The 99,352-nt window shown below is 53.9% G+C and carries 85 protein-coding genes and 2 tRNA genes (1 of these 87 only partly in view); 48 read left to right on the forward strand and 39 right to left on the reverse strand.

What is annotated here, in order from left to right; genetic code table 11:
- Positions 1-986, reverse strand: the 5' portion of a protein-coding gene (gene gltX, locus SQ11_RS11940) for a glutamate--tRNA ligase (RefSeq protein ID WP_041514488.1). The gene continues 406 nt to the left of window position 1, outside the view; only the first 986 of its 1,392 coding nucleotides appear in the window; the start codon lies at positions 984-986; its stop codon lies beyond the left edge, outside the window.
- A 238-nt stretch (positions 987-1,224) separates the two neighbouring features.
- Between gltX and SQ11_RS11945 the strand changes: the two genes are divergently transcribed.
- From SQ11_RS11945 to SQ11_RS11965, 5 genes are all read left to right on the forward strand, one after another.
- A tRNA-Val gene (locus SQ11_RS11945) sits at positions 1,225-1,299 on the forward strand.
- A gap of 404 nt (positions 1,300-1,703) precedes the next feature.
- Positions 1,704-2,663: a toll/interleukin-1 receptor domain-containing protein gene (locus SQ11_RS11950; RefSeq protein WP_041514377.1), complete on the forward strand. Its 960-nt coding sequence runs from the start codon at positions 1,704-1,706 to the stop codon at positions 2,661-2,663.
- A gap of 202 nt (positions 2,664-2,865) precedes the next feature.
- Positions 2,866-3,831, forward strand: coding sequence for a hypothetical protein (locus SQ11_RS11955; RefSeq protein WP_052494209.1), 966 nt, complete (start codon positions 2,866-2,868; stop codon positions 3,829-3,831).
- Between the two features lie 586 nt (positions 3,832-4,417).
- Positions 4,418-5,005, forward strand: coding sequence for a hypothetical protein (locus SQ11_RS11960; protein ID WP_041514378.1), 588 nt, complete (start codon positions 4,418-4,420; stop codon positions 5,003-5,005).
- Positions 5,006-5,286: 281 nt separating this feature from the next.
- Positions 5,287-6,561 (forward strand): glycosyltransferase family 4 protein, encoded by a 1,275-nt coding sequence (locus SQ11_RS11965; RefSeq protein WP_041514379.1) that lies wholly within the window; start codon positions 5,287-5,289, stop codon positions 6,559-6,561.
- A 15-nt stretch (positions 6,562-6,576) separates the two neighbouring features.
- Here SQ11_RS11965 and SQ11_RS11970 read toward each other — a convergent pair whose 3' ends face one another.
- From SQ11_RS11970 to SQ11_RS11995, 6 genes are all read right to left on the reverse strand, one after another.
- Complete coding sequence (locus tag SQ11_RS11970; RefSeq protein WP_041514380.1) at positions 6,577-7,791, reverse strand: ATP-grasp domain-containing protein; 1,215 nt, start codon at positions 7,789-7,791, stop codon at positions 6,577-6,579.
- A 427-nt stretch (positions 7,792-8,218) separates the two neighbouring features.
- Positions 8,219-8,578, reverse strand: a complete 360-nt coding sequence (locus tag SQ11_RS11975) for a hypothetical protein (RefSeq protein ID WP_041514381.1) — start codon at positions 8,576-8,578, stop codon at positions 8,219-8,221.
- A gap of 56 nt (positions 8,579-8,634) precedes the next feature.
- Positions 8,635-10,755: a hypothetical protein gene (locus SQ11_RS11980; RefSeq protein ID WP_041514490.1), complete on the reverse strand. Its 2,121-nt coding sequence runs from the start codon at positions 10,753-10,755 to the stop codon at positions 8,635-8,637.
- A gap of 682 nt (positions 10,756-11,437) precedes the next feature.
- Positions 11,438-11,935, reverse strand: coding sequence for a VOC family protein (locus SQ11_RS11985; protein ID WP_041514382.1), 498 nt, complete (start codon positions 11,933-11,935; stop codon positions 11,438-11,440).
- A gap of 141 nt (positions 11,936-12,076) precedes the next feature.
- A complete protein-coding gene (locus SQ11_RS11990) occupies positions 12,077-14,644 on the reverse strand; it encodes a PEP/pyruvate-binding domain-containing protein (protein WP_041514383.1) in 2,568 nt (855 codons plus the stop codon).
- Between the two features lie 2 nt (positions 14,645-14,646).
- Complete coding sequence (locus tag SQ11_RS11995; protein ID WP_041514384.1) at positions 14,647-15,261, reverse strand: TetR/AcrR family transcriptional regulator; 615 nt, start codon at positions 15,259-15,261, stop codon at positions 14,647-14,649.
- A gap of 270 nt (positions 15,262-15,531) precedes the next feature.
- On the opposite strand from SQ11_RS11995, the gene SQ11_RS12000 reads away from it, so the two are divergent.
- Positions 15,532-16,428 carry a c-type cytochrome gene (locus SQ11_RS12000; protein ID WP_052494210.1) on the forward strand — a complete coding sequence of 299 codons (897 nt, stop codon included), beginning with the start codon at positions 15,532-15,534 and terminating at the stop codon, positions 16,426-16,428.
- Positions 16,429-16,492: 64 nt separating this feature from the next.
- On the opposite strand, the gene SQ11_RS12005 is transcribed toward SQ11_RS12000, so the two are convergent.
- The 6 genes from SQ11_RS12005 to SQ11_RS12030 all read right to left on the reverse strand — a co-directional run bounded on the left by SQ11_RS12005 (position 16,493) and on the right by SQ11_RS12030 (position 33,157).
- The gene (locus SQ11_RS12005) at positions 16,493-18,457 is read right to left on the reverse strand and encodes a DUF4105 domain-containing protein (protein ID WP_232297992.1); all 1,965 of its coding nucleotides are present in this window, start codon (positions 18,455-18,457) and stop codon (positions 16,493-16,495) included.
- A 22-nt stretch (positions 18,458-18,479) separates the two neighbouring features.
- On the reverse strand, positions 18,480-18,995 hold the full coding sequence (locus SQ11_RS12010; protein ID WP_041514385.1) for a DUF3015 domain-containing protein: 516 nt from the start codon (positions 18,993-18,995) through the stop codon (positions 18,480-18,482).
- 326 nt (positions 18,996-19,321) lie between these two features.
- The gene (locus SQ11_RS12015; protein ID WP_041514386.1) at positions 19,322-21,256 is read right to left on the reverse strand and encodes a hypothetical protein; all 1,935 of its coding nucleotides are present in this window, start codon (positions 21,254-21,256) and stop codon (positions 19,322-19,324) included.
- 22 nt (positions 21,257-21,278) lie between these two features.
- Positions 21,279-26,198 (reverse strand): hypothetical protein, encoded by a 4,920-nt coding sequence (locus tag SQ11_RS12020; RefSeq protein WP_041514387.1) that lies wholly within the window; start codon positions 26,196-26,198, stop codon positions 21,279-21,281.
- Between the two features lie 9 nt (positions 26,199-26,207).
- Positions 26,208-29,813 (reverse strand): hypothetical protein, encoded by a 3,606-nt coding sequence (locus SQ11_RS12025; protein ID WP_041514388.1) that lies wholly within the window; start codon positions 29,811-29,813, stop codon positions 26,208-26,210.
- A 44-nt stretch (positions 29,814-29,857) separates the two neighbouring features.
- A complete protein-coding gene (locus SQ11_RS12030; RefSeq protein ID WP_041514389.1) occupies positions 29,858-33,157 on the reverse strand; it encodes a DUF6603 domain-containing protein in 3,300 nt (1,099 codons plus the stop codon).
- Between the two features lie 598 nt (positions 33,158-33,755).
- On the opposite strand from SQ11_RS12030, the gene SQ11_RS12040 reads away from it, so the two are divergent.
- A complete protein-coding gene (locus SQ11_RS12040) occupies positions 33,756-35,078 on the forward strand; it encodes a porin (protein WP_041514391.1) in 1,323 nt (440 codons plus the stop codon).
- Positions 35,079-35,136: 58 nt separating this feature from the next.
- Here the strand turns inward: SQ11_RS12040 and SQ11_RS12045 are convergent, their stop codons facing one another.
- Positions 35,137-35,559 (reverse strand): hypothetical protein, encoded by a 423-nt coding sequence (locus SQ11_RS12045; protein WP_041514392.1) that lies wholly within the window; start codon positions 35,557-35,559, stop codon positions 35,137-35,139.
- Positions 35,560-35,575: 16 nt separating this feature from the next.
- Entirely contained in the window at positions 35,576-35,986 is a 411-nt protein-coding gene (locus SQ11_RS12050) for a hypothetical protein (RefSeq protein ID WP_041514393.1), read from the reverse strand.
- A gap of 282 nt (positions 35,987-36,268) precedes the next feature.
- On the opposite strand from SQ11_RS12050, the gene SQ11_RS12055 reads away from it, so the two are divergent.
- From SQ11_RS12055 to SQ11_RS12070, 4 genes are all read left to right on the forward strand, one after another.
- Positions 36,269-37,231 (forward strand): hypothetical protein, encoded by a 963-nt coding sequence (locus tag SQ11_RS12055; protein ID WP_041514394.1) that lies wholly within the window; start codon positions 36,269-36,271, stop codon positions 37,229-37,231.
- Between the two features lie 556 nt (positions 37,232-37,787).
- Entirely contained in the window at positions 37,788-38,534 is a 747-nt protein-coding gene (locus SQ11_RS16510) for an AraC family transcriptional regulator (RefSeq protein ID WP_052494212.1), read from the forward strand.
- Between the two features lie 110 nt (positions 38,535-38,644).
- Positions 38,645-39,145, forward strand: coding sequence for a methylated-DNA--[protein]-cysteine S-methyltransferase (locus SQ11_RS12065; protein WP_041514395.1), 501 nt, complete (start codon positions 38,645-38,647; stop codon positions 39,143-39,145).
- A gap of 55 nt (positions 39,146-39,200) precedes the next feature.
- Positions 39,201-40,181, forward strand: a complete 981-nt coding sequence (locus SQ11_RS12070) for a DNA-3-methyladenine glycosylase (RefSeq protein WP_084226844.1) — start codon at positions 39,201-39,203, stop codon at positions 40,179-40,181.
- Between the two features lie 90 nt (positions 40,182-40,271).
- Here SQ11_RS12070 and SQ11_RS12075 read toward each other — a convergent pair whose 3' ends face one another.
- The 4 genes from SQ11_RS12075 to SQ11_RS12095 all read right to left on the reverse strand — a co-directional run bounded on the left by SQ11_RS12075 (position 40,272) and on the right by SQ11_RS12095 (position 45,415).
- The gene (locus tag SQ11_RS12075; protein WP_232297993.1) at positions 40,272-42,209 is read right to left on the reverse strand and encodes a S41 family peptidase; all 1,938 of its coding nucleotides are present in this window, start codon (positions 42,207-42,209) and stop codon (positions 40,272-40,274) included.
- Between the two features lie 14 nt (positions 42,210-42,223).
- Positions 42,224-43,780, reverse strand: a complete 1,557-nt coding sequence (locus tag SQ11_RS12080; protein WP_041514396.1) for an amidohydrolase family protein — start codon at positions 43,778-43,780, stop codon at positions 42,224-42,226.
- Between the two features lie 18 nt (positions 43,781-43,798).
- Positions 43,799-44,620: a uracil-DNA glycosylase family protein gene (locus tag SQ11_RS12085; RefSeq protein ID WP_041514397.1), complete on the reverse strand. Its 822-nt coding sequence runs from the start codon at positions 44,618-44,620 to the stop codon at positions 43,799-43,801.
- A 324-nt stretch (positions 44,621-44,944) separates the two neighbouring features.
- The gene (locus tag SQ11_RS12095; protein ID WP_041514399.1) at positions 44,945-45,415 is read right to left on the reverse strand and encodes a hypothetical protein; all 471 of its coding nucleotides are present in this window, start codon (positions 45,413-45,415) and stop codon (positions 44,945-44,947) included.
- 120 nt (positions 45,416-45,535) lie between these two features.
- On the opposite strand from SQ11_RS12095, the gene SQ11_RS12100 reads away from it, so the two are divergent.
- Positions 45,536-46,711: a PA0069 family radical SAM protein gene (locus SQ11_RS12100; protein WP_041514400.1), complete on the forward strand. Its 1,176-nt coding sequence runs from the start codon at positions 45,536-45,538 to the stop codon at positions 46,709-46,711.
- A 271-nt stretch (positions 46,712-46,982) separates the two neighbouring features.
- Here the strand turns inward: SQ11_RS12100 and dnaQ are convergent, their stop codons facing one another.
- The 3 genes from dnaQ to SQ11_RS12115 all read right to left on the reverse strand — a co-directional run bounded on the left by dnaQ (position 46,983) and on the right by SQ11_RS12115 (position 49,110).
- Positions 46,983-47,684, reverse strand: coding sequence for a DNA polymerase III subunit epsilon (dnaQ, locus tag SQ11_RS12105; protein ID WP_041514401.1), 702 nt, complete (start codon positions 47,682-47,684; stop codon positions 46,983-46,985).
- Between the two features lie 98 nt (positions 47,685-47,782).
- Entirely contained in the window at positions 47,783-48,244 is a 462-nt protein-coding gene (gene rnhA, locus SQ11_RS12110) for a ribonuclease HI (RefSeq protein ID WP_041514402.1), read from the reverse strand.
- 17 nt (positions 48,245-48,261) lie between these two features.
- The gene (locus SQ11_RS12115; RefSeq protein WP_041514403.1) at positions 48,262-49,110 is read right to left on the reverse strand and encodes a class I SAM-dependent methyltransferase; all 849 of its coding nucleotides are present in this window, start codon (positions 49,108-49,110) and stop codon (positions 48,262-48,264) included.
- Positions 49,111-49,251: 141 nt separating this feature from the next.
- Between SQ11_RS12115 and gloB the strand changes: the two genes are divergently transcribed.
- From gloB to SQ11_RS12155, 8 genes are all read left to right on the forward strand, one after another.
- Positions 49,252-50,037: a hydroxyacylglutathione hydrolase gene (gene gloB, locus SQ11_RS12120; RefSeq protein WP_041514496.1), complete on the forward strand. Its 786-nt coding sequence runs from the start codon at positions 49,252-49,254 to the stop codon at positions 50,035-50,037.
- A 216-nt stretch (positions 50,038-50,253) separates the two neighbouring features.
- Positions 50,254-51,381 (forward strand): transaldolase, encoded by a 1,128-nt coding sequence (tal, locus tag SQ11_RS12125; protein ID WP_041514404.1) that lies wholly within the window; start codon positions 50,254-50,256, stop codon positions 51,379-51,381.
- A gap of 161 nt (positions 51,382-51,542) precedes the next feature.
- Complete coding sequence (gnd, locus tag SQ11_RS12130; RefSeq protein WP_041514405.1) at positions 51,543-52,448, forward strand: phosphogluconate dehydrogenase (NAD(+)-dependent, decarboxylating); 906 nt, start codon at positions 51,543-51,545, stop codon at positions 52,446-52,448.
- Between the two features lie 361 nt (positions 52,449-52,809).
- The gene (locus SQ11_RS12135; protein ID WP_306463977.1) at positions 52,810-53,220 is read left to right on the forward strand and encodes a hypothetical protein; all 411 of its coding nucleotides are present in this window, start codon (positions 52,810-52,812) and stop codon (positions 53,218-53,220) included.
- Positions 53,221-53,723: 503 nt separating this feature from the next.
- Entirely contained in the window at positions 53,724-54,143 is a 420-nt protein-coding gene (locus tag SQ11_RS12140; protein ID WP_306463978.1) for a hypothetical protein, read from the forward strand.
- 94 nt (positions 54,144-54,237) lie between these two features.
- Positions 54,238-54,834 (forward strand): TetR/AcrR family transcriptional regulator, encoded by a 597-nt coding sequence (locus SQ11_RS12145; RefSeq protein ID WP_041514407.1) that lies wholly within the window; start codon positions 54,238-54,240, stop codon positions 54,832-54,834.
- Between the two features lie 60 nt (positions 54,835-54,894).
- Entirely contained in the window at positions 54,895-55,167 is a 273-nt protein-coding gene (locus SQ11_RS12150) for a DUF4242 domain-containing protein (protein WP_041514408.1), read from the forward strand.
- A 67-nt stretch (positions 55,168-55,234) separates the two neighbouring features.
- Positions 55,235-56,992, forward strand: coding sequence for a tetratricopeptide repeat protein (locus SQ11_RS12155; RefSeq protein ID WP_041514409.1), 1,758 nt, complete (start codon positions 55,235-55,237; stop codon positions 56,990-56,992).
- Positions 56,993-57,152: 160 nt separating this feature from the next.
- Here the strand turns inward: SQ11_RS12155 and SQ11_RS12160 are convergent, their stop codons facing one another.
- Entirely contained in the window at positions 57,153-57,395 is a 243-nt protein-coding gene (locus tag SQ11_RS12160; protein ID WP_041514410.1) for a hypothetical protein, read from the reverse strand.
- 343 nt (positions 57,396-57,738) lie between these two features.
- Between SQ11_RS12160 and SQ11_RS12165 the strand changes: the two genes are divergently transcribed.
- Positions 57,739-58,143 carry a DoxX family protein gene (locus SQ11_RS12165; RefSeq protein ID WP_041514411.1) on the forward strand — a complete coding sequence of 135 codons (405 nt, stop codon included), beginning with the start codon at positions 57,739-57,741 and terminating at the stop codon, positions 58,141-58,143.
- A gap of 260 nt (positions 58,144-58,403) precedes the next feature.
- Complete coding sequence (gene pgl / locus SQ11_RS12170) at positions 58,404-59,063, forward strand: 6-phosphogluconolactonase (RefSeq protein WP_041514498.1); 660 nt, start codon at positions 58,404-58,406, stop codon at positions 59,061-59,063.
- An 11-nt stretch (positions 59,064-59,074) separates the two neighbouring features.
- On the opposite strand, the gene SQ11_RS12175 is transcribed toward pgl, so the two are convergent.
- Positions 59,075-59,731, reverse strand: a complete 657-nt coding sequence (locus tag SQ11_RS12175; RefSeq protein WP_041514412.1) for a metalloregulator ArsR/SmtB family transcription factor — start codon at positions 59,729-59,731, stop codon at positions 59,075-59,077.
- A 378-nt stretch (positions 59,732-60,109) separates the two neighbouring features.
- Complete coding sequence (locus SQ11_RS12180) at positions 60,110-60,892, reverse strand: N-acyl homoserine lactonase family protein (RefSeq protein ID WP_041514413.1); 783 nt, start codon at positions 60,890-60,892, stop codon at positions 60,110-60,112.
- 262 nt (positions 60,893-61,154) lie between these two features.
- On the opposite strand from SQ11_RS12180, the gene tal (SQ11_RS12190) reads away from it, so the two are divergent.
- On the forward strand, positions 61,155-62,282 hold the full coding sequence (gene tal, locus SQ11_RS12190; protein ID WP_052494214.1) for a transaldolase: 1,128 nt from the start codon (positions 61,155-61,157) through the stop codon (positions 62,280-62,282).
- Here tal (SQ11_RS12190) and SQ11_RS12195 read toward each other — a convergent pair.
- The 6 genes from SQ11_RS12195 to SQ11_RS12220 form a co-directional block, all read right to left on the reverse strand.
- The gene (locus tag SQ11_RS12195) at positions 62,251-62,499 is read right to left on the reverse strand and encodes a hypothetical protein (protein WP_156972488.1); all 249 of its coding nucleotides are present in this window, start codon (positions 62,497-62,499) and stop codon (positions 62,251-62,253) included. The two genes, tal (SQ11_RS12190) and SQ11_RS12195, sit on opposite strands and share 32 nt — an antisense overlap.
- A gap of 331 nt (positions 62,500-62,830) precedes the next feature.
- On the reverse strand, positions 62,831-63,487 hold the full coding sequence (locus SQ11_RS12200; RefSeq protein ID WP_041514416.1) for an isoprenylcysteine carboxylmethyltransferase family protein: 657 nt from the start codon (positions 63,485-63,487) through the stop codon (positions 62,831-62,833).
- A 140-nt stretch (positions 63,488-63,627) separates the two neighbouring features.
- Entirely contained in the window at positions 63,628-64,284 is a 657-nt protein-coding gene (locus tag SQ11_RS12205) for a DUF899 domain-containing protein (protein WP_041514417.1), read from the reverse strand.
- A 210-nt stretch (positions 64,285-64,494) separates the two neighbouring features.
- A complete protein-coding gene (locus SQ11_RS12210) occupies positions 64,495-64,812 on the reverse strand; it encodes a DUF190 domain-containing protein (RefSeq protein ID WP_041514418.1) in 318 nt (105 codons plus the stop codon).
- Positions 64,813-64,840: 28 nt separating this feature from the next.
- On the reverse strand, positions 64,841-65,227 hold the full coding sequence (gene crcB, locus SQ11_RS12215) for a fluoride efflux transporter CrcB (protein ID WP_041514419.1): 387 nt from the start codon (positions 65,225-65,227) through the stop codon (positions 64,841-64,843).
- A gap of 254 nt (positions 65,228-65,481) precedes the next feature.
- Positions 65,482-65,850: a helix-turn-helix domain-containing protein gene (locus SQ11_RS12220; protein WP_041514420.1), complete on the reverse strand. Its 369-nt coding sequence runs from the start codon at positions 65,848-65,850 to the stop codon at positions 65,482-65,484.
- A 427-nt stretch (positions 65,851-66,277) separates the two neighbouring features.
- On the opposite strand from SQ11_RS12220, the gene SQ11_RS12225 reads away from it, so the two are divergent.
- Positions 66,278-66,353: transfer RNA gene (locus SQ11_RS12225), tRNA-Asn, on the forward strand.
- A gap of 1,073 nt (positions 66,354-67,426) precedes the next feature.
- Here SQ11_RS12225 and SQ11_RS17320 read toward each other — a convergent pair.
- A complete protein-coding gene (locus SQ11_RS17320) occupies positions 67,427-67,912 on the reverse strand; it encodes a hypothetical protein (RefSeq protein ID WP_156972490.1) in 486 nt (161 codons plus the stop codon).
- Positions 67,909-68,193, reverse strand: a complete 285-nt coding sequence (locus SQ11_RS12240) for a hypothetical protein (protein WP_156972491.1) — start codon at positions 68,191-68,193, stop codon at positions 67,909-67,911. The genes SQ11_RS17320 and SQ11_RS12240 overlap by 4 nt, the downstream gene beginning before the upstream one ends.
- Before the next feature lie 390 nt (positions 68,194-68,583).
- On the opposite strand from SQ11_RS12240, the gene SQ11_RS16865 reads away from it, so the two are divergent.
- Positions 68,584-68,742, forward strand: a complete 159-nt coding sequence (locus tag SQ11_RS16865; protein WP_084226845.1) for a DUF3309 family protein — start codon at positions 68,584-68,586, stop codon at positions 68,740-68,742.
- 235 nt (positions 68,743-68,977) lie between these two features.
- Here the strand turns inward: SQ11_RS16865 and SQ11_RS17595 are convergent, their stop codons facing one another.
- Complete coding sequence (locus SQ11_RS17595) at positions 68,978-69,712, reverse strand: VPLPA-CTERM sorting domain-containing protein (RefSeq protein ID WP_041514424.1); 735 nt, start codon at positions 69,710-69,712, stop codon at positions 68,978-68,980.
- Between the two features lie 550 nt (positions 69,713-70,262).
- Here SQ11_RS17595 and SQ11_RS17330 point away from each other — a divergent pair.
- A complete protein-coding gene (locus tag SQ11_RS17330; RefSeq protein ID WP_156972492.1) occupies positions 70,263-70,775 on the forward strand; it encodes a hypothetical protein in 513 nt (170 codons plus the stop codon).
- 32 nt (positions 70,776-70,807) lie between these two features.
- Here the strand turns inward: SQ11_RS17330 and ppk2 are convergent, their stop codons facing one another.
- Positions 70,808-71,728: a polyphosphate kinase 2 gene (ppk2, locus tag SQ11_RS12255; RefSeq protein WP_041514425.1), complete on the reverse strand. Its 921-nt coding sequence runs from the start codon at positions 71,726-71,728 to the stop codon at positions 70,808-70,810.
- 184 nt (positions 71,729-71,912) lie between these two features.
- Here ppk2 and pstS (SQ11_RS12260) point away from each other — a divergent pair, with 184 nt between their 5' ends.
- From pstS (SQ11_RS12260) to SQ11_RS12315, 12 genes are all read left to right on the forward strand, one after another.
- Complete coding sequence (gene pstS, locus SQ11_RS12260) at positions 71,913-72,935, forward strand: phosphate ABC transporter substrate-binding protein PstS (RefSeq protein ID WP_041514426.1); 1,023 nt, start codon at positions 71,913-71,915, stop codon at positions 72,933-72,935.
- Between the two features lie 47 nt (positions 72,936-72,982).
- Entirely contained in the window at positions 72,983-73,978 is a 996-nt protein-coding gene (gene pstC, locus SQ11_RS12265) for a phosphate ABC transporter permease subunit PstC (RefSeq protein ID WP_198140866.1), read from the forward strand.
- Positions 73,975-74,871 carry a phosphate ABC transporter permease PstA gene (pstA, locus tag SQ11_RS12270; RefSeq protein ID WP_041514427.1) on the forward strand — a complete coding sequence of 299 codons (897 nt, stop codon included), beginning with the start codon at positions 73,975-73,977 and terminating at the stop codon, positions 74,869-74,871. Before pstC ends, pstA begins: the two co-directional genes overlap by 4 nt.
- Before the next feature lie 76 nt (positions 74,872-74,947).
- Complete coding sequence (gene pstB, locus SQ11_RS12275) at positions 74,948-75,709, forward strand: phosphate ABC transporter ATP-binding protein PstB (protein ID WP_232297995.1); 762 nt, start codon at positions 74,948-74,950, stop codon at positions 75,707-75,709.
- 22 nt (positions 75,710-75,731) lie between these two features.
- A complete protein-coding gene (gene pstS / locus SQ11_RS12280; RefSeq protein WP_041514429.1) occupies positions 75,732-76,781 on the forward strand; it encodes a phosphate ABC transporter substrate-binding protein PstS in 1,050 nt (349 codons plus the stop codon).
- Positions 76,782-76,872: 91 nt separating this feature from the next.
- Positions 76,873-77,565, forward strand: coding sequence for a hypothetical protein (locus SQ11_RS12285; RefSeq protein WP_041514430.1), 693 nt, complete (start codon positions 76,873-76,875; stop codon positions 77,563-77,565).
- A 213-nt stretch (positions 77,566-77,778) separates the two neighbouring features.
- Positions 77,779-77,985: a transposase gene (locus SQ11_RS18265; RefSeq protein WP_198140867.1), complete on the forward strand. Its 207-nt coding sequence runs from the start codon at positions 77,779-77,781 to the stop codon at positions 77,983-77,985.
- Positions 77,986-78,599: 614 nt separating this feature from the next.
- Entirely contained in the window at positions 78,600-79,874 is a 1,275-nt protein-coding gene (locus SQ11_RS12295) for a DUF3800 domain-containing protein (RefSeq protein ID WP_198140868.1), read from the forward strand.
- Positions 79,875-80,259: 385 nt separating this feature from the next.
- Entirely contained in the window at positions 80,260-82,638 is a 2,379-nt protein-coding gene (locus SQ11_RS12300; protein WP_041514432.1) for an AAA family ATPase, read from the forward strand.
- Positions 82,639-82,878: 240 nt separating this feature from the next.
- Positions 82,879-84,723: a Na+/H+ antiporter NhaA gene (gene nhaA, locus SQ11_RS12305; protein ID WP_052494215.1), complete on the forward strand. Its 1,845-nt coding sequence runs from the start codon at positions 82,879-82,881 to the stop codon at positions 84,721-84,723.
- A gap of 325 nt (positions 84,724-85,048) precedes the next feature.
- Positions 85,049-86,803 carry an FAD-dependent oxidoreductase gene (locus SQ11_RS12310; RefSeq protein ID WP_084226855.1) on the forward strand — a complete coding sequence of 585 codons (1,755 nt, stop codon included), beginning with the start codon at positions 85,049-85,051 and terminating at the stop codon, positions 86,801-86,803.
- A gap of 260 nt (positions 86,804-87,063) precedes the next feature.
- Positions 87,064-87,390, forward strand: coding sequence for a hypothetical protein (locus SQ11_RS12315; protein ID WP_041514433.1), 327 nt, complete (start codon positions 87,064-87,066; stop codon positions 87,388-87,390).
- A gap of 117 nt (positions 87,391-87,507) precedes the next feature.
- On the opposite strand, the gene SQ11_RS18270 is transcribed toward SQ11_RS12315, so the two are convergent.
- Positions 87,508-87,717 (reverse strand): winged helix-turn-helix transcriptional regulator, encoded by a 210-nt coding sequence (locus SQ11_RS18270; RefSeq protein ID WP_198140876.1) that lies wholly within the window; start codon positions 87,715-87,717, stop codon positions 87,508-87,510.
- Positions 87,718-88,083: 366 nt separating this feature from the next.
- Between SQ11_RS18270 and SQ11_RS12320 the strand changes: the two genes are divergently transcribed.
- From SQ11_RS12320 to SQ11_RS12375, 10 genes are all read left to right on the forward strand, one after another.
- On the forward strand, positions 88,084-88,563 hold the full coding sequence (locus tag SQ11_RS12320; protein WP_041514434.1) for a tautomerase family protein: 480 nt from the start codon (positions 88,084-88,086) through the stop codon (positions 88,561-88,563).
- Positions 88,564-88,754: 191 nt separating this feature from the next.
- Positions 88,755-90,173 (forward strand): NAD-dependent succinate-semialdehyde dehydrogenase, encoded by a 1,419-nt coding sequence (locus tag SQ11_RS12325; RefSeq protein ID WP_041514435.1) that lies wholly within the window; start codon positions 88,755-88,757, stop codon positions 90,171-90,173.
- A gap of 802 nt (positions 90,174-90,975) precedes the next feature.
- A complete protein-coding gene (locus tag SQ11_RS12330) occupies positions 90,976-91,236 on the forward strand; it encodes a hypothetical protein (protein ID WP_041514436.1) in 261 nt (86 codons plus the stop codon).
- A 472-nt stretch (positions 91,237-91,708) separates the two neighbouring features.
- Positions 91,709-92,119 (forward strand): nitrosocyanin, encoded by a 411-nt coding sequence (locus SQ11_RS12335; protein ID WP_041514437.1) that lies wholly within the window; start codon positions 91,709-91,711, stop codon positions 92,117-92,119.
- Positions 92,120-92,512: 393 nt separating this feature from the next.
- Positions 92,513-92,770, forward strand: coding sequence for a hypothetical protein (locus SQ11_RS12340; protein WP_052494216.1), 258 nt, complete (start codon positions 92,513-92,515; stop codon positions 92,768-92,770).
- Between the two features lie 409 nt (positions 92,771-93,179).
- A complete protein-coding gene (locus SQ11_RS12345) occupies positions 93,180-93,365 on the forward strand; it encodes a CsbD family protein (protein ID WP_041514438.1) in 186 nt (61 codons plus the stop codon).
- A 500-nt stretch (positions 93,366-93,865) separates the two neighbouring features.
- Positions 93,866-94,582, forward strand: coding sequence for a class I SAM-dependent methyltransferase (locus SQ11_RS12355; protein ID WP_041514440.1), 717 nt, complete (start codon positions 93,866-93,868; stop codon positions 94,580-94,582).
- A gap of 19 nt (positions 94,583-94,601) precedes the next feature.
- Positions 94,602-95,537 (forward strand): bile acid:sodium symporter family protein, encoded by a 936-nt coding sequence (locus tag SQ11_RS12360; protein WP_041514441.1) that lies wholly within the window; start codon positions 94,602-94,604, stop codon positions 95,535-95,537.
- 793 nt (positions 95,538-96,330) lie between these two features.
- The gene (locus SQ11_RS12370) at positions 96,331-96,597 is read left to right on the forward strand and encodes a hypothetical protein (RefSeq protein ID WP_041514443.1); all 267 of its coding nucleotides are present in this window, start codon (positions 96,331-96,333) and stop codon (positions 96,595-96,597) included.
- A gap of 210 nt (positions 96,598-96,807) precedes the next feature.
- Positions 96,808-97,251, forward strand: coding sequence for a carboxypeptidase-like regulatory domain-containing protein (locus SQ11_RS12375; protein WP_041514444.1), 444 nt, complete (start codon positions 96,808-96,810; stop codon positions 97,249-97,251).
- Positions 97,252-97,352: 101 nt separating this feature from the next.
- On the opposite strand, the gene SQ11_RS12380 is transcribed toward SQ11_RS12375, so the two are convergent.
- The 3 genes from SQ11_RS12380 to SQ11_RS17605 form a co-directional block, all read right to left on the reverse strand.
- Positions 97,353-98,177, reverse strand: coding sequence for a Cof-type HAD-IIB family hydrolase (locus tag SQ11_RS12380; protein ID WP_084226848.1), 825 nt, complete (start codon positions 98,175-98,177; stop codon positions 97,353-97,355).
- A 34-nt stretch (positions 98,178-98,211) separates the two neighbouring features.
- On the reverse strand, positions 98,212-98,829 hold the full coding sequence (gene gstA, locus SQ11_RS12385; RefSeq protein ID WP_041514446.1) for a glutathione transferase GstA: 618 nt from the start codon (positions 98,827-98,829) through the stop codon (positions 98,212-98,214).
- 275 nt (positions 98,830-99,104) lie between these two features.
- Positions 99,105-99,352 (reverse strand): hypothetical protein (locus SQ11_RS17605; RefSeq protein WP_198140869.1); only part of this gene is annotated, 248 nt, incomplete at its 5' end.

A 99,352-nucleotide genomic window follows, 5' to 3' on the forward strand; every position in this document is an offset into this window, starting at 1 on the left:
TCCGTTTCAAGGAATGGCGTTACCAGTTTTGCAAGGCGCGTATCGTCGGCGGCCTTCAGATACTGCTGATTGAGCCATTGCAACTTCTCCGGGTTGAATTTCGCCGGCGAACGGTTGATAGCTGATAAATCGAACCATTCGACCAGCTGCTCGCGGCTGAATACTTCCTCATCGCCATGCGACCAGCCAAGACGAGCCAGATAATTCATCAACGCTTCGGGCAGATAGCCATCGTCCCGATATTGCACCACCGAAACCGCGCCGTGACGCTTGGAAAGCCGTTCGCCATCCGCGCCCAGTATCATCGGCACATGCGCGTATTGCGGCAGCGGCGCGCCCAACGCCTTGAGGATGTTGATCTGGCGCGGCGTATTGTTGACATGGTCATCGCCGCGAATCACGTGGGTAATGTTCATATCCAGATCATCGATCATTACGCCAAAATTATAAGTGGGCACTCCATCGGCGCGCAGCAGCACCAGATCGTCCATCTCGCTGTTGGCAACGGTAATTTCCCCCTTGACCAGATCTGTGAATGTGACTGCCCCATCCAGCGGATTTTTTAGGCGCACCACCGGCTTTACCCCAGTGGGCGGTGTTTGTTTCGAATCGCGCCAGCGTCCGTCGTATCGGGGCTTCAGCCCCGCCGCGCGCTGCTGCTCGCGCATCGCATCCAGCTCTTCCTTGCTGGCGTAGCAGTAATATGCACTCCCCGCTCGCAACAACTGCTCCGCCACCTCGTGATAGCGCGCCAGCCGCTGCATCTGGTAAAACGGACCCTCATCGTAATCCAGCCCCAGCCAGGCCATCCCATCGAGTATCGCCTGCGTGGATTGCGCGGTGGAGCGTTCAAGATCGGTATCCTCGATCCGCAGAATGAATTTGCCGCCGTGCTTGCGGGCGTAAGCCCAGGAAAACAGCGCAGTGCGCGCGCCGCCGATGTGAAGATAGCCGGTGGGGCTGGGAGCGAAACGGGTACGGACCATGGCGATGCCGAGTTTGGCGATTGGAAAGGACGCTATTTTACGCGATATTCGTGACCACCTTTGATAATCGTTGGGCCGGCTCATGATAGGAGCATCGTCTTCCAGCGAAAGCGGCAATCCATGCTTTTTCCAAACGATGTTATGGCCTGTTCAATAGCACGTTCCGCGCGTTGACCAGAAGCGAGGATTCATGCTCTAATTGCGCCTCCCCAAGCGGTTATCCATCGGCTAACCCAATGGGCGGTTAACTCAGCGGTAGAGTGCCACCTTCACACGGTGGAAGTCACTGGTTCGATCCCAGTACCGCCCACCAAATCAAGATTTCAGCAGATATCAGGACGTATGAGCTATAGGGGCGGCTATTTGGGGGTGTTTACTGTACTGATAAGAAGGAAGTATCGGGGCTGGTGTCGGTGCTGTGCAAGTGCTGAACGTGGTCATTGGGTAAAGAACTTAGCACGCGACTCGAACGCGAGGAAGGGAGCTTGACGAAGAACTCTTCCGGTCCAGTAGAACGATGGAAACAAATGATGGCAACGAAAAAGCCCTTAAATCGGCTTCCTCGTTCCCTCCATGAATATCCACACTAAGCCTCTGGTGTACCTCAGTCCAATAAGCATAGCATTCAAACTCTGTAAAATTACCTGCTCGCCTTCGTATGCATATGTATCGTCAAACCAAAACGCAAAATCCCATCCTTTCAGTATTCAGAGCGACATGACTACAGACATTGAAAGTAAGAGACTCCACCCTAAAGCATTTCTCTCCTATGCCTGGGAAAGTAATGAACTTCGCGAATGGGTAAGAGATCTCGCAACGCGGCTGCGCTCCGATGGTATCGATGTCATGCTCGATCAATGGTCACTACACCCCGGCGACGAACTGCCGCAGTTCATGGAAAACGCTGTCCGCGACAACGACTATGTGCTGATAATCTGTACACCCTACTACGCAGAACGCTCTAACCAGAGGCGGGGCGGCGTAGGATACGAAGGTGACATCATGACTGCTGAGGTTTTAAACACCCGAAACAAGCACAAGTTCATTCCACTATTTCGTGCCGGTGATCACTGGGAAGCGGCTTCTCCTACATGGTTGCAAGGGGCATATCGCATAGATTTTCGCGGTGATCCTTATTCCGATGAACAATACTACGACCTGCTCACCACCCTCCACGGCAAACGAGCGGTTGCTCCGCCGATGGGCCCGAAACCGGTGTTTGTCAAGAAAATGAATAGGCAACCAACTACCTCGGCACAACCGTTCGAGCCCATCACGATTATGGGAGTCGTTGTAGACGAGGTAACGGTGCCACAGAACGATGGGACGCCGGGGAGTGCCCTATATCGGATACCCTTCCAGCTCTCCCAACGTCCGTCTTATGAATGGTCCAAAATCTTTATCGAGAAATGGAATCATCCTTCAAGCTACACCACAATGCATCGACCCGGCATCGCCAACATCAGCGATGACAGGGTTTATCTGGATGGAACAACCTTGGAAGAGGTGGAGAAGTATCATCGCAACACGCTCAAGCTCGCTCTAAAGGAGACGAACCAATTCCTTGCCGCGCAGGAGCAAGATAAGCGTATTAAGAATGAGCGAGAGCGGCAACGCCTTGAGGAACACCAGCAGACTGTCCGTGACCTATCGAACCGTATCAGCTTCAACGATTAAAAATCCCGACAGACCGGTTCAAAAAAGTGAAGGGAGTGAAGCGGGTAAATAAGGATGAAATATGCCTTTATTCGCTCAACACTAAATAAAGCTCTGGTACTACTATATATCAGCCCTCCGGGTCTTTTAATTTCATCCTTATAATCCTATTATTACATCCGGTGGATCCGGACCGTAGCCCAAAAACATTTGCTAAAACAAAATGGATGCCGAGAAAATTAATAAAGCAGTCTTGTCTTTGGTGACAGAAAATAACGCTGATGTAATTCTATATAGCGGCCCTATTTCGAGGCCATTCGTCGACAAAGTTATAGAAACTCGCAACAAGAATCAGCGGCGCGAGAATGTAATTCTGATTCTGTGCACATTTGGCGGAGATCCAGCTGCTGGTTATAGGATCGCTCGATTTTTACAACAGAACTATAAACGATTTATAGTTTGGATTGACGGCCCGTGCAAGAGCGCTGGAACATTGATAACCATGGGGGCCCATGAGATCGTCATGAGCGATCATGGTGAAATGGGACCGCTAGATATTCAAGTAGGAAAAAAAGATGAGTTATGGGAAACAGATTCAGGATTAACCGTATTAAGTGCAATTAAAGCCTTGGAAGAAAAGTCATTCGAGTTATTTGAATCTTGTTTTTTAAGTCTAAAAGGTAGAAGCGGCGGCCGGATCACGTTGAGAACTGCTACAAAATTAGCTACTAAGCTAGCTATAGGCACAGTTTCACCTATCGTAGCCCAAATTGATCCTATGCATGTAGGTGAGGTAACCAGGGCCATGAACATAGGCCTCGAATATGGTAAGCGCTTGACGAAGGATGCAAATAACTCCAAGCCCGACACTCTACAAAAGCTTATTAACTCTTATCCATCTCATGATTTTGTAATCGATAGACATGAAACGAAAGATATGTTCGCTAATGTTAGAGAACCAACAGACAGGGAAGGGGAGCTTATTGCAATATTAAGCCCGTTTGCGCGTCTTCCACTACAGGAAACAACTGTTTTTTACCTATCCGAACCACTAAAAGAGGACGAGATACATGAAAATTATAACGAAGGAGACAATCCAGGAGGATCAGTGGCTTGCGACCAAGCAGTTGCAGCAACTCCTGAGTCTGATACAGAAGAAGGAATGCGAGCAGAAGGCGGTTCAATCTAGCCTAACTTTTCATGTGAGCGGTTTGCCGAGACTGAAATCTAAGGAAACACACAGCGCCCTCATTATCAAGTTTTTGAAGCAACAAGGCAGCAAGATCAACACTGTGAATATCGAGTAATTGAATAAAACCCGCTTCGGCGGGTTTTTAGTCCATACACCCCATAGTAAAATCGCAGCAAGTATGTGTTGCGGGTTTTGCTCCCTCTTGCAGCGTAGTGCACCGCTCCCGGCCTAGGCAACTGCGCCGGGTTTTTTAATTCCCTCCCCTACCCTCACCCGGGAACCCTGGGGACAATAGGAAGGGATATAAGAAGGGTAGCAGCAAATGAATGACGGTATGTTGTTAATACTTCTAGATACTATTGCTATTCTTACAGTTACTTAACCAATAAATTCGATCCCAGTACACCAAATAAGTCCACGGATATGATCCGCCTCGCGCCGGCAATCCGGCATCTAATGCTCCTTGATTTTAAGAAAGCATATGCTATAAAAAATGGTAGCGTAAGGTGACATATTCGATTCAATTGGCGCTGACCGGACTTACTTACTGTCGAAGTTCGCGCTCATGAAAAGGAGATGATTGATGACATCCGGGAAATTAACTTCACTTCAGCTTGGCGACAGGCTGATCATAAGCGAGGCCGCGCAGGATTTGCGTCGCGTACTTGATTTTGAAGCCATATTGGTGGAGACGATCAAGACTTATGACGAAGACCTGCTTGAGAGCCGCGATCAACTGGCCCGCATTCTTGCTCGCGAGGCGGATAGGGTATTTGGAAAAGCGGAGGATGCAAATCTCCGCGCCGGTCCATACTTGTCCCGTTTCTCAGATGAGATCAGCGAGTACATCAAGAAATCATGCAAGAACAAGAATTTGAGTAAGGAACTGCGAGATTCTCTTGAGCGATGGCACCGCCAGCATCCTGATTTGGGGGGTCATATCGCTGATCTTCCAAAAGCGGTCAACTCAATAATATCCCAGTATCGGGAAATTACTGACAAGGCGCTAACTGATTTCGTGGCTGGTAAGCCACCCACCGTTCAACTCACCTGCGAGGGTTCTACAGGTGGCTGCGCAATACTCGGGTTCTTGGTTGGGGCGGCTGCCGCTACTAGAAACATCCCGGCAGCAGCTGTGGGCGTAGTGGCAATCGGCTGGTGTTGCGGTTAATGGCACGGCTCGCAACCTTCTCGGGTCCCGGCACCCGGGTTTCACCCCCTTTTCCGGCCTACCATGGCGGTTGAATGCTTCTTGCAGCATATCGGGCGCATCGATCAATTACTCTAATTCGCTTTCGCTGTTTCATACCCTGTAACTTCTTACAGCTATCCCTCCCGTCGATTGTCATGCTTAATAAGCATGGCGGCACTCGCGAAATCGAGTGGCGATAAACCATTTTTCCATTTGTCGATTTTACTTCCCGTGCTTCCAGGGGGCCAGGGCAATCATCCATGCGCGTATGTTTTATTTCCCATTCCGCCGGGCGGTACGGTGCCGAATTAGCCTTACTCGAGCTGCTGCAGGGACTACTTTGCTCAGGTGTTGAAGTCCTGGTGCTGGTCCCAAAGAAGGGGCCGCTTCTCGACGAGCTTGAGCGCCTGGATATTGAATGGCGGATCATCGGCTATCCCGTTTGGATGTCTCGCCCCAAATGGCTTCCTTCCCGCGTGATGCGCCTGCTGAAGACGGCACTTATGAGCGTCCGGGTAGCCTGGATAATTAGAAAATGGAAGGCGGATGTCGTCTACACCAATACCGTCGTGATCGGAGTCGGTGCGCTGGCCGCGCAGCTGATACGCATACCTCACGTCTGGCATTCGCACGAATCCTTGAAGCATAATCCCAGCCAGAAATTCGATCTGGGCGATCAGACAACCTCTTATCTCCTGAACCGCCTCTCGGCTGCGATTATTGTGACATCCCGTTCCGTCGAGAACGACTATAAGCATCTCCCTGATCCGGACAAAATCCGTGTCGTCTACCAGTCCGTTACCCCGCGCGCCAATTCCCGCTCACCTGAACCGATCCCGAAGCGGATTTTTTTCCAGTGCATCATCATCGGATCGCTGCATCCATGGAAAGGACAGGACCAAGCCATCTCCGCGCTTGCGCAATTAGCAGGCAGGAACATCAATGCGCATTTGCTGCTGGTGGGGGATGATGGAAAGCGCTACCGCAAGCAATTGGTGCAGCACGCGGAAAATCTCGGCATGACGCAGCGCGTAACGTTTCACGGCTATGCTGCGGACCCCCTGCCTCTTATCCAGAACGCGGATGTGGTACTCGTATGCTCCCGCTGGGAGGCTTTCGGCCGCGTCGCGGTGGAAGCGATGCTCGCGGGGAAGCCCGTGATAGGAAGCGCGAGAGGAGCCACCACGGAAATCATTCAGCATAGACAAACAGGCCTTCTCTACGAGTGGGAAAACATAGAGGATCTCGCGAAACAGATACAGTTCTTGCACGATAATCCGGAGGAAGCCCATCGGATCGGACAGGCCGCTCAACGATGGGCAGCGAACCGGTTTACTCAGGACCGATATGCGCGGGAAATCCTTGGGATTTTGTCAGAGGTGGCGCCAAACTCATCAGGTACCGCAATACAGCGTTCTTCCATTGATGAACCGGTTATGTCTTGCATGCCCGGGATAGAGAATCCAGCGGAAGTATCTGCCCAAGAAGCCACTTTTAAACATAGGCACATGCCCGGGCATCACAGTGGCTCCTGAGCTACTCCAGTTAACCTAATCCGATCGCCTGATCACCGGCGTCTTATGACCGCCTGAAAGGGAGTATTTCATGGACGCGAGATATGCTTTGATGATTGCCCGGTAGGGTTTCGGCACGAGACTTTTATATAGCACGACTATATTTTGTCTGACCCCGCCCCATAACCGGTAACGCAACATAAAATAAAAAAAATTTTCGGGAAGATGCTTCCAGACTTGATAACGGTTTAAGAGCAGGTCGCTCAATCCTATTCTTAAAGCATGAGGCAGCAGGATTTCCGGCGGATAGCGAATGTCAAAGGGATAGGGCTGCTCCAGCGTTGCGCCTGTCAAAAAGTGCGTGCGGATTATCCTGGCCGGATCGTCGCCGAAATAACGCGGGTGAGCAAGCCATAAGTTCGGCCTCATATCGGCCTCAAAGAAATAGAGATTCCCATCAATATTGGAGCGAATGGAACTGATATTCACGAAACCGTGCGCTCCCAAGGCTCTACCCAGCAACCCAAGATCATCAAAAACCTTTTGCTCCAATTGGGAAAGCTGTACGTAACGCCTGACCATGGTTGGACCAAATCTATACTTATATTTTTCCTGGAGAGAATAGGCAAAATGAATGAGCCTTCCATTCTGATAAAAAGCTTCCATGGATACCTCGACGCCTTGTACCTTCCTTTGTACCAGAACGGGATAAGCCTTGACTCTCCCTATCGCATCCTCCAGATCGCCAGGATCCGAGCTTTCGAATATCCCGGTGCCTCCCGAAGCGGAATCAAGCTTGATGAATAAAGGGTAACCCAATTCTCTTGCAGCATCCCTTAGTCCGTTTTCATCGTTGGCGATCCGGAAATCAGGCGTAAGCAGTCCATTTTTCCTAAAAACCTGGGATAAGCCGATTTTTGAGAAGACATGCGCAAGATGTTCCTTTGAGGTAACGGGAAGCAATGCCAACTTTTCATCGGTGGAAAGATCGGAATGCAATATTTTTCCCAAGGTGGGATCATCTCCGATCACGACGAGAGAGTATTCCTTTTTTATCTTTTCCGAAGCGATTTTCAAAAGAACATCATTCTGTTTTGCAAGAAAATAATCTCTTATCGACTTATTTCTTTTAAAAAGGGGATTGATCGAAATTACGTCAACGGTAAATCCCGTTCGTGTTAGTAAATTCAGTGCGGTCATCATCAACTCTGGCCACGCGCCACCTATCAAAAGAGCCTCGAGCTTATGCATTTTAGTTGTCGCGTTTCCAGATTGAAGCGTCATGATTGGAAGCCGTCACCGAGCCGCCAGGAGAAGAATTACTTTGAGGATCTGATACTCGGCATCAAGTAAAAAATCGGAACTGTTTTCGATTCTAGCCTTTTTCGTGCGCCCGACAAGCTGTAGATTCCTACAGCTATTTTTCTTTTGAATTTTGCTGTTGGCCGGTGGCGAATGCCTGATAACAGCTTAGAGGAAGGAGTTCTACGTGGCCACGCACGACAAATCAGGCCTTGCATGAGACCCGTCAGTGATCACTTGGGATCCAAGGTTTGCTGCCGACGACAACCGTATGATTCACGCCACAATCGGCAACACGTTCTTCGATACCATGATGACAGTCGCCGGCGTTTGACCAATCAGCATAGCCAGTGGGCGCCCGCCGGGAAAAACGAGATCATTTAGCCTGACCCTCGAAATAAGCAGTGGCGTCAAGGAGCGGCTTGGGGTCACCGCCCTGGCGCGCCACCATCGCCGCCGTCTCCCTATAATGCTTAGCCAGAGATCCTGCCTGCCGGGTGTACAGCGGTTCCCGGGCCTTTGATTTCTCGTCGTTTTCCTTGCGGATCTTCTTTCTCGTCATCTCATCATCGGCTGGTTGAAGTATCGCATTACCCTTTTCTTTATCGAGTGACGATTTCGCAGCGCCTACTGGGGCCGCATATGCCAGCTCCGACGCACCAGCGCCAGTCGTTACTGTCATGGCAACAATCAGCAGGGCAAGTATGATCCCGGTCGAGTGAATGCGGTGTTCCATCTAAAAATTCTCCTAATCGTTATGCATTGCCAAAAAGATTGGGGAGAGGCAGATGCTCACTGAGCCAGCCCCCGGTCGACTGGAAATGCCGTGGAGTTGGTACCCACAGAAATCCGGCCGATAAATTGGCCCCCGTACAAGTCTCCGCCCGAGAGTCCCGTAACGAGCAGATTGGGTACGGCCTTGTCTGCCGATAGCGTAACCTGATTGATCGTGCGATTCCATGTCGCTTGAATAGCCGCGGATTTAGTGCTGAGGCTTTCCTGCGTATAGTCGCCAATCAGATAATAGGGATAATTCTTGACCGGCAGGTTAAACAGCCGCTCGTATTCCGTGAAGACAGCATTCAACCAGTCAAACTGGAGCGTATTACCGCTCTCATCATATTTGGCCAGGTTCGACTGATGGAAAAAATGCGGCCACTTATTGAAGGTCAGCATGTGCCGCAATGCGATATCGGCTTCAGCCACGAGAATTTCCGCATAATTCCGGGGGGTGCAAAGCGCTTCCGGTATTTCACATGGATTTTGCCCGGTACTTACAAATCGCCAGTGAAACAGATAGTTGTATTCATCTTCCAACTGGAGGGGATTCGTCACATTATAGAAAATATTGGCGGGCCAGCGTGGCAACGCCAGCCGATCCTTCTGGCTGCCATCGTCATACTGGGCGATATACCGCTCGACATTCTGCGCCCGCTGCGATGAATCGAAGGCAAGATAGTCCACGCCAGCCTTGGCTGCGGCCTGAAGAAACAGCGGATTGGCCCCACCCTCGTCAAATGGCACATCGTCAGCCTGGACATTGAACATCTCCGGATGCATGGCGATATCATCGGTGCATTTGGGATCTTTCAGGCCGGAGTGTTTGCCGCTTACGAGCACCCGGCTGTTCTGGCTCTCCTCGGGAAGACCCAAAAGCTCCCAGACTTGCCGGTTCCTGATAATTTCCGCCTGGATGGCCTCTATAGTGGTAAAGGCGGCGTAATCACAACGCGCATCAGCCGTGGCTGGCGCCTTATGCATGTCTGCATGCGTATAGGTGTGGTTGATGAAACGGAAATGCATTTTGTTGGCAACCACCGCCGCTACCAGGTCTTCCGTCAAGTTTGCAGCCAATGTCGTCGCTTGGGGATCTATCACCGCCCCGGATCCGTTGAATGCGAAATCCAGCTTAAAGGTACCGGCTGCCGGATGCGCGGCACGAAAGGCGGTCTGTTTGCTCACCGCATTGTTGATATCCTCGCCTTTCAACCGATAAGTATTGGCAGGATTATTTCTCTTGAGGGTGGGATCCCATAGACTATTGGCAAGAAACAAATCGTCCGAATGGGCAGCCATATGAACATGGCGCGCGCCAATGAACACCCCTTGCGTCACCCAGTTGACGAACTCGTAGGCAAGAACATTTGAATGGACGAGGAAGGGGGCATGAGTAATCGTCGAAATCATAACCTCGCGTACCGGTGTTGCCCGGGAAGGCATCATGTATCGTACGATCGATACCAATGCTTCACCATTCTGGGTTTTCAGCAGCGGCTCAACACGCGGGATGGAACCGTCCCGCAGGCCATTGGCATCATTTCGAGGAGTGGCGGCGAAGGCAAAGTCCGTAATCGGAAGTGGATGAGTCCGGTTCACATATTCAAAAACTTCCTTGCTGTACGCGCCAGGCACTGTCCACTGCGCAACATAGTCGGTTGAACTGGACGAATAGACAAGGCCATAATCCAGGTAGACTCCATAAGGAGCCTCCGGATCGCGGTAAGTGCCCGGCCATCCTGACAGTACCGCTTGACGGACGCCAAAGCCTTTCTGGTAATCATGCAGAATGTCCCATTGCGCCGGCGTGAAGCGCGGAGTCAGGTCGGCGTCTGTCAGGATGATGCCATTATAGTTACCTATACAACCCGCATCCTCTGTCTTGCAGGCAACTCCGGCGGAAGTAGAGGCGAGCATTGCAGCCGTTAAATCCTGGATACCGGTATTTAATACATCATAGGGCACTCCCATTTGCTCAAGGACTGGCTTGATGTAGGCGAACCCCAGATCTTCCGCTACCTCTCCTGTCGTGACGACCAATATTCTAAGTTTGACGGCATCATCGGCAAACGCGGGCGACGCCACGGCAATTAAAGTAAGCCAAATTGTCATTGAAGCAAGCAACGAGCGTTTCATGTTCGAGTTCTTTTCATGAAATAACATTTCCTTTCTGCAAACATATGAACGTCAAGGCAGCAAATATCCCTAGATGGCGTAAGGGGCATCCCTGAAGGATGCGATCAGGACAACCCCCAACCATTTTCATGCGACTTAATCTCTCACGATAACTTTCCGCCTATAACGTTTAGCCTCTGCAGAAGGATGACCGGAAAATCGATCATTGCAATAATTTATTGCTTTCAGGGTCAGGCAAACAAGTTGAGCAAAGGGTATCGCTATTTTTCGACAATAGCGACTGAGGATGCGCTACCGAGCCTGCTGAAATTCAGTCTAGACCGGGTAGCGATATGAAGTGCGGTTTTTGGGAATGAGGGTAGCGAGCAACCGTAAACCGGATGTTCTCACCCTTCCGCAAACGGTATATCCGCTCGGGATGCATGAATAAAATATGCTGGAGGCTAGAATGGTCTCGCCTCAATGGCAGCCCCGCAATGGAGCGCTGCCGAAGCGTCGAGCAACAGAGTTGTTTAGCCCGGATAAAATCCATTGAGCGGCTTTCTGAACCTGCCCAAGCGCAGACAGTCAGTTTGCCGCCTGCTGAATTATCTGGATTAAAGCAAGCCAGGTAAGAACGCGAGGGAGGCTGCATCTGCCGCCCATACATACACTAAAATCGAGAATTTCCGGCGCGAAAAAGCTAGCCGGCATACGCCCGCACTAATTCATCGACATCGATCTTCTTCATGCGGAGTATCGCCTCCATGACCCTTCCCGACTTTTCCGGATCGGGATCACTCATCATTTTGGCCAACACGCTGGGAATGATTTGCCAGGACGCTCCATATTTATCCTTCAGCCAGCCGCACTGCTGTGCCTTTTCGTCTCCGCCTGCAGACAGTCTCTCCCAGTAGTAATCCACTTCTTCCTTGGTTTCACAATCGACCTGAAACGAGACGGCCTCGTTGAATTTGAATATCGGGCCACCGTTAAGCGCGGTAAATGCCTGCCCATCGAGTTCAAACTCAACGGTCATTACCGATCCCGCTGGTCTTCCATGCACCTCGCGTCCGGCTTCTCCATAGCGGGAAATATTCAGAATCCTTGAATTCCGGAAAATGCCAGTATAAAACTCAACCGCTTCTTCAGCCTGATTGTCGAACCATAAACAAGGGGTGATCTTTTGAGTATTTGACATGACGTTTTCTCCAGTCGGGATGGGTAATAAATATGAATGACCATACTATCGGTTAGTCGTTTGCGAAACACCGATATCGACAAAACAGCGAATTAAAATTATTTTCACACCTTGGGCTACCCTACCCAGTTTCACTGGCGGTCACCTTTCCGGCTCAAGCAACGTCACCACACCACTCGTACCATCAACTTCCACCCTGTCCCCGTCCTTGATCCGGGCGAGTATGCCGGGCAGGTTGACCACTGCTGGAATACCGAATTCACGAGCGACAATCGCGCCATGCGACAAATAGCCACCCGTCTCCACCACCAGCCCGCCCGCGCTGAGAAAAAGCGGCGTCCAGCCGGGATCGGTGGAGGGAGCAACGAGAATATCGCCCGGCTGCAACCTGTAGCCCTCGGACGGATGGCGCAGAAGACAAGCTTTTCCTCGGGCACGGCCTGTGCCGGTGGGTATGCCCTGGCAGCGTGATGAATCATTATCTGGCGCAACGGCGTCTTGTGCCTGCCAGCCCGGCGTCGAATGCCGTGCAGCCTCGACCAGAACGTCCGGCGCTGCTTCCCTTGACCACTGTTCGAACAATCCATTCCGCTCGGCCACGCGTGCCCCCACGCCGGCCGCTGGAATGTCGCCGCTTAGCGCACGCAATATCTCGGAGAGCATGAGCTGAAAAATGTCCGTTTCCCGCGCCAGCGCCCCCTGCCCGGCCAGGTAGCGCCCGGCGGCCATCAACAGCTGGCGTTCCGGTTCCATATAGGCGACCAGCGCGCTGCGTGCGGCTTCCCGCTGGTTGCATTCCTGGCGTGCTGCTTTCGCCAACCCCTCGATAAACATCCGCTTCCAGAATGGCACACCAGCCTTGATGCGCGCCAGTGCTTCGGCTACGGCTGTCTGCTGGCGAGCCCGCAACGCCGTTTCATCGACTTCGGCCAGCTGCCCCAATGATGCCAGCAGATACTTTGGCGCTTCCCGCCATCGCGGATTGCGGAAATAGGTTTCATACAATCCCCGGTGGCCGTAATGCTCAAGAAATACATCAAAAGCTCGCCGAAATTCCGGATTTTCCCGGTAGCAGTCGCGCTGATGGTTACCCGAAGCTTCATGGTTTTCTCGCAAGGTAATTTCCCGTGACAAGCGTGCCAGGGCCATCAACTCATAGCCTTGACGCGCCGTCACGCTCGGCTCGCCGCCCGCGAGCAAGGCGGTGCCCAGCGCATGTCCCTCTCCCGGAAAATACTTGTCTAACTGCTCGACCAGCATCGACAGGCTCCCGCCGCCGGAACCCTGCAAAAAAAATAAATCGATCGCGTCCCGCCCTGCACGAAACTGGCGCAGGATTTCCGTCCGCAATCCTTCCGCATTCCCGGGTGGCGTTCTTTTACGCCACTGGCCCGCTTCAATCATCGCGCGCTCAACGGCTTGCATGCCCTGGCGGCGTTGGGCCGGAGAACGCATCGCATAACGCAATACCCGTCGCAAACGTGCAAGACGGCCGCCAAGACTTGTCGCGGGCACTGCAATTTCGGGTTGATGGCCGCCGATCAGCATATTCACCGCCTTGGGACCGATGCCCAATGCATCGAAACATTCCCATTGCAACAAGGAAAGCGCCAGATAAAGCCGGCCGTGAAAGAGCCCGGCACGTTGCGCCCCTGGCAGCACCGGGTAGCCGGCCAGCAGGTAGCCCTGCGTCAGCAATCCATTGACGAGCTTGCGTGAATTACTCCAGTCGATGGGCGACAGCGGCTCAGGCACCACCTCGCAGGTGTTGCCGCGCGTCCAATACGCGGGCTGAGTTTGCAATGCGGCATAGGTGTAACGGGGCCTCGCGGTAACCGGCCGGCCTTGGGTCAGCCAAAACCGGTCGCCATCCCACACCCATTCCAGATCGTAGAAGGGGTTGGCGAAATCCAGCGCGACAGCGGCATCACGCAGTAGCTCGGCCAGATGCGACGCTTGATCGGAAGAAAGCACGAAAGCCCCGGCTTCAGCTGCCAGTGTGGCGGTCATTGCCGTTCCACCACCCGGCCGGGTGACGGCTTTGGCTGCCTTGCCGCCCATGCGCCGGTGAAGCAATGTCCAGTGATCATCGAGCGGATCTTCGGCAAAGACGTATTCATCGCCATCTGTCTGCCCACCGACCAGCGCCTCGCCCAGGCCCCATTGCGCGTGAATGACCAGCCGATCGTCACGGCCGCTGATAGGGTCGCAGGTAAAAGCGATGCCGGAGGCAATGGCGGGGAGCAAGGGCATGATGATCACCGCCATGCCGGGTTCCACATCGCCTGTATCCAGCCCCAGTTTTTGCCGGTAAGCGAGCGCCGCCGGGGACCACAGCGAGGACCAGACCTCGCGGATAGCCGCCTGCACCTGCTCCATGCCGCATACATTCAGGCAAGAGCGGTATATGCCGGCGAAAGAAGCCTTGGCCGAGTCTTCTCTGGCAGCCGAAGAGCGCACAGCCAGCGGCGCATTCAACCAGCCACGGGCGGCCAGAGCCTCCTGCAATGCGCCCGCTAATTCAGGGGAAAAAGGCTCCCCATCCATGTGTGATGTGCCCCACCCGGCGGGGATCACCAGCCCCTCCGGCACCGGCAGACCAAACCGCTTCAGCCGCGCCAATTGCCAGGCTTTGCCTCCCACCGCCGCCGGATCGACATCGGCGGCCAGAACGCCTTGCCAGTCGAGTATCGCAGGTTGCGCTGCCATGATTATGACCGTGGCCTCAGTCCAAATAGAAAGAGATCAAGCATCCGGGAAAATTCCTCCGTCAATGACAGATCCTCATGCAGCAACCATCGCAACAGCGCCGCCAGATAGAGAAATTCCAGGTAAACCGCCAATACGTCTGGCTCACGCACTGCGCAGAACTCTCCGCTTGCCTGTCCTTGTGCAATAAAATGGCAAAAAATGCGATCCAGGCCGCTGCGCGACCCGGCATCCAGCCGGCGTGGCTCGCTCAGCCGGAACTGTACGTAGGGCAGCAGGTAGGCACGATGCGATTGGGACCATGCGGCGCTGCGTTCCAGAAAAGCCCGCAATTGGCCCTCGAAATTTGGCAGGGCAACAATATCAGCCAAAACTTGGGGCCATGCCTTTTCCAGTTCTCGATGGAAACGATGCCGCAACAAGGCCTCCTTGGCCGGGAAATGCTTGTACAGCGTCCCCTTGGCGACATCCGCCGCATCGGCAATGCGCTCCATGGTCACCGCCGCGAAACCCTCGCTTTCAAACAATGTCCAGGCCGTATCCGCCAAGAAATCGAGTAACTGCAGACGCTTACGCTCGCGGCGGCCAGGCTCAACGAAATGGTTCGCGATATGCATCTTTATCCCTGCTGGATTTATGCCGCCGACGGCCCATTGGAGTAATCTCGACCTTAATAAGGTAAACTATGTATATAAATATACGACGTTCATTTATTTATTGCAATGCCTGTGTAGCTCCTTCACGCACATAAATAAAAATTAAGGTTTAATCTCTGGCTTTGCATATGCCGCTAGGGTAATCTTGCAATAACGCGCGAGAAAGCCCATTACCGCTGAGTGTGCTAACAACGTAAGGCAGGTTTTGGGTTTAAGAATGGATGAAAGAGAATGCGAAGCATCCCCCAAGTTTTAAGACATGTCCTCTGTGGCCTGCTTGCCAGCGCTTTATCTCTTGCGCCAGCATTTGCACAAAATCCGATAACCATCGAATTCAAAGGTGTGGATCAATCCGTCAAAACACTTTCTTTGAAAGATCTTGGCGCCATCACGCCAGCGGTCTCGCTGAAGGTTTTTGAAGCGCACGAAAATGCGGAACGCATTTATCGCGCTTTCCCGGCCCGGCCGGTATTGGACAAGGTATTCGGCGAAGAGTGGAGAAAGGCACAGGAGATCGCATTCACTTCCATCGACGGATACCAGCCAAGCGTGCCCGTAGCCAAGTTTCTCGCCCATGATGCTTATTTGGCCTTCGCCCATGAGAATGGCGCGCCATTCACGATGACCAACACGCTACAGAACAACGAAATCGTACCACTCGGACCGTTGTACCTGATCTGGGACAATATCAACTCCAAAGAACTGCTTGAATCCGGCGCCTCGGATATGCCCTACCAGATCAAGCGCGTCGAGGTCAAGTCCGTGGCTCCGTTTCCCAATATGGCTCCCCCGGCAAATGCCTCCGTGGAAGTACAGCGGGGATTCACGCATTTTCGCAAGCACTGCATGGCATGCCATACGATCAATGGCGAGGGGGGTGGCAAGGCGCCGGAACTCAATTATCCGGTCAGCGTGGTCGAATACATCAAGCCTGAGTACCTGAAGCGCTGGATCGAGAATCCCCAAACCATCCGGCACAACACGACGATGCCGGGGCTTGCGAGGGGGATTCCCAATCGGGAAAAGGTTGCGGAAGAACTGATCCTGTATCTCAAGGTAATGAGTATTGCAAAGCGCGCCCCGGCAGGATCATCCGCTTCCGGGATGCCGCAGTCAGGAACCCGATAACACGCGCGCGTTTGACACGGTCTTGATTCAGGGTCACTCCCCCCCTCGATCTCCCGTCAGCAATCTAAAAGAAGTAATTGACTGAAAAAACGCCTTCGTTGTAATGGTCGTAGCGGTTCAATTCCACCCGCACGTCAAGATTCTGCGAGAGCGCATAACGGGTTAAAAACTGAGAAGTGAAGAAACGCTTGCTGTCGCCCAGCAAAAAAACCTGGTAACTGCCGGCAAGTTTGACCCTCAAATTTTTAGTGACATCGTAATACGCGCCCACCTCCATATCGCCGCCAACACGGGAATATTCTTTCAGGTGATCCGAAAATTCCGCTTTCAAATCCACAAAGGAATATAACAGCAGGGGCGAGAAAAAATCCGGACGATAAGACATGCCTCTCCCATACGTGACATTGACGGCATTGCAATAATTGCAGTTGCGATCCCTGAGGGTGTTGAGCCCAACATCCAGGCGCCAGGAGTATTTGGGAAGCAGGGGATCGTAGGGGGTGAGGGAGGTGATGGACAGTATCTTGGCCCGGTCCAGCCTTATCCGGTCGGAATCCATGTAATATCGAAGCGCGAAATCCAGGAATATGATTTCCGAATTTTTATCGTAGCCGACATCCCTCGCCATTAAATCATGGTAGGCTGGGCGATAGGCAAATTCCATGAAGGGTTCGTGCGAATTGTGGCCGAAACCCACGCGAAAGCGGTCTGTCCCATGCCCCTGGTCCGGCCGGGTCGAGAAGTGGGTGATGCCCCCCGCGACATCTTCGGTAGTGGGCAACCGGCTTCTCGCCGACAAAACCGAACGGGGTATTTTTATTTCCTTGTCGCTCTTTTCCTGCATGCTCTGGTATTGCAGGTAATCCATGTAAGCATTCAGCACGAGCGCTTGCGATTTAGGGGAAAGATTTACAAAAGCGGTGCTTTCCGGCGAAATTTTCCCCTTGACCAGCTTTTCCAATATCTTTTTTTCGCGCTTGATCATCTTGAGGCGCTTATCGTTCATCTGGCTGAGCACCGCGGGCCGGTATACGATATTTTTTACCAGGCCTTCCTGCGCCATCACGAGTTTTACCGTATCGGTGGGGATCACGCTAAAAAAAAACGAATCTTTCAATCGCAGGTCGGGGTTGGCGATCTCCAGCAGGGCAAGTACATGGTAAGAGCAGTTTTCCTGGAAATAGTAATAATCGAAATAGGTGCCACCCAGCTCCCATAGGTGCAGCAGCATCATCTTCAACTGGTCTTCGGTAAACTTGAGCTCGTATTCCCAGAGATCCCGGCTTTCCCAGTTGTTGTATTCCTGCACCTTGGTGTAATAGGGGAAAATGGCGAAACGGCCCTCGAATGCGCCGGTCAAGCCCTTGAGCGCATAAAGGAATGAATTTTCGGTGTCCGTCGCCGCGGCGTAGTTGACGCCGTAGTTCATCAGATTATTGCCGCTGCCCCTCCTGCGGCTATCGATGCGCATCAGCGTATGACCGAACATGGATGCGGGGTTGTTCAGGAAATAGGAGGCAAAGACCAGTGTGGCCCCGACTGGGTCAAGGTTTTCCATCCAGCGGTCGAGCCGTTCACATGGCTGTACCTCCAGTCGGTCGAGGTCGAATGACAGTTGCCGATTCAGCCATTTGAACCGGGCGGGAAAATTGCATTGCGGATGCTCCTTGCCTTCCGCGACATCGGCCAGCGGAACGAAGAAGCTGGCGAGCGTGGCGGCCAGCTCGGCTTCCGGATCGGTTTTCCCCTGGGGAGAGTTGAAAAATTCCATCCCATCGGCTTCGCTGACCATACCGCCCAGGAGCCGCGTGTCGTACTTCAAAAGCAGATGCCAAACGCGCTCATGGGCAAGTTTTTTTTGCTTGGCTTGCTGTTGCAGTTCCGCCAGGTAGTGGGTGGCGTCTTTTTGCTTGGAATGAGCAGAGGCAGGAAAAAAGCAAAACCAGGAAAGCAGCCCAACGACAATACTAATATGCCGCACAACGGAACCGTAGGAGTAATAATGATAAAAACGGGCATAGGCTTTCACCTATACCCGTTCGTCGTTTTTTTTAATTCAATGCGGCTTGCGTGATATTACAGGAATTTGCCAGAGTGGGATTGCTGGTGATCTGCTTTTCAAGCTGACTCAGCAATTCGGTCGAGGTGGTCTTATCGCTTGATACCAGCGTATCAAATTTTTCCTGGACCATTGCACCAAATTCCTGGTGCTTCGCTGCGGGGCACTGATACAAGCTGGCCAGGGTGTATAGATTTTCACCTTTGCCTTGCGCCATTTCCTTAACCAGGCTGGTGTAATTCTCCTGCGCAAATACCTCCCGTTCTTTGCTCAGCTTTACTAATCCATGGTCGCCGCAATTCGAGGTTCCAAATGTAATCCCGAAAGTTTGGGACCCGAAGGTTCCATTGGTTGTTGCGGCAAAAATCTGCTCAACGCCTTTCTTCTGTGCGTTCTGAAAGACCATTGAACCCAGCCCACAACCTGCTGCACCATATCCAGCTGCAAAAACAGAAACAGGAAGTAAAAACAGGGAAGCTGCTGCTGCAATCAGACTATATCGTCTCATAATTCTCTCTCCAATAAAGAGGTTGCTGTCACGTCAATTTAGATTAACTACCCAATAGCTTCAAAGTACCCAGTTTCAAAACTCATAAAATGATCCAGGAAAAATAACGGCCTCTCCCTGAACCCAAATTGAATTTACTGAACGTCTCCCGGATTGTCAAATTTATATTGAGTTTTAGGAAGTTAAAGCGTTCAGCTTTAATAATTTAGGGTTGCAAGGTAGAGGGTGAACTCGCCATCCTCAAGAATGCGATTGAGCAATGGACAAATAAGCTGAATTTTCTCGATACATTTCAGCCATCGCTTCGTCATGAGTCCTATCCGGGATCACGTCTTTCCCCTCGAAACCACATCGAACTTCAACCCGCTGCTGCCTTCACCGCGGCCGGTGACCTTGCTGCGGCCAATCCACAGCAATCCACGCCCCTGGGCATCACGGGCATAGTTGAAGCTGCGTTTGAGCTCGATGCCGTCACGCGGCACTTCCTCTTCTTCAACGCGCAGATAGTCGTTGGCGACAGCGGCGCCTGGATCGAGGCGGAGCAAACTGCCGCGCGGGTGGAACATGAAACCTTGCAGCTGATTGTCCGCTGCCCCCTGAACCGGCGTGGTCTCGACGAAGCTGTTATTGCGAAGCCGGGCGATGAATTCGCTGTAACTTGCATTGTGCGGATCGCCCAAACGGCTTTCGGTCACCTGGTAGTAGTGCGTCACGACTGCGCGCTGCAATTGGATAGCCCAATTGGCGGGGGTTGCACCCGCCTTGCGCACCGGGAGGAACGGCACCCAGTTGGCCGCCACCGGCGTCTGCAACCGGTACTGCAACAGCGCGCCACTCGCCACCGGGCTCATATCGGGCGGCGGGCGCAGGGTCTGGGTGGTGGAGAGCCGGGTACTTTCGAACTTGCGGTCGATGGGCTCCCCCGAAGTGCCTTGTACCCGCTTCTCGATGCCCCACACCAGGTTGGCCATCTCATCGCGCATCATCAGCACGTGCTCGAGGGGCGGGCCTTCGAGTGTGTCCAGTTTCGGGCAGAGATACAAGGTGTTGCTGAGCCGGTCCACCGGTGCGCCCGCGGCGAGGCTCATCTCGTACATATTCCACTCGGCGGGCGGAATCGCCAGTTCGATGCCGAAATTGTCGAGCACGGTGAAGGTGGTCGTGCGATATAACGCGTTGGCCGGCAAGGTGAGCGGCAATACGAACCAATCGTTGCCGAAAACCAGCGCGTACTCGAGCACCGCCAGGCGCGCAAGATCGCTCTTGGCGGCTCCAAGCATGCCGAAGTTGACGCGCCCGTCTTCGAACTCCCAATAACGGTCGGCAGGCATGCCGGGGTAGTGAGCGGCGGCAGGCATGGGCGCGCGCGCCGGAATCACGCTGAAGGCATCCGAAGGGCCGGTTGGCGCCCCTGCTGCAGCCCCAAGCGTGTAGGTATGCCAATCCAGCCGTCCATCCGTATATTCATCGGCCAGCAGGCGCACCGCTGCGCCCTCGCCTTGCGCGCCAAGTGAAAAACTGTACTCGAGACGCTGCGGCTCCCAATAGGCACTGGCCCCCGGCATGGTGCCGTCGAGCGCCAATTCTTCGAGCCACAGCGCCCAGCGCTCCATCAGGTCACAGTAAGCTTTTATCTGCCCTACCGAAACGCCCCTGTCGCTGGCAAATGCTTCGAGCGCAGGTCTGCTGCCGGCAAGATCCTTCAGGTCACGTGAAAGTGCGAGCGCATCGATGGCACGCTGGTTGAGCAATGCATTCCATACAAAACCCGCCGTGTCGGCTACAGGATCATCCGGTGCGGCGAGCGACGCGGGATATTTGTCCAGCAGGGCCTGCACGGTCGTGCCCAGGCTGGCGGCGCGCAACATGCGCATGAGCTGTTGCCCGGCTTGTGCGTTCAGCTTGGGGTGTACCGGCAGCACCTGCTCATGCTCGACATGCGCCTCCACCGGCGCAGCCCCGGGTGGGAGCGGCAATGCAGCAACCGCCCCGGTATTATGCTCGAGCGTGGTAACGGGCAATCCGGCCATCTCCAGCACCGCGCTGATGGGACTGCCCGCATCCTCGCCCTGGAATTCATTGAATTGCCACTGCCGCGCCAGCATCCAGAGGGGATCGGCCACGCGGGCCTGCAGACTCTCGGCAACGTCATCGCTGGTGGGGAGGGGCTCGAGCCGCGACCAGGTGGTATGCGACGGGTCGGGTCTCGCGACGAGCGGCGTCCTGGCGGTGATTTTAGCGGCGGATGCAGAGATCTTCATTGCGCGGTCCTCATGGTGTACATCATTCGCTTCCGGTCATCAGTGTCTTACCCGCCGCCATCGTGACGGCGCCGCTGCCCAGGCTCGTGGCCGCACGCAGCAGATCGAGATTCTTTGCCAGCATCGCGCCGAAATTAACCGACGGCACATCCTGCTTGAAATTGTTGGACAGGAAGATGCCGGGCAGTATCAGCCCCAATCCCTGCAAATCCTGGGGGCGTACCGCACGCAGGCGTGCCAGCGCCAGCGCCTCGTTCACCACCCCGAGCAGCTCGTCCAGCGTCCAGTTCTCCGCCGCCGGATCGGCGGGCACCGCCATGAGAATGCTTTGGGGAGGGCGCGCGCCGGGCGCGTCAAAATGAAAACCAAGACCCGTGGTTTCCTTATCGGACGGGATCGATTCCATCCACTCATCGACGAAGAGTCCTGCCATTGCCCCATCGGCGTCCAGCGTGGCCAGCGCGCCGGGAGCATGGGCCGCCACGGCTACCACTCCGCGCAAATCCTGGCCGGTGGCCGGTGGCAATGCGGCCCAGCGCGCCGCGGCATCGCGTGGAAATTGCAACAGCTTGAAATCCAGCGCATCGCTCTCATAGCCCGTGGCGGCGCCCAGCGCTTCCGCAGCCGTGAGCGCATCGGATAGCATGCCGGTGGCTTCGCGCACACACGCCAGCTTCGGCAACCAACCCGCGATCACGGCATCATCGTTCCCGAGATCCGCCTTGGCCAGCAGCGCATCGCGATCGCCAAGCGTTGCCTGGGCCTCGACCGCAAAGGCGCCCAGCTTAAACATCGGCAGCACCGGAAAAGCCTTGCCCATGATGGAATGAATACGATCCAGCGCCGCCTGCACCTGTCCGCCAAAGCCCTCGGAAACCGCGGCTTCCTGCGCCGTTTTGATGCGCGCGCCCATCTCGTCGCGCAAGGCGCGGACTCGCGCCACCGCGCGGGCCGCCGTATCGCCGGGCGCCACCTGTTCGCCTTGCACCTCGGCCGTGGGCGAAGCCGGAACCGCGTTGCTTGCCAGGGCGCTCCGCCAACCCAGCACATAGGCTTTCGCGAGAGCTGCCTGTGCAGCGGCGAATAACGCCTGCGTGCCGGGCGCAACAGGATCGAGCGTCGATAGATCCTCGGGGGCAAGATCGCTGGCCGCATCGAGTGCCGCCAATGCGTCGGCTGCCTGGGCATCGGCGATGGCAAGCCGCCCTTGTAGTTCCGGCAAATCCACCCCCGCGAATTCGCCGTCGTCCTGCGTCGCATCAGCCTCGACTCCGTCGCGAGCCTGAACCATATCCATTCGGCGCAGCGGCCTGGATTTATCCACCAGCCGCCGCAATACCCACGCAAATGATTCGAATGCGACCAGGCCGATATGATCCGCCTGCGTCGCATCGGCCTGCAGTACAACCGCCATCCGGTCGGCATCGCCCCCCACCTCCGCGCGCAGCTTGGCACCCAGGAGCGTGCCTAGGCGCTCCTGCACACCGCTGTGTCCACCGCCCTGCTGCGCTTCGCTTTGCAGCACGAGCGCCAGCGGCGAGAGTCCCAGCTCGGCGATACCGGCGCTCAGCGTTTTGCCGGTATCCGTCCACGGATCGGCGGGACCGGCGGGCGGGGCAAATACCTTGGCGACAAACTCGTAGCGCGCCGGATCACCCAGCAGGCGGGCAAGCCAGGCATTCAGACGCGGCTCCATGCGGGCGGAAATTTCGTCATCCGCCACGCCGGCCCAATCGCCAAGCGCTGTGGATTGCAACGCCACCACCACACGCTGCGTGTAGCCCCGCGTCGAATGCGGCGTCTCCACCACGCGCGTTTCAGGGGGCCGCGTCTGTTTATCCAGCGTCATCATCGCCGCACCCGCGCCTTCCATATTACCGCCCACCATCTGGTATACGCTCTCGGAAATCAGCAAGTCCGACACCGAATCCATCTGATCCAGCAGATCGTCGATGATATCGGCAATGGCCCCGCCTTGATGCGTCAGCGCGGCCGGCACGCCGGCCACCGCAAACGCAGCCTTATTGCTGCGGTAGGCGTCCATCATGCGCACGCCATCGACCACATCGCGCGCAGCGATTTCTTCTTTCGCCTCGTCCCCGCTGTTGCTGCCTGCGGGCCGCAGTGGGAATACGCGGCGGAATTCGAGAATATGCTGCGGCAAATCCTTGTCGCGCAATCCCCGCTCGAAGCGATAACCCAATAGCGCAGCCATCGACTGCCCGTTCGCCAGACCTTCGAGCAACCGTTTCGCCCGTTTGACACGATGCGAGCGCAGATCGATGTCGAAGGCGCTGCCGGCCGCCTGGCGGTTGGCCAGAAAACCACTGCGCAGAATGGCTACCGCGGCGGCTTGCTGCAGCGAGGGCGCGTGCACATAGCCCAGGCTGTCGAGCGACTGGCTCGGACGTTGAGATGAGTCGGGCAGCAGGTCCTCCACGATGCCGAACGCGCCGATGTGAATGCCTTCGGGTTTCGACTCGCGCATGGCGTCGAGCCGGCGGGTGGCATGCGAAGTGATCCATGCGTCGAGGCGGTGAGCGAACAGGTCGAGCGTGGTGCGGAACGCTTGCTGCAGCTCGCCCGCGGTACGGTCTTTGAGAAAAGCCAGGCTATCGTTGAAACTGGCGATGTTGCGCATGTGCTCGGGCCATAGCTGCGCCGCCATGCCGAGCTTGGAACCCATAAACTCTTCCACCGACAATTGGCCGGTAGTGCCGGTGAGTTTGAGGCCCAGCACCGCCCGCGCATTGTTGATGTCAATCTGGTCGCCCACCAGCGTACTGCTGTCCACACCGATGTACTCGGCGGTGCGAAAGCGTTTTGCCTGATTTTTCAGTTCCACGCTCAAGGTGCCGATGGTTTGCAGGTGCCCGTAAAACAAATCGTGGCCGGACTGCAACACCTCTTCGTCGGCCGCGAAGCCCAGCATCGCCTCGAGCAGCGATTCGCCGTTCTGCATCGCCGCGAGCGGCGAGCGGATATTGCTGGTGGCTTGTGTCAGCAACTGCAACAACGTTGCGATGTAGTTACGCTTGAGCATGACGGCGCCATCGAGTTCGCGTTGCGGCTGATCAGGGTCGCGCTGCACCCAGGGCACGGCATCCATGGCGTGCGGTTTCGGGCGCACCGCGCAAAGAGAAAGGAACGGAATCTTGGTTTCAAATAACTGCTGGTCGAGCAAGTCGGCAATCAATCCACGCAGCATCAGGCCCTGAAACTGGGCAAAAGGCGCAATGTCGGGATAATTGGCAATCGTCGCCGGGCCGGCCACCTCCCAGTAGCGTTTTGCCGTTGCCCAAGGTTGCATCGCCAGCACCTGATGCAGATTTTCGGCGTTCGGGTCACGCAAGGTGGGGACGCGTGGAATCGCGCTGTCCCAGAAATTGCGGAACCATTGTTCGGCCTGCGCCAGCTCACGCTCCAGCGGAGAATTGGCGGGCGGCACATAGTTGCGCGAGGTGACCGGCAAGATGCCATAGGGCTGCTTGCCCACGCGTAGCGCCGACAACGGGCCGCCCGCACGCAGGTAGCGCACCGCCCAGGCGCGCAGCTGTTCGTTTGCCGCGTCGTCAATCAAACTGTTGGCGCTGGATAACGGGTTCCAGAAATAACGTAAGGTATAACCCAGCGTGGCGTTCCATAGCGCATTGAGCATGTGGCCCGCAGTGGCGCCCTCGGCCAGATCGGCGCCCGGAATGATGCCGGCGTCGAACACTTCGGCAGGCAAGCCCAGCAGGCGCTGCAGACGCGCACCGGCACTCGCGAGCTCGACCGCCGCGGCAGCGGCTCGTGCGTCCGCATTTTCCGGATGCAGCTCAGCTGCGGCATCGGCGCCGTTGGCCGCGAAGCCGGCGCGCGTACTTGCGGTATTGTTGGTCGGCGTACCCTGGGCCACGAACTTCAGACCGCCGCTGTGCTGATGGTTATCCAGCAACGTGGCGATAAGGGCGGCCGCCGACTCGGGCGTCTGTGTCCAGTCGACACCCAGCACGATCAGGCGATCGATGCGGTCACGCATTTTCGCGCCGGCCTTCAAATCCGCTTGCGTAATATTGATGGCCATGCCGGCATCGAGCGCGGCCGGGTAATTGACCATCCACGCACGATCGCCGCCAAAGGGATGGTGCTGCTCCGGATCATCGACGAGTAACGGATCAAATGCCGGTGACATCGGCAGCAGATCGGCCACCGGCCGGCCCCACTTGCGAAATACCTCGCGGCCTCCCGCCTGGCCGATGACGACGAAGCGATCCGGCAGGGCGGTGGCGTAAACCGTCGCCGTATCGGTGTTCGCAAGGGGAATCGACCCATCGTCGAACGCTGGCGCCACTCGCTCGCCATTCGGTGCCTGGCCGATCTGCGCGATGTTGCCGGGCGTCGTGCTGCGCACGATCCACGCGGCGCGCGCGGGCGGGTAGATACGCACAATCTGTTTCCAGGGCGACTCCGCATCCTGCGGCTCGGCGAAACGCTGCATCCAGTAACGCTTGCCTTCGCTTACCTCGGCAGGCGTCAGGCCCGGCTCGTGACCAAAGGCGTGAATGACATCCGGGTAAACGCGCACCATCAGCAACGAAGCGTCATCGGTGTAGCGCGTCTGAACCGCCACCGGCAGCAGCATCACCGGATGCGCCGATGACAAGGCTTGCACCAGCACCGCCGGGTCGCGCTGCGCCAGCAACTGCTCCGACAGCTCCTTGAGCCCGGCCAGGCGCTTGGCAGTACCGGCCATTGCGTCGCGCGCGCCTCCCTGCAAGGTTTGCACGCTGCGTTGCTGGCGCCTTACCAGCGCTTCGGCCGCACCGCTGCGCAGCAAGTCGTCAAGGCTGGCTTGCGCCTGCTTGAGCTTCACGCCCGCATCACGCTGCGTGTCGCGTTGCTGAGCCAGTTCGCCGCGGGCACGCTGGATGGCATCGAGGTTCAGATTCAATAACGGCATGAGATCTCCTCAGGTCTTCAGGTCGGATCCGATGAAATACGCGCGAAACGGCTCTTGCAGCAACGCCTTCGCGACTTCGGCGGCCGTGGGTGTAGTGGTCAGCGTCGGGAACGAGGCAAACGGCTTGTTCGGTACCTGCACCAGGTTCGCCACACTGGCGAAAGCGCCCGGCTGCACATCCACATTTGTCCACGACAAGGCCTTGTAAGGGTTATAGTTCTTGTAGAGCGGTGCGGCGACGTTGGCTTCCAGCTTCACCAACGTGTCGAGCAGCACCGGACGCCGCTTGCGCCCCGGCTGGCCGGCGACGGGATCCGCGACGTCAAACCCGAAGCGCGGCTCGGTCATCTGCTCTTCGAGCACGAAGCACCATTTCTCTATCTGGTCGTGGTCGATGTCAAAGCCAAAGAAAGTAATGTCTTCACCAATCACACCGGAGAATACCGGCAATTCGACCGCGCCGTCGGGCCGCTGGCCTTCCGCGTCTTTCAGCAGCGTGTTGGCGTTGCTGGTTTTCTTCCATGCGTAGACCGATGTATTCGGGTAGCGCCGCAACAACTGACCACGCACCAGCAGCGCCACCCGGTCGGGATCGCCGGCGATCGGGTCGGCACGGTTGCCCAGCGGTTGCGCTCCCCATAAATGCATCGGCTGCATATCATCGAGGGGGATCAATGGATAAGCCGGTGCCGGACCCAGTTGCTGACGTCCCCAGAAGCGCTGGAACGGCGTGCCGCGCAAATCGGTCGGGAAGCCGCGCCACAGCAATTCGCGGTTCATCTCGAAATTGGCGCCGGCCATGAAGCTGTCGATGAAATGCTGATTCACTCGAACCAACATCACCAGGTCTTGCGGAATATCATCCACGCCGGGCATGAAGGCATTCTTGTCGTACTTCGCGAGGCGTTCATATAAAGGTTCCGGAAGCTTGGGCCAGGCCATCACGCGGTCGAACAGCACGGGGATCATGAAGCGCTGGCGGGCCAGCGCATCGGTCAGCGACAGGTGCGCCGCAACAAATTCGTTGGCGGCGTTTGCCGCCAGGTTGGATACTGAAACCATGGAGGCAAGCCGCGCCGAGAGTGTCGCTTCGGGTTGCGTGCGCAAGCGGATGATCGCCGCCGCCCCGGCCATGCCGAAATCCACCGGCTTCACCACCACGCGGCTCACCACATACGCATCCCGCCAGGCGTTTTGCGTGCCGCCTGTGGCCACCGCATAGCGCTGCAGGATATCGCGGTCGCGCAATACAGGTGGCATGGTCAGCGACACCGTTGGCGACACCCGCCCCGCGGCTGGCCTGCCGGTAAATTCGAAATTCTCGTTGAGCGCAAAATTGACCGGCGCGGCACCGGGGGTGGATGCCAATGCATTCACCGGCAAGGCTGCGAACACCCCTGCGGTGTCGAACCTCCGGATGTCGGCTATCCGCAGGTTGCCGAGCTTGATGCCAGCCAATGGCAATTCCGCATCCCGGGCCGTGATTTCGCGGCGCAAGCGGTCGAATGCGCGCATAACCGGCTTGTCCAGCCGTACCCCGCCGCTGCGCGCATCCAGGCTCACCGTGCCGAACTGCAGGCGGCCGGACTCGCGATGCGCTTCGATCAAAATACCCTGAACCCCACGCCCGCCCAACGCCTGGATCGAGTTGGACACCACGATCCAATCGGTCGATTGCACTGTTGGTGCGGCGGCGGCCAACAGGCCGAAACGCTCGACATGCAGGTCGGTAAAAACACCCTGGCCCCTGCGAATCTTCAGCTCGGGCACCCCGCCGCGTTTTAGCAAGTCCGTACTCTGCCCCGCGGCGGCATTCATCTGCTTCACCTGGCCCACCGTAAACCGGCGGCCCAGGCCGGATGCGCTGAGATCGAGCGTTCTCCCCGGTGCGCCGCCCAGGTCGACGGTAGCGAATGCCTTGGTGCTAAGGATACCGTCGGGCAAGAATGCGTTGACGCTGAAAGCAGCCGGCTTGCCGCTTGCACGGGCCATGACATCCACGTAGCGTGCGGTCTGCGCAGGCAGTGTTTCAAGGGTGCGGGTCAAGCGCGACGCCATGCGTAGCGAACGGCGCGCCGGGCTGATGGCCCGGCGAAGCGCGGTGTCTACCATGGCGGCAGGCAGGCTGGAACGGTCGATCTGGCCACCGAGCGAACCGATCTGCCCGGCGATATTGAACCGGGTGCCATCGCCCGCCAGCGCCTCGATGCGCGGCAGCGCCGGCCCCATCACCTGCAACAACCGCTCGGGCGCCAGCACATCGAAATGCTTGGCCTTGAGCGCCCGCTGCGCCTCAATTGCCAAGCGCGTCAAATTAAAACGCATCTCGGCATCAAGGATGGTGCCGATCTGGTCCCAGGCCGCGTCGACAAACGACTCCTGGTTTTGCCGCACCACTTCCGCTCCGTAGCCAGCCGCGCCGCGATAGCGTGGGTTGAGGTTCAGATCGGCCACCCAATGCTTGCCAAATTCCGTCTTGGCCGCCTGATGCTTCCTGGCATGCCACGCGCCGATCATCGGCGGCTTGACTTCGAGGCGGCGTCCCGCCGCGTTGGTGCTGCCGTTACCGACCGGGTTGACGACATTTTCCTGGGGCGTGTTGACGATGATGGCGAGGCTGTCAGCCTGTGTACCGTTGGGCGGCGCTCCCGGCGTATAGCTCAGCGGCACCAGCGCGCCTTCCATCGTCGCCTCGAGACCCGGCGTGGAGCCGTTGAGCAGGTCATCGACGCGCATGGGCGCGGTACCCACCTGGGCAAGCGCATCACCGGTCGGCGTGTTCTTATAGTATTTGGGGGTGCGCAGGCGTCGCGCCAGCGACTCGAAATCGCCGGCGGGGCCGGTGGAAAATTCCCAGTGGAAATACACTGGCAGCAGCACGTCGGCGGCGATGTTTGTATCCCATGCGGGACCCAGTGTCGCCATGCCTGCCGGATTGGCATCCGCCAGACCGAGGCCGCGCAGCCGCCCCGGCTCGAACGCCGGGACCACGCAGGCAACGTAATCCTTGTTGGGTTCCAATCGGCGTGGGCAAACCAGGCGCGACACATTACTCGCCGGATCATGCTGCAGGTCCGACTGAATGCCGATGTTGTCGGCCGCTTTGCTGACAACTTGCGCATGCGACCACGACCACGATTCCCCGAGCCCCGGCAACTCGCTCTTCACATCCGCACCAGAAACGCGTATGGTCGGCAATGGCCCGTTTGACGGCATTTTCGGTACGCCTGTCCGGGCACGGTCAAGAACCACCAGCACCAGCCAGGGACGCAGCCGGTCGTCCGCATTGGCCTGTGCGGGGGTAAGCATCCAGGGGAAATCGGGCGGGTCGAAATCGATGATGGCGAGGTAGTTCGGCTCGAAGTTGCACGCTTGCGGCTTGGGATCGGTGCGCAGCACCAGCCGTGTGTCGATGCCGGTTACATCGCCCGGCCCATGCAGGGCCATCTGCAGCGGATTGATCAGCGTCCCGGCATTGGGGCCGGCCAGCGTTACCCCTACGGGCGCGCTGGCGCGGGCGGGCAGCAACGGCTGGACGCCGAGGTTGTCGGGATTGGCCAGTGCAACGGTAAGGCCGCGCCGCACCCACGGCAGGAACTGGTAGGAAACCGCCATATGATGTTCTCCTGTTCTTCTTCAGCGTTCTTCGGTGCGTCGGCTCAAAATGTCTGCACGGTCTCGAATGCTTCAACCACTTGGAGGCCTGCGCCGCCGCCCCGAGCATAATCTTCCGCATGCCAATACGAATGCGTGGCCGCGCCGGTGAGTGCCGCGCCCTTCATCGTACCCGCCGCCAGATCTATTGTTTGGAGGGGCGGCGGGTTGACGTTGATCTTTACCTCTACCGCAGGCTTGAGCTTGGCCGCGCGCCGCAGCTCGGAGCGGTTCGCCGCGCCGAGCGACTTTGCCCAGGTCATGTGTCCGGTCTCGGTGAGCGCCGCATAGGACAATAGCGATCCCATCGGGGTGGAGAGATTCACTTCTTCGTAGTCGAATACGTCGGCTACCGGAACGCCGAACAGGTAGTCGCGCTGGCCTACTTCAAAGCCGGCTTCGAAACGATCGAACGAGGGCTTGGCAAAAGTTTCGTCTTCAGTCAGCTCGAGAAATTGCGCGGCTGAAAAATTGTCGTCCAGCTTGCGATCGGCTACCTTGGTAATGGCGCCAAACACAATCTGGTCAATGGCGATTTTCGTTTCGCCATCGATGCCGTCGGTGCCCAGTTTCGCCAGCTTCTTATCCAGCGGCATGCGCTTCTGCACGAACTGGAGCACCGCATTCGGATGCGCTAGAATTCCGATGTCATCGGATAGCTTCGCGAAGGTGGCAAACGCATCCCCCGCCTGGGGGAGTTGCGCGGACCAATTACCCGTTTTCTCCAATTCGATCTTGAGTTCCGCCGCCAGCGACAAGCGGCGCACCGTGGTAGCGCGGTCTTCACCCCAGCTCTCATCGACGTGAAAACTGAAGTCGGGCAGCGGCCACGGCGTATGGATTTCGGCACGGCCGACAATATGCCAGCGGCCTGGTCCGGCGAACAGGCCGTAGATATCCACGCTCGCGAAATCGATGCCGAACACCTCGACACCGGCCCAGACATGCAGATCGACCTCGAAGCGGAACTTCGGAACGATGTAGATGATGGCGTCGAATTCGAAGCCGCCCTCGAAAGCCGCAATACCGACGTCGCCCCAGACGCGCATCGATGAGCCGCCTTGCACGGTGGCCGAGGTGACGGCAAAGTAGCCGCGAAATTGCATGCCGACGATGCCGATGGACAGATCCGCGCCAATGCGCTGGAATGGCGAGGGCAAGCCAGGCGGCAGATCGGTGAAGCGGGGGTGGAAGCCCCCGGCGCTGATGAGGAAGCTGGGCTTGTCGCCAAAGATGGCACGAAAGGCGAACTGGCCGGTGAGCGAGATGAACACCACGCGCGAGTCGCGCAGCATGCCATCGAACCAGATCTTGAGGGGATCGAACACGATGCCGCCGGCAAAATCGACCTGGAGCCGCAGGATGGCGAGCGACTTCTCCACCAGCGGCGGCAACTGCACGATCACTTGGCCGACAAATACGATCTGGCTGGCTTCAATCAGCACGCCCACACGCGCCGTCACCAGGCTTGGCGTGCCCCAGCCCAGCTCGAGCATCGGTCCGATGACAAAACCCCCTGCCTTGAACGGAAAAATAGTCCGCAGTTGATTGATGATCTGCGGCGCATTGGCGATAGGGTTTTGCGGAAACAGGAAACTGTCGAGCGACCCGCTGGCGAGTCCCTGCGACAGCGTATCGACGCTTACGGTGTGCTGCACGCCCAGCAGTCCGCCGATACCGGTGAGCGTAAAGCCGAAGCCAAGCTGAATCGGCGGAAGCTGCGCCGTGATGATGAGCAGCAGCGACCATCCACCCGGATTTTTGGTGGACAGAAGCCCGATGGCCTTGACCCCGATGGCGGCGATACGGATGTCGAGAATACCGCCATACTCGCCGTGTTCCGGGTCGAACAGGAGGAAGCCGCCGCCCTTGACAATGCCGGCATCGATGCCGAGCCCTACGCCCGAAGGTGGCTTGAGGTCATATTTTGGCGCCACGCCGCCGGCGAGCAGGTCATCCAGCCGGAGCACCGTGCCGAGCCGGTCGATGGAACCGGAGAACGGGCCGATCAGCACCTGGAACGACCCGGACAGCTCGATGTCGATCTTGTTCAAGTCGCCCGCCTTCGTCATTTCGAAAGTCAGGAACGGGATCTGTACCGGGCTGTTCGGAATTTTCTCCAGCGGGATCGTGGCCTTGAGGCCGGTACCGTCCTTCAGTCTCAACCCGCCCCCCGCATCGGCGATCAGGCCGAAAGTCAGCGCTACTTCGATGGCATCGCCAAGCACTGCGCCGAGGAACGGATCGTCGCCGATCTTGAGCACCAGCTTGCCATCCTTCAGATCGAACTCAACCTTGGGATCCAGCTGCTTTAACGTGAAGCCGCCGGACAGCTCCCCTATGGAGAAGTGGGTACTGTCCTTATTGCCCAGGATCAACGGCTCAACACTGCTTGCACGCTTGAATAAAATACCGATCTCCGAAGTACCGGTCAGCCTGGGCGGAGGGATACTCGCCGGCAACGGCAGCAGAGCGGGCAGATCGAATTGAACCTGCATGCCGCCATCGGCTTTGAACTCGATCTGGAATGTGGTGTCGGCGCCACCTCCGGCCTTGACTTTCGTCAACAGCGCGGCGTACAGCGTCTGGGGGCCTTCGAAACCCAGCGTTGCCTCAAGCTGTCCCGGAATCAGCCGGTAGGTCTTTGTCGCGAGCGCAGGCACGGGAATCGCCGCGCCGGGAACTACCCAGCCCTTTGAATCCGACAGATTGGGCGCACTGAAAGAACGGTCAAGGATGGTACCCACCGCCATGATCACAAGGCCGAGAATCATCTGCGGCTCAGCCACCTGCGCGTCCGACAGGGCATTGCCCGCGGGATCTTGCCCCTTGATCAGATACACCAGGCGGCGCGCCGGCGGCCTGGCATCGGGCTCATCGGCGTCACCGCTCAGGATCAGCAACAGTTTCCCGATGGAATAGGCGCTCGGCGGCTTGCCGGGGTCGGCCGAAACAATGCGATTGATCTGCCGGATGACCTTCGACAGATCGTCGAGCCCCACGTTGCCGCCGCCGATACCGGACAGTAACTCGCCGACCGTTTTCAACGCCGCCAGCGTTTCACCGGTGACCAGTGCCGCAATGGCGAGCGATTCCGCCTCCGCCCGCGTCGCGGCAAATGCCTCCGGATCGATCGTAGCCGAGGTTTTATCCAGCTCGAGGCCCAGCCGGGTACGCAAGGCGTCGGCCAGGGGCGCCGCGAGCGAAGCCGGGCCTGTCGCCGGAATATCAGCTTCCAGCGCCGCCACCGTGGCTTGGAACCACTTGAATACCCGCAGAAATACCTTGTCGGAAGTGCCAGCCATGTAGGCTCCCTTTTTTTGATTATTATGCGGCTACTGCCCGAAATCTATGCAATTGCCTGCATCACTTGCCGGGCCTTGCCTCTGCCTGACCAGAAAACGCCAGCGCCTTGGCTAAGCGCTCCTATCTCGCAATCCAGCTTTTTTCTTTTTAGCAGAAAAAAACAGAAAATCCAGTATATGCATGAGTTATTTCTGGAATATGTATTGATCTTGGTCACTATGTCGCTTTTTAGGTATCGGGACCTTGCCAACCGACCTCGCGGAACCCCCCAATATTTGAAGCATCTCCCCCTCCCGAAGGAAATTCTGCAAGATCCCTGGCTCAACACCCTCCTTTCGCCGCTTGCGTTGTTAAAAACCCTTCAGAGATTGGCGTTTTTTTTTTTGTAATGCTCGTGCATGATTCGTCCATGCAATTCTCAAACCCAACCCGTACGAATAGCCAAAACCTAATCGCGATCCACTGGAACAAGCGCCAACTTCGTGAGGTGTACAACATTTGTTCAGACAAATTGCACGTCTGACTTAAATAACGGAGATCCCTTAATTTGAGTTTCTTATATGTCGTATTCCTGTTCTTAAAAGAAAGATGACACAAATGAATCGTATATCAAGAAATAATAAGCAAGCCCTATTGATCAGCATAGGTTTCCTGCTGTTGACCGTCCTGAACTTGAATAACGTGCATGCCAACAGCTTAAAGAACCTGTGGAAAGATAGCGGAATGGAATTCGGCGGCTGGATCAATGGCGGCGCAACCTACAACGCGAATAATCCCTCCGATGGTTTTAATGGCGCGGTTACCTTTGCTGACCGGGCGAATCGTTTTCAGCTGAATCAGCTTAATTTGTTTGTACAGCGTGCCGTCCCATCGGAAGGCACGACCTGGGATATTGGAGGCCGTTTTGATTTCCTGTTTGGAACAGACGCCATCTATGCCCAGGCTTTCGGTATTTCGGCGTTCGATGAGAACACTGGCGAGCCATCGAATAGGGGGAACTGGGATCTCAATTTGTGTTGCAACTCGACACGCACCTATGGCATCGCGCTTCCGCAGGCCTACCTGGAGGCATACGTCCCGGTCGGAAATGGCCTCAATATCAAGGCCGGACATTTTTATACGCCGCTCGGTTATGAGACTGTTCCCGCTCCCGACAATTTTTTCTATACGCGCGCCTACATCTTGAATAGCGGTGAACCGTTTACCCATACGGGATTGATGGGTAATTATACTGTCAATGCAAATTTATCCGTTCTAGCCGCCGCGACTACCGGCAGCGCTACCGGGGGGTGGGATGGCGGTTTCGATAAGCAACTGGACAACTGGGGTGGTTTAGCTGGCGCCATATGGACCAGTGACGATAGAAGAACCTCGGTCACTGTCGGCGGCACTTACGGGGAAACGGCCACCCGGGAGCCGTGGATCATGTACAGCACCGTGCTGCAGCATCGGATCACGCCCAGGACTCACTTCGTTTTGCATCACACTCATGACTGGGCAGGCAAAATCTTTTTGGGCGACAGGATCAAGAATACCGAGTGGTATAGCATCAACACGCATCTGACCTATGATCTTCTGAGTGATTTGTCCATCGGGATTCGTGCCGAACGGTTCCATGACAGAGACGGCTGGCGTGTCTTCTCACCCTACCGGATACTTTCCGCGACTAACAACAAAGGCGTCAGTTTTGCAGGCAACATCCCATTTATTAGCGCACCGGCTGATTATTACGCGGTCACGCTGGGGATGAACTGGAAGCCCGCGAGAAGACTAAAAATTGACTGGAAACCAATGCAGAAACTGAATATTCGCCCAAACATCCGTTATGATAGAGCAGATGGTATTGATGTAGCATTCCGTCCTTTTGATGGAAGAAAGGACCAATTTCTATTCTCCTTGGATGCCACAATTCCGTTCTGACTAGACCGATGGAAGAAACCCAGCGGACAACCCCGGCTGCGGGAATTGTAGGTGTCCGCTATAGCCCGCTCACGGCATTGGGCGCCTGGGTGCTGGAGGCAGCATGATTTTCATTGAGCCTGGCAGCCATCCGCCGATGCAAAGCGGCGGCTTGCATGGTGGCCCTCGCGGTCTTCTCGTAATGGAGGATTAACGCGTGGGTATGCGATTGCAGGTCTTGCGCTCGCCTGCCGTAGATATAGCTTTTATCCTCGTAGTGCTCCAGCAGTTCTTTCTTTTCCTCTACCTTCGCCTGTAACGCCGAAGCAGCATCTTCATACTGCCTCGCTACCGCCTCGTGATCGCTTTGCGTAGTTGCATTCTCGGCCGCTGCACGAATCTCAGGGGTGTCAATCGGCTGAGCCGCCGTCGCGGAAGCGCTCACCGAAACCAGCAAGGCTATCATCAATGCCGTGAATAAATTTCCTGATTTTGTCTTCATGATAGCAATGGACCAATTAGGAAGAGAACGACTTTATCTTAGCCCAGCCAATGCTATGGGTATATTGGGGAAACCCTGGTTTTGTAGTAAGGAAAACTATTAGCGTTAGAAATGAGAAATGACCAACCCGCAGTACCATGGCAACAGCGAGACGGTAACCCCTGATACCGTGCGTCGGTAACTGATCATCATACTGAAAATCCAGCGCGGGCCACCCGGCAAAAAAAAGAATAAGCGCATAAGCCGGCATCCAATCGAATACGAGCAGCACGCCACTTTTTAGTGGCGCGGACAAAACTCTGCTGCGCCATCCCCCCGATAAACATGCCCAGTTAGCTCCTGTTGGGCCGCCAAAGTGATATTGGGACAGTCTGCCCATAAGTTTGGGATAGGCTGCATAGTCCCGCTCGATAATCGCGCCCATCATATCCCCTGTGGTTTTCCTGTTAATCGAGCGGCCAGATGCGAGGGGTCTAGTTAATAGATCACAGGCATGGACAACAGGGTCGACATCAATTTACCGGGAAGCCGCGGGCACGGCAAGTCTGGAACAGCTGAAGGAACATACAGGTTCCAAAGCTCAGGTAAGAAACTGATTTGACAGGTTTCTTATCAGCCAACTTGCCGGGCCGGGTCGCAAAAAGCACCAGATGGTTGATGGTATTTTGTTGTCATATCTGTCCTTCTTTTCATATAACTTGGAGATAACATGTCTACTTTGTTCACGATCAATATACAAAACAACAGCAGTTCCTTTCAGAACTTCTATGTCTTCCAGCAGCCTGCAATCTATGTAGGAGGCCAGCAGGTATATTCGAATAGCTTATGGAGCCAGGGTGTGCTGCCCAGCAGTACAGGGGGTTCCTCTGCAACATTCTTGATGCTTCAACAGTTCTATGCCGGTGTTCAGCAGCAAATAACCCCTCCCGCAGTCGGAGGAGTTTCCGGATACTCGTCTGCGATTCAAGCGATAGGCTTAACCCCCGCAGCAGGCGGTTCCCCTACGAATAACACAACCAGCATGATCATCTCCCCGGCATTAGGATTGACGCCACCTGTAAACACAACTGGCCCTCAAGCCGGTTCTTACCGGATTATTACTCCCACCTTTAATCCTACCGTAACTCCATACAATGCAGGGGCAGCGTCTCAATCCCCGTCGGGCATAGTGACTCTTTCCAATTTCGTCGTTGCCCAGCCAAATCAAAACATAGATTGTCAGCCTGTACTACAGTTTTATGTACAAACCGGGACTTACACACCGGGTACGGTCATTAATTTTTCGACTTCTTCGGTAAATGCTGCCCTGTGCAATGCCACTACAGGATTTGTGACATTTAATGTTAGTTACAATGTAGATGGTACCTGGTCTGTGACGTCATCCGCTGCGACGAAAGTAATGGGGCAACCTCGAATCCAAGCACAGGCCCATCCCTCGACGCTTTCGCTCTCCGCAGATGCAGCAAACAACGCAGAGATCAAAAATGAAGCCGGAACGGCAGTGATATGTACGGGTTACGCCGCCAACTTTAATACGCCTGTCACAGTGCAAGCATTGAGCAACCCCGGTGTTATCCAACTCCATAGCGAGTATCAGGTGGGTCCCACCGGTGGTCCTTATACCGGACGCATGTGCACAAGTATAGTAGGGAATACGGCTACATTCGCGTAGCCGCTGACGTCCTGAATCTCTTATTGGATGCCAAAACAAACGGGGGACCCGATCAACCCGATTAGGTCCCTCTTTGTGCATTGAACAAGATTCAGAATCGGTACTTTGGAAGCCCGAACTCTTCCTCTATGCATTCGGCAAGAGGCTGAATAGATTGAGACAGTCTGACAGTAAGTTTGGGATGGGCTGTATGGTTTCGCTCGATAATCATGCCCATCATATTCTCTGCGGCAATGTTGATGGAACGGACAAATGCAGTAATTAAGTTAATGCAGGCACGGGAATGGCCCGGGGCGCATTCCTCCGCATCCGGGAATAATACAACTTCATATATGGTTTGCCGGAATGGTGACAGATACGTAATGCCCGAATCGATCTGAATTCACCATAACTGTACACGTGGAACCGTTCAGACGAACTCGACGATCCGGTTCCCTACTCCCGCGGCCATTCGCGCACGCTCCCGGCGAACGCATTGCGTAGGCCGCTTCACGTTATCCCCTTGAAGGAATGACAGAATTCCCATTTTTAATTTATGAAAGGTATAGGAGTTGAGATGACCAACGCTGCTCACCGATTGCTGGATCCGACGGCCCGGAGCGTTAAATACATTTTGCTGCGACTGCCCCATGCAATAAGAATACCTCCATTGTGCCTCTCCGAGCTGGGGTGCGCCCTGATATCGGATCAAATGTATCACGATCAATCTTTGAACGCACGATGGCTGTTTATCAATCCGCAATGGCCGATATTCAAGGAATTACAGGCGGAGACGGCTGCCTGTACTCTGATAGCCCTTCTTGCGGAGCCGCTGGTCCGAAGAGACAGCACGCCTTCTGTTAATATCCCGGATAGACGACGGGGAGACAGACGACGGGGTGGTCTTGCCATCGTCAAGGAGTTTATTGACAAGTCTTTGGCCTTGGAATCCTTGGATGTGGCATTAATCGGGCATCAATTTGGTATGTCACGTTCATCTGTTTACCGGCTGTTCGAGTCGGAGGGAGGATTGGCTAATTACATTCGGCGGCGTCGATTACTGCATGCATTCTCGTTATTGGTCTCACCGCCACCGGAAGGCCCCCTGCGTATCCTTGACGTCGCAGTCGAATGCGGATTCAGCAGCGACATGGTTTTCACGCGAGCTTTTCGAAAAATGTTTTCGTTGACTCCGAGCGCAGTGCGTTCGATGGCCGCACGACAAACGCCAGAGCCCGGTGATCTGTTGACGAGGCTGCAGAGCAGTCCCATGGCTGGCATGTGCGATCTCTCGCATGTACTTGGACTTTCCCCGAAACGATAAAAGGTCATTTGACTGCCATCGTTGAATTTTCCTTTGAATCCACTCACAATTTATGAGTATCAACGAATCATTGATGGAGGATGTTTCTTCAATCATAAGAGGCTGGGCAAATGTCATATGTATGCAAGGTAATGGACTCACCCATCGGCAAATTGAAGCTAGTCGCAAATGGATCGAGGCTCTCTGCAATTTTGTGGGAAAACGATAAGCCCAATCGAGTAAGGCTTGGCCCCATTCACGAAGATAAAGACAGTCCGATTCTGGCAGAGACGGAACGGCAACTGAATGAGTATTTCGCGGGAAAAAGAAACCGTTTTGAGCTTGACCTCGACTTTGTTGGAACCGAATTTCAAAGAAAGGTTTGGGAAACGCTATTGACCATTCCGTTCGGGGAAACTCGCAGCTACGGGGAAATCGCGGTGCAAATTGGCAATGCAAGGGCAGTTCGGGCGGTGGGTGCCGCCACTGGAAAGAATCCCATCTCTATTATCGCTCCTTGCCATCGTGTCATAGGCGCATCGGGCGACCTCACGGGATTTGCTGGCGGACTCAGCGTAAAAAAGATGTTGCTCACCTTGGAAAGTGGTAGCCCATCGCAAACCGCAGTGTAACCGATGGTAACTTATCGAGAGGGGCACGTATAATGCATTTTTCATATCAAGCCCCATGATACGTGATAGAAAAACACACTATGAGGCATCCACCGTACCGCCTGCATGCTGGCATGAGGGAATGGTGGATGAGGTAAGCATCGTGACCGGCACGGATACGTCAATCTTGCTTTCCTATCGTCCACCCTTTGACTGGCCTGGTGTACTGGCTTTTTTAAAAGCGCGCGAATTGAAAGGCGTTGAATGGATAACAGATAGCTTTTATTCCCGCACCGTTCATTTGGGCGAACACAAAGGCTGGATCAAAATAACAAATGCCGAATGCAAGAATGCCGTCATGCTGGAGTTTACCCCTAGCCTGACACCCGTTCTGCCTGCACTTCTGCGCCGGGTGCGGGATTTATTCGATTTGAATGCACGACCCGATATCATTGCCGAGCAACTTAGCGAGGACAAATTTTTGGCCCCCTTGGTAAAAGCCAATCCCGGTATGCGAGTGCCGGGTGCTTTCAAAGGGTTTGAAATGGGTCTACGCGCTATTCTCGGCCAGCAAGTAACCGTGAAAGCCGCAACCACGGTTGCCGGGCGCGTTATCGCGGTGTTTGGTGAGCCCTTCGTTACGCCATATCCCGAATTGAATCGTCTGACGCCTGTGCCCGCCCGCATCGCCAAGGCCACCGTCGATGATCTTGCCAAGCACGGTATTATAGGCGCGCGGTGCAAAAGCATTATCGCTCTCGCGCAAGCGGAATGCTCGGGTCAATTGTCGCTCGATAGCGATACCTATCACAATGCTGACGCTGCAATCGAACGCATGGCTGAATTACCCGGCATCGGTCAATGGACGGCGCATTATATCGCCATGCGGGCCTTGCGTTGGCCAGACGCCTTTCCAAAAGGTGATATAGCGGTCCTTAACAATCTCGGTGGCGTCACAGTGAAGCAAGCCGAGGCAATGTCGCAGGCTTGGCGACCTTGGCGCAGCTATGCCGTATTGCACATTTGGAGCATCAAGAAAGATGCTGCCAAAGTTTAACTTGCCCTACCGGGCCGCTCATAGTCTACTGTTCACATCCTTTGCCATTCATGAACCTCAAAGGAAGTCACGTCCGGATAAGCTTTCGCATTAGGAGCCGACCTTCCGCCGCTGGCAGATTTCCCCATTTCGCCGGCCGACAAATTCTATGATTCTTGCGTGGGGCCGTGGCAATTCCCATGTTCCATCGCCTACTTTACGCACCGCCTCGAACGGCCGCCCATCCGCATACGTTTCCAGTTCGTCCAGGCCGCTTGTAGTCACGGCCACGGTATCGCCATTGACTTCCACTTTCAGTACCGTGCGCGGGATACCCGCAAGAAATCCAGCGCAAAACGCAATCAATCCACGGTTCTCGTGGAGCAGATCGTCGAGGGTCATCTCATAGGGAATCCCCGGAACACCCAGATCCTCTATCGGCATCCCATCGGCGGCACCGCTGCGAAGCGCGCGGCGAATGGCTACCGTGTAGCCCACATCGGCGGGCAGCCCCTCCAGCTCAAAAGGTGTGCCTACCAAGGCTTCGCGAAGATCATAGTGTGTCCAGACGTTGGCCCCGCCCGCGCCGCTACCCTCCCCCACGCATATCAAGGGGCCAATTTCATTGTCGACAAAACCCGCGGCGAACAAATCACCCGCTGAATAGGTATTGGGGTCCACCACGCAGGCGACCGGGCCGCTGTAGCGCTGGCCAACATCATTGCACCAGGCGGGGTCGGTCAACGGCAGGGGTTGCGAATAAGCCTCTCCCGTGGCGATCGCCGCCTCGAGAGACGGCAGCCAGGCCTCGAACTCCATCCGGTTGAAAGGACTGCGCGCCAGGGCCCGCATCAACGGAGTCGCCAGCACGCTGAAGCGTGCGGGCGTAACGGTATTTGGCGTGAACAGTTGCAGCAGCCGCTCGGCCGCCCAGATCAGTCCCCCGGGATTGCCGCGCAGATCGACGATCAGGCCGGTTTCCGGCAAAAGGTCCAGCAGCCTTATCACCTCGGCGATGAAGGCATCGTCGTCATCGACATCGAAGCTCCAAATACGTAAATAACCCAGCTCACCCTGCGTTTTATCCTTGATGACACGTGCCGCGAGCGCGTCCTGAAACCAGGTCTTGATCCATCCCTTGTCGCGTGCAACGGCGACGCCGCTGCGCTCGGCCTGCCACACGCTTCCCGAAAACATCATTTTCTTCGCGCGCCGCACGACTTCCGCTGCCTGATCCGCGGCAATATAACGGGATGCGCGCGAACCCGGCCGTTGGCTGGTATCCGCGCGGGCGGGATGAACAACACGCCAGGGAATTCGTACCTCCCGGCGCGTCTCGGCAGGCAAAATCCGGTAGCCGATATCCACCAGCATCTCGTCCGGTGGCGGCCCGCCTTCAAGCGCCCTGAAGGTAAGGGATTCCAGCGCCCTGGCACGGCGGGCATCCGGACGTCCGCCGGTTTCCCGGTCCGAATACAAATCAACCGCCCTGGCAAACGGAATGCTATTCCAGCTTTCCAGTACTACACCCGCTGTAAATTTGGGATCGCGTATCAACTGGGGCGCCGCCACTTTTGAAACCACGAAAACCGGATCGTCGTGCGACCCATACTGTTCAACGAGAAACGGGAGCGTCGCCACCGCCCCTTGGCCGGCCCGGGGTCCGCTATAACGGGTATGTGCATCGCGCAAACCCAGAACAATCGAGGTCAGTGCCAGATGGAATTCCCCCTCCGACAACTCGGCGACGCGGCTTCGCAGCAGGTGCAACGCCTGCACCGGATCGAGCGCGTAGGCGGCCCGCTTTTGGGGAAGGTGACAATAGGCGCCACTGATCACGGTGACCAGCGCATCGATAATGCGCAGCCGTTCTCCCCCGTCAAGCACGTAGGCGAGCTCTATCCGGGCACCCGCCTCCCCACCTGTCTCCCCCCGCCTGGCACGTGCCGCCGGGGGAGCGGTGCCAAAGAGAAATTCACTGAGAAGTTGCCCGGTCTGCGCTCTCAAGAGGGTGGCGTCGGCACCCCTCCCACGAATCAGATTGATCATGTCAGTGGAGTTTTCTACGAATAAAAATCGGCCAATCCGTCAAGCAGTCCGCCATGGAAGCCGCGGCTGGAAATCGAAGCAAAAAATTCACTGTCGTGTGCAAGGGGCTGGATAGGCGGAACGATGATCTTCGTCAGATTCTTTGGCAACCCCCCCACCGGCACCTTCCCAGTGGGCATATCCAGCGCCAGGCGCAGGCGTGGCGCGCCCCCCGACCGGATAGACGCAAACGCAAGCCGACGCGCACGCTCGATCGCGACCTTGGGATCGGCCCGGACCTCTTCCAACCGCTTGAGCACTTCTCCAAAAGACCAGGGTTGAGCATCCGCGTCAAACCGGGTGAGGGCAAGACGGCGCGACTGCCCGCTGAGCTGTCCATTGAGGTTGATCTCGCTGGTTTGCCTGGCACCCGCCTGCTTCATGAGTGTTTCGGTACCGTACAAAGGCCTGCCATTCACCACTACCATCCGTACGTCAGCTTCGGTGGCGCGAAGGATCGTCTTGAAGGGATCGGCCTTGGGCTTGGCCGCGATCACAGCCACATCGCCCAGCGCACCAGGTTGCAGGCGGCCCGCCTGCCGCTGCCACGCCTGGGCCAGTACATCGCCCGGATTGGCGGTAATCATTTTGACAAGGTCAAAGTCGGTCAGCCCCCATCCATTGGCTTCGCTCACGAGCGAAGCCACCTTTAACTCCCCGAGCACGTTTCGCGTGCCGGACGGACCCCAATCCGAGCCCACGCAGAGATTGATTCCGCGTGTCACCGCCGCCGGGACATCGGTGGTCGTACCATACAACCACAAGTTTGAAAACGGTGACCAGACAATCGCACCCGGCTCGTGCCATGTTTTGTAGGCTTCCGGGTCGACCGAATTGGTATGGATGGCAACAAGGTGGCGCTGCAAACAGCCTGCGGTGCGCGTGGCCAGATACTCCCGCTGAACGATCGATCCCGGACGCCCCTCGGCGCAATGGTAAATAAACGTGGCGCCCTGACGCATGCGGGTAGCCCGCTCGCCGAGCTGTTCAGATTTGAGCGTGAGCGTTGACGCTAGCACCTGATGGCGGCCAACCTCGCCATCCAGCGTCTCATCCTCGATATTGCGCACCAGCCATCCATCCAGCGGACGATTGCTGGGCGGCGAACCCTGGATGCTGGTCGTGCCGCCAATCAGTGCGCGTATTTCGGCATAGGCAAGCAGTTCTACAGGCGTGGCCTCGATAAACGCATAGGCAGGCCAAGTCACGCTCTCGGCATAGGTTGGCCGCGTGGGCCATATATCATGATGGGGAAAGGGTTCCGTACGGCCGGGCTCGACCCAGAGAGGAAGCGTCGCGTATGCAAGATGACTGTGCAGGTCGATAAAACCCGGAATGACAAGATCGTTATCGACATCCGCCACGGGCGCGGCTTCGAACCCCGCCGGACCCTGGGCGGAACCTTTGGTAACCGCGGCGATGCGCCCATCATCCCCGATCCATACCTTGCCCTGAAAGGTCGCGGTCTCGCTCGGCGCCACCTTCAAGGCACGGCTAAGCGGGACAATGCGGCCGGCGACAACGAGGCTCATGGGTGCAGGGACGCAACCCTAAGCGGGCAGCACATCCTTGGGTACGCGCACGACGATGGTTCTGCGCTTCTCCAGCGGAGTCTCGCCCTTCCGGTCCGCCCAGCCTTCCTCGGTGCGCATCCACGCCGGAGTGCCGGGCGGCAGATCATCCGCCAGGATATCCGGCAGATCGCCGGGGACAAAAGTGGTTCCGTACAAGGCAAGCGGTTCCGCTACATCGAAGTGTTGAATGGCCGGCCTAAGCGCCGCCAGCCCATCGTTCCAGTTCTGGAGCATTTTCGTCACCGCCACTTGCCGTTCCGCATTCGTGCTGGCTGAACTTTCGGGCCAGGTGGGATGCGTCAGATGCCGGAATGGCAACGGAGAACGTCCGGCCGCATCGGGAGAAGCAAGCCAGCTCTGCCATGCCGTATTGGCAAGTCCGCCCAGGGCCACAACCGCTTCAATGGTACTGCGATCGAGAATAGCCTTGATCCAGCGGTTGCGATAGGCGGTAATCGCGGGGTCGCCGATATGGCGGGTCCCACCGCCCTGACCGTAAACACTGTAGAGAAAAGTATTGATAAAAACGTAGCTGCGGGTAATGCCGAGACGCTGGAGGAAGCCTTGCGCGCGCTTGCCCGCCGTGCCGACGAGAATACGCCGCGCGACCACTTCGTGCTGCGCGGGGTCCTGGCCGATGATGAGCACATGAGCGCTTCCATCCAGCCGGCCCCGATGGAAAACAGGTCCCCACTCTACCCGGAAATCAGCTGGGGGATAAACGTCTTCCGCGGGATATTCCGATACAAGCTTTACGAAGGGTTGCTTGTAATAGCCACGATCAAACGGAATAGCCATGGATTTGCCCCCGAAGTTGTCTTCCGGCGCAGACCTTTCATGGCTCGCCGGGTTATGCTGCCGGTACCGTTACCCCGGCTGGTTTTTCGAAACCGAATATTGTGGCGCAACGGCAAAATATCGCACTGCGGTTATCGATTACCCCGGCGTTTTCGGAATTCCGGACGCGCTCAGGCACATTCACATGCGGTTTTCTTGAGGAACAGAAATTGCAACCTCCCCCTTGCAACTTCTGTCCGGTTGAAAATTTACGCTCAACATACTGTTGTGTCAACGACACCGCTCAGCCACCGCGCCTCTCCCTCTCCCCACAACAGGTTCTGATTATTTGGTGAGCTCCATCAGTTGATCGAGCAACACCTTTTTCTGCTCGCCCAATTCGGCATAACGCGAATACAAGCGGTTAAGATCGCGGGCATATTGCTCGATACGTTCCTGGCGCTCCCGCTGCATCCGCACGTTGTCGTCATAGCTTTGAGGAGGATTGTCCTTGAGTCCGCCCATGGCGTAAGGTGCCTGCATCATCGAATTGGGCGTCTGTATCGCCTGGGGGTAGTTCTCCTGTATCTCATTGCGGCGCAACTCCTGCGTCATCTGAAATTGCTGGTACACGGCCTGCTGCTCCTGTTGCACCTGATTCAATGCCAGCTCCAGCTCGGCAACGCGCGGGTTGGTTGTCGGCGGAATGGTTACCGGAGGAGTGGTTTTTGGATAGGGGTTCGAAGCGGTTTGCGCCAGCACGGGGCCGGCCAGACTTGAACCGAGTAAAAACAGGACAAGAATGATCGGCTTCATGACTCCTCCTGGAAATAGGCAGGGGATTCCGTTACGATAGCTGCGGCGATGACCTCTGCCTGGCAATACCTGCTTGCATGTTGTTTATCTACACAATGACGCAGTATATCCGAGACCATCATGTCTGGCGATGATCCCTATGCAGACGCGGCACCACCCTGGGTACAGCCACCGCTTGAAGCACGGAAGGGGCGGGGCGCGGTGTCGAATCTGCAAGGCCGCTATGAAGTGCTGGCACGGGAAGCTGTCGATGATGGCTGGTCGCATGACAATCCCGGAACAGGTACCGAACATGATAGCGGCGACGGTAACCCGCCAATCCTGAAGACGCAGGTCATCGAAGAGCATGCCAAATCCATCTTGAGCCGCAATCAGTCTCCCGATGTGCCGTTCAGCGTGTCGCTGAATCCGTATCGCGGCTGCGAGCATGGTTGCATCTATTGCTTCGCGCGGCCGACGCACAGCTATCTCGGCTTGTCGCCGGGGCTGGATTTCGAGAGCAAAATCTTTGCCAAGGTCAATGCACCCGAGCTGTTGCGGCGCGAGCTGGCAAAACTCTCCTACATGCCGGAACCGATAGCGCTTGGCGTCAACACCGATGCCTATCAGCCCTGTGAAAGGAAGCTGCAGCTGACGCGCCGCGTGCTGGAAGTATTGCACGACTGCGAGCACCCGGTGGCGCTGATTACCAAGTCTTCGCTGATCGAACGCGATATCGACCTGCTGGCGGAGATGGCAGCGAAACGGCAAGCCGCCGTGGCAGTGACGCTCACCACGCTCGACCATGCCGTGGCGCGCACCCTGGAACCGCGCGCGGCAGCCCCGATGCGGCGCCTGCGCACCATCCGCACTCTGACCGAAGCGGGAATTCCGGTCGGGGTCAGCATCGCGCCGGTGATTCCTTTTGTCACGGAGCCCGATCTGGAACGGGTAATGGCGTCGGCAGCGGAAGCCGGCGCCATCAATGCCAGCTATGTCGTGCTGCGCCTGCCGTGGGAGGTAAGCCCGCTATTCCGGCAATGGCTGCAAGCGCATTTTCCCGACCGGGCGCAACGCGTCATGAACCGTGTACGGGATATGCGCGGTGGCAAGGATTATGACGCCACCTTCGGCAAGCGCATGCACGGCGAGGGCATATGGGCAGACATGATCCGTCAGCGCTTCGAAAAAACAGTCGAGCGCCTCGGCATGGGCGTACGCTCGGGCCGCTTCAAGACGTTGGATACTTCGCGTTTCCGTCCACCTTCGGCGACTACAATGGCGGCGCCAGGGGGCAGGCAGTTCGAGCTGTTTTAACGACTCTGCCATATCCAATCTTATCCAACGCATTGCAACCACTTGGGCGTCGTAAGCCAAAACGCCAAGCTGAATGCTGTCAAAACACTTAGGATGGTAATGCGGAATGTTCGGATGCCTTTGTGACCGTGGATGGGACAAAAAGCGGCGGAACGGTTGGATGGATAACCCACATTATTCTAACCGAAAAATGCAAGGTTAATTGACCAAGGTTCCAGTCCAGCTATTTACCGGAGCAACCTCAAGTCTGCTTACCACCACCGGAAGCGGTTCATGATGTGATCTCCAACTGCTTCCACATACACTTGCCCTTGCTCTCGCGTTCTATCATTTCCAGTTGCTGCGCGTGGGCTTCCAATTCCTCCGCGCTGGCAGGCAGTACTGTCAGTTGCAAGTCCCGCAGATTGGCGGCGATCTCGAGCGCGGAGGGAGCCTCCAGTTCCATGAGCAGGCTATCCTGCCCGCGCGTCATGGCAAGATAGACTTCCGCCAGCAATTCCGCGTCCAGCAGCGCCCCGTGCAGCGTGCGCCGGGAATTATCGACCTCGTAGCGTTCGCATAACACATCCAGGTTGTTTCGCTTTCCCGGATGCAGCTCTTTTGCCATTTTCAAGGTATCGGTCACCGAATGGCAATATTCTTTCAGGGGCTGCAACTCGGCCAATCCAAACTCATGATCGAGAAACGCGACGTCAAAGGCGGCGTTGTGCATGATGAGTTCCGCCCCCTCCAGAAACTCCAGCAGCTCATGCACGATGTCCCGGAATTTTGGCTTATCCTGCAGAAATTCCGTGGTCAATCCATGAACCTGCAATGCACCCTCCTCGCTTTCCCGTTCCGGATTCAGATAACGGTGAAAGCGGCGGCCCGTAAATCGGCGACTCAGCATTTCCACTGCGGCGATTTCGATCACCCGATGGCCAAGCTTGGGTTCCAGGCCTGTTGTTTCAGTATCGATAAAAATCTGGCGCACCGGTTTATATTCCTATTCGAAAACCCATATCACGGGGACTTTTGTAGTTAAAATCCCTTAACCTCTCTTATATTCCTATAACATCTGTCAATATTCGTCTATTTCGCTTGTTCATTCTCCATTACTGGCCTTTCCAGTACCGATAGCACCCCGCGATTGGCAAGCTTGTCCGCTTGTTCGTTGCCTTCATGACCGGAATGGCCGCGCACCCATAGCCACTTGATTTGATGGCGCTGCGACAGTTCATCGAGCTCTTTCCATAAATCATCATTCCTTACCGGTTTTTTGTCGGCGGTGCGCCAGCCGCGTTTTTTCCAGGAATGGATCCATTCGCTGATGCCTTTTTGCACGTATTGCGAATCGGTGTGCAGCTGCACCTCGCATGGCTGCGTCAAGGCTTCCAGCGCGCGGATGACCGCAAGCAGTTCCATGCGGTTATTGGTCGTCAACTTTTCGCCGCCGTACAGCTCCCGCTGGTGCCCGTTGTATCGCAGCAGCGCGCCCCACCCGCCAACGCCGGGATTGCCTTTGCAGGCGCCGTCGGTGAATATTTCCACCATGCCCCCCCGCTTCGCTTTCACTCCCTGCCTTGCTTAGGCGCCTTCACTAGGGTGCCGTTGCGCGCCGCCAGGCGTGGCTCCTGTCCGGACGCATTGCCGCCGAGTTTCTGTGCGATCGGCGCCATGCCTCGCCTGGCGGCGCGCACCTCTTTCCACTCGGGCTTGATCACGCGCATGCCATGCACGCGCTTGACCGCCGTCAGAAAGTAAATGCCCCCCGAAAACGGCCACCAGCGATCGCCCGCGGTCTCCATGAAATTGAATCGCTTCAGCCATTTTTCCTGACTGAACGGGGGAGCATAGCAACATAAGCGGTCTTTGGTGATTTCGAAATCGAGCAATGTCAACCAGTCCTTGAGTCTTGGCAGTGCGATGAACTTGCCGTGCCAGGGAAAATGCTTCTCAACCGGTGGGCCTTTGAGCTTCGGCATCAAGTTGCCGCGCCAGGGAAAATGCTCCTCCACCGATCCAAGAAACCCACGCATACCCCAAAGGCTGCGCGGGTTGAAGCCACAGACGATTACATGGCCCTCGGGCATGAGCACCCGTTGCACCTCGCGTAAAATCTGATGAGGATTGGCACTGAATTCAAGCACATGAGGCAGGAGCACCAGATCTATGCTGTTCGTTTCAATCGGCAGAAACTCAGGGGCTGCCCGCAGCGCAGCGCCTTCCTCGATGACCGCCGCGCAGAACCGCAGTGGCATGCGGTTGGCACGCAGAAAATCATATTGCGGAAATCCTATCTGCATGGCGTTGTAGCCAAATACATCCACCACGGCCTGGTCGAAATGGTTCTGCTCCCGCTCCAGCAGATATTGACCCAGACAGGTGTCAAACCATTCCAGCCTATTTTTTATCGGCATATATATTAAGAACGGCAGAAGGGAATTCGATTATGGACTAATATGAATATCTATTGCTCTGTTAAGTTCAATTCATCGACGCGACATCGCCATTTATCCGATTGAACACAAATTCAAATTGAAACGCCAGCCGCCATGACCATGCCGTACATCGTTGCGATTCACGCATTCATCGATAATTATATCTGGGTTATCCGCGACCACTGCCACGCCGCCGTGGTCGATCCGGGCGACGCCTCCCCTGTTCTGGACTATCTTGAACAAGAAAAGCTGAAACTCATCGCCATTCTCAACACCCACCACCACAACGACCATGTGGGGGGCAACGCCGCGCTGTTGCGGGAATTCACGGTACCGGTATATGGCCCCGCGAACGAATCGATTCCCACCGTCACGCACCCCCTCAAGGAGTGCAACGATAAAGAAAGCGCAGAAGGCAACGCCTATATTCCGGAATTCTCGCTCAGCCTCAGGGTGCTGGATATCCCCGGCCATACCGCCGGACATATTGCGTATTATGGCGCAAACCTGTTGTTTTGTGGGGATACTCTGTTTGCCTGCGGCTGCGGGCGATTATTCGAGGGGACCGCGCCACAAATGGTGAATTCACTGCAAAAACTGACTGATTTGCCCAAAGAAACCGGGGTCTATTGCGGCCATGAATACACTCTCAACAATATTCGTTTTGCCAGGACGGTCGAGCCAGGCAACCAGGCGTTGATTGAAAGGGAAGCAAAGGTCGAAGCATTGCGCAAGCAGAATATTCCGACATTGCCCTCCGACATCGCGATAGAAAGAGCCACCAATCCATTCCTGCGTTGCGATCAGCCGGAAATCATCCGCAATGCCAGTGTCTATGCGGGCAAGCCGTTATCCGATCCCGTAAGTGTATTTGCCACATTGCGCGACTGGAAGAATCATTTTTAACCCAAATATTCCATTGGAACGCGAGGTGACATGAATGATCAGACACTTTCGTTGTCGTACCCTATGCCCGCATGGGCATAAATGCGCAACTTCGCCCGCGTAACATGGCAATATGTTACGCCAACTCAACCGCCGGTTGTGGCACAGTGAAACAGGGATAGCATTCACGACACGAATTGTTCGCCATAGCGGCACACTACGGGAGGTTTAAAGCACATGAACCCTTTAGAACAGATACTGCTGTACGGCCAATCCATCTGGCTGGATTCGATCAGCCGCGATCTCATCAATAGCGGAGAACTGCAACGCCTGGTGACTGAAGACAAACTGCGCGGCGTGACCAGCAACCCGACCATTTTCGAACAAGCCATCAATCGCGGCAATAGCTACGACGACGCGCTGCGGGCATTGTTGAAAGCCGATGGCCAACAAACCGACAAGGCGCTGTTTGAAGCGCTGGCTGTCGCCGATATACGCAAGGCTACCGATGTACTGCGGCCCGTTTATGACGCAACCCAGGGGGCCGACGGCTATGTCAGCCTCGAAGTCTCGCCCCATCTCGCCCATGATACGGATGGAACCATTGCCGAAGCGAAGCGGTTGTGGGATGCAGTGCAACGCCCCAACCTGATGATAAAAATTCCGGCCACCCCGGCGGGCATACCCGCAATTTCTCAATCCATCGCAGCGCGCATAAACATCAACGTGACGCTGATGTTCTCGCTGCGGCATTATGAAGACGTGGCGCGTGCCTATATCCGCGGGCTCGGCGGCATTGAGGAAGTCTCGCCGAATAAAAAGGATGCCTGGCCGGTTTCGGTTGCATCGTTCTTTGTCAGCCGGGTGGACGGTATCGTCGATCCCCTGCTGGAAAAGAACGGATCGCCCGCAGCGCTCGCCTTGCGCGGAAAAATCGCCATCGCGAACGCCAAGCTTGCTTATCAGCGCTTCCGCGAAATATTTCATGGCGAGACATTTGTCGATTTGCGCCGCAAAGGCGTACAAGTGCAGCGGCCGTTGTGGGGCAGCACCGGTACCAAAAATCCCGCTTATTCCGATGTGCTCTATATCGAGCAGTTGATCGGTCCCGACACAGTCAACACCGTGCCGCCTAAAACTCTCGATGCATTCCGCGATCATGGCCGCGTGCACGAAACGCTCACGGAAAATATTGAACAGGCGGAAGCGGACATCGCGCAGTTACCGGAATTTGGGATCGATCTCGAAGCCATCACCGAAAAACTTCAGGATGACGGCGTGGACGCTTTCGCCGCATCTTACGACAAGCTGCTTGCCGCGATTAAAACCAAGCGAGAGGAAATCCATGCAAATCAAGCAGCCTAACCAAGCTGCCGGACTTTAGAGGATAGATAGAGCATGGCGCAACCCATCAACACGATGGGAGTGCTATATTATGAATGTCTAAATAAGAAGCCCTCCAGGGTGCGCGTCAATGGCCACATCGGAGACTTGGCCAGGAGTCCTGGATAATCGGGAGGAAAGCAATGGAACTCGGAATGATCGGCCTTGGCCGCATGGGCGGCAACATGGCGCAGCGGCTGGTGCGCGGCGGCCACCGGGTCGCGGGCTATGCCCGCAACCCGGATACGCTAAAAGAAATAAAAGGAAAAGGCATCGTACCGGCGTCGACGCTTGAAGCGCTCGTCAATGAATTGAAATCGCCCCGCAAGATATGGCTGATGGTTCCCGCGGGCGCCCCGGTGGACGATACAATTGCCGCATTGTGGCCGCTGCTCATACCAGGCGACATCATTATCGAGGGCGGCAATTCAAATTACAAAGATACGCAACGCCGTGCGCAAATGCTGGCAACCAGCAAAATCCACTATGTCGACGCAGGCACCAGCGGCGGCGTGTGGGGGCTTCAGAATGGCTACAGCATCATGCTGGGCGGAGATGAACAAGTGATCGAGGGGCTGCGTCCCATCTTCGAAACCCTGGCTCCCGCGCCGGACAAAGGCTGGGGGCGCGTCGGCCCCAGCGGTGCCGGACACTTCACCAAAATGATCCATAACGGTATCGAGTACGGCATGATGCAAGCATATGGCGAAGGATTTGCGATCCTGCGCCATAAAATGGAATTCAACCTGGATCTGCACCAGATAGCCGAGATCTGGCGCGATGGCAGCGTGGTGCAATCATGGCTGCTCGACCTGACCGCCGCCGCCCTGGCGGAAAATCCGGGCCTGGAAGGCATCGCTCCCTATGTCGCCGATTCCGGCGAAGGGCGCTGGACCGTCGCCGAAGCGATCGACCTCGATGTCGCCGCACCGGTCATCACGCTGGCATTACTGCAACGCTTGCAGTCGCGCGATGCCGATTCGTTCTCGAACAAACTATTATCGGCATTACGCAACCAGTTCGGCGGCCATGCGATGAAAAAGGACTAAATCCCTGGCGAGCGGGATAGCAAGATGCGGAATGCCAATGAGCAAGGCGCATTCCGCCGTATGTTGACTCGGGACCTGGAATTGCCGCGGATCAAGACAACTTCACCCTCTTCGCCACACTTCCCGTCATGCTAAATGGCACGTTGCTGCTTGGATATGAGCGCGCGACTCCGGCAAAAGCTCGGGAACACCTTTTATATGAAATATCAGTTTAAACATAATTAAGTTTACAAAGTATCTCTGGTTGAGTATGATGCGACGACGCTGGAACCCGAGAGAAATGACCTCGCATTATCACGTCAACCAGAATTTGAAAAATCAGGCCGATTTTAAAGATCAAATCGCGAAGACCATGATGAGAATGAAAAATATTGTTGCGGCATTATCCGTAATCGGCCTTCTGGTCTCGGCAAGTTCGTCCGCAACGGCGGCTGGGCCCGCTGACACCCCCGAGATTCGCGCAGCCGTTCAAAAAGCCGCTACCCGGGCCGAACATGAGGCCGTAGCAAAACTCTATGAAGATGCCGCCGCGCAAACCCAGGCAAAAGTGAAAGAGCAACAGGAATTGCTCGAGCAGTACGAAAATAAAAGCTATCTATATGGCAGACAGGTGCAGGACTTGCAATTGCATGCTTCCGCGCAGGTACGCGAGTACGAACAGGTTGTCGAGGCAAATATTAAAGAAGCACGTCTTCATCGCCAGATGGCTTTGAACGCAGATGAGAATCACGCTGCAACCAATCCCCAAAAACTTAGCATCATGGACCGGTAAAAATTTCCATGTGATTTCCTGATGGCAGGCAGCACTCGATTGGGTGCTGTTTTTTTTTTGACAATCCAAGCCCCGTGCAAGCAGGGCTGACCCTACAGGCCTGCAAGGCCTTCCACATCGATCCCACCACCGCCAAAACTTGACGAGACCCGGCAGCCGGTGGAGCTTGAAGTCGGGCAACCACCCCCCGGCAACCCATTAAGCGGTTCGCGGAACCTAGCCGGGTGCCGGCATCCTAGTGGATCGTCCGGGTTGGAGAATTTATGGCCACTCGGAATCCATTCTAGCCGTCATGCTTATCCATATCTCATTGAGCCTGACGAAACATAACCCTCGTTCATCGCCGCTCTCGAAAACACGGCTTTCGCAGGTTAATATAGTTTAAACATAAATAAGTTGACAAAGTATTTCTGGTTGAGTATGATGCAACCCATGAAAGCTGGAAGTCGAAAAACCTATATTTCCGCATCAACCGAATTTGAAAGAAGAAACACGTGAGGATTATGATGAAGACTAAAAATATTTTTGCGACTTTGTCCATGATCGGCTTTCTGGCGGCGGCAAGTTCGGTCGCGACCGCGACTGAGCCTGTTAATACCCCCGAAATTCGTGCGGCCGCGCAGAAAGCCATTACCCGCGACGAACATGAAGCCGTGGCGAGATTCTATGAAAATGCCGCGGCGCAGTTGCAGGTGAAAATGAAGGAACAGCAGGAACTGCTTGAGCAGTATGAGAATAAGAGTTATCTCTATGGCAGACGAGCACAGGATCTCCAATCACATGCCCACGCCCAGGTGCGCGTATATGCGCAGGCCGTAGAGATAAATATCAAGGAAGCCCGCCTGCATCACCAAATGGCCTTGAAGGCCGATGAGAATCATGCCGCTTCCAGTCAGCAAAAGCTTAGCGCTGTGAGTCGGTAACAAGTTCATGTGACTTCCTGATGGCAGACAGCGCTCAATTGGGTGCTGTCTTTTTTTCTTGACAATTAAAGACAACCGGTCGTATTATTTAACCATGCTTAAGCCGACCAAAAAAGAACTCAACAGAGATAACCTCTTGAATCAGGGGGTTACGCTACTCATGAACCAGGGTTATCATGGCACGGGACTCCAGGAAATCCTGGATGCGGTAAACGTTCCCAAAGGCTCTTTTTATAATTACTTTGGCAGCAAGGAAGATTTTGGCGCGGAAGTCATCCAGCACTACATCGATCCATTCATCACCCAATTAACGGCTTATCTGGAACAATCCGATACTGATGCACTCGGTGCGATAAAGCGTTATTTCGACGAACTCATCTCAGAACTTGAAAAGAGCGGGTTCAAAGGGGGGTGCCTGCTGGGTAATTTGATGGGAGAAATAGGTGATACCAGCGATGTTTGCCAAAGATCACTTCAAACTGCCGTTACCCGTTACCGGAATTTGCTGCAATCCGGTCTTGCCAAGGCACAGCAGCAAGGAACAGTAAGATCGGACAAATCGGCCGAAGAAATGGCGGATCTATTAGTGAACGCTTGGCAGGGGGCTTTATTGAGGATGAAGATAGAAAAATCGGCCGCGCCGGTCAAGCGATGCTGCCAGGATTTACTGGGTGATTTTTTCAGACCCTGATTTTTTTTGCCTTTAAATAAGACGACCAGTCATATATTTCATTAAACCAGGAGATTCCCAATGCCAAAATACATCATCGAACGCGAAATTCCCGGTGCAGGTGCGCTGACCCTGCAGGACCTGCAAGCCATATCGCAGAAATCATGCGGTGTACTCCACAACATGGGTCCAAGAATCCAGTGGCTGGAGAGCTACGTGACCGAAGACAAAGTTTATTGCCTCTATATCGCACCTGACGAAGCCACCGTCCGGGCGCATGCTGAACAAGGCGAGTTTCCCGCCAATCGCATTTCCCGCATCAAGTCCGTGATTGACCCAACTACTGCCGAGTAGAACGAGAAATTTTCCATCGTTTTGTTTTATGAAAATTGAGTATCTTTATTTGAGGAGGTATCGTCCCATGCAACCCCGTATTGTCCCTTCAACGATATTGATTCTGGCCCTAGCCATCGCAGAAGTCCCCGGCGCGTTCGCCGGGACTGGCGAGGTGCCCTCGGCCGATAAAAGCGAAGCTTCCGCGGGATCAGGGGGCCACAAGCATTACGTACAATCCGATATGGCGAATAAACCAGGTCCAGATGGTCAGCTTGCCCCCAGATTGCAGAACCTGGGTAGCCATACATTCCCGGTCAGCACGCGCAACAAGCTGGCGCAGCAATACGTTAGCCAGGGGCTGAACCTCGCATACGGGTTCAATCATGCCGAGGCACGCCGGGCATTCCGTGAAGCGGCACGGCTCGACCCCGGGCTTGCGATGGCCTACTGGGGTCAGGCACTCGTGCTCGGCCCCAACATCAATGCGATGATGGAACCGAACGAGGAGCCGCAGGCCCTGGAGATCGTACAGCAGGCCAAATCACTCATGGCGAAAGCATCGCCCAGGGAACGGGCGCTCATCAACGCCCTTGAAAAGCGTTACTCAGGAAAAACCGAGCACCGGATGGCGAACAACAAGGCTTACGCGGAGGCGATGCGGGAAGTGCACCAACGTTTTCCGGATGACCTGGATATCGCGATGCTTTATGTGGAGTCGATGATGGATCTGCGTCCGTGGGGCTACTGGATGCTTGATGGGCGCCCGTATGAGGGAACAGCTGAAATCGTGGCGCTCACCGAAGAAGTGATGCGGCGCAATCCCAAACACCCCGGCGCGCTGCACATGTATATTCACCTCATGGAACCGACAAGCACGCCCGAGCGGGCGGAGAAGGCGGCCGATACCCTGCTGACGCTGATGCCGGCGGCGGGGCACATGATACACATGTCATCGCATATCTATCAGCGTGTGGGCCGGTACGCCGATTCAATGAAGAGCAATCGGCTTGCCATCGCGGCTGACGAGGATTACATCGCACAGTGCCGCGCCCAGGGAATATACCCCATGATGTACTACCCGCATAACATTCACTTTCTCTGGTTCGCTGCCACGGCGGACGGTCAAAGCAAGATTGCAATCAAATCTGCACGGGAGGTTGCCGGTAAAATAGACGATGCAGTACTAAAGGAGATGCCGCTGACAGCGATATTCCGCATGGTGCCGTACTGGACGCTTGCGAGATTTGGGCATTGGAAAGAGATTCTTGAGGAACCCGCGCCACCGTCCACCAACCTATTTTTGAAAGGAAGCTGGCACTATGCGCGCGGCCTCGCGTTTGTCGCGACGGAGCAACTGCAACAAGCCGAGCAGGAGCTGGGAACATTGCGCGAGATCATGCAGGACGCATCGCTGGACATCCCGCTTTTCTCGAAAAATACCGCGCGCACCGTGCTCAATGCCGCACCCGAAGTGCTCGCCGGCGAGATCGCCGCTGCACGTGGACAATTCGATCAGGCTATCGCACACCTTGAACGGGCGGTTCGCCTAGAAGATGCCCTGATATACACGGAACCCTTGGAATTTCACTTTCCGCCACGGCTGGCGCTGGGTGCTATCCTGCTGGAATCAGGGCGTCCGGCCGAAGCCGAGACCGTATATTGGGAAGACCTGCGGCGCAATCGCGACAACGGTTGGGCGCTTTACGGATTGATGCAAGCGTTGCGCGCGCAAAAGAAAGATGATCAGGCGGCGCTTATCGAGACACGTTTCAAAAAGGCGTGGGCGCGTGCCGACATCGAGCTGAACGCATCCCGCTTCGGACGACGGGATGTAAAGGTGTAAGACTATAAGACGTAGCCTACCTCAAGGAATCTCTGAACAAGTCCTGAATTTTCCAGCAACGGGCTCCACGGAAGACTTATTTCAGAGGTTCCGTTCTCCTGAAGAAACCTGGTGCAAACCTTCCGTTTCTATTCGATGCCATTTAAGCTCTTCGTCGCTCTCAGTCTTTGGTCTTCAATTTCCCCTCGTTCGCCGCTATGAACGCACGGATGTCATCCGCCATCTGTAGCAGCCTTAGCCATTGTTCCTTATAAAGCGTCACGGGAAACCGGCCCATCCCATACACTGAAAGCGCCCCTTTTTCGCTCACTTTCATGCTAATACCGGTACCGGCTCCTTTTTTGAGCGCTTCATTTTCTTTGCGCAACCGCTCCAATTCGGCTTTTATATCTTCGTCTGACATCGTTCCTCCGGGATTATTGATACAAAATGAGTATGCCTCATTTTTTATCGGAAGTACCACCTTTGCGCTATCATATCGTGACTTAGCATCCGGTACCTCCTGCCCTGCAGTACGACTGCTGGCTTGGCCGGCTTGGTTGGGATGCGTAAATCTGCTCCGTGCGGCATCCCGCCTTCGATTCGGTAAAATATCCGGATAAAGGCCGAAAGATGGAACTGACTGACGTTATTCCGGACTAATTATTAGTGGGCTCTTTAAGATTGCGCACCCACGACACTGCATCGTTGTTGCCGTAATCTTTCCATCCTGAATTCGTCATCGTCACATTCGAAGAAGAACATTCATGCGTAATCCACTGCAAAATGATGCCTTGGGTAAATTGATTTTGCGCCTTACGGTTGGCATACTGATACTCCTGCACGGAGTATTCAAAATACTCAATCCAGGCTCTCTCGAATTCATCAGTAAACAACTTTCCGGTCTCAATTTACCGGCGGTTCTGGCTTATGGCGTTTACGTGGGCGAAGTGATTGCGCCCCTGATGATTATTCTGGGGATTTTTTCTCGCTTGGGCGGACTGCTTGTTTTTGGGAATATGGTATTTGCGCTGGCGCTGGCACACCGCAGCCAGTTTTTCTCATTGACGAACAATGGCGGCTGGGCGCTGGAGCTGCAAGGTTTCTATTTATTTTCCGGTCTTGCGATATTATTCCTTGGTAGCGGTAGAATGGCGATAAGACCCGATTGATCCGGCAGCCTGGCGAACTTGAAAAATTGAACCGGAAATGACTGAACGAGGATAGATTTGAAGACCAAGAATCGTGCTATTGCTTGGAATAGCGGCGCAATACGAACTGGCTGGGTGCTTTCGCGGCCGATTTCCTTACGGTCCAGCAGGCTGCCCGTCACGACTCACAATGGACGGACAAATTGGTTATGCGCGTAAAGCCTCCAGAATCTCCCCATTCCACTAATTCCGAGCAATGCAGATGGCATGAGGTCGCGGATATGCCGGAACTGCAGAATGTAGCGTTGGACATGATACTTGCCAGTGCCGCCACGGCCATCCAACAACGCGGACAATTTCATCTCGTACTTGCTGGGGGCGACACGCCGCGCGCAATCTACAAACAGTTACGGGCAGCGCACACCGACTGGTCAGCCTGGTATATCTACTTCGGTGACGAACGTTGTGTGCCACCCACCGATCCCAGGCGGAATTCTGTCATGGCCGATGAGGCGTGGCTCGATTATGTCGAAATTCCTGCGGATCAGCTATATACCATTCCAGGAGAGCTTGGCGCTGATCTGGCGGCTTGCGAGTATGCTCAGACCTTGAATGCCGTTGGCATGTTTGATCTGACGCTGCTCGGACTGGGCGAGGATGGCCATACCGCCAGCCTGTTTCCCGGCCGCGAATGGGGCATCGAATCCGATTCGCCCGACGCGCTGGCGGTACTGGATGCGCCCAAGCCACCGGCACAGCGCGTATCACTCAGCGCGGCCAGGCTCAGCCGTTCGCGGCAGGTCATATTTCTGGTCAGTGGCGAATCGAAGCGGGATGCGGTGGCGCGATGGCGCGCGGGTGAAAATATTCCTCCGCGGGCAATAGCGCCGGAGAAAGGTGTCGATGTGCTGATCGAATCGGTGTTACTAAAGGACCTTTAACAGAGATATCCTTATTTATCCGTGGATTCGTCATTCTTCGGTTTGAATCTGAAGCGGCATAAGTTGCCGCCGTGGACCATGCATTCGTGTTGCTCGACCTTGCTTTCGGTGAAGGTCTCCATCAGGCCCCTATCCAGATGGCAAATATCGGCATCTCTCACCGCCATCCGGTGAAACACACAGTTATCAGCTTCGATTACCGTCTCCCCGCCCGGCAATGTCGCCGTTTTTGCATTATAGCCAAGCTGATCCATTACCTCGGCAAGCTTCTCGACCTTCTCCGCATGCGTGGCCAGGCCGGAATGTTCGCTGCGAAGCTGGCGCCCAACACCCGCGCCAATCTCGCTCAGACGCTTGCTCATGTTTTCCGCACCCTCTTCATTCTGGACGGAAGCCACTACGAGTTGCGCAAGCCACGAATACTGGCGCGGAAAGCTTTCCCGGCCAAGCTCGGTCAAAACATAAAGCTGTTGCGGACGCCCTCCTCCTGAAGGCCGCGTGGCGCCGGCCTCCACCAATCCCGCCGCTTCCAGCGAGGCAAGATGCTGCCGTACCGCGTTACGTGTAATCTCAAGTCCTTTCGAAAGCTCATCCACGCTCAGTCCCGGCTTGCCCCTGCGCAGCAGCTTGAGCAATTGTTTTTGCCGTTCACCCATAGTATTAAGCATTTCGCGTCCCTTCCTTTCTCCCCACTTGGTAATTATAAGAATTTATTATGGAACACATTATCGTCTGTTGCATCGACAATAGCATACAACATTAAGACACTTTAAGCATGGGAAAGTTGACAAAATGTCGCAGATGTCTTATGGTTTTTTTCAACCTCAGAATAATCCAGAATTATTCATCGCTGTCGATGGATAACGCTTCGCACCCACGCCCGCAACATTACGAAGACCAGAATACCTCGCTTCGCACCTTTTGTCCGGCCACCCTCTATATAGAGAAAGCAGGATCATCGGATCGTACAGACATGGAATCCATTGAGAATGAGTCACAAATGGTACCTGGATGATCCTGAATCGGGATCTCGCGTCTGCGCACGGTTACTCTCTCCAAGCCGGAAAATCCGGCAAACCACGGAAAAAATCCATATCGTGGTTGGGCCAAAGTTCCGCATCTTCCCTACTGGCCAGCGCCTTGAGCTTGCGGATGCTCGCGAGCGCCAGCGTCTCGTTATCCTGCCAGCAATAACCCGGCGCAATCTCCTCCGACAGGTTTTCACCCAGATCGGCGGCATCGCCGCACAGGATGACGGGCGGCCCCTTTCTCAATTCGATAAACAATGACATATGCCCTGCCGTATGGCCGGGGCTGGCGATGGCATGCACGCCGGGGGCCACCACATATTCACCCCTTTTTACCCGCCACAGATTCGCATGGACCAGCTCATCGGCAAATACGCTGCCATCCAGACCGGTACTTGCTACAGCCAATTCATCGCCTTGTATGTGGACCTCGCATCCCGGCAGATCGCAAAGCCCGCCTGCGTGGTCAAAGTGCAGATGGCCAATAAATACGACATCTATATCTGATGGCGTGAGTCCCAATTTTGCCAGGTAGCGCGGGATACGCTGCTCTTCCCGCATGACGGGCGCTTCCACCAGCGGCCGCATGGGATCAAAATACCTAGCACGCAAGAGCGGATCGGCCAGCTTGCGATAGTCGCATCCCACATCGTAAAGGATACGCCCGTTGGGTGTTTCAATCAGATAGGCGAGTATCGGCGCATTGATGAATTTGCCATGACCGTAATTACGTGTCGAGATGGTTTTATCATAGCGGACCGTGCCAGTGAGCAGCGGCCAGATTTTCGGGGCGCGAGACATAATTAAGGATTACGACTCCGGGGAACGATGATGTCCATCATAGAGAAGAAAAGTGTATGCGGCATTATGTATGATATGCCTAAAAAGGCCTTATTTGACAACTTCCGATCCAACGGGGGAAACCATGAATTCGTCATTCCGGGCTTGATCCGGAATCCAGCCCACTGTACGCCTGCTCCAATCTACATAATGCAGTATTACGCCAGGATTACTCAACGGGCAAACCGCAAAACGGGACACTCATAAATTTGGCTCTTCAGAAATGCCCATACATCAATTGAAAGCGCTTGGACAGTCAATCTGGCTCGACCACATCGACCGGGATCTTATCCGCGGCGGCGGCTTGAAGAGAATGGTGGATGAAGGCGAAATAGGCGGCATTACCACCAACCCCGCTATTCTCGCGAACGCCATCAGCTCGGACGCCGGATATGCCGAGGATCTGCGCGCCCTCCTCCGCCAGGGACACACTCCCGCAGCTGCGTACGAAAAACTTGTCATTCCGGAAATACGCGCTGCAGCCGACATACTGCGCCCGGTTTATGAGAATACGCACCGCCGCGATGGCTATGGCTCATTGCAGGTCGCCCTGGCATTGGCCGATGATACCGTGGCAACAGTGGAAGAAACCCGCCGCCTGTGGCGCGAGGTGGGACGGGAAAATCTCCTGATCAAAATTCCGGCCACCGAGGCCGGCATTCCCGCCATCACCCAACTGACCGCCGAGGGGATCAACGTCAACGTCACCCTGCTCTTTTCACAAGCCGGGTACGAGCGCGCTGCGCAAGCCTACCTTGATGGACTGGAACAGCTCATCGCACGCGGCGGAGACCCTGCCGCTGTTGCCGGCGTGGCAAGCTTTTTCATCAGCAGGCTCGATACCGCCGTCGATGCCCTCATCTCCTCTCACTTGAACCAGTGCGGCTGGATCAAGACCTATAATGCGCTGGAACGCGAGTCGCTCAGAAATCTCCTTGGCAAAGTGGCTATCGCCAATGCCAAAGTAACCTATGAACGCCATGAGGCGATATTTTCAAGCCCCCGCTGGAATGCGCTCGCCGCTCAGGGAGCGCGAAAGCAGCGGCTACTCTGGGCCAGCACCGGAATCAAGAATCCGGCTTATCGCGACATAAAATATATCGAGGCACTGATCGGCCCGGATACCATGATCACGGTTCCCCCGGCAACACTGGCGGCTTTCCGTGAACGCGGAAGAGTGCACCTCAGCCTGCGGGAAGACGTCGCCAGCGCAGCCGCCCTCCTCGGCACGCTCAAGACGCTGCGCATCCCGCTCGACGATCTTGCCAGCAAACTGCTATCCGATGGAGTGAAGCAATTCAGTGCCGCATACGAAAAACTCATTGATGCGATGCCGCATTCTCTTCCGTAGCGTCGTCCGCATGGTGCAGTACCTGGGACACAAAATGTGCGGAAACATTCATGACAAAAGGCACCAGCAGGATAACGACCAGCAATGCCAGCAAGGCCGTGTTGACGCTGACCCCGATCTCTCCCCGCATGACTTTCTTGAAGAACCACGCGCACACCCAAATAACTCCCACCAGGAACGCGGAACCTATCATTATGTAATCGCTGTCATCCATCATTCTGAACCGGTTGGGTTAAAGAGGCGGGAGTGCGTGGTTTTTTAGCGCGCGTCCTATGGCGAGTCGCCTAAAGGTGAAAATCGAGGACGCAGGAATCATCGGGAGATCATAGTGTTAAGCGGACAATAAGCTGCCGACCGCAAGATTCAGGATCATATCTTCAATCAGACTACGAATATACTATTGCAGCCCATGAAGATTCAACATCATCATCATCATGGATCAGATCAATTCGATTAGGCGGAAGGAAATTGACCCTACCCCACAAAACAGCGCCGGTGGATTCAACCGGTACTAATGCTGGGGTAGGGTCACCGGGCAACGGACCCCTTCAGTAGACATAAGGAATGAGCCGCCAGGTACGGACGCGATAGGCTTCGTATGTGGCTCCAAAATGCTCCGCGAGCAAACGCTCTTCGGAGTGGATACGCGCAATGAGAGGCGGGATGAACAGCACCGCCAGCGCCACGCCAATAATTGAGCGGAATGCAAGACCCCACCCAAAGACGCTGACAAGAAGTCCGAGGTAGCTGGGGTTGCGCACTAGGCCGTATATGCCGTCGGTTATGAGTTGATGGTTCTTCTGGATGGCGACCAGGCCACTGAATCGCTTGCCGAGCACAAAGACCGGCCAAAGCCTGAGCGCACCACCGCCAAAGAAAAGCATAACACCCAGCCAGCGCACGCCGTTCCCGCCAAAGGTCAACAGGTCGGTGCGGTCGGAGAAGGCCGGCAAAAATCCATCCAGAAGGCCGATGATTAGGAAAGCGAACAGCACCCAGCGATTACCGCGATCTTCCTTTTCGCCCGGGCTGAGATTGCCGCTGGTAAAGGCAGCCGCAATCGTCAGTCCCAACGTCACCACAACAAGGGCGACCCGTGCAGGATGCGACAGAAAGGGTCCGATCCCGCCGCAGCCCCAGGCGGCAAGTCCTAGCCAGACAACAACCGAAACGAGTGCGATCAGGAAGGTAATCATTCTGGACATATCAAGCTCCCCTATCCGCATGCAGATTGCAGGACCCCCTCCACACCCGCAATCTTCCGGAGGCAGCTCACGAACGGAAAAATAGTACGGTAAGCTTCAGCAGATATTCCGGTAAGGACAAATACATGGATACCCTGAGACTACCCGTCCATGTATTCATCGTGCAGCCGCCACCACTGATACGGTTCCGTCTGCGGCGTTCCTTTTGGCGACTCTTCCCAAGTTTCCTGCCGGCCGAGCGGCGTGAGATCGAGAAGTGTCCAGACGGTCCCGAGTGTCTCAACGCCGCGTCCCGTGGTGAAATATGTGCGATAGATATTGCCGCCGTCGCGATAGAAGACATTGAGGCCGAAATAGCGGGGCACGTCGAAATCCGCGTTGAAATCGTCCATGGTCGAGAACCACGGCATTTGCCAACCCATGCGTTTCCGGAACGCCTCGATCTCATCCACCGGGGCACGCGAGACGAAGACCAGCGCGGTGTCGCGCGTGTGAAGATGCGCGAGATGCGGGATCTGGTCGCCGACCATGGCACACCCCGTGCAAGGCGCGGGATCGGCCGGCCTGAGCATGTGATGATAGACAATGAGTTGTTTTCGCCCGCCGAACAGGCCGGGAAGGTCGGTCTTGCCGTCCGGTCCGTCGAATTCATAGGTTTTTTCAACCTTCATCCATGGTGCGCGGCGGCGTTCGGCGGCGAGCCTGTCATGCGCCTTCGTAAGTTCCTTTTCCTTGCTAAGCAGCGTCGCATGGGCTTCCAGCCATTCGTTGCGGGATACGATTTTTCGGTTCTCCATTTCAATTCTCCTTTGAGAGATCAGCAGTCAACAGAGAGATCAACAGGGTCAGACTCGATTGATCTTGAATTGTTCTGATTTCCTATCCCACCCTTGGCCTTGGACTCTACCCACCTCTTCAATTTCTCTTGAATATCTCGCTTGAACGATCATTTCCCAAGACCCAAGCTTTGTTTGTCGCTTCTTTGATCGTGTTAATGCTCTTGACCATCATTCTGGCAACACCCCATACTCAACCGGGAATTTGACGTAAAACAGTTCCAATTTTTCTTTTCTCAATAGGGCCAGGAAATGCTCGGTTTCATCCTCGCTCATGATAAATCCCACCTCTACCGGCAAGTCCGCGCCCAGCTCAATAAAGGTTGCTTCGTGCAACCTTCCGTGCCGCCCGAACCCCGCAATGGCACGCACTGCCGTACCTCCATGAATACCGTGTTTTTTTGCGTACTCTAATAACCATTCAAACAACAGTATGCCGCGGTGCTCGCGGTGCTCGCTCACATAAAACTTGAGAAAGGTTCCCTGCATACGGGCCTCTATTTGCGACGAACTGGGATCAATGCTGCACCAGCCATTTGATGGTCAATATTCCCAGCACTGTCATTGCCAGAGAGCCGGCCAGGTGCGAAAAGACGATGGTGAAAGCCCAGCCATATTGCTCGCGCAGCAGGAGCGCGACCGTTTCCGCGGAAAAGGTCGAGAAAGTGGTCAAGCCACCAAGAAAGCCGGTGATGATGAAGAGCCGCCCTTCTGGCGGCAAGGTGGTATTGTGAGAAAAATACTCTACTGCAACACCCACGAGATAGCCGCCCATGATATTTGCAGCCAAGGTGCCGAAAGGAAGAGTGGGAAATACCGGATTCAACATCGCACCCAATCCCCAGCGAAGCCATGCTCCCAGTGCCGCGCCTAATCCCACCGCAGTTACAGCATAGATGCTCACTTTTTTTATCTCTGATTTATTGATAAAGCTTGCATACGGCAACGGAGCCCATAAAGTCCGGCTAACACTGCTAATTCTATTCTCCAGATCAATATTGCATTGAACAACATATCCATACCATCCCTGAACGACTGGTTCTATTGGGATCTTGCATCCTTTACGGCGGTCTTCGCAAAGATCAGCCTGGAAAAGGGTTAGAGCTGGCTCTTGTTCCGCCACCCAAACCCCCGCTTCGGCGAGGTGCCGGAGGCAAGTTATTCAGCCAGCAGATTTACCGGCACGTCCAGCGCGCGTGACAGGGCAGTCAATACGGCTATTGTTCCCACCCTTTTTCTGCCCTCTATTTGACTGAGAAATGGCTTGCTTATCCCAGCTTTCTCCGCCAGGGCTTGCTGAGTCAGTTTGCGATAAGTCCGCCATGCCTTGATGGGATGGGTGCCCTCAAGGATTGTGTGGGTGACCTCCCCAGGGATGCGGCTGCCGTCATCCACGGCCTTTGCTTTATCGTAGAGTGCGATACCGCCGATATCCGCCGAGGCCTTTACCAGACGCTCGAATATTTCTATGGGAACAATGGCATATTCCCGTTTGCCGTTTCGTTCGATGAACTGAATATCACTCATCTGTATATGCCTCCACGTGACCCGATCGCCAGTATGATTATCACCAGGTGGCCGTTGTCTATTTCGTAAATTACCCACCAGTTCCCCAACCATAGCCGGAAGCCGGAGCGGCCCTCCGCTTTTTGATATTATTATTCGAAGCATGCGGATTTTCCGCCAGCTGCTCGATCATGCCATGGATCGTGATCAACGTATTGCGGGAGCACCAATCTCAGAATTTTGAACGCTTCGCGGCTGCATTCAATCCTGAACATTTACTAATATTAGCATAGTGCTAACTCCATGGCGAACGTCAACGGTTTTGTTGCGCCGAAATCCCTCTCCAGTTTGCTGAGAGCGCCACTATAGAATCATTGCGGTGATAGGCATCTCGGGCTTTTTGATTGACCGCCGAGCCTCAAACAATTAGTATATGCACCTCTCCAATTCCCCGATAGCTCAGTCGGTAGAGCGACGGACTGTTAATCCGCAGGTCCCAGGTTCGAGCCCTGGTCGGGGAGCCAAGTACATAGAATTATCTTCCTTAATCATCAGTTACTTAGGCCGCGTATAGGCTTCTTGTGGTGGTACTTTTATGGTACCATCTAATGAAACTATTGCTTAGTAGAGTTCTCATCTTGGAAATCCGCTACGTTTACCTACGGGGTAAGGCCCATTACTACCAACGTAAAATGCCGAGGGATTTACTCTCCCGCTACCCGGTTCTACTCATATCAAGGTTAACCTAAAAACTACCGACCCCTCATCAATTGCTAAAAAGGTACGCGAACTCAATAGGCGCTACGAGTCAACCTCCTCCTTCTCTCCCACGTCCAGGAGCATATTGGTGCCGTGATCCCACCCCGGCAGGTCCTTTACGCTCCCCCTCCAGTTTCCTCTTCAGGTTTTCCACTTAATCTCTCTAAGGGTTCTCTTTAGTTATTTCTACTGGTTCCATACTGTACAGCCAGTGTTATCATTGGGGGCCTTACAACCCTTAAGGAGTCCCCACCATGAAGTCCAATTATGTAGCAGGCGTTGTACTACTTCTAGTTGCAGGAGGAGCTACTGCCAGTTGCCTCCCAGAACCCGGCTCTATAATTTGTCAGGACTCCCAAGGTGAGTACCACGTAGCCCCGCACTCTGAGGACTCTATAAATAAGACCTATGAGCCTCCCAAGAGTGCTTCGCCTTCTTATGAAACAAGTAGCCTTAGCTCCGCTCTAGACACCTCAGATGGGCGTCCCAACACTACCAATATAAAGGATGACCCTAAGGAGTACTTTAGGCAGTACCAGCAGTAAGAATACCTAAACAGCAACACCTCAGAAGGCCATCCTAATCGGTGGCTTTCTCTTGCCTGAATCCCTTCCGCTTTAATTCCTCCTCCAGGGTCACTCCCTGACCCCTCTAGAATCCTGCACAGCCGTGTAACCATATGGCACTCGCCCGCCATTGAAATATCCACCCCGCTCGATCTTTGACATGCTGCGAAGGGTGTCTGCGCTGATCTGTCTACTGTAGTGCTCATCGAAGATCTCCAACATTGATTCCATCATCCAACCGGAATCCGTGCGGTTATGCTTGCGAGCGTGTATCACCGCACCCGGCCCATCCCCGTTGGCGCGCGGGATTTCAGCCCCCATCCCATCAATCCACCCACCGTCAACATCGCCAGCGAAATACCCACCACGATCGGTGCCGTATAACGCGACTGCTCAATTGCATCCAGCCCCTTATCAAAAATGTTATCGGCGCTCTTGTTGAACTCCTCCGCCCGCGCTATTGCTTCCTGCAAGGTCTTGTGCAACGCCTCGGCATGGGCATCTCGTGCCTGAGTCAGCGCCGTTTTCAATGATTCCCGCAATGCCTGCAATTGTTCCTTCATTTTGTCCGCGACATTCATCTCTCTTCTCCTTCTATGGTTAAAAGTAATTCCCGTTACCATTGGATCGCATCCACCGCTGCTAGCGTGGCGGCCGCGTCGATTTCCGCCTTGCACCCCTTGGCGTGGTTGTGCAGCTCCAGCGCGTAGCTGGCCAGCGCTGCCGGCGCCGATCATCGCTTCGTCATCCAGTGTCACCCTGCTGTTATCCTGCACCGTCCGGTCGATCGAGAATGGCTGTCCGCCCGCAATGGCGGCTTGCGCTGCCAGTGAGGCGACGCTGATGCGTGCACGCTGCGCTGATCGCTATTGAACATCTTGCTCAGGTACGAAAACCCCGCCGCCTCCAGCGTATCGCGCCGTGAATTGATCTGAGCGTGCGCATCCGCCTTGACCTGCGCCAACGTCCGTGTTGGCGTAACGACGCTTGCGGCTTTCCAGCGGGTTATGTATTTCTGATAGGGCCGAAATGCGGTCACCCCTATAGGCCGGTTACGGTTTATTGGGGTAGGGTCACTATCTCCTCTCCATCCTTCCAATCCTTGACTACCAGCCGCTGACAACGCCAATCCGAAGGTAGCGATTGCTATCAAGACTTGAAGCGCAGTGCCAGCGAATATTTGTGAGTGCCCATAAAAAAAGCCCACCGAATTGGCAGGCCAGTAATGCAAAAACCCATTGGGTTATGGGTGGGTTTACGAATTACGTGACTTTCGAGTGGCTTTCTCTCACTCTATACCTTGTATTTACAGGTGCTTCCCGTATATGCCCAGGAAATTGAATGACCCGATATTTGGTACGCCATCGTACAGATAAAACTCGTGAAAAGAGCATAATAAAAATGTCCAATCAAAACGAGGAGAATCAAAATGACTCTCGGAACAATTCTTATGATTGTGCTGATACTTGCGCTGGTGGGTGCGATTCCGGCATGGGGTTACAGCAGCGGCTGGGGTTATGGTCCGAGTGGGGGTATCGGAACCATACTGTTAATAGTGCTCATTTTGGTTTTATTGGGGCACATATAGTCGATTGATCCGAAAGCTATGCATAATGCTTTTCCGGCGATGTGACTAGTGCGTGCACCTATGTCGCCCGCGGTGAGGCATGGCCCGCCTACAAGCGGGCTTTAGACACCCAATTGGCGATTTATACCGGCAAGCCACCGACCGCTGATTGAGATCCGTCCTTGGGCTTGAAGTCGTCATCCGAATTTTTCGTTCAGTTTATAAGTCCTGATCCTAGCGAGGCTGTCTAATATTTTTAGAATAATCCGCACCCCTTGCGACGGTTCGCCGCGAGGCCCACGAGGCCGGCGAGCAACAGCCAGCCTGTCGCGGGGAGTGGCACGGGGGCCGCTTCTACAGGGATATCCACGGGGCCGGTGCCATTGCCGGGCGTGGCCCAGGAAAGCGAGTTGATATTGTAGCTGACTCGGCCATAGGTGAAGTCCAGCGCCAGGAAGAGATTACCTGCGAATTCCTTGGCAAGGTCCAGCGTAAAGCTTGAAGTGCCGCGATTCGACGCGTTGGCGGCGTCCCATGGGTTGTAGGTGACATCGAAATTGCCGGCAAGAAGATCCTGGCTGCCATGAACCTTCCCATCGCCCTGATCGACATAGTAGGCGCCGGAAAACGGCACATAGCTGTAGTAGATGGTGCCGCCGCCATTTTCATAAGCGCTAGGGTTATAAGGTCCGGTCAGTGAGAAATCAAAAACGATGGATGTTGCGCCCGGCACCAGGCCGGAGAACTGGAAGATGTCGAGTCGATCGCCGCCCATCCACTCCGGCGCGCCCGTGCCCGTAACGCCGGTCGTGCCGGTGGCAACGACGGTCGGCGCAACCCAGTTGTTGGAGAAATTGCCGCCAGCCTCGGGCAGGATAAGGGCAGATTCTGCAACGGGGGCCGTGATCGAGGCGGCACAAGCCAGCACCGCAACGTAGCGTTTCCGAGCTGACATCGCTACAACGGAAGTTAAAAAACTTTCTTTCTTCATGTATTCCTCTTGGTTTTTTATACTACTAAAACCCAAACAGCACTAATCACCCCTATATCTTACCCATTTCGATAGTTCGGTCTATTGGACTGAGGTACACCAGAGTAGAGATGTCACGTTTTTCCGGCATCCGCACTTTGCATTTCCTCAACCTACCGCGAAAATCTCCAGGGAGGAATGGGCAGAATTACGCCACAGCCTAACCCAACCTACTACGACTAGCCGCTTCTTCCGCCGAAACTAACGATGCGGTATAGTCGATGCTTTCCCCGAAATAGACAATCGTGATGGCCCGCTCGCCCAGATTTATCCTTCTCGGCCAACCGCAACACGTTATATTACGTGGCAACAATCGAACTGAGATTTTCTGCGCAAAAGCGGATTATCTTTTCTATCTTGAAAAGGTACGGTCAGCCTGCAAGAAACACCACTGCGGGTACCGGCAGTTGTTCCAATGGGTCTGGGAAATGACTGGTTCAAGCGAAGTATTCAAGACCTATCGATCCGTTTTCCATTGACCAATAACGTCCGAAAGTAAACATCCGAAATTATGAGGTCATCCAACATCACGAATACCTCTCGATGGCAATATCGGATTCGTGTATCGTTTGACCTCGACGACACACTGACCAGCCATTGCTGCAAAGTACCGATTGAAACAAGCCTGTTTCCTACGTTCGTTCATCACTGGCTGGGCGAACCGTTACGCCGTGGAACCAAAGGGTTATTTCGTGAGTTGCGTCACCGTGACTGTAGCGTCTGGATATATACGAGTTCTGGACGATCGCCCGCTTATATCAAACGCTGGTTCCTACTTCACGGAATTCGCATCGACGGCGTCGTTAATGGAAACCATCACCACCGCGCGGTAAATCGGAACCACCTGAAGCGTTTACCTTCGAAGTTTCCGCCGGCGTTCGGTATCGACCTTCATGTCGATGACTCGGAGGGCGTAAAGATGGAGGGAGACGAACTCGGCTTCCGGGTTCTGGTTATCCATCCTCACGACGAGCACTGGATAGAGAAAGTGCTGGAGGCTGTGGCCACGCTTAAACACGCCTAATCTCAATTTGTTGGGGGATGCCGAAAAGGTAGTCAGGGAAAAATTTCCGGGACAATCATTTCCGGCGGAACCGGATTGCGTGTGTACTCTGGGTGGCGTTCCCTCGAGGGCAACTCAATCTTAGGTCGTACGAGTTCTTCATAAGGTACCAAATTGAGTAAATGATTAATGCAATTGATACGCGCCGCTTTCTTGTCAGTGGCCTGAACTATCCACCAAGGTGCCTCGGAGATGTGAGTGCGTTCCAGCATGACTTCTTTCGCTTCGGTATATTTTTCCCAGCGCACGCGGGATTGCAGATCCATTGGGCTCAGTTTCCACTGTTTCAACGGATCGTGGATGCGGCCAAGGAAACGTAGATACTGCTCGTCGTCAGTGATCGAGAACCAGTATTTGACGAGCTGGATGCCCGAACGAACCAACATCCGCTCGAATTCAGGAGTGGAGCGAAAAAATTCGTCATACTCATCATCGGAGCAAAAGCCCATAACCCTTTCGACACCAGCCCGGTTATACCAACTGCGATCGAATAAGACAATTTCGCCAGCCGCCGGTAAGTGAGTGACGTAACGCTGGAAGTACCATTGGGTTTTTTCGCGGTCGTTGGGTGCCGGCAAGGCAACAGTTCGCACGATGCGCGGATTTAACCGCTGGGTAATACGCTTAATGACACCACCCTTGCCGGCAGCGTCGCGGCCCTCGAACAAGATCACCATGCGATGCTGGTTGGCTACCACCCAATCCTGCAGTTTTACCAGTTCACCCTGTAGACGAAGCAGCTCTCGAAAATATCGCTGACGCGTTATCTTGGACGCTACATCTGGCAAATAATGTTCTGCGGCGATCCCATCAAAACGACTATCATCGAGTTCCAGCTCCAGCTCCTCGTCATAGCTGTCAAGTATTTCCTGCTCTAAGCGCCGGTGCAGATCAAAGATGCCCTCATTGTCCATTAAGGTACAAATCCCCTAAAAGTATTCGCCAATATGCAGCATATTAATGTTTTCGAATTAAGAAAATATTACATTTCCTGATTTTTTGTGAATGGTCAAATTGGTGTTTTTTTGTGCAAATTGTAATATTTGCGTAACAAATACTGCATAGAATCCGAAGGCTATCATGCATAGGTGAGAATCCATGAAAAAGCCACTTCTATCCACCCTTGTTGTTGCTGTCGCTACGCTAGCCCTATCCTCTCCCGCTTTCGCAGACAAAGTTCGGCTGACTGGTTCCGGCGCGAGTTTCCCTGCGCCGATCTACCTCAGCTGGTTTAAGAACCTCAACAAAGCAAACCCTGATCTCGTCGTGGATTATCAGTCCAAGGGCAGCGGCGCCGGCGTACAGGACTTCCTGAATAAGACGGTCGATTTTGCTGCGAGCGATTCGGCGATGAAAACGGAAGACATGGCCAAGGTTTCTGAAGGTGTGCAACTTCTGCCGATGACCGCAGGAGAAATCATCGTCACCTACAATCTTCCGGGTAACCCCAAAGGACTAAAGCTGCCCCGTGATGTTTACCCCAACATCTTTCTTGGCAAGATCACTAAATGGAACGATCCCAAGATTGCTGCAGCCAATCCTGGCGTAAAGCTACCCGACGTGCCGATTACCGTAGTAGTACGCGCCGATTCCAGTGGCACGACCGCAGTTTTCACTAAACATCTGTCGGCCATCAATGCCGAATTCAAGAGTTCGCTTGGCGAAGGCAATACCGTGAATTGGCCAACAACCAACAAATTCATAAAATCTCCAAAGAACGATGGAGTGACCGCTACGGTACGCCAGACACCGGGCGCTATCGGCTACATTGAATACAGCTACGCAAAACTAGCCAAGGTCGAGTCCGCGCTATTACAGAACAAGGAAGGTAAATTTGTGGCTCCGGGTAATAGTGCCGAAACCCTGGCCGCCATCAAGATCCCTGAAGATATGATCGCTTGGGCACCCGATCCAGAGGGTGCCAATGCTTACCCCATCGTTACCTATACATGGATGATCTTCCGCAAGAACAACAACGATGCGCATAAGGCCAGAGCCATGCGCGACATGGTCGAATTTGGCCTCACCGAAGGACAGAAGATAGCGGACGCGTTAGGCTACATTCCGTTGCCGCAGTCGGTTGTTGAACAAGTTCGCAAGGCTGCTGCCAACATCAAGTAAGCAGTTCCACGCGGATCCGAGGTCGTGTCGCAACTCCGGATCCAAGAATGACTTATAAAATTAAGCGGGACGCTATGGAAAAGCCTTTTGCCCTTGATGTTGATACGGATTCCATCTGCCAACCCCCCTCGTCGTCCACTCTACTCATTGATCGGACATTCCGCATGTTCGCGCGCTTGGGCGTTTTTGTCGTTCTGGCCCTGGTGGTGGCGTTGGTTCTGGAAATCGGTGTTAAGGCGATTCCAGGCATCCAGAAATACGGACTAGACATGCTCACCGGTACGGTCTGGGATGTGGGTCAACAACAGTTCGGCATTCTGCCGGCTATCTGGGGAACGCTCTATAGTTCTTTGATTGCCCTGCTAATCGGTGGTTTCTTCGGAATTAGCATGGCGATTTTCTTGACACAGGATTTTCTGCCCGCGCGCTTGGCCGCAGTTTTCCGCACCATCGTCGAGCTGCTTGCAGCGATACCCAGCGTGGTATACGGACTGTGGGGGATTTTCGTCGTGATTCCGTTCATCCGCCCACTCACTGATGTGCTGAATGAGTCTTTTGGTTGGATCCCATTTTTCAGCTCTACGCTAAGCGGCCCTGGCCTGCTACCCGCCGCTTTGGTGCTTGCCATCATGATTCTGCCAACAATTGCCGCCGTGTCTCAGGATGCTTTGCGTTCGGTTCCCCTAAAGACCAAGCAGGCCGCCTATGGCATGGGGGCTACTCACTGGGAAGCCATTCTTAAGGTCATGGTGCCGACGGCGGCTACCGGTATTTTCGGCTCCCTGGTACTGGGTCTGGGCCGCGCGCTGGGTGAAACAATGGCACTCGCCATGTTGGTAGGTAATTCGAACCAGATTTCGCTTTCTTTGTTCGCACCCGCGAATACGCTGGCCGCCCTGCTGGCATTGAATTTCCCCGAAGCAGGGCCGAATGAAATTGGAGTGCTGATGTATGCCGCTCTGGTTCTTATGGTGATTACTTTGATGGTCAATATCCTCGGCTCGATGATGATCATGTACGCCCAGCGCGGGGTAAAAGCATGAGTGATACGCAGCCTCCCCCCTCCAGGGCAACTCCGAGTCTGCAGCGCAAGTTTGAAGGCCGGGCATTACGCAGCATGGTGCTGAGTGGCCTCGTATGGTTCCTTGCGATACTGACTAGCGTGCCCTTGCTTTCCGTGTTGTACATGTTGATTACCCAGGGCGGCGCACGTCTTAACATGGAAGTTTTCACCGAGCTTCCGCCGGCCGGTTTCGAGATGGACGGGGGCTTCGGTAACGCGCTCGTCGGTACTTTCTTCATGGTGGGTATTGCCGCGCTGATCGCAATCCCGGTAGGCATTATGGCCGCCATTTTCCTGGCCGAACTGGGGCCCAGCAGTAAACTGGCTACGGCCGCCCGCTTCGCGGCAAAGACGCTGACCGGCGTACCCTCGATCCTGGCCGGAGTCTTCGCCTACGCATTGGTGGTGATTACCACCGGCACCTATTCAGCGCCCGCTGGCGGTGTGGCGCTTGCGGTATTGATGCTGCCCATTGTCGTTTTGACGGCCGAGGAAGCCATGAGAATGGTTCCAAAAGTCATGAAGGACGCCGCCTATGGCATGGGCTGCACCCATACGCAGGTGATCTGGCAGATTGTGCTGCCGACCGGAATGCCCGCCATTCTCACCGGCGTGATGCTGGCGATTGCACGGGCAGCTGGAGAGACTGCGCCCCTGCTTTTTACGGCGCTATTCAGCAACTATTGGTTGCTGCAGGAAGGCCATCTGGCCGTCATGAGCCCTACGGCTTCGATGGCCGTGCTGATTTACAATTTCTCCGGCATGCCCTTCGACAACCAGCTTGAACTTGCATGGGCAGCTTCGCTGGTATTAGTGATGATCGTGCTAATCGTTAATATCGTCAGCCGAATTTTCGGCAAACCTAAGTTTTGAGCAAGGGAGTGACGGAATTATGAGCTCAACAATGCAGCAGCAGGCAACTCCTGATATCCAGTCAGCTACATTGGTGATGGACTGCAAATTGGACAAGATTTTCTATGGCAACTTTTTGGCCGTACGTGACAGCCATGTGCCAATTGAAAAGAACAAAATCACCGGTTTCATTGGACCATCCGGCTGTGGCAAGAGCACCGTGCTGCGCAGCCTTAACCGCATGAACGACCTGGTTGAGGGCTTTCGCTTCGATGGATATGTGCAGTTCCTTGGGCAGGACGTCTATGGCAAGGGCGTAGATCCTGTGGTCGTGCGCCGTTACATCGGCATGGTGTTCCAGCAGCCCAATCCTTTTTCAATGAGCATTTTCGACAACGTTGCCTTCGGTTTGCGCCTCAATCGTTATAAGGGCGATATTGGTGACCGGGTAAAGCAGGCACTGCAGGGTGCAGCATTGTGGGATGAGGTCAAGGATAAACTTAAGGTCAGCGGCCTGGCGCTTTCCGGCGGGCAGCAACAGCGCTTGTGCATCGCTCGTGCCATTGCCACCCAGCCCCAGGTACTGTTGATGGACGAGCCCTGTTCTGCGCTAGACCCAATCGCCACTCGCCGAGTCGAGGAGTTAATGGTCGAGTTGAAGAAGGATTACACCATCGCCCTGGTGACCCATAACATGCAGCAGGCGACGCGCGTTGCGGATACCACCGCATTCTTCTCCGTTGACATCTCGGAAGGAAGTCGTACCGGCTACCTGGTGGAGTTTGGGCCTACCTATCAGATCTTCGAAAACCCGCGCGAGAAGCTGACTAAAGACTATATTAGCGGCCAATTCAGCTGAGCCTCTGCGAGGAGAAAAGGATATGAAGGTTCAAATCGGCGTTGTTGGCGCTATCCTGACACTCGCCTCGTTGGCAGCACTGCCAGTGCAAGCGCAAAGCAACACGGAGTCCCTGGTCCTCAGCGGCGCGGGGGCGACTTTTCCGGCGCCATTGTATAAAGCATGGATTGCCGCTTACCGCAAGGTTGAGCCAGGGACAATAATCAAGTACGCTGAAGTCGGCAGTGGCGAAGGGGTAAAGCGTTTTCTTGCCAATACCGTGGACTTTGGCGCCAGCGATGCCGCCATGACCGATGCACAGATTGCTACTGCGCAGCATGGGGCGGTAATGGTGCCGGTTACCGCTGGCATGGTGGCACTCGCTTACAATTTGCCGGGATTGAACGGGCTGCTGAAGCTGGACCGGAACACCTATGCCGCAATATTGCTGGGCAAGATCACGCGCTGGAACGATGCCCGCATCCAGGCCACTAATCCCGGGCTCAATCTGCCTGATCGTGAAATCTTGCTGGCCGTGCGCCAAGACAGCAGCGGCACGACATTTGTACTATCCAATCATCTAAGCACCGCGAGTCCAGAATGGCACGACGGTCCCGGCACCGGCAAACTGGTCAGATGGCCCCGCAATGCGATGTTTGCCCGCGGCAATGAAGGCGTTTCATCGCTGGTGCAACGCAGCGTGGGATCGATTGGCTATGTCGAATACAACTTTGCCAAGCGCCTTGACCTGAAGGTAGCGCACCTGGAAAATAAGGAAGGAAGTTTCGTCGCGCCGAGCGAGCGTATTGGCGTGGCAACGCTGGCAGCAAATATCGGACGCATTCCTGCTGACATGCGCGCTTACATACCTGATCCTGTGGGAGCCGATTCATACCCTTTGGTGTCATTTACGTGGCTGCTGCTTAAGGAGCATTATAGCGACAAAATTAAGGGTGGGGCGCTGAAGCGCTTCATAACCTGGAGTCTGCAGGAAGGTCAGAACTTTAGCGGCGAGTTGGGGTACATACGCTTGCCAGCCGAAGTCGCGAAGCGCAGCAACGAGGCGTTGGCCAGGGTACATACTAGTCCCTAGCCACATCCGCCATAGCGCGGGGGATAGAACGCGCGACCGTGATCGGTGTTCCGGATAATTTTCCAATAGTACTCTTTTGCTGGCCGATGCCATGAATTCCTGTCGTATCCTCGACCTGGACGCCATCAGAAATTCCCTGGAGAAAGTGCAGGCACACTTCGAGTTGCTAAATAACCAACTTGATGAACCGCGTGACCCTTTCAACGATGTCGTTTGCAGTAATATGTTACAGGGCTATGCGCTAATTGATCGACTTGTCGTTGATGGTGTCGATTTGTTCGATCTACAGCAGATCGACTGGATAATCGAGATCAATGCGACGGTATTGTGTGGGGTCGATCCTGAGAAACGCAAAGAATTTTCCCAGCACATAGCCATGACCACTTCACGGTTCTTTGCTAACGATGAGGGGGCCATGCGCGGCCTGCTGGAGTGGTACAACTTGCACCGCGACAAATCGGCATGGAAGCGGGCAGCGGGTGTTTTTGTGTACATTCTCAGCAAGCCTCAGCTGTTTATTGAGGGGAACCACCGTAGCGCTTCGCTCATCGTCAGTTTTCTCTTGATGCGGGAGGGTCTACCGCCATTCGTGCTATCGGCCGACAATTTAGTCGCTTTCTTTAACCCGGCATCAGTTATTCGACGCACACCAAAAAACGGATTAGCCGCGCTATTCCAACTGCCAAAAATCAAGAAAAAATATGCTGCCTTCCTCGAAGCACAATCATCGTCGGAGTTCCTTCTCAAAGATTCTGTTGCAAAAAAAAATGTAAAGCAAAACTAACGATGCGATATAGGGGGCGCTTCCTTGAAATAGAGAATCGTAATGGCCCGCTTGCCCAGATTTATCCTTCCCGGCCAACCGCAACACATAATTTTACGCGGCAATAATCGGACTGAGATTTCTGTATAGAGGCGGATTATCGGTTCTATCTTGATAAATTGCGGTTGGCTTGTGTAAAGCATGGTTGTGATATCCACGCCTATGTACTAATTAATGACTAACCACGTACACTTACTTATCACGCCCCACGAAGAGCAAAGCTTGAGTAAAGCTTTGCAAATACTGGGGCGTTACTATGTACAATATTTCAATCATTGCATGCCACATAGAACTCAATCCAGTGCGTGCAGGCATGGTAGCGCATCCATCCGAATACCATTGGTCGAGTTATGGCTACAATGCCTTAAACCAGATCAATGATTTGGTAACTTCACATCCTGAATACCTGTGTTTAGGAAATAATGACGAGGAGTGCCGATGCGGATACCGGCTGTTGTTTAAATAGCATATATCTGAAGAGAGCATTAACGCAATCAGAGAAGCAACAAACAAAGCTTGGGTACTGGGAAATGACCAGTTCAAGCGTAGTATTCAAGAGAAATTGAAGCGGCGGGTGGAGCCCACGGCCAAGGGTGGGGATAGGAAATCAGAACAATTCAAGATCAATCGAGTCTGACCCCATTGATCTTTCTCTGTAATATCCCACCTGGTTCACCTTTCGACACACAGGCCCAAACACCTGGAGTGCTTCAGGCACATTTCTGATTCAACCCTGGCAAACGCTGACATGGATGTATTCCGTATTCAGAAGATTATCGGCCATAAGGTAATCGCCACTACTCAATGATATGTTAAAGCAGCGAACTCAGCAGTGGATGGGGTCACTGACATTATGAAAAATAGGAGTAACGAAAAATGGGACCAAAGGTGGTCTCCAGAGGATTGCACAGCGGGCTTAAGCGCCGAGAGCACGAAGTATGGAGCTTCTTATAAAACCAATAATTATTTTGATATTATAGCCCCAGGCTCGAACCTTGGTCGGTAGCCTACGTGGTCTTGCCAGAAAGCCTCTTGCCAAACTGACAAGCTGGTCCCCTGAAACCCAGCTTGCATTACTTGAATTGCTGGACGATTGTTTTATGAAGAAAAATATAGATGATGCAGTATTGACTTCAACAGATGAAGGTATCATTCAAAGTAAAACTGATGCGTTAATATCTGAAGATGAAAGAATTAAGGAAAAACATAAATTAAAGATAAAAAAAATAAACCGGCTGGAAAGAGAAAAAAAGCATCTACTTTCGTTGCTTGCAAGCAATAATTTTTCAACTCTTAAAACAAAAATAGCTTGGTTACTGAATCTTTATCCTCAAGCTCGCAATAGCGACGTTGTACTTGCATTGAAATATTGGGAAATATTCCAACCCGACATATACAGTGCAAAAGGTATTCTTCCACAAAATCTTTTCAAACTAGAACGATTACATTACATAGTTAGGGCAAGAGCAAAAATCCAAAATCAATATGGTCTTTTTAATGCTGAAGAAAAGATTCGTCGGCACCGGAAGCGTCGAGAAGAAACAATGCATGATGCAGTACTTGAGGATGTAATCCATCGTAATATCATTTCTATCTTTGCGGATGAGACCGGAAAAAATGGTGATTTTGTAATTGTTGCTGCCGTTTGGGTATTATCTGGCTACTCAGTTTTCAAAGTGACACAGGCGATTGATTTGTGGAAAAAGCAATCACCTTGGGTCAAGCAGGAAATTCATTTTTCAAGCCTTAGCAATAATGATTTACCTCCTCTAAAAGATTATTTGAATGTAATTCAGGAAAATCGAGAATTCCTTAGTTTCAAGATAATCGCTATTGAAAAATCAAAAACAAATAGAAAGATAGAGGATATTGTAATCAGGCTTTATGAACACATGCTTGTACACGGTGCGCAACATGAAGTCTCTAGTGGAAGAGTTGATTTACCCCGTGATATCGAATTGACCATTGATGAAGCTCAATCCCTTGATGGCTTCACCTTATCAGAGATGAAAGAACGTGTCACCGCAAGATTTAGAAGCAATTATGATCGAAAACTCATACTGTCTACCTTGCAAACAGTATCCTCTAAAAAGAACCATTTAATTCAATTAGCAGATTTATTAGCGGGTGCTTTTAATAGACGACTAAACCATCATGGGGATCGTAAGATCAAAGATGCGATGGCCGATACTATCATCAAGACACTCGAACTTGAACCTGATAAGTCAAGAATACCAGGGCTGGATGCGACAGCATTAATTCATCTTTAGCCTCAAAACGGATTACAGTTATTTCAAGTGTTCGAAAGATACCATGCAAAAAAGGCACCTGACGTTACGGTCCCGTCATTATTGAAAAGAATGAAAGAAAAATTTCACTATATCGTGAAACGAGGGAGCAAGAGAAGCGGATTTAATTCCACTGATCCGCACAGGATATCATGTTCGAATGATCGGAAAGGTCATGCCTCCTCCACTGTAAAGCCAGAAATCATAATCGATTGATTCAACCAGAAGACCACCTATAAAACGATTGTGATGCTCTGACTCAACCGAAACTGGACAAGTTAATGGAGCATGCCTCAAGTAGTGAGAAATTTTGTCGTTCTTCTTACTTAAGGAGTAATTATTTCTCATTACCAGAAAACCATTTTTCATGTCGCAATCAATTCAAAAATTTACGTTAAAGAAACTAGGTGTCTTCAAGAATTGTTCAATTCCTCAGACCATTAGGTTACTTAGATACAATCTTATTTATGGGTTTAATGGCTCGGGGAAAACGACTCTTTCTCGAGTATTCGGTAGCCTCGAAGCAGGTGTATTACGAACAGATTTACCCGATGGTGGAATGTTCGACATTCAGCTGAGTGATGGAGTAACCCTTAAGAGTACCGGAGACTATAGTGCCTTAAAGGATCGTCTTCTCGTCTTCAATGTGGACTTTGTTGAAGATAATTTCAAGTGGAAGGAAGGCACGGCCAACCCTATCTTTCATTTAGGCCGAGAGCAAGTGGAATTAGCAAAGCATTTGAAGAAAGTGAGTACCAAGAAAAACGAAATGGAAATACAACGCACCACCGCCAGAAAAGATCATACGAATAAGAACAAGGCATTTGCGGACTATAAGCGCATTACAGCCAAAAGCATAAGTGACCATCTTTCGCTTGTAGGACGTAGCTATGAAGCACCTAACCTTGCAAGCGATTATTCGGTGACATATGGTGAAGCTCACAAATTATCGGAAGATGAGCGACGAATAGCGCACCAGACGGCAATGCAGAAAACGCCATTTGGAAAGCTAGATTTACTTGATGACTTAGATTTGAACACATGGAATCTGGTTAACAGAGTCCAATCTGTTTTGAATAATACAATTGGTGACATAGTTGTTGAAGATCTTCGCAGCCATGACTTGATGCTCACCTGGATCCAAGATGGACTGATCTATCACGAGAATCATGGTCTATCATCCTGCTTATTCTGTGGGAATGGCTTGACGAAAAATAGACTCCAAAGCCTACAGGACATCATTAATGGCGAATTCAATAAGTTTACCCATGCAATTACAACCCTAAAAGCTGAAACTCAAAGGCTTTGGGATTCTTGTGTGGCAATGGAAAAGACCATTCCCTCAATTAACGATCTCTCACCGTCATTACGTTCCGAGTCGGAGACAGCTGCCAGCAGCCTAAAAAACTCATTAAAGGCCGTGTCGGAAACCGCTCAAATGATTCTAGGATTACTCGCACAAAAACTGGAGGCACCCAACTCGCGCATTGATTTGGGCACACTTGATACAACACCCAGGATTTCGTCAAGAGACGAATCAATCGCCCGACAAATCGTCGATCTAAATAATATCATTACGAAGCATAACGTGGAATATAGCAACTTTGACAACGTAAAAGCGGCTGCGAAAAAGAGGTTAAAAGAGCATTATCTATCGCTCAGCCAAATGGATTATTTAGCCTATCAGAAAGACGAAAAAAATACGAAAACAGAGCTAGATTGTATCGAGGCTGAATATATATCCCTACTAGAAGAAGAAGAACAGCTAAAAAAAGATATGCGGAAGCACGGTCCTGCTGCGGAGAAAATCAGCAAGATGATTCGCAATTATCTAGGTCGTACTGAACTTGAAGTTGCTGCACTTGAGGATGGCTATGAGCTTCGTAGAAGCGGCGAGCCAGTGAAGGGATCATTGAGCGAGGGCGAGAAGACCGCAATTGCATTGTGCTACTTCTTGTCGACGTTGGAAGCCGAAGGGCGGAAACGTCAGAATCTCATCGTAGTGATTGATGATCCGGTTTCGAGCCTGGATACGAAGGCTTTGAATTACTCATTTAGCATCCTTAAAGCTGCGCTAGGGGATGTGAATCAGCTGTTTCTTCTGACTCATAATCTTCATTTTATGAACGAAGCCAAAAAATGGTTGAAAAATAAAGCTTATCCAAGAGATAGTACAACAACTCCCACCGCGACTCTTTTGTTTCTAGATGCGATTCAGAAGAACGGAGATGATGGTCTATCATCATCCATAAAAGAACTTCCCAAGTACATACGGGACTATGAGTCGGAATATCAATACCTCTTTTATTTGGTAAGACAATTCGCTCAATCACCGGATGGCTTAACGGGATATCTCTATGTAATGCCTAATGCCATGCGGAAAGTGCTAGAGATTTTTTTGGCGTTCAAACTTCCTGGATCTGATGGACTGAGCAGCAAAGTGGCGACGATCGCCACCAAGTTTAACCATGGTCTGGATGAAGGGTGTATTCATGCATTGGATCGACTCGTTCAACTTGAGTCCCACGCCGATAACCTTGATGATCTCATAACTTTCTCTTCAATGACTATTGAAGAAACCAAGAATGCCGCCGATATTTTGCTAAAAATGATGTCCGCTTTAGATGAGGACCATTACCGCCGATTATGCAATATCTGCCGAGAAGATTCACTAATCGATTCTTCCCAACCCCAACCAGTTTCGATTAATCCCTCTACCGAAATCGGGACAGCCACATTCAAATGAAATTCAATTCCTGCAACATACCCGGACAAATCGCCCGACAATGAACAAGTTATTCTATGGGGATAATCTCACCATCATGCGACGGATGAAGAACACAGCGTTGATCAACTCCCCCCAGCCTTGAATAATATTGACCACACCACCGCCTCAGGTTTCCCCATCTACTATGTATAATATTTCACCCGCCACTCGGCCCACGAGGAGTGATTGCGAATATTCACATAGGATGGAGGTCATTCGGTGTCGCAGGTGAAGTTAAGCAGCAAGCTCGATCGCCCCGTCGATAACGATTACGACCATACGCTCGGCCCGGAGAACACTGAAATCACTCTGGTGGAGTACGGGAGCTACGCGTGCCCGCATTGCCGCGCTGCGAATGAAAGAATCGCGCAGGTTCGGGATCAGTTGGGTGATCGCCTTCGTTACGTCTTCCGCCACTACCCGTTAACGGGAAGCGATATTGCGCTCAGGGCTGCCGAGTTAGTGGAGCATGCGAAAGACACTAAAACCTTCTGGGACGCGCACATTGCGTTGATGACACGTTCGGCAGCGTTGACGGAAGATGATTTGATTGCCGTTGCCAGTGATCTGGGCGTGCCTCTGCCTGACATTGATGACGCGAGGGAAGCCGACGCACGGGCCAAGACGCGCGTCCAGGCCGACATAAAGAGCGCCCAGGTCAGCCACGCCTTGGTCACGCCGACGTTCTTTATCAATGGCCGCCGCTATGATGGCCCTTGGGATGAAAGTTCTTTCACCGATGCGATGCTTGGTGGCCCAAGCCACAGATTGCAGGGCTTAGCACTTGACTTTGCCGGTTGGGCGCCTTCGGCGGGCGTCCTGCTTCTACTGGCGACGATACTCGCTGTGGCATTGACAAATTCCAGTCTTGATGCCGGCTTCCTGGCGCTGTGGGAGCAGTATCTGAGCATTTCAATCGGCGGCGCCGAATTCAAGATGTCCTTGCTCCATTGGGTCAACGATGGCTTGCTGACAATCTTCTTCTTGGTCGTCGGGCTGGAAATCAAACGCGAGTTTACAGTCGGCCGCCTCGCCAGCGTACGATCGGGAGCCCTGCCGGTTGCTGCGGCTGTCGGGGGCATGGTGGTGCCCGCTATCCTTTACGTTCTGCTGACTCCCGCAGGAGACTGGTCGCGCGGGTGGGGCGTTCCGATGGCGACCGACACGGCATTTGCCGTGGCGCTGATCGTGATGATGGGAAACCGCGTGCCCGCCGAGCTGCGCGTCTTCCTGACGGCAGCGGCTATCGTCGACGACATCGGTGCAATCGTCGTGGTAGCGATCTTTTACTCCAGCACGATAAGCTTCGGCTATCTCGCGGGCGCCGCGGCCACTGTTGCGGCGCTGGCTCTCTTCAACCGCATCCGCATCTATAACGTCACGCCCTATGTCCTTCTGGGCGTCGTGCTCTGGGCCTGCGTGCTTGCAAGCGGACTTCACGCCACCATGGCGGGCGTGATCCTGGCGCTGTTCATTCCGACGAGGCCGCCTCCGAATCTGACGGCGTTGATGGTCCAAGCGGACGCGATCCTGACTACCGAAGCACGGCGTAGCGGCGAGGTCTTGCGGCACGGTCCTTCTCTTCCGGCTATTCGAGCGCTCGACGCTATCCACGATCGCCTGGAGTCGCCCGCCGATCGTCTGCTGCGAACCGCGGGTGGCCGTTCGAGCTACGTTGTGCTGCCGCTGTTTGCCCTGGCCAATGCGGGAGTCGCGATTACGGCGGATGCATTCACCGGCCATGAACCTCTTATGCTTGCGATTATCGTAGGATTGGTGATCGGCAAGCCGCTAGGATTGGTGTCGGCCTCGGCAATCGCAGTGTGGCTCGGAATTGCCACCAAGCCTGACGAATATTCGTGGCGACAATTAATCGGAGCCGGCGCACTGGCCGGGATCGGCTTCACCATGTCGCTGTTTATCGCCAGCCAGGCATTCCCGACAGAGACCGATTTCGCTGCGGCCAAGATCGCGGTGTTTGCCGCCTCAATAGCATCGGCAATCATCGGCGTAGCTATCTTGTGGAATGCGGACGGCCAGCGCAGACGAAACGGCGGTTTGTAGATTATGCGATTTGGATGATATTTGTGTTCAGGGCATTACTCCTTCTTCAGCGTGATTCCTTGTTGGGGTCGGCAAAGCCGTATCCGCTATTAAGAGCCATGACTTGCAATCATTCATCTACAAGGAGTTAAAAATGAACCTATAATGATTTTATGGCCCGGTAAATTAGCAGTTTAGGATTTTTTGTTTATACGCATCTAGATAGCATTCCCGAGATCGCACCTTCTGCGAATGGCTGTAAGGATTGTCTAAAGACCGGAGACTCATGGGCGCATCTTCGCGTGTGCCATGCTTCATCGGTTGCTCTCAAGGATCGCAAGTGGTAATGAACAAAGTCACTGACGGTTTGCTCTCACCAACGCCTGGTCAGGTAGACGACGTCTCAGCCAACGCTGCGGATATTCCATTGCCTCCAAGCCTGGAATCGCGCCGCGGGCAGATGTTTCCCAGGCTTACCCCCACGGAAATTGATCGGCTACGACGTTTTGGCACGGTGCGCACCTGGCAGCCTGGCGAAATATTATTCGATCCTTGCACGCCCGGAACGGGCATGTTCGTTTTGCTGAGTGGGCACATCTTGATTACGCGCAAAAACGGCCTGGGCATCGAGATTCCCATAATTAAAAGCGGGCCGGGCAGCTTCACGGGCGAAGTCGGCCAGCTTTCAGGTCGTCCCCCGCTTGCCTATGGACGGGCTCTTGAAGTGGTTGAAGCACTGGTGATAGATCCGCCTTCCTTGCGCGCAGTGGTCGTAGCCGAGGCCGAGCTTGGGGAACGTATTATGAGAGCCATGATCCTGCGGCGCATGGGGTTGATCGAAACTGGCGGAGGCGGTCCCCTACTAATTGGTGCCCCCGGCGGCGTGGGCATAGTGCGGTTGCAGGGATTTCTTTCAAGGAACGGTCATCCTCATCTTGCGTTGGATCCGGCACTGGATAGCGTCGCGGAAGACGTGATGAAGCTCCACCAGCCGCATCCAGATGAATTGCCGCTGGTCGTTTGTCCAGATGGAACGGTCCTTAAGTGTCCCACCGAGAGGGAGCTTGCACATCATCTCGGCTTATATATCGATCTGGGCCCTGACCATGTCTACGACGTTGCGATCGTTGGCGCCGGCCCCGCCGGCCTGGCCTGTGCGGTGTATGCCGCATCGGAAGGACTTTCCGTGCTTGTACTCGACACCCATGCATTCGGCGGTCAGGCGGGCGCGAGTGCGAGAATCGAAAATTATCTCGGTTTCCCGACCGGTATTTCCGGTCAGGCGCTCACCGGACGCGCTTATGTCCAGGCCCAGAAATTCGGTGCTCAAATGGTGGTGCCAGTTAAGGTGACATCACTCGATTGCACCCGCTTCCCTCACGCGCTCCAACTGGATTGCGGCGTACGGGTTTCGGCAAAAACCGTGGTTATCGCGACAGGCGCAAAATATCGGCGTCCTGCCATACCCGAGCTCGAGAAATACGAAGGGCGCGGCGTCTATTACTGGGCTTCGCCGATCGAGGCAGCGCTATGCGGACAGGAAGAAGTTGTGCTCGTGGGGGGCGGCAATTCGGCCGGGCAGGCAATCGTATTCCTGGCGGGCCATGCGGCACACGTGCATCATTTGATTCGTGGAGCCGGTCTGGAAAATAGCATGTCGAAATATCTCATTGACCGTATCGGATCGCTGGCGAATGTTACCCTGCATAGGGAATCCGAGATCGTTGCAATCGAAGGTGGCGAAGAAGGAGTGAGCGCCGTTCAGTGGCGCCATCGCCAAAACGGCAGCGTACAGACGAGATTAACTCGGCGCATTTTCCTGTTCGTGGGAGCCGATCCGAACACCGAATGGCTTGAGAATTGCGGCGTTAAATTAAATGACAGGGGGTTTGTCTGTACGGGTCTGGATCTCTCGCCTGCCGACTATGCGCGGTCTGCGCATTCGAAAAATGGCCGCCGACCCCTACAGCTCGAAACTTCGGTACCAGGGATATTCGCGATCGGCGATGCACGTGCCGACTCAACCAAACGTGTCGCTGCCGCTGTGGGTGACGGTGCCGCAGTGGTCAGCCAGTTGCATACCTTGCTTACATCGCATTAAGCTATTCCGGCGCAAACGATGGACCCACGACTAAGTATAAGTCTCGGCTTGGCGTAATTCGCGCCACAGCTTGTGGTATTGCCACGCCCCACCTCTAGCAGTTGATCAATCGATAACGCAGGCAAATACGGAAAATCAAAGCAGATCTCCACAAATACCCGACATAAAAACAAGGTTATCTCCACACGCTATATGATAACGTTGCCCGCGATTTCTTGAAAAACGACGGCGCAATTTAATCTGGAGGGATATAAGCAAACATGGACTCTGATCTCTTATTGACGGCAATTGAGCTTGCCGAAACTGATCCTGCACACGAAATGAAGGTTACGCTTATTTTTGATGGGCTTTTGATTTCAGGCTTTGTCACCAGTGAGAACGAATACTTGGCGCATCTTGAAAATGCGAAATATTTCGAGGTTCCACAAGAGATAGAACAGGATTCGTCGGATCCAGCTTTTATCCACCTTCGAGACGCCAAGTTCTACCAGCCTCTTGAAAATCCTAACCTACAAGATGTCGGCGGCTACTTTCGCGCTCCGCTCGACGCAGTCATAGGATTCGCTTTCAGCAACGAACCAAATTAGATAGGCTGGCAGGTTTGATTGGTCACTGGGCCCTCGTTCACGCTTGATCAATCCATGGGCGCGCTTCCAACTCTCCAGCCATTCCCCTGTAGCTCCATTTCCAATTGCATCAGCACATCATATACCTTTCGCCGGAGGAAGAAGCATCGTGTCCGGGTAATGTCCCTGGGTCCAGGCAATTATCGCTGCCAATACAGGCCAAAGGCTTTCGCCTTTCTCCGTCAGGAAGTACCCCTCCCGAGTGAGCCTCTGTTGGTAGGGACGCAAGGTAATAAGCCCCCTGTCACCCCCCTTCTTCAGGCAGTCCGAAAGAATGTTCGAAGCTATTTTTCCGGCGAGGGTAAAAACTCCTGGTAACGTCTCTTACCCCAATACCAAGTCCCGGATGATCAGCAAGGTCCATCTATCGCCAAGAATATCCAACGCATGGGTGAGTGGGCAGCAGGACCATTCGAAATTTTCTTCCCTATCTTCCCGGTTTTCATAGTTTCCTGACGTAAAAAAAAGCTATTAAAATATAGCAGTCACTTGCATTTTGCAATTTACTAATATAAGCTTTGGTCACTTGCTATCTGAAAGCTACAAATCCAAACGGGATCCACTTGAAGTTTTATGCCCCGTTTTTAATCTTGTAACTTGCATTTTGCAAGTATAAATCTTTGAGTTGCGAACTAAACAATATGGAGAGCCATCATGCCTTTGTGGAAAATTTATCATCCTGTTGGAGCCTATAGTGCTGAAGATAAAAGGGTCTTGGCAGAGCGGATTACGGGTCTATACGCGAGCATCCCCCTCCCCAAATTCTACGTTGCAGTGATTTTCGAGGAGGTAGCCAAGGACTCCTGCTTCGTAGGAGGCGAGCTAAATAACAAATTTATCCGGTTCAAGGTCGACCATATAGCCAGGACGCTACCGGGTCCCGCCATCAGGGAATGGTGGGTCAGGACAATAGACGAAATCATTGCATCTCATGTAAGGGACAGAGGATATGACTGGGAGGTCTCGATTGATGAAACGCCTTTCGACCTTTGGTCCCTTCAAGGCGAAATTCCGCCGCCGTTTGAATCCGTGGCGGAAAAGCGATGGGTTAAGGAAAACAAGGCGAGTTCCTATACGTTGGCAGAAAAACTTCCTGTCAGTCTTGCCCTTACCCCCGGAATAACCGACCGCTAGATCCCGAGTTGGCCGACCCGATCAGGGCCGGCCAACTCGGGCCAGGCGACTTTCGTCATGAACCCCTGCATACACATGCTAAGAAGTCCCATCACTGCGGCGGGAAATGGCAATGATTGAGCCCGCACCCTGCCGTTCGCTTATTCCATAGGTGGGAAACGGCCGCACTCACTCAAACATTGGAGACCCATATGGCTTATCAAACCATCGATCCAACGACAGGCGAGCTAGTCACGAGCTATGCCTACCTCTCCGACGAGAATCTGGAAATAGCAGTTGCGAAAGCGCATGAAGCCTTCGAGAATACCTGGCGCCGTGTCCCGGTAACGGAACGAGCCAAAATTATTTCCACTGCCGCCGCCATTCTTCGCCAGAAACGCGATGAATACGCGTGTTACCTAACGCTGGAGATGGGCAAGCTCATTAGCGAGGCGCACGCAGAGGTAAGCCTTTCCGCGGATATTCTGGACTACTATGCTAAAAAATCCGGGGACTACCTGAAGGCGAGAGCGCTTCCCGACTCCCACGGGGCGGAGTTGCATATCGAGCCGCTCGGAGTCCTTCTCGGCATCGAGCCCTGGAACTTCCCGTACTACCAGATCGCCCGGGTCGCGGGGCCGCAGTTAATGGTAGGCAACGTGCTGCTTCTAAAGCATGCGGAGAATGTGCCTCAATCAGCGCTGGCGTTTGCCCGCCTCTTTGAGGAGGCCGGTGCGCCAACCGGCGTCTACACCAACATCTTTGCAAGCATTGAACAGGTCGGAAAACTGATTGAAGACCCGAGGGTGCGCGGCGTCACCGTGACCGGTAGCGAACGCGCCGGCGCGGCGGTAGCCGAGCGGGCCGGCCGCTATTTGAAGAAGTCGGTCATGGAAATGGGCGGAAGTGATCCGCTGGTTGTCCTCGAAGATGCTCCGCTGGAATCCACGCTCGACAGCGCGTTGTTTGGACGAATGTTCAATGCGGGGCAATGCTGCGTCGGATCGAAACGCATCATTGTAGTCGGCAAGGAGCGTGGAAACGCATTCCTCGACGGCTTTATTCAGCGGATGGCTTCGCTGGAGCCTGGTGATCCTGAAGATCCTAAAACCACCCTGGGGCCACTGGCCTCCGAGAAAGCACTGAACCTTCTGCTCGACCAAATAAGACTGGCCAAGAGGGACGGTGGGAAAATTGCGCTTGGAGGCGGAAGAATCGATCGTCCTGGTTTCTACCTGGAGCCCACCGTGCTCACGCACATCACGCAGGACAACGTGATCTACACTCAGGAGCTGTTTGGTCCAGTCGCCGCGTTCTACGTTGTTGAAAACGAGGGCGAGGCCATTGATCTCGCTAATGCGACGCCATTTGGACTTGGCGCTTCGGTCTTTACGGACGATATCGAACGCGGCCGCAGGGTCGCAGCAAAAATCGACAGCGGTATGGTCTTCATCAACCAGCCGGTCTGGACGGCAGCCGAGCTGCCATTTGGCGGGATCAAGAATTCGGGTTTCGGACGGGAATTATCAGAACTGGGCTTCGGCGAATTCGTCAACCAGAAATTGATCAATGTTGCGCCCGCTGGGGCGCCACCATGGGGACCCTCCCCGTGGCCATCAACGCATGGATGACAGAAATGGACATCAAGGGGTGGTGATGTAACAGGGAGGGCTGCAATAAACGTTATGCGATAAAATCCTCCTGCAATTTTATCACCCATGCCTCCCGGCCCGGGCATACTACCTTTACCCGCTTCTGATCAATGGAAGGTGTAATAAAAAACCCGCCGAAGCGGGTTTAAGGATGAGAGGAGATGAGCGCTTTGACTTAGCCGCGAGTTTTTTATGAGTGATTCATTATCAAAATATTGTGGATATGTATGACATGGCACTCGATTTCAACACTCTTTTTGGGTTGTGGTTGTAATATTAACGAATTATTACAATATTGGTAGATCCACAATATCGGTTTATATCCCCTAGTGTGGTATCATCACTTCGCAAAATTATATAATGTTGATAGATCCACAATGTGTTCTCGAAACGTTGGCTGTGGTATAACGGTAACCGCCTTTCAGCAATCCAAGAATTACTCACCCTGGAATTTTATCTTATAAATTATTCGCTTAACGAATATTGACACGCAACGGCGTACACAAGCGCCACCGATGCGGGTAAAATCAGGCTCCGGCTACTTTCGCGTTTTTTGCAGTCGTCCCCTCGATTCGTCTCATGCGGCTGATACAGATCCTGCAATGACGGGATCAGCCGGATAGGTCTTCCGGGTGATTGTTGACGTTGGCAAATTTATATAAGATCGACGTTTCCAAACTTCTTGATGGCGATGAAAATCCGTTTCCCCGAAGACCCCTACCAGGGATCCATTGCAAGATTCTCGAATGGAACAAATAAGTATTTATCTATTTAAACAAATATGTCGAATTCCTCTTTAAAACCTCCTGCCGAAAGTCGAAATGAAACCGATATTGCCGAGTACTTTAACCATATTCAGCGAATCTTAGGTGAGATTCCCGAAGCTGAAACACGAGCGGATTTAGCGACCAGGGTTACTGAACTTAGCGAAGCCATTACTGCCACCCGGTTTTTTGTAGCAACGAAAATCGAGGATTACATAGAATTGAACAAGCGCCTCATAAAACTGGAAAAGAAGATAAAGAGACAAAGTATCCGTTGATGACATCCAGATTCGAGGCCACAACCTGACAGAGACTCTATCCTTCCGATTTTGCCGGCCATATGCGAAGACGGTATTGATTCCTCGTTGCCCCCGGACGCGAAAAATGGGTCGCACATGACATTTGTGTGTCATGCTGAATGCAATCTAGAAATGGACAATTGCGAGGACGACGTTAATCCAAGAGGATATTAGCCGATCGCATCAAGCAAAAAAACACTATATCTCAACCGTCTATTCGATGGGAAGACTTGCGATTGACATCCGCGATTATCCCCTCTAGAGTATCAAACTGGAATCAAAACGGCGCATCCTTAAAGAAAATTACAATTCTCGCAATGAGTGGAGCTTCATGGGTATTTGCTAAATACCCAAGGTGTTTGCTTCGTTGTTAAAAGTGTAAGGAATTTTAAGTATCGCCAAGAGTAGATGCTATTTCATTAAAACTTAAATTTGAGGAAGGAAAGTCATCATGAAAATAACCAAAACAATAGTTGCGGGGTTTGTTTCTGGATTGCTGTTAGTAGGGACCGCGCAAGCAGCGGAACAAAAATTCAAGGTAGTTATTAATGCTTATGACACCAATATTCCCGAGCTCAACGTCGAAGGCGTGACGGTCAAGAACATTCGTGCTTTTAATGTTCTCAATGAACCTGAAACGTTGACGGTCAAGAAAGGGGCCTCAGTAAAGATTACCATAGAGAACAAGTCCCCCATCAGCGAGGGATTCTCCATTGACGACTATGGAATCAAAGAAGTCATTAAGGCGGGAGAAACCAAGACTGTCGCTTTTACCGCTAACAAGGTCGGCGCCTTTACCATCTGGTGCCAGCTCCATCCCAAGAACATCCATCTGCCGGGTTCCTTGAATGTCGTAGAATAAAGAAGCCTTGCGTAGACCGTAAAAGAAATAGCAGGTCGGCGGTGGAAACAGGCGGGTTGATGCCTGACTGAAGCTCCACCGCCGTAAGCCCCGACCACAAGAACCGCATTGAAGCAACAGAAGCAGTCAGCTCTGCATCAATAAGAAGACGGCGGGTAACGACACCATCAGGATTTTTGCGTTTGACCTGTTTCAAATGATGCAGCAGGCTCCATCATCCTTTCCTTTAATCAGAAGTTCCCACGCTGTTGATTTTCCACCGAGATGCCTCATGCGGGCGCTCAGTCTCCTTGGCCAAAAACCCAGAACGAAACATATCTAATTAAAAAAGTTGGCGATTCCAACGTGATAAGCTGCAACTTCCATATCCCTCAATCACACAGGAATTCTCCCATGAAAGATTTGCAAGAAGCCACCGTGAAAATATGCGAACTCAAGGGCGAGAATCTCGCATTACTGGCTTTACTTGCTTGTTTGGTAAAAGCTTCGTCACCATACGAACGTCACGCATTTCCAGGCGCATTCGAACGAGAGTTGGAATCCGCCCGAATCGAGTGGCTGAATTCAGATGTTTCGGAGCATGTCTCCGTTGGACTGGAGAATATGGCAACTGCCATTCATTCCTTGCTGGCTAGTCAGAGCCGGATCTAATCGCGAGCCCCCGGAAATACGTATTCCGCCGGTGTAAGAGGATCTGCTATCTCATTCGAAGCCTTATGGGAGGGTTCGAATCTCTACTCGCGTCGGTTATGAGAAATTGCTGCTTCTTAGCCGCCTGCCTGACCCAGGGTTTAATAAACGCCCTCCGCGATTCCTTCGAAGATTTCCGGCGCTTTGATTACGCAAGATTCGCTCTCTAAGTATTTAATTGATCAGAATTATCTTTATGCTATGTAATTCACCGTACAGTATTAATTGCAATATTCATATTATTCTGGCAACTCTTGCCGCTTAAAGGTCTGTAACCACTAAATAATTCCGAGATCCGGAATATTGATAGCGCTTTGCAGAATGGGCAAGCAATGCTGGGATTTTTAATCTTTTAATAGGAATTACAATCATGAATAAAGATCAGGTCAAAGGGACCGCAAAAAATGTCGCGGGAAAGGTACAGCAAGAAGCTGGGAAATTGACGGGCAGTAAAGAGCAGCAAGCCAAGGGCGCTGCCAAACAGGTGGCGGGGAAAGCACAAAAGAGTATGGGAGATGTGAAAGAAGCTGTTAAGGATTCAACCAAAAATCGTTAATAGTCTTTTATAGGGATTCAGGCCCAGTCAAAGCGGGTCAGAATTCTATCCCAGGCCGGTCAAGATGGCCGGTTCCGGCATCGAGCAAGACGGCCGGCCTTCCTCCAGGCGGATGTTGCATGTTAGGTCGGCCGGCATGCGCATTATCCAACGCGGCAATAATCGGCGGCACCGTTTCTTTGCCGCTTCAAATCCCTGTGTCCGGCCCCACCTGAACTTGTTCAGCTCGATATTGCCATTTTCGCCACCTTCTGGAAGTCGCTGGCCACGGTCCTGGTAACAATTTTCATGCTGATATAATTTGATTTTTAACATCAGCCATTTGTGCGATCTTTACGGGATAACATGCCGCTGGCGGACCAACTCCGTAATAATAGGCCTGCAAGGAAACCCAAATCCTATTCAACGGGTACAATTGCGCAGTACCATGGCGCGTGCAAGACGGACAGCTCGTGTTTGCGCCACTTTTCATATGACTTTATATACCGAACTTCCAATCAATGACCCCAGCCGAACCCACCGCCATCTTCACCCGCTCCTGGTCACTCTATGATTTGCTCACCGAATACAACTACATGTTTCATCGGGAGATCTACAAGGGGATTGAAAATCTTCTGAAGCTGCGCGTCGATCCGGGACATTATCACTTGCTCGATCTCGGTTGCGGCAATGCCCGCTATCTGGCTCCCTGCCTGAAACACGTGGCTCCGGCGATATACGAAGGCGTGGATTTATCCGAGGCAGCGCTGGCGGAGGCCCGCGGCTATCTGGGAGAATTATCCGCTCAGGTCACCCTGACTCGTGGGGATCTTCTGGAGGCGATCGAATCGGCCGGCAAAACCTGGGATGTTATTTTCACCGGATTTGCGATTCATCACCTGATGTCCGATGAAAAAGCGCGCTTTTTCCGTGCAGCCGGGCGCTGTCTCTCGGAAAAAGGCTGGCTGATTCTGGTGGACGTAGTGCGCGAGGAAAACCAGGATCGGGATAGCTATCTCGACGGCTATCTGAAATTCATGCGCGAAACATGGACAAAGGTGCCGCAGCATCAGTTGGAAGAGGCCTGTACGCATGTCCGTGACCATGATTATCCCGAATGCCTCTCCACTCTGCGGGGAATGGCCGCCGAAGCGGGCTTGCACTCCTCCCGGTTGATCAGCCGCTACGCACAGCATCACACACTTGTGTTCTCGCGTTCCACTCTAGAAAAAGTCTGAGCCGGATCCGCTCAACGCCATGCTGCAGCGACTGGCCCTTTTGTTTCCCCTTTGGATGATCCTCTCCGGGGCAATAGCCTTGTATTGGCCGCATGGGTTGACGGCCATGAACCAGGGGCCGGTGATGGTGCTGGTCCTCGCCTTCATCATGTTGTCCATGGGGCTGACGCTGACCTTCGAGGATTTTCGCAGAGTCGCCCGCCTGCCCAGGGCGGTGGCAATCGGTTTTGCGGCACAGTATTCCATCATGCCGCTGCTGGCCTGGGGCGTGGCTCATGCTTTGGCCCTACCGCCTCACTTTGCCGTGGGCCTGATCCTGGTAGGTTGTTGTCCGGGCGGCACAGCCTCAAATCTGGTAACCTACATCGCGGGGGCAGACGTAGCGCTTTCGGTGGTCATGACCGTGTGCTCCACATTGGCAGCTGTCGTTTTAACGCCGCTGCTGACCCAGTTTTTCGCGGGAACGCTCGTTCCGGTGGATGCCTGGCTATTGTTCAAGCAAACGCTTCAGGTTGTGATCGTCCCTGTCGTTCTGGGCGTCCTGCTCAACCGCTGGGCGCCGCGACTGGTTCTGCGCGTAGTGCCGATAGCACCACTTTTGTCCGTTATCGGCGTGTGCTTCATCTGTGCCGTAGTATTTGCCGCCAACGCGGAGGCCATCCTCGAACATGGCCTTCAATTGATTCTTGCAGCTGCGCTGTTGCATGGCGGCGGTTTTCTGATCGGCTATAACTTCGCCCGCCTATTTGGCTGCCAACAACGGAGCGCCCGTACGATTTCCATCGAAGTGGGCATGCAAAACTCCGGGCTCGCCATCGTGTTGGCCAAACAGGCCTTTCCATTGCTGCCGCTGGCGCCCGTCGTAGGGGCGGTTTCAGCGGTAATGCACTCTTTGCTGGGAAGCCTGCTGGCGGTAATATGGCGCACGCGAACACCCCGGCCTCATACAGATTGACCCCGACAACCTGCCGCCTCATCGTCGAATATCCGAACTATACCCCGCCCTCGCACTTTACCCGGTTTGGGCTCATGCAAACGCCCGCAATGTGTACTTCAGTTCAATGTACTTCAGTTCGATGTACTTCAGTCCAATTTCCAATGCAACCAAAACCCGTCATATTGCAATCACCGTACATTTATTCATCTTTTATTCCTATAGCGATGTTAACCACGACTTTAAGCGATCATGGCGCACTATCAAAATGCGAGTCTTCTCGTTCAATCCCAACATATCAAGTTCGATAAAAAATATCCTCCCGGCGCTACCGTGGTACATGCGGGGATTTACCGGTGCACGGGTTGCGGCCATGAAATAGTCATCACAAATGAACGGATGCTTCCCATGCAAAATCAGCACAGGCATGCCTTTGAATTCGGCCCTGTAAGCTGGGAACTCATCGTTTGCCCTGTGGATTAAATATCGCTGCTGTAAGATTCTTTCGGTTGGCGCCACAGCATGCCCCGCCAATTGTTCAAATGCCTGACCTCCTTATTCCCATCAGCAGTCGTATACCTTGCAGGCTCCCTATGGAACTTTTACCCGATTATCCTCCTCCCACTTGTGATATGTGAGGAATCGCACAGAGTTTATTTTTGCGAAGTGAGACACTAAGCACCGCTTATGGTCGCATTTCCATGCGATCGAGCATGTGCTCCACCCGGCCCTCTAAGATCATTCAGATCATTCGAGGTGTGAAGCCGGTAGGCTATTCAGTCATTCTGGTTAGTTAAGTCTAAAGGAGCGAATAATGAGAAAAACCAAATTAATAGATATGTCTGGCTTAAGCGGCGATCCGTCAAGTGACGACCAACTGGACGATTTATTTTTTCGCCTTGAATCGGAAATCCCGGATGCACCGCGCGGAAATTCAAAACGTATCTATTTAGCATCGTACATACCGATGCAGCGTCTTACCGGAATCTCCATGAAGCGTGCCGCCGGCAAAACAGGGATATTCACCCGGCGCATGACAAAGGTGGTCCGGTCTACGACCTCAGAACGTTTAATGCAATAAACGTCTGATTTCATATTGACCCGCGGCGGAGATGAAGCTTTGCGGGCGACCTGCTTTTGTCTCGCTCCGCCGACATCCCCCATTCGAGTCCTAGCGGCCTCGTCTGTGGCGCTCCCATCCCACAGAGCTGCCATCCGCCTCCCTGACGAATTCGGGAGGCTATTCAGAAAAATTCTTGAAACTTGACGAATTCAGAAAGGAAGGTCTTCCATGAAAATTCAAATCATCATCCGTCAAATGGCGATAACCTTGACCTGCATTTTTTCCACTTTAAGCTTCGCTTATGAGAACCCATCGCTTCCTCCCGTGCAAACGCAAGGTCAAACGCAATTTATTTCAGGGGGTATCGGCAAGGATGAGTCAGAAGCGATATTGCAGGCACGGCGCTCCTGGCCATTGATGCTTGAATTGACTCAGGCTGCTGACTCCAGAGCCCAGTACATCAGCGATGCCCGGATAATCATCAAGGATAGACTGCACAACACCGTTCTGGACACGACCGCTGAAGGCCCTTACCTGCTGGTGAAGCTCCCCGCCGGAGAATACTCCCTGGAGGCGACTTACAATGCTACGACCCTGCATCGCAAACTCAACCTTCAGAAAGAATCGGGTAAGAAGGTGACTTTGGTCTGGCCCGCTGACAAAAATCATTAGCCTAAATCCGGTAGTTGCATAAAGTGGAGTGGCAGTTTTGGGTATAGGGCAAAGGGCAAAGCGCAACGCAGCGCTATGCCGCAAGGACAGTACAGTGCCATTCAAGCGCTGAAGAAACGCTCCCGGAGCCCATCCTGCTCAAGCGCAAAAGCCACTCCGTCCTCGCCATTGGTCAGCGTAATCCAGTCGGCAGCGGCCTTGACCGCGTCCGGCGCATGGCCCATTGCCACACCGAGTCCCGCATGCCTAAGCATTTCTATATCGTTTTCAGCATCACCGATAGCCATCATCTCGCTAAGCGCTATGCCATGAAGCTGTCCGATTTTTATCAGGCCCGCCGCCTTGTTTGTCCCATTTGGCATTACCTCGAGCATATAGTCATGGCTGAAGACCGCGGAGCATTGGGGTGAGATTGCGTCACGCATGGTCCGGAGGCAAGCAATGCCTTCCGCATCATGGCTCATGATCTGCAGCTTATGGGGTGCCACGCTCAGACCCCGCAAACCGGGGACAACCACAGGTTCCTGTCTCAAGATTCTCGCCTCCTGCCGATACAAACCCATTGCATCAGGCGTATACCAATGGTCCAGGGTGGACCAGGCGACGCTCAATCCCTTAGCCAACGCCTCATGAGCCATCGCCTCCGCATGGGCCAGTTCCAACCGGTGCTGGTGGATGATCTCAGCCCGTTTGCCTGAATCGACACGCGCCACCACCCCACCGGAAAACGCCACGACATAACCCTCGACTCCCAACTCCATAAAGAGTCGCGACAGGGAGTCCACGTGACGGCCGGAAGCCAATATGATCTGAATCCCTTGCTGCCAGATGTCATGAATGGATTTTTTTACCGCAGGTGAAATGTTATGCGACGAATCCAGCAATGTTCCGTCCACATCGAGCGCCAGGGCTCGCATCTTAGCCATTGTTAATGAATTGACATTACGGCGCCGCACGGACTCATGTTGCAGCGGCCTCAGGGAAGCCTTCCGCCGTGCGCGCTTCCCGCACTTTCGGTCGGGCCTCAATGCGCCGCATATATTCGCCCAGCATCGGCCAGGCGGAGATGTCTACCCCCATGGGGCCCGTCCAGGTAAGTAACGTATAAAGATAAGCATCCACGATGGTAAATTGCTCGCCGGTCAAATAGGGAGTCGCCTCCAGTTTGCCCGCGATATAGGCAAAATGGCGATTCAGCTTCCGGCGATATATTTCTTTTGCCTCGGTGGCCATACCCACGATAAATGGAAAAAAGCTTTTGTGTATTTCTGTAGCGATAAAATTAAGCCATTCGTTGAGACGCACCCTTTCAAACGTTCCGAGCGGCGGAGCGAGTCCTGATTCCGGTTTCTGATCCGCCAGGTACTGAACGATCACACTCGCTTCCGAAACCGTTTCGCCATTATCCAGCAGCAAAAGCGGCACGGCGGATTTTTCGCTGACCGTATTAAAGTCTATTCCGGTCTCCGTTTTCTTGCTTCTCAAATTGACCTTTTCCAGATCGAACGCGTAGCCGGCTTCACGCAATACAATATGTGCGGCAAGCGAACAGGCGCCAGGAGCATAGTAAAGTTTCATCGAAATTCTCCTTGATTATTCGTGATGACTACAGGACACATGCGGTATTTTCCGCTGATTCTCCGCCATAGTCCACGGCCATGGTGAGCTCGATCGATCACATACCTGTACCCTGCTAGGGTATTGACATATACCCTATCCCTGTATACAGTGGCGCCTCGAATATAGCTAAACTGCCTGGCATCCAGACAAATATGCGGTGGCCGCCAATGAAAACCGCGCGGCGTCGCTGCCACCATCGAGCCAGTCCATTAATTTAACTCAACTGAAAGGGGTCACCAATGCAAACAGAGGTCGTAGAAGCCAAAGACATAAACCAGATGGATTGTATTGACGGTTCGAAGAACGCCATGAACTCGCCCTGCCCCCTGACTTCCCAATTTCTTTTCTGAAAAGTATTCATCTCCTGGTTTTAAGGATTCCAACTTCCTAAAAAATCGTTTGGAGAATAATTCGTTAGTTAATTCTTCATGCTTACGCTGCCAATATTGCTGTTCTATTTTTTCTGTTTTTAATTGTTCTT

The organism is Nitrosospira sp. NpAV (genome assembly GCF_000832065.1).
Classification (GTDB): Bacteria; Pseudomonadota; Gammaproteobacteria; order Burkholderiales; family Nitrosomonadaceae; genus Nitrosospira.

Excerpts from the sequence above, each read along its gene's own strand:
- SQ11_RS12355 (WP_041514440.1), top strand. The coding sequence starts at position 93,866 with ATGACCCCAGCCGAACCCACCGCCATCTTCACCCGCTCCTGGTCACTC.
- SQ11_RS12020 (WP_041514387.1), bottom strand. The coding sequence starts at position 26,198 with ATGCCGTTATTGAATCTGAACCTCGATGCCATCCAGCGTGCCCGCGGC.
- tal (WP_041514404.1), top strand. The coding sequence starts at position 50,254 with ATGAACCCTTTAGAACAGATACTGCTGTACGGCCAATCCATCTGGCTG.
- SQ11_RS12205 (WP_041514417.1), bottom strand. The coding sequence starts at position 64,284 with ATGGAGAACCGAAAAATCGTATCCCGCAACGAATGGCTGGAAGCCCAT.
- SQ11_RS12195 (WP_156972488.1), bottom strand. The coding sequence starts at position 62,499 with ATGATGGATGACAGCGATTACATAATGATAGGTTCCGCGTTCCTGGTG.
- SQ11_RS11990 (WP_041514383.1), bottom strand. The coding sequence starts at position 14,644 with ATGGCAGCGCAACCTGCGATACTCGACTGGCAAGGCGTTCTGGCCGCC.
- SQ11_RS12345 (WP_041514438.1), top strand. The coding sequence starts at position 93,180 with ATGAATAAAGATCAGGTCAAAGGGACCGCAAAAAATGTCGCGGGAAAG.
- SQ11_RS17595 (WP_041514424.1), bottom strand. The coding sequence starts at position 69,712 with ATGAAGAAAGAAAGTTTTTTAACTTCCGTTGTAGCGATGTCAGCTCGG.
- pgl (WP_041514498.1), top strand. The coding sequence starts at position 58,404 with ATGCCGGAACTGCAGAATGTAGCGTTGGACATGATACTTGCCAGTGCC.
- SQ11_RS12335 (WP_041514437.1), top strand. The coding sequence starts at position 91,709 with ATGAAAATAACCAAAACAATAGTTGCGGGGTTTGTTTCTGGATTGCTG.
- SQ11_RS12070 (WP_084226844.1), top strand. The coding sequence starts at position 39,201 with ATGATACGTGATAGAAAAACACACTATGAGGCATCCACCGTACCGCCT.
- SQ11_RS12065 (WP_041514395.1), top strand. The coding sequence starts at position 38,645 with ATGTCATATGTATGCAAGGTAATGGACTCACCCATCGGCAAATTGAAG.
- SQ11_RS12080 (WP_041514396.1), bottom strand. The coding sequence starts at position 43,780 with ATGAGCCTCGTTGTCGCCGGCCGCATTGTCCCGCTTAGCCGTGCCTTG.
- SQ11_RS12025 (WP_041514388.1), bottom strand. The coding sequence starts at position 29,813 with ATGGCGGTTTCCTACCAGTTCCTGCCGTGGGTGCGGCGCGGCCTTACC.
- SQ11_RS12000 (WP_052494210.1), top strand. The coding sequence starts at position 15,532 with ATGCGAAGCATCCCCCAAGTTTTAAGACATGTCCTCTGTGGCCTGCTT.
- SQ11_RS12155 (WP_041514409.1), top strand. The coding sequence starts at position 55,235 with ATGCAACCCCGTATTGTCCCTTCAACGATATTGATTCTGGCCCTAGCC.
- SQ11_RS12140 (WP_306463978.1), top strand. The coding sequence starts at position 53,724 with ATGATGAAGACTAAAAATATTTTTGCGACTTTGTCCATGATCGGCTTT.
- SQ11_RS18265 (WP_198140867.1), top strand. The coding sequence starts at position 77,779 with ATGACTAACCACGTACACTTACTTATCACGCCCCACGAAGAGCAAAGC.
- SQ11_RS12075 (WP_232297993.1), bottom strand. The coding sequence starts at position 42,209 with ATGATCAATCTGATTCGTGGGAGGGGTGCCGACGCCACCCTCTTGAGA.
- SQ11_RS12300 (WP_041514432.1), top strand. The coding sequence starts at position 80,260 with ATGTCGCAATCAATTCAAAAATTTACGTTAAAGAAACTAGGTGTCTTC.
- SQ11_RS12160 (WP_041514410.1), bottom strand. The coding sequence starts at position 57,395 with ATGTCAGACGAAGATATAAAAGCCGAATTGGAGCGGTTGCGCAAAGAA.
- SQ11_RS12310 (WP_084226855.1), top strand. The coding sequence starts at position 85,049 with ATGAACAAAGTCACTGACGGTTTGCTCTCACCAACGCCTGGTCAGGTA.
- SQ11_RS11970 (WP_041514380.1), bottom strand. The coding sequence starts at position 7,791 with ATGCATAAGCTCGAGGCTCTTTTGATAGGTGGCGCGTGGCCAGAGTTG.
- SQ11_RS12175 (WP_041514412.1), bottom strand. The coding sequence starts at position 59,731 with ATGCTTAATACTATGGGTGAACGGCAAAAACAATTGCTCAAGCTGCTG.
- SQ11_RS12115 (WP_041514403.1), bottom strand. The coding sequence starts at position 49,110 with ATGCCGATAAAAAATAGGCTGGAATGGTTTGACACCTGTCTGGGTCAA.
- SQ11_RS12095 (WP_041514399.1), bottom strand. The coding sequence starts at position 45,415 with ATGAAGCCGATCATTCTTGTCCTGTTTTTACTCGGTTCAAGTCTGGCC.
- SQ11_RS16865 (WP_084226845.1), top strand. The coding sequence starts at position 68,584 with ATGACTCTCGGAACAATTCTTATGATTGTGCTGATACTTGCGCTGGTG.
- SQ11_RS11965 (WP_041514379.1), top strand. The coding sequence starts at position 5,287 with ATGCGCGTATGTTTTATTTCCCATTCCGCCGGGCGGTACGGTGCCGAA.
- SQ11_RS12015 (WP_041514386.1), bottom strand. The coding sequence starts at position 21,256 with ATGAAGATCTCTGCATCCGCCGCTAAAATCACCGCCAGGACGCCGCTC.
- SQ11_RS12050 (WP_041514393.1), bottom strand. The coding sequence starts at position 35,986 with ATGATGGGCGCGATTATCGAGCGGGACTATGCAGCCTATCCCAAACTT.
- SQ11_RS12340 (WP_052494216.1), top strand. The coding sequence starts at position 92,513 with ATGAAAGATTTGCAAGAAGCCACCGTGAAAATATGCGAACTCAAGGGC.
- SQ11_RS16510 (WP_052494212.1), top strand. The coding sequence starts at position 37,788 with ATGACCAACGCTGCTCACCGATTGCTGGATCCGACGGCCCGGAGCGTT.
- SQ11_RS12325 (WP_041514435.1), top strand. The coding sequence starts at position 88,755 with ATGGCTTATCAAACCATCGATCCAACGACAGGCGAGCTAGTCACGAGC.
- ppk2 (WP_041514425.1), bottom strand. The coding sequence starts at position 71,728 with ATGGACAATGAGGGCATCTTTGATCTGCACCGGCGCTTAGAGCAGGAA.
- gloB (WP_041514496.1), top strand. The coding sequence starts at position 49,252 with ATGCCGTACATCGTTGCGATTCACGCATTCATCGATAATTATATCTGG.
- rnhA (WP_041514402.1), bottom strand. The coding sequence starts at position 48,244 with ATGGTGGAAATATTCACCGACGGCGCCTGCAAAGGCAATCCCGGCGTT.
- SQ11_RS12085 (WP_041514397.1), bottom strand. The coding sequence starts at position 44,620 with ATGGCTATTCCGTTTGATCGTGGCTATTACAAGCAACCCTTCGTAAAG.
- SQ11_RS12370 (WP_041514443.1), top strand. The coding sequence starts at position 96,331 with ATGAGAAAAACCAAATTAATAGATATGTCTGGCTTAAGCGGCGATCCG.
- SQ11_RS17330 (WP_156972492.1), top strand. The coding sequence starts at position 70,263 with ATGAGGTCATCCAACATCACGAATACCTCTCGATGGCAATATCGGATT.
- pstA (WP_041514427.1), top strand. The coding sequence starts at position 73,975 with ATGAGTGATACGCAGCCTCCCCCCTCCAGGGCAACTCCGAGTCTGCAG.
- SQ11_RS12045 (WP_041514392.1), bottom strand. The coding sequence starts at position 35,559 with ATGAAGACAAAATCAGGAAATTTATTCACGGCATTGATGATAGCCTTG.
- SQ11_RS12210 (WP_041514418.1), bottom strand. The coding sequence starts at position 64,812 with ATGCAGGGAACCTTTCTCAAGTTTTATGTGAGCGAGCACCGCGAGCAC.
- SQ11_RS12285 (WP_041514430.1), top strand. The coding sequence starts at position 76,873 with ATGAATTCCTGTCGTATCCTCGACCTGGACGCCATCAGAAATTCCCTG.
- SQ11_RS12220 (WP_041514420.1), bottom strand. The coding sequence starts at position 65,850 with ATGAGTGATATTCAGTTCATCGAACGAAACGGCAAACGGGAATATGCC.
- SQ11_RS12180 (WP_041514413.1), bottom strand. The coding sequence starts at position 60,892 with ATGTCTCGCGCCCCGAAAATCTGGCCGCTGCTCACTGGCACGGTCCGC.
- SQ11_RS11985 (WP_041514382.1), bottom strand. The coding sequence starts at position 11,935 with ATGTCAAATACTCAAAAGATCACCCCTTGTTTATGGTTCGACAATCAG.
- SQ11_RS12200 (WP_041514416.1), bottom strand. The coding sequence starts at position 63,487 with ATGTCCAGAATGATTACCTTCCTGATCGCACTCGTTTCGGTTGTTGTC.
- pstB (WP_232297995.1), top strand. The coding sequence starts at position 74,948 with ATGGACTGCAAATTGGACAAGATTTTCTATGGCAACTTTTTGGCCGTA.
- SQ11_RS12135 (WP_306463977.1), top strand. The coding sequence starts at position 52,810 with ATGAAAAATATTGTTGCGGCATTATCCGTAATCGGCCTTCTGGTCTCG.
- SQ11_RS12360 (WP_041514441.1), top strand. The coding sequence starts at position 94,602 with ATGCTGCAGCGACTGGCCCTTTTGTTTCCCCTTTGGATGATCCTCTCC.
- SQ11_RS12150 (WP_041514408.1), top strand. The coding sequence starts at position 54,895 with ATGCCAAAATACATCATCGAACGCGAAATTCCCGGTGCAGGTGCGCTG.
- SQ11_RS11995 (WP_041514384.1), bottom strand. The coding sequence starts at position 15,261 with ATGCATATCGCGAACCATTTCGTTGAGCCTGGCCGCCGCGAGCGTAAG.
- SQ11_RS11980 (WP_041514490.1), bottom strand. The coding sequence starts at position 10,755 with ATGAAACGCTCGTTGCTTGCTTCAATGACAATTTGGCTTACTTTAATT.
- tal (WP_052494214.1), top strand. The coding sequence starts at position 61,155 with ATGCCCATACATCAATTGAAAGCGCTTGGACAGTCAATCTGGCTCGAC.
- SQ11_RS11975 (WP_041514381.1), bottom strand. The coding sequence starts at position 8,578 with ATGGAACACCGCATTCACTCGACCGGGATCATACTTGCCCTGCTGATT.
- SQ11_RS12165 (WP_041514411.1), top strand. The coding sequence starts at position 57,739 with ATGCGTAATCCACTGCAAAATGATGCCTTGGGTAAATTGATTTTGCGC.
- SQ11_RS12030 (WP_041514389.1), bottom strand. The coding sequence starts at position 33,157 with ATGGCTGGCACTTCCGACAAGGTATTTCTGCGGGTATTCAAGTGGTTC.
- SQ11_RS11960 (WP_041514378.1), top strand. The coding sequence starts at position 4,418 with ATGACATCCGGGAAATTAACTTCACTTCAGCTTGGCGACAGGCTGATC.
- pstS (WP_041514426.1), top strand. The coding sequence starts at position 71,913 with ATGAAAAAGCCACTTCTATCCACCCTTGTTGTTGCTGTCGCTACGCTA.
- pstS (WP_041514429.1), top strand. The coding sequence starts at position 75,732 with ATGAAGGTTCAAATCGGCGTTGTTGGCGCTATCCTGACACTCGCCTCG.
- pstC (WP_198140866.1), top strand. The coding sequence starts at position 72,983 with ATGACTTATAAAATTAAGCGGGACGCTATGGAAAAGCCTTTTGCCCTT.
- SQ11_RS12315 (WP_041514433.1), top strand. The coding sequence starts at position 87,064 with ATGGACTCTGATCTCTTATTGACGGCAATTGAGCTTGCCGAAACTGAT.
- SQ11_RS12145 (WP_041514407.1), top strand. The coding sequence starts at position 54,238 with ATGCTTAAGCCGACCAAAAAAGAACTCAACAGAGATAACCTCTTGAAT.
- SQ11_RS12040 (WP_041514391.1), top strand. The coding sequence starts at position 33,756 with ATGAATCGTATATCAAGAAATAATAAGCAAGCCCTATTGATCAGCATA.
- SQ11_RS12380 (WP_084226848.1), bottom strand. The coding sequence starts at position 98,177 with ATGGCTAAGATGCGAGCCCTGGCGCTCGATGTGGACGGAACATTGCTG.
- SQ11_RS12100 (WP_041514400.1), top strand. The coding sequence starts at position 45,536 with ATGTCTGGCGATGATCCCTATGCAGACGCGGCACCACCCTGGGTACAG.
- SQ11_RS12375 (WP_041514444.1), top strand. The coding sequence starts at position 96,808 with ATGAAAATTCAAATCATCATCCGTCAAATGGCGATAACCTTGACCTGC.
- SQ11_RS12320 (WP_041514434.1), top strand. The coding sequence starts at position 88,084 with ATGCCTTTGTGGAAAATTTATCATCCTGTTGGAGCCTATAGTGCTGAA.
- SQ11_RS12330 (WP_041514436.1), top strand. The coding sequence starts at position 90,976 with ATGTCGAATTCCTCTTTAAAACCTCCTGCCGAAAGTCGAAATGAAACC.
- SQ11_RS12055 (WP_041514394.1), top strand. The coding sequence starts at position 36,269 with ATGTCTACTTTGTTCACGATCAATATACAAAACAACAGCAGTTCCTTT.
- gnd (WP_041514405.1), top strand. The coding sequence starts at position 51,543 with ATGGAACTCGGAATGATCGGCCTTGGCCGCATGGGCGGCAACATGGCG.
- gstA (WP_041514446.1), bottom strand. The coding sequence starts at position 98,829 with ATGAAACTTTACTATGCTCCTGGCGCCTGTTCGCTTGCCGCACATATT.
- SQ11_RS11955 (WP_052494209.1), top strand. The coding sequence starts at position 2,866 with ATGGATGCCGAGAAAATTAATAAAGCAGTCTTGTCTTTGGTGACAGAA.
- SQ11_RS11950 (WP_041514377.1), top strand. The coding sequence starts at position 1,704 with ATGACTACAGACATTGAAAGTAAGAGACTCCACCCTAAAGCATTTCTC.
- SQ11_RS12010 (WP_041514385.1), bottom strand. The coding sequence starts at position 18,995 with ATGAGACGATATAGTCTGATTGCAGCAGCAGCTTCCCTGTTTTTACTT.